Raw genomic sequence first — 113,062 nt, forward strand, 5'->3', positions numbered from 1 at the left:
CGGTCAGAGCGCCTTGACCAGTTCCGGCACGGCCGTGAACAGATCGGCCTCCAGGCCATAGTCGGCCACGCTGAAGATCGGCGCTTCCGGGTCCTTGTTGATCGCAACGATCACCTTGGAGTCCTTCATGCCCGCCAGATGCTGGATCGCGCCCGAGATGCCCGCCGCGATGTACAGCTGCGGCGCCACGATCTTGCCCGTCTGCCCCACCTGCAGGTCGTTGGGCGCGTAGCCCGCATCCACCGCCGCGCGGCTGGCGCCGATGGCAGCTCCCAGCTTGTCGGCCAGCGGGGTCATCACTTCGGTGAACTTTTCGTTGCTGCCCAGCGCCCGGCCACCGGAGACGATGATCTTGGCGGCGGTGAGCTCGGGGCGGTCGCTCTTGGTGACTTCGCGGCCCACGAAGCTGCTCTTGCCGGTGTCGGCGGCGGCATCGGCCTTCTCGACAGCGGCAGAGCCTCCGGTGGCAGCGGCGGCGTCAAAGCCCGTGGTGCGCACGGTGATGACCTTGGTCGCATCGCTGCTTTGCACGGTGGCGATGGCGTTGCCGGCGTAGATGGGGCGCTCGAAGGTGTCGGGGCTGTCCACCTTGGTGATGTCGCTGATCTGCGCGACATCGAGCTTGGCGGCCACGCGGGGCGCGACGTTCTTGCCGTTGGCGGTGGCCGGGAACAGGATGTGGCTGTAGTTGGCGGCAATGGCCAGGACCTGGGCGGCAACGTTCTCGGCCAGGCCGTCCTTCAGGCTGGCGCCGTCGGCGTGGATGACCTTGGCGACGCCGGCGATCTGCGCGGCGGCCTGGGCGGCGGCTTCGGCGCCGTTGCCGGCCACCAGGATGTGCACGTCGCCACCGCAGGCCACTGCGGCCGTGACGGTGTTCAGGGTGGAGGGCTTGATGCTGGCGTTGTCGTGTTCGGCAATTACGAGGGCTGTCATGTTCAGATCACCTTTGCTTCGTTCTTGAGCTTGTCCACCAGGGCGGCGACGTCGGGCACCTTGATGCCGGCACCGCGTTTGGGGGGCTCGGAGACCTTGAGGGTTTTAAGGCGCGGCTTGACATCGACCCCGAGGTCTTCGGGCTTGATGGTGTCCAACTGCTTTTTCTTGGCCTTCATGATGTTGGGCAAGGTGACGTAGCGCGGCTCGTTCAGGCGCAGGTCGGTCGTGATGACGGCCGGCAGCGTGAGGGAGATGGTCTCCAGCCCGCCATCGACTTCGCGCGTGACGTTGACCTTGTCGCCGCTCACCTCGACCTTGGAGGCGAAGGTGGCCTGGGGCAGGTCGGCCAGGGCCGCGAGCATCTGGCCGGTCTGGTTGGCGTCGTCGTCGATCGCCTGCTTGCCCAGGATGATGAGCTGGGGCTGCTCCTTGTCCACCAGCGCTTTCAGGATCTTGGCCACGGCCAGGGGCTGCAGCTCTTCGGCGGTTTCCACCAGGATGGCGCGGTCGGCGCCGATGGCCATGGCGGTGCGCAGCGTTTCCTGGCACTGGGCCACGCCGCAGGAGACGGCGATGACTTCGGTCACCACGCCCTTTTCTTTCAGGCGGACCGCCTCTTCGACGGCGATCTCGTCAAAGGGGTTCATGCTCATCTTCACGTTCGCGATGTCCACACCCGTGTTGTCCGACTTCACCCGGACCTTCACGTTGTAGTCCACCACGCGCTTGACGGGTACGAGAATTTTCATGAGAGCGTTCTTTCCTCTGTGCGATAGATAGGTTGACGGAGCCCTCGGCGGTCACTCCGAGGCGATGCCCTTGTCGCGGATCAGCTGGCCCCACTTGGCGTAGTCCTGCTGCACCCGCTTGGCCATCTGTGCGGGGTCTTCGTATCGCGCGATGGCACCGGCATGCAGCAGCTTCTCCTGCGTTTCCTTTTCGGCCAGGATCTGTTTGACCTCGTTCGCCACGCGGTCCACGACTGCCTTGGGCGTACCGGGCGGCGCGAGCAGGCCACCCCAGGACACGGCGTCGTACCCCTTGAAGCCTTGTTCTGCGATGGTCGGCACATCGGGCAGCATGCTCACGCGCTGTGGCGAGCCCACGGCAATGGCGCGGAGCTTGCCCGCCTGGATGTGAGGCAGCGCGGCGACCAGATCGGCATACATGATGGGCACCTGGCCGCCGAGGGTGTCGGTGATGGCCGGAACGCCGCCCTTGTAGGGCACGTGCTGCATGTCGAAATGGCCCATCTGCTTGAGCAGTTCCATGCTGAGGTGCCCGAAGCTGCCCGTCCCGGAACTGGTGTAGTTGAGCGGCGTCTTCTGCGCCTTGGCATGGTCGATGAGCTTGCGCAGATCGGTCACGTCCGGCATCTGCGCCGGGTTGACGACCACCACGATGGGCAGGTCGTACACGGTGGCGACGGGGGTGAAATCCTTGACCGTGTCATAGCTCAGCTTCTTGTACAGGTGCGGGGCCAGCAGGGTCGGAGTGGCCAGCATCATGAAGGTGTAGCCATCAGGGTCGGCTTTTGCCACTTGCGATGCGGCGATGGAGCCCGATGCGCCGGGGCGGTTGTCCACCACCACGGGTTGCTTCAGGCGATCCGCCAGCTTCTGCCCGACGATGCGCGATGCCGTGTCCGTAGGCCCGCCCGCCGGAAAGGGCACCACCAGCTTGATCATCTTGGCGGGCCAGGCCGGCGCCGCCTGCTGTGCGCTGGCGGTGCCGATCCACCAGGGGGCGGCGGCCAGAACCGCGAGAGCGCACCGGCGGGTGCGGGCCAAAGGGGCAGTACCGGGCAAAGTCATGGGTTTTCCAGTCAATCCAACAGTCAAATCAGTCAATGCATGGCGCTGCCACAGCCTCCGCGCTGAGCGCAGAGGCTGGGCCGCCAAAAGGTTCAGTCCAGCTTGGCGCCGGCTTCTTCGACCAGCGCCTTCCACACGGGCATATCGCGCTGGTAGTTCTCGCGAAAGGCTTCGGGGCTGTTCATCAGCGGCAGGAAGCCGGCGCCCACGGTGCGTTCCAGCACCTTCGGGTCCTTGGCGATCTCGCGCAGATGGGCGTAGAGCTGGTCCACGATGTCCTTGGGCAACCCACCCGGCGCTCCCATGGCCACCCAGCCATAGATTGCATAGGCATCGTCCTTCACGCCCTGCTCATCGATGGAGGGCAGCGTGGGCAAGATGTCCATGCGCTGCCGGCCCGTCACGCCGATGGCCTTAAGACGGCCAGCGTCGATGAAGGGCTTGGTGTTCAGTGCACTCGAAAAGCACATCTGCAGCTGGCCACCGATCAGCTCCTGAATCATGGGAGCCTCGCCTTTGTAGGCGACATGTGTCATGTCCGCGTCCATGGTCTTGCTCATGTAGGCACCCGCCAGATGGGCATAGGAGCCCACGCCCCAGGACCCGTACGAGAGCTTGCCTTTGTTGGCCTTCACATAGGCCAGCAGTTCCTTCATGTTGCTGGCAGGCACGGACGGATGCACCACGAGCGTGACCGGCGCCGCCGCGATCTGCGTGATGGGCGTGATGTCCTTTTGCGGGTCGTACGGCAGCTTGGTGTACAGAAACTGGTTGATCAGCATCGACGTGCTGAGCGACACCAGCAGGGTGTGGCCATCGGGCGCCGCCTTGGCTACGGCGTCGGTGCCCAGGATGCCCGCGGCACCTGCCCGGTTGTCGACCACCACGGGCTGGCCCACGCGCTTGGACAGGGCTTCGCCCACCGTGCGGGCGATGATGTCCGTCGCGCCCCCCGCGTTGAACGGCACGATCAGCCGGATCGGCTTGGTCGGCCAGGCGGCTTTGGCGGGCTGCGCTGCGGCATGGCCGAGCACGCTGGCGCTCCCCAGGGCAGCTAAGCCCTGCAGCAAATGGCGGCGGTTGAATTCGTTTCCCATAGCGTTGTCTCCTGTGATCTTTGCGATCGTCGTCGTCAAGGGATGTCAGCGGCCCCGTTGCACCGTCTGGTGCGGTTTGTGCGCAAGGGGCCGGGCGGAAAAACCGGGGTCAGGCCATCAGGCCGCGGGCGTGTCCCCCGGAAGCGTCAGCACGCCGCGTTGCTGCAGCTGCTGAAGATCGTCGTCGCTCATCGACAGCAGGCGGTGCAGCACCTCGCGCGTACCCTCGCCCAGCGTGGGCGGGGCGTTGCGGATGGGCAGGCGCTGGCCATCCATGCGATAGGGCGGCGCAAAGACCGGGGTGGTGCCGACCACGGGGTGCGGCATGTCGCGCAGCAGGCCGCTGCGGCGCGTGCGCTCGCTGGTCAGCGCTTCGTGCAGGCCAGCCACGCGGCCACAGGGAATGCCGGCGGCGGTGAGGCGCTCGAGCAGCAAGTCGCGCGGGAAGGCTCGAATCAGCTCCTTGAGCAACGGTCCCAGTTCCAGCCGGTTCTTCGCGCGGTTCACGTTGGTGGAAAAGCGTGGGTCCTCCACGATGTCCGGCCGCTCGATGACCTGGCGGCAGAACTTGTCGAACTGAGCGTTGTTGCCCACGGCGATGATCAGCGGGCCGTCTGCGGCGTCATACATGCCGTACGGCACGATGGACGGGTGGGCATTGCCATAGCGCTCAGGGTCGTGGCCCAGCTGCATGGCATCAAGCCCGTAGTAGCCCGTGACCATGATGCCGCAGTCATACAGCGCCATCTCGATGAGCCGCCCTTTGCCGGTGCGCTCGCGGCGGAACAGCGCCGCCAGCACGGCCTGCGCGGCATACATGCCGGTCATCAAGTCCACCACGGCCACGCCGAATTTCAGCGGCGGCTGCGTGGCCTCGCCGTTCAGAGCCATCAGCCCGGATTCGCCCTGGATGACCAAGTCGTAGCCCGGGCGCTTGGCCTCCGGGCCGCTGCTGTCATAGCCGGCCACGGCGCAATAGATCAGGTCGGGCCGGATCGCCTTGAGCTGCTCGTACCCCAGGCCCAGCTTCTCGGCGCCGCCGGTCTTGAAGTTGTGGATGACCACGTCGAACTGCGGCAGAAGGTCGTGGACGATCTGCAGGCCCTCGGGGCTTTGCAGATCCAGCGTGATGGACCGCTTGTTGCGGTTCATGCTGTTGTAGTAAGTGGTCTCGGTCTTGCCGATGCGCATGCCCCAGTCGCGCGTATCGTCGCCACGGCCCGGGTGCTCGACCTTGATCACCTCGGCACCGAAGTCGGCCAGCACCTGGCCGCACAGCGGCCCGGCAAAAACGCGCGAAAGATCGAGCACACGCACCCCTTCCAGCGGAAAGTCGATGTCCTGTGACGGGTCTGCGGTGGTCATGGGTGGGTCTCCTGAGGAATGTTCTGGGGTGCTGTGCAAGCGGCCGGCCATCAATCCAGGCCGCGCAGGGGAGTGAAGTCCGGCGTGCGTTTCTCCAGGAATGCGCCGATGCCTTCGCGCGACTCCTGCGTGGCTTGCGAGATCACCATGAAGCGGGCTTCGCTTTCCAATTGCTCTTCCAACGACGCCTGTGGCGCCGAACGGCACAGGCGCTTGATGCGTGCCATGGCCCGTTGCGGCCCATTCGCCACGCTGCCTGCCAGCGCCAGAGCGCCCGCCAGGGCCTCGCCCGGCTCGGTCAGGCGGTTGACGGCGCCCAACGCATGCAGGCGCTCGCCCGAAATGCGCTCACCCGTCAGGCAAAGCTCGGTCAGCACCTGGCGAGAGACGAACTCCGCCAGGAAAGCGGTGGCGCCGCCGTCCGGCGTGAGGCCCACCTTCACGTACGCCACGGAGAACACGGCATTTCGGGCAGCCACCAGCATGTCGCACGCCAGTGCCAGCGACAGCCCCGCACCGGCGGCAGCGCCCTCCACGGCAGCGATCACGGGCTTTTCGCAGTCGCGCACCGTACGGATCAGGTCGTGCAATCCATCGAGCTTGGCGCGGCGCTCCTCAATGCTCAGTTCGCGCCGCTTGGCGAGTTGGCGCAAATCGCCGCCTGCGCAGAAATGGCCACCCTCGCCCGTCAGCACGATGGCGCCGACAGCCGGATCGGCCTGCGCGTCAGCCAAAGCCTGCGTCAGCGCGACATAGAACGCAGGCGACAGCGCATTGCGCGCGGCCGTGTTGTTGTTGCTCAGCACCAGCACGGCACCTTCGCGCCGCTCCATCAAGGGCTGGGTCGTCTCCATCATGGCAAACCTTTCAACGCTTCAGCGTGGATGGGCCAGGGCCATGAACCGGCCCAGGTGGTGGTCTTCATCGCCGAACTGGTGGTCGATCAGCACCAGGCGTTTGGCATAGTGCGAAAGGGGCAGTTCCCAGGTCATGCCGATACCGCCGTGCAGCTGAATGCTTTCTTCGGCAACCAGCGTGCCCACATAGCCTGCGGTGTACTTGGCGGCGGACAAGGCCCGCTTCCGAGGCGCACCGTCGGCGTTGTCGATGGCATCGGCGGCATTGATGACGGCAGAGCGCATCTGCTCCACCTCCAGCAGCAGATCCGCCATGCGGTGCTGCAGCGCCTGGAAGGTGCCGATCACCACGCCGAACTGCTTGCGCGTCTGCAGGTATTCGAGCGTGCTCTCCTTGGCCACCTCCATGGCGCCCAAAGCCTCGGACGCCAGCGCCAGCAGCGCATAGCCCTGCACATGCTCCAGCACCGCATGGCCCTCGCCTTCGGTGCCCAGCAGGGAATCGCTGCCCAACTGCACATCGGTGAACGTCAACTCGGCCGCACGGCCGCCTTCGATGCGGTTGTAGCCGCGCTTGGCGATGCCGGGCGCGCTGCCGTCCACCAGGAACAGGCTGATGCCGGCCGCATCGAACGGATTGCCCGCCGTGCGGGCGGAAACCAGCAGCAGATCGGCCTTCTCGCCGAAAGCCACCACGGCCTTCGCGCCGTTCAGCGCCCAGCCGTGGGCGGTCTTGGTGGCCGTGGTGGACACGTTGGAAAGCTCGTAGTGGCTGCCGGGCTCATCGTGCGCCAGGGCGGCAATCACACCGCCGCTCACGATGTCCTCAAGCCTGGCCTTTTGCGCCTCGGTGCCCGCTGCGATCAGTGCCTGGCCCACGACCAGGGCGCCCAGCAGGGGCTCGGCCACCAGGCCGCGGCCCAGGGCCTCGAACACGACGCTGATGTCGAAGCCCGCACCGCCAAAGCCGCCTGCGGCCTCGGGGAACAGGGCGCCAATGGCGCCCAGCTCGGCAAACTGGGCGTACAGCGCGGGGCTGTGGCCCTCATCGCCGTAGGCGAGCTGGTTGCGGTGTTCGATGCCATATTGCTCGGCGATGAAACGGTTCAGGCTGTCCGCCAGCATGCGGCGGTCTTCGGTGTGCACGAAGTTCATAGAAAACTCTTTTCCCAATCCACTACAGGCCAAGGATCATCTTGGAGATGATGTTCTTCTGGATCTCGTTGGAGCCGCCGAAGATCGACAGCTTGCGGTAGTTGAAATAGTTGGCGGCCGCCGTCGCGGCTTCTTCAGGGCTGACCGGCGCATCGGCAAAGCCCTCGTACTGGGCTTCTTCGATGAAAGGCGCGGCGTATACGCCCATGGCACGCCGGATCAGCGAAAGAATCTCCTGCCGGATCTCGGTACCGCGGATCTTGAGCATGGAGCTTTCCGCACCCGGCACCCCGCCGCCGGCCACTGCGGCGATCACGCGCAGGTTGGTGGTCTTCATGTTCTCCAGATCGATCTCGACGCGCGCTATTCGCGCTGCAAACAGGGGGTCCTGATCGATCGGCTTGCCGTTCTTGTGCACCGTGGCGGCGATGACCTTGAGTTTCGCCAGGGCGGAGATGCAAAAACCCACGCCAGTGATGCCGGTGCGCTCATAGGTCAGCAGGTACTTGGCGTAGGTCCAGCCCTTGTTTTCTTCGCCCACCAGGTTTTCCACGGGCACCTTCACATCGGTGAAGAAGACTTCATTCACCTCATGGTCACCGTCCAGCGTGCGAATCGGGCGCAGTTCCACGCCGGGGCTGTTCATGTCCACCAGCAAGAAGCTGATGCCCGCCTGGGCCTTGGCTTCGCGGTTGGTGCGCACCAGGCAGAAGATCATGTTGGCATGCTGACCCTGGGTGGTCCAGGTCTTCTGCCCGTTGACGACGTAGTGGTCGCCCTGCAGGACCGCCGTGGTCTTCACCGAAGCCAGGTCCGAACCCGCACCAGGCTCGGAATAACCCTGGCACCACCAATCGGCACCGCTCAGGATGCGCGGCAACCAGTGGCGCTTCTGCGCTTCGTTGCCGTACTTGATCAACACCGGCCCGAGCATGCTCACGCCGAAAGGCACGATGCGCGGGCCGCCGGCCAAGGCGCATTCGGTATCGAAGATGAACTTCTCGACCGCGCCCCAGCCCGGCCCGCCGTGCTCCTGGGGCCAGTGGTTGGCGAGCCAGCCGCGCGCGTTGAGGATGGCATGCCACTCCTCCTGGTCGGCCTTGCTCAGGCGTTGGCCGGCCTTGACCTTAGCGGCGATGCGCGCGGGCAGCTGGTCCTTGAGGAAGGCCTGGACTTCGGCGCGAAAGGCTTCTTCTTGGGAGGTGAACTGCAGATCCATGGGGTGTTTCCGAACGGTCTCAATAGATTTCAAACAGGCCGGCAGCGCCCATGCCACCGGCGATGCACATGGTGACTACGCCGTACTTGGCTTTGCGGCGCCGGCCTTCGAGCAGGATGTGGCCAGCCAGGCGCGCGCCGGTCATGCCGAAAGGGTGGCCGATGGAGATCGCGCCACCGTTGACGTTCAAGCGCTCCAGCGGAATGCCCAGTTGCCGCTGGCAATACAGCGCTTGCGAGGCGAACGCCTCGTTCAGTTCCCACAGGCCGATGTCGTCCACCGTGAGGCCATGGCGCTTCAACAGCTTGGGAACCGCGAACACCGGGCCGATGCCCATTTCGTCGGGCTCGCAGCCAGCCACCGCCATGCCGCGGAAAGCCCCCAGCGGCTGCAGGCCCAGTCGTTCGGCCTGCCGGGCGTCCATGAGCACGCACGCGCTGGACCCGTCGGAGAGTTGCGAGGCGTTGCCGGCCGTCACGAAATGGCCTTCGCCCTTCACAGGCTCCAGCTTGGCAAGGCCTTCCAGGGTCGTGCCAGGGCGATTGCAGTTGTCGCGGGTGGCGATCACGTCGCGGTAGGTGACTTCGCCCGTGTCCTTGTTCTTTTCCATCATGCGTGCGGCGCAGGCAATGATTTCGTCGGCGAACAGGCCGTTGTCCTGCGCGGCAGCCGTGCGCTGCTGGCTCAAAAGCGAAAACGCGTCCTGGTCTTCGCGGCTGATCCGGTAACGCTGGGCCACCACGTCGGCCGTGTCGATCATGGCCATGAACAGCTCGGGCTTGCGCTCGACCAGCCAGGGGTCGAGATCGGCGGGCGTGCCCAGGGCGCGGGCGCCCGAAATGCTCTCCACCCCGCCGGCGATCATCGCGTCCACGCCTTCGGCCACGATGCGGCCGGCCGCGATGGCGATGGCCTGCAGGCCCGAGGCGCAGAAACGCGTGACCGTGGTGCCGGCAATGGACAGCGGCAGTTCGGCCCGCAGAACGGTCTGGCGACCCAGGTTCTTGCCCTGCATGCCCTCGGGGTTGCCGCAGCCCAGGATCAGATCTTCGATCAGCCCCGGGTCGATGCCCGCGCGTTCCACGGCGGCCTTGACCGAATACGCCGCCAATTGCGGCGCGGGCGTGACATTGAATTCACCGCGGTGGGATTTGGCCTGCGGAGTGCGGGCAGTGGAAACGATGACGGCTTCGCGCATTAATGTGTCCCGGTCGGTTTCTAGTATCTTTTTGATAGCTGCCAGCGCATTCATTGCAAGGGTTTCGATGCCATTTCCCATTGAACCCTTGATAAACATGCGCTGGCGGCTCTTATTTTTGAAGCACTTGCCAGCTGTTCACCCGAATCGAGGGAAAGCCGGCCGCGGCTCAGGCGGCTTTGTTCAGGCTGTCGAAGTTCTTGCCTTCGGCCACCAGCTTTTCCAGCAGCGGGGCTGGCTGCCAGAACAGAGGGTCTTCCTTGGCGAACTCGCGGATGTCGGCCAGGATCGTGGCCAGCCCCACCATATCGGCGTACTTCATGGGCCCGCCCCGAAAGCGCGGGAAACCATACCCAGACAGAAAGGTCACGTCCACATCCAGCGGACGCAGGGCGATGCCCTCGTCCACCACCTTGGCGCCTTCGTTGACCATCGCCGCCAGGTAGCGACGCATGATCTCTTCGGGCGTGAAGCTGCGCGGGGTGATGCCCTTCTTGGCGCGCTCGGCATCGACGATGGCCAGCACTTCCGGGTCGGGCTGGCCTGCGCGGGAGCCTTCGGGATACCGGTAAAAGCCGCGCCCCGTCTTCTGGCCGAACCAGCCGCGCTCGCAGATGCGGTCGGCAATCTCGACATAGCGAGCCTTCGGATCGCGCGTTGCGGCGCGGCGCTTGCGTGTGGCCCAGCCGATGTCGCCGCCCGCCAGGTCGGTCACCTGGAACGGTCCCATGGGGTAGCCGAAGCCGCGCACGGCCGCGTCGATCTCGTAGGGGCTGGCGCCGTCTTCCATGAGGTAGTCCGCAGCCTGCTTGTACACGGCCAGGATGCGGTTGCCGATGAAGCCGTCGCACACGCCTGCGCGCACCGGAATTTTCTTCATGCGCTTGGCCAGTTCGAAGGCCGTCGTCACCACGTCGGGCGCCACCTTGGCGGGCACCACGATCTCCAGCAGCTTCATGATGTTGGCCGGGCTGAAGAAGTGCAGGCCGATCACATCCTGAGGGCGCGCAGTGGCGGCAGCGATCGCATCGATGTCGAGGTAAGAGGTGTTGGTCGCCAGCACGGCGCCAGGCTTGCAGACGCGGTCCAGTTCCCGGAACACGGCTTTCTTGACGTCGAGGTCTTCGAACACCGCCTCGATCACCAGGTCCACGTCCTTGACCGCGTCGTAGGACGTGCTGGCGGTGTAGCGGTCCATGGTGGCCGCCTTGGCCGGCTCGGTCATGCGCCCCTTGGCGATGAGGCCGTCATAGACCTTTTCCACGTTGGCCCGGCCGCGCGCGATCGATTCAGGATCCCGCTCCACCATCACCACCGAAAGGCCCGCGTCCAGCGCCGACACGGTAATGCCCGCGCCCATGGTGCCGCCGCCGATGACGGCGATCCGGGCGACGGGGCGCGGCGCAGCGGCCCGGGCCTCGGGAATTTTGGAGGTTTCGTGCTCGGCAAAGAAAGCGTGGATGAGGCCAGCGCGCTGCGGGCTGTCCAGGCATTCCATGAACAGCGCGCGCTCCTTGGCCATGCCTTCATCGAACGGCAATTCGACGGCGGCGCGCACGCATTCGATGATCTTCATGGGCGAGAACAAACCTCGGCTTTTGCGTGCCGTGTCGGCCGCCAGCGCGTCCAGGTCGGCCAGTGCGGCCAGTGCGGCCGCCGGCTCTGCAATGGCAAGGTCGCGCGTGCGGCGCACCGGGGCGTTCTGTGCCAGCAAGGCATTGGCATAGGCCAGGCCGGCCGCTGTGGGATCCGTACCTTCCACGCATTGGTCCACCAGACCCGCGGCCAGCGCCGCCTTGGCTGACAACGGCTTGCCGCCGAGCATCAATTCGGCGGCGGCCTTCACGCCCATCAGACGCGGAGCACGCTGCGTGCCGCCGGCGCCCGGCAGCAGGCCCAGGTTCACCTCGGGCAAGCCCAGTTGAGCGCCTGCGGAAGCGCTCTGCAGCGCGAGGCGATAGTGCGCCGACAGAGCCACTTCCAGTCCACCGCCCAGCGCGGCGCCATGAATCGCAGCGATGACCGGCTTGGTGCATGCCTCGATGCGCGCGCAGACGTCGGGCAACGACGGCGGCACCGCAGGTTGTCCGAACTCGCGAATGTCGGCGCCGGCGATGAAAGCCTTGCCCTCGCCTACGATCAACACGGCCTTGGCCTGGGTGCTGGCCTCGGCCTTCTCCATGGCAGCCAGCAGGCCCTGACGCACTGCCGCGCCCAAGGCGTTGACCGGCGGGTTGTGGATGCTGACCACCAGCACGTCGCCCTGCTGGCGTGTCTGAACGACCGAAGCCGCTGCCTCACGAGTCATGCGCATGTCTCCTTTTATGGGTACGGAAAGTCCAGGGACCATTCTTACGGCGACAATGGTTTCTAACAATCCCATGAATCATTGACAGACTGTCAAATGATTTAAACCAATATCTCGCTGAGACATGGATTCCCAATCGCTGACCCTGCTGGTCGAAATCATCGACAGCGGCAACCTGAGCCAGGCTGCGCGCAAGCTCAAGATGACGCGCGCCAACGTGAGCTACCACCTCGCCAAGCTGGAAAAGGACGTGGGCGTGCAACTGGTGCAGCGCACCACCCGGCGCGTGGAGCCGACGGAAATCGGCCTGCGCCTGTACCAGCACGGGCGCACCATTCACAACGAAATGCTTGCGGCCCGAGAAGCCGTCACCACCTTGGGCCAGGGCCTGCAAGGCCGCGTGGGCATCAGCGTGCCCAGCGGCTACGGGCAGATCGTGGTGAGCGATTGGCTCATCGAATTCAAGCGCACCTATCCGGGCATCGTGCTGGACGTCCTGTTCGAGAACCGCGCCGACAACCTGCGCGACGACGTCGATATCGCCATCCGCGTGGTGCAGGAGCCGCCGCTGTCGCTGGTGGCCCGCAGCCTGGGTACCGTGCGATATCTGGCCTGCGCCTCTCTCGAATATGCGCACCGCCACGGGCTGCCGCGCACGCTGCATGCCCTGCGCACCAGCCCCGTGATCACCGCCGGCGTGACCGGGCGCCAACTGCGACTGGCGGCCTATCAAGGCAGCGAACGGCATGAGGTGATGCTGGAGCCGACCATGATTTCCGAGCACTTCCCGTTCCTTCGCCAGGGCATCCTCGCCGGCCTGGGCGTGGGGCTGGTGCCGGATTACGTGGTGCAGGACAAGCTGGAAAGCGGCGAGGTGCTGACCACCCTCGATGAATACCGCCTGAGCATCTTCGGCACCCACATGTACCTGCTGTACCTGCCCAACCGCCACCAGACACGGGCCGTGCGAACCTGCATCGACTTCCTGCTGGCGAAAGCCACTCCCTCAACCGCGGCGCCTTGAGCGGGTAAGGCGGGCAGCAACTTCCGCCCCTACTGCGCCTGCGCGTCAAAGTAGGCGGCCCACGATTCAGGCCAGGCGTCGAGGCCTTGCGCTCGCTTGAAGTTCGCCATGGCCTCTTTGCGGGCACCGAGAGCGACCAGGGCAACACCCAGGTTGAAATAGGTATTGCGGTCGCTGGAGCCCAGTTTCACGGCCTTTTCAAGCACCCGGATGGCCTTTCGATGATTCGCTTGGTCGCACAGCACGGCACCGAGACAGGTGAGCGTCGCAACGCAGTCGGGATGCTCCTTCAACCGAGCAGCCAGCAAGCCCTGCGCTGCAGCCAAATGGACTTCCGACTGGTCTGCATCGGCAAAGGCTTCGTCGACCAGCCTCCGGCTTTCCTCGATGCAATTCATGGGCTGATGGACCTTGTGATGGTCAAGGAGGTTGCTGTCATGCCAGCGATGCACCAAAGCTGCGACCGCCAAAGCTGCGCCGGTATTCGCTGGGACTCACGCCCACCTGCCGAACGAACTGCGCCCGGAAATTGGCGCTCGACCCCAGCCCCACTTTCGACACGATCTGCTCGATGCTCAGCGATGTGCTTTCCAGCAGTTCCTGCCCCCGCCGCACGCGGGCGCGCACCAGCCACTGGGCAGGAGACATGCCAAGCTGCTCCTGAAAGCGGCGGTTGAGGGTGCGCTGGCTGCTGCGGGCCTGGCGGAGCCAGCATGTCGAGCGAGAGCTGCCATGGAGCTTTATCCAGGGCCAGGCCAGCACGGGCTGAAGCCCTTGATCGACTGTGTGTCCTGTCGCTGGATGAACTGGGCCTGGTCATGGTGTGGGCACTGGGGCTGGGCCTGGCGGTCTGGGGCGGCTGGCTCGGCACGGGGTGGCTCAATGCCAAGCTCGCTATCGTCTTGGTGCTGTCGGGCTTGCACGGTGTGTTGTCGGGCAGGCTCCGCCAGCGCATGCGCCACGGCGCCGGCAAGCAATCCGGTTGGGAGCGGCACAGCGCCGCCATGGCGGTCATCGGCGTCGGGGCAATCGTTTTACTGGTTGTGCTCAAACCTTAGCAGGCGGGCCCGCTGCCGTCCTCCAGCGCGTTCTTGAAACAGGCTCAGTGCTCAGTCACGGTAGTCCGCTGCACATTGACATACGACATGTATGCAAATTAACATGCGTGACGTATGTCAATTTGGAGTCTGCCGTGCAGCAGCGTCGAACCCGGGCCGAAATGATCGAAGAAACACGTGCCAAGCTGCTTGCGGCTGCACGGCAGGCTTTTGCCACCCATGGCTACGCCCACACATCCATGGACGACTTTACGGGTGAAGCCGGCTTGACGCGGGGCGCGCTCTACCACCACTTCGGCAGCAAGCAGGGCCTGTTGATTGGGGTGATTGAACAGATCGAAGCCGAGGTCACCGAACGCCTGGATGCCGTATCCCAAGCCGCGCCCACGCTGTGGGAAGGCTTTCGCCAGCGCTGCCGCACCTACCTGCAACTGGCGCTGGAACCTGAGATCCGGCGAATCATTCTCCAAGACGCCCGCGCAGTCCTGGGCGACGTGCCCCAGACCGCCCAGTCCATCGGAATCGCGGCACTGGAAAACGCGCTGCAACGGCTGATCGACGAAGGCACGGTGACTCCGTCGCTGCATGTCGGAGCCATGGCGCGCATGCTTTACGGCGTGGTGACCGAGGCCTCCTTCTGGATCGCAGAACCCGACGGAGACCCATCCGAGCGGCTGACTCAGGCACTGGAAGGGCTGGACCGACTGCTCGGCGGCCTTCTCACCCGTCCCGACACCGCTATCGCTATCGCTTCCGCTTCCGCTTCGATGATGGACGGCACCCCATGAGATGGCACAACACCTCGCAAAGCTTCGGGAGCCTCGCGAAATTCTTCCACTGGACGAGCGCCGGTGCGTTCATCGGGGCTTACCTGGTCGTTTACTACGTCATTTGGTTCATGGATGACATGGCGCCTGAAGCCCTGCCCGTGCTGAACATCCACTGGGTGCTCGGGCTCATCGTAGGGTTCCTCGTCATACCCCGGCTCTTATGGCGCGGGTGGGACGCGCAGCCGGCGCAACCGCCCGGCTCGCGGTGGGAACACGCGTTAGCCCATGCCGCGCACTGGGGGCTTTACGGATTGCTGATCGCAATGCCGTTGACGGGTTACCTTGGGACAGGCGCACCAACCAATTTCGGGCTCTTCACGCTCGCAGGGTTCAACGAGACCGCCTTGTTTCACTGGATCAGCCACACGTTCGCGTTGGGCTGGGACGCGTTCGAAGCGCCAATCGATGCCGTTCACCATTTCATCGGCAAGTACATCGCTTGGCTGGTGGTGCTTGTGCACGTGGTGGCAGCGCTGTTCCACCATGGGGTGCGCCGTGACAACGTGCTGAAGCGAATGCTGCCTGGTGGTTAAACGACGAGTACCAAGCCCATGCTCTATTGAGACTCCAGCGTAGTCACCGCGCAGCGATAGAACATTCACCCCCCGCCAGGGCCGTTGGCTCAAGCAAAGAGATTGCGCTCCGCCTGGATGGCAACTACCAAACGGTCGAGTTCGGACGTGGAGTTGAAAAGTGCAGGCGTGACGCTCATCACCGGCTCGGAGGCCAGGCCCGACTTGGCTACTACGAGAATCCGATGCCGAGCCAAAAAGTGCGCCTGCGCTTCACGCGCCTGCTCCATCGTGCGCAGGTCACGCAGGCGGAATGCGCTGATGGCGCTGTAGTTTCCAGCTTCCGTCGGCAGCATGAGTTCGACACCCGAAACGTCGGCAGCGGTGCACTTTCGCACCTTGCCGATTTTTCGGCCTGATCTATCCAAATCACGCATCGTGCGGACCGGGTGCCCTCAGACCAGCAAGCCTCACTCCACCGTGACGCTCTTCGCCAGGTTCCGCGGTTTGTCCACGTCCGTCCCTCTGGCACACGCCGTGTGGTACGCCAGCAATTGCAGCGGCACCACGTGCAGCAGCGGCGAAAGCGGTCCGTAGTGCTCGGGCATGCGGATCACGTGCAGGCCTTCGCCGCTTTCGATGCGCGTGTCGCCGTCCGCCAGCACATACAGCACGCCGCCTCGGGCGCGCACTTCCTGCATGTTGCTCTTGAGCTTTTCCAGCAGCGTGTCGTTCGGTGCGACAGTCACGATGGGCATGGCGCTGGTGACCAGGGCCAGGGGGCCGTGCTTGAGTTCACCCGCCGGGTACGCCTCGGCGTGGATGTAGCTGATTTCCTTGAGTTTCAAGGCGCCTTCGAGCGCGATGGGGTAGTGCAAGCCGCGGCCCAGAAACAGCGCGTTTTCCATGCGGGCGAAGTCTTCGGCCCAGCTGATGATCTGGGGCTCGAGCGCCAGCACGGCCTGCAGCGCGACGGGCAGGTGGCGCATGGCTTTGAGGTGCTCGGCTTCCTGCTCTTCACTCAGGCGGCCGCGCGACTGCGCAATCGCGAGCGTGAGCAGAAACAACCCGGCCAGCTGGGTGGTGAAGGCCTTGGTCGAGGCCACGCCGATTTCGACGCCGGCCCGCGTGATGTAGGCCAGCTTGCATTCGCGCACCATGGCGCTGGTGGAGACGTTGCAGATCGTCAGCGTGTGCAGCATGCCCAGGCTTTGGGCATGGCGCAGCGCGGCCAGCGTGTCAGCCGTTTCGCCGGACTGGCTGATGGTGACGACGAGCGCGCGCGGGTTCGGCACGCTGGTGCGGTAGCGGTACTCGCTGGCCACTTCCACCTGGGTGGGAATGCCGGCGATGGATTCCAGCCAGTACTTGGCCGCGCACCCGCTGTAGTAGCTGGTGCCACAGGCCAGGATGAGCACGGAGTCGATGTCCTTGAACACGCGCCAGGCCGCGGCGCCAGGCTCGCCGTCCGCACCAGGCGCACCGTCGAACAACTCGGGCACGATGCCGCGCACGCCTTCCAGCGTGTCGGCGATGGCGCGGGGCTGCTCGAAGATTTCCTTTTGCATGTAGTGGCGGTACGGGCCCAGCTCGGCCGCGCCGCTGTGCGCCTGCACCGTGCGCACGGGGCGCCGGTTGGTGTCCAGCGGTTGCCCGCCCTTGCCCACGATCCAGTAGCGGCCCAGTTGCAGGTCCACCAGGTCGCCTTCTTCCAGATAGACGATCTGGTCGGTCACGCCGGCCAAGGCCATGGCGTCGCTGGCCAGGAAATGCTCGCCCTCCCCCACGCCCAGGATGAGCGGTGACCCGGCCCGCGCGCCCACCACGCGATGGGGCTCGTCCTTGTGGATGACGGCGATGGCATACGCGCCATGCAACTGGGTGACGGCAGCCTGCACGGCCTGGAAGAGGTCGCCGCTGTAGTGGCTGTCCACCAGATGGGCGATGACTTCGGTGTCCGTCTGGCTGGTGAATGCATAGCCGCGCGCCTGCAAGGCAGCGCGCAGTTCTTCATGGTTTTCGATGATGCCGTTGTGCACCAGTGCCACGCGGCCCAACCGCAGGGGCTCGTCCGCCGCAGGCTCAGCGCCCGTGCCATGGCTGAAGTGGGGATGTGCGTTGTGCACTGCCGGCGCACCATGCGTGGCCCAGCGGGTGTGGGCGATGCCGGTGGCGCCTTCGACCTGTTCCGTGCTCACCTGCTCCAGCAGCTCGGCCACGCGGGCCGTGCTGCGGGCGCGGCGCAGGCCGCCGGTGCGCGATGCCCCCAGGCTGGCATCGTGGATGGCCACGCCGCAGGAGTCGTAGCCGCGGTACTCGAGCCGCTGCAGGCCCTGCACGAGGATGGGAACGATATTGCGCGTGGAAACCGCGCCGACGATGCCGCACATGGTCATCTCCTGAGGAATTTGGATGAGCGATGGTAGGCAGAGCTTCAAGAAATATCTCTATATTTTTAAAACAATATAAGAAATTAAATTTCACCAAATGATGGTAGAGAAATTAAATTCCATAAAATACATTCCTATGGATTCATTATTTCTCGACGATATCGACCTGCAGTTGCTGGATGCGCTGCAAAACGACGCCACGCTCAGCAATCAGGCGCTGGCCGCACAAGTGCGGGTGTCCCCTCCGACGTGCCTGCGGCGAATCAAACGCCTGCGGGAATCCGGAGTGATCGAGCGGGAGGTGGCCCTGCTGCAGCCCGACGCACTGGCGCGGCACCTGGGCCATGGCATCACAGCGATCGTCGAAGTCACGCTGGACCGGCAGGACACCGACCGGCTGGCAGCGTTCGAACAACGCATGCAGCCTGAAGACGCCGTGCAGCAGTGTTACCGCGTCTCGCCGGGGCCGGATTTCATCCTGGTGGTGTATGCGCAGGACATTCCCGACTATCTGGCGCTGGCCCAGCGGCTTTTCTCCAGCGACGGCAACGTGCGCAACGTGAAGGCATTCTTCAGCCTGCAGCGCAGCAAGTTCTCACCGAAGGTGCCATGCGTTCGTCCCGACGCGGTGGATCGCACGGGCTGACGCTGGCACGCCTGAGATGCAGCTGAGAAGCGGCTGAGAAGCGGCTGAGAAGCGGCTGAAGCCGTCAGTCACACACCGCCGGCAACACCACGCGCACCGTGCAGCCTTGCTGCGGCACCGCGCTGATGTCGATGGTGCCGCCCATGCGCGTGACCAGCCGCCGGCAACGCGCCAGCCCGAGCCCCAGGCCGTCGAACTGGCTGACCGGATGCAGCCGCTGAAACACCTGGAACAGCTGGCCCGCCTGCGCAGCGGCAAAGCCCGCGCCGTTGTCCTGCACAGTGATAGCGATGTGCTGCTCACCCTGTTTTTGAGCCTGCACAACGATGCGTGGCGGCTGCGCGCCGCGTGAAAACTTGAGGGCGTTGTCCAGAAGCGCCAGCAGCACGTCGTGCAGCCAGCCGGCATCGGCCCACACCATCGGACAGGCATCGGCCGACGGCAAATCCCACTGCACGGAGCCGGGCCAGTCAGCGGTCGCAGCTGCGGTTTTTTGCGGTGCCGCCGCAGCGGCAGCCAGGGCGGCGGCCATTGCCTTGTGCAAGGCTGGCCCGAGGTCCAACGGGCCTGGTAAGACTGGCGCGGAGCCGATGCGCCCCAGCTGGATCAGGCCGTCGATCATGCTGCCCAACTGCTGGCCGGCCTGCGCGATGGTGTCCAGGAACTGCAGCGCTTCGGGATCGGCATTGCTCTCCGCCACGGTTTCGCGCGCCAGCCGGCCATAGGCCAGGATGTGGCGCACCGGCGCGCGCAGGTCGTGCGACACGGCGCGCAGAAAGGTTTCCTGCTCCTGCCGCGCGGCTTCCAGTTCGGCCTTCAGGCGCGCCACCTCGTCGGTCGGCAAAGCGCCCAGGCCGCTCTGTGGATCGCTGTGCGGGCCGTCCATGGCTCAGGCCTTGGGCGCCTTGGCGGGGCGCTTCCAGTTCTCGATGATCACCTGCCGGCCGCGCGCCACGCTCAAGGCCCCGGGCGGCGCATCCTTGGTGATGGTGGAGCCACCGCCCACCGTGCCGCCGGCGCCGATGGTCACCGGCGCCACCAGCACGCTGTTGCTGCCGATGTGCACATCGGCTTCGATGACGGTGCGGAACTTGCTGGCGCCGTCGTAGTTGGCGGTGATGCTGCCGGCGCCGTAGTTCACCCGCTCGCCCACCGTGGCATCGCCCAGGTAGGCCAGATGGTTGGCCTTGGCACCGTCGGCCAGCGTGGAATTTTTGACCTCGACGAAATTGCCGATGTGCACCTCTCGGCCTAACTGGGCGCCGGGGCGCAGGCGGGCGAATGGGCCGACCAGCGCGCCCGGACCCACCTCGACCCCCGCTTTTTCGCCATCGATGTGCGTATAGGGGTGGATCACCGCGCCCGCCGCGATGGTGGCGTTGGCGATGCAGCAGTGCGCGCCGATCTGCACGCCCTCGCCCAGTTCCACATGGCCGGTGAAGATGCAGTTCACGTCGATTTCCACATCCTGCGCACAGACCAGGCGGCCTGGCACGCCGGTGCGCACATCGTCGCGCAGGTCGAAGCGCGCGGGGTCGGCCAGGCGCACGCCCTGCTCCATCAGCGCCGCGGCCTGGCGGGCCTGGTGCGCACGCTCCAGTTCGGCCAGTTGCAGGGGGCTGTTCACGCCGGCCACCTGCAGCGCATCGGTGATGCGGTGCGCCGCCACGGGCACGCCGTCGGCAACGGCCATGGCGACGATGTCGGTCAGGTAGTACTCGCCCTGCGCGTTGTCGTTGCGCAGCCGGGCCAGCCAGCCGGCCAGCCGCCGCGCCGGCACGGCCATGATGCCGCTGTACACCTCGGTGATGGCGCGCTGGGCCTCGGTGGCGTCCTTGTGCTCGACGATGCCCTGCACGGCGCCAGCGGCATCGCGCACGATGCGGCCGTAGCCCGTCGGGTCCGGCAGCGCCACGGTCAGCAGCGCCAGGCGCTCGTGCGCCGAAGCCTCCACCAGGGCCCGCAAGGTGGCGGCCTGCGTCAGGGGCACGTCGCCCGACAGCACGACCACCGTGCCGTCGCCAGTCAGCGCCGGCATGGCCTGCTGCACGGCGTGGCCGGTGCCGAGCTGCGGCTCCTGCCGCGCGAACTTCAGGTCGAACCCGGCGCCAGCGCTCGGCACTCCTGCGACGGCCGCTTCCACTTCCATCGCCCCATGCCCGGTGATCACGACCACGCGGCGCGCCTGCAGGCTCGCGGCCTGGTCCAGCACATGGCGCAGCAGCGGCCGTCCGGCCAGGCGCTGAAGGACTTTGGGGGTGCGGCTTTTCATGCGCGTGCCCTTGCCCGCCGCCATGATGATGATGTCCAGTGCTGTCATGTAGGGTCCGTTCGGTTGCGGCCGCGCGGCACGGCGACCGGCGGCCCTGGAAGAATCCGCCGATTATCGGCGCCAGGCCTGCTGCAGCCTGATTTTTAGGTTGCTATTGAATTAATAGCACTGCTCCCTAGTGCTTATTGCGCTGGAGGCCGATTCGGCTAAAACATCAAAGCAGAGGCACAGGCCGCGGAATGGCGTCGTAGTACTCGGCGATGCGGGCCAGCGCCCGCGGATTGATGATGCGCAGCCGCCCGGCCGAAATCTCGTGCAGGCCCAGTTGCGACAGCCGCCGCAGCGTCTTGTTGGTGTGCACCAGCGACAGCCCGAGCGAGTCGGCGATGTGCTGCTGCGTGATGGGAAATTCGACCGTGCCGTCTTCGGACAGGCCCAGGCGGTCGAGCCGGCGATACAGGTGCATGAGCAGCATGGCCACGCGCTCGGTGGCATTGCGCCGGCCGGTGGTGAGCAGGTTGTCGTCCACCATGCCCTCGCCCCGCGCCGCCAGCCAGGTCACGTCGTAGCCCAGGCGCCCGTGGTCACGGAACAGCGACCACAGCCCCTCGGCCGGAAACACGCAGAACGCGCAGGCGGTGACGGCCTCCACGCCGTGCATGGCGGTTTCGCCGAACTCCTGCTGCAGACCGAGCAGGTCGCCGGGCAGCAGAAAGCCAAGGATCTGGCGGCGCCCGTCGGAGAGCGTCTTGTACCGAAACGCCCAGCCGGTGTAGAGCGTGTAGAGCTTGCCGTTGGGCTGGTGCTCCCGGATCAGCGTGCCGCCGGCTGCAACGGTGGCCGTGCCGCACCGGAAATCGTCGATGAACCGCAACTCCTGCGGCGACACGGCGGTGAAAGCGGAAGTGTTATTGCGCAACCGGCACGCATCGCAGTGGCGCGGAATCGTGTGCGCCAGAGATTCAGAAGCAAAGTCCACGCTCATAAAGGCGAATCGGTAAGAACTGGTGGGCGGCGATTCTAGGCAAACCAGGGCATTTCGCCCTATGTCTTTTGACATTGTGCGCGGCGCGCCACAGGCCTAGATTCAGTGCACCAATGCCCATTGACTTTCCGCCCTATGAAGTTCTGTACGTGAGCAACTTCGCCCCCGGCCAGCCCCTGAGTTCGATTGCCGCCATCGCAGCCCGATCGCGCACCACCAACGCATCGCGCGGCATCACGGGCCTGCTGGTGTTCGACGGCCTGCGGTTCTGCCAGCAGCTCGAAGGCCGGCAGGAAAACGTGCTGCCGCTGGTGGAGCGCATCCGCCAGGACCCGCGCCACACCGATGTCGCGGTGCTGCACCATGGACCGCTGGCAAAGCGGCGATTTCGCAACTTCAGCCTGGCGTTCAGCACGCTGGAAGAAGCGGACGCCCTGGAGCGCCTTCGGGAGTTGAAAGGCACCGCCGCCGTGGCGGCCTTCAAGGCCCTGCCGATCGAACTGGAAATGTGAAGAAGCGAGAGGAAGCGAGAAGTGGACGGCGGCCTTGAAAGCCGCTGTCCGCGTGCCGAAGGGGTGTGCCGGCGTTGCGTGGAAAAATGCCATGACTCTTTCCACAGACCCATTCAAAAGGCCTTCAGCACCCTGACGCTTCCTGTAAGAAGGAAGAGAGGGTTGCCGCTCCCGCTGGCGGGGAGCGGCGCGCCAGCCTCAGGCGCAGCAGGCGTCGCCTTGCGTGGCCGGCGCCTGCACCGAGCTTTGCGCAGAGCGAACAGCGCTGGACGCGCTGAAGCGGTACTGCACGCCGTCGCGCCCGAGCGGTTCGATCACGGCATGCTGTCCAGCCGCGACCCACAAGGTCTGGCCAGCGTTGAGGAACACGTCCCCAGCCGCCATGTCGCGCTCGCCGTTGGGGCCGTCGTCCAGCGTGACCCAGGCATGGCCCGACATGATGCGCAGCGCCATCGGTGCGCGGGGGCGCAGGCTGTGCGCACGGCCATTGGCCAGCGTGCAAATGTCTTTCGCCTCACCGCGAGGCAAGACAGCGGATTGTTGAAATTTCAGAACATTTGAAGCGGTCATTTCTTTCTCCTGGAAAACCCTAGCGATGTGCCTATGATGCTTCTGGGCCCAACGCACCGTCCAATGAAAACGCCTTTGTCGATTCATGCCGCGTTCACATCAATGCGGAACGGTGGCCTGATCTATTCGCATTGCGCATCAATGCAAGCGCGAGGCGCTGGCGGAACAGCCTTCCAGCGGCGCCCTGCAGCTCACAGCACCAGCCCTTGCACCAAGCGGCCTGCGGCGCCGGCCGCACCACGCAGCGCCTCTAAAAGGTCGGCCCAAGGCGCCGCCACGCCGCCAGCCCATGCCTCGGCGTGGATTCGTACTCGGGCCGGCAACGGGTCCCACCGAAAGCGAACTCCAGCCCCGTCCTTCAAAGAAGAACACGTCCCTGCCCGGCTGCGATGCCAGGGTTCGAGCACGACATGGGAGCCTGCTTCGACAACATATGCATCCCCTTCTGAAAGGAATACGTCCTGTGCGATCGCACCTGCCTTTGCAGCGACCGTGACCCACACGCCGCCATGCTCGATGCGCAACCGTGCCCGCTGGATGGGGCGCAGGCCCAGGGCGCGGTGCGGCGGCAACGTCCAGCACCCGGCAAGCTCTCGAGCAGCCTTTGCATCCAACTCGGATTGTTGCGATTCCAGAACGGGATGGTTTCTCATGGCGGGCTCCTCGAACGGCCTACAGGGTTGACTGGCCTGGATATTCAAGCCTTCACCCCTTCCCGGTCCAATGAAAACCCGGTGATAATTTAATTCCACCAGCACATCAATGCATGCCATGAATCTGCCTGCACCCATCACCCATCTGCGCACGCGGCCCGTGGCGGTCGGCCACTGGCGCGCCTTTCTGGCGGTGGCCCGCCACCTGAACTTCCGGGCGGCGGCGGAAGAGCTTTCGCTCACCCAGTCCGCGGTGAGCCGCCAGATCCAGTCGCTCGAAGAAGAAGTGGGCGTGCCGCTGTTTTTGCGCCACACCCGCGCGGTGGAACTGACCAGCGCCGGAGCACAGCTGCAGCGCGCGGTGGCGCCTGCGCTGGAACGCATGGACGCCTGCGTGCGCCTGGTGCGCCAGACGGCCGGCCGCAAAAGCGTGGCCATCACGACCTGGGCGAGCTTCGCTTCGATGTGGCTCATTCCGCGCATGGAGGAGTTCCAGCGCGACAACCCCGACATCGACATCCGCATCGACGCGAGCGATGTGGCCGTGGACCTGGAAACCGCCGACGTGGACCTGGCCCTGCGCTACAGCCTGCCCAGCGCCAGCACGCAGGGCTCGCAGCGTTTGTTCGGCGAACAACTGGCCGTGGTGGCAAGCCCCTGGCTCATCAAGAGCAACCCGCCCATCCGGGGACCCGAGGACGTGACCCGCTACACGCTCATCGAAGCCGGCGATGCGCACCGCACCATGCACCTCGAATGGCTGACCTGGCGGCGCTGGTTCGAACTGAACGGCAAGAAGACCCTGCAGCCCAAGCGCTGGCTGTATTTCAACTACGCGCACCAGATCGTGCAGGCCACACTGGCCGGCCAGGGGCTGGCCCTGGCGCGCATGCCGCTCATCGCCGATGCCCTGGCGTCGGGCGACCTGGTGGAGGTTCTGCCCGGCTACCGGCTCGACTCTCCGCTGGCGTACTGGCTGCTGGTGGGGCCACGCAGCGGGCAGCGGCCGGAAATCCGGGCTTTCTGCGCCTGGCTCACCTTGCAGGCCCAGGCCACGCGCGAGGCCATCGGCGACGTGCCCGATCCGGACCTGAGCGACAACCTCGATTGAGACGGCGGACCTCAAGCGCCCGTCCCGCCAAAACTGAGGCCGCCATCGGGCGAGCCTCAGTGGGTGAAATGGAAAAACTTAAGGGTCAAGCGCTGAGCGTCACGCGGGCGAACTTGCGCTTGCCCACTTGCAGCACGTAAGTGCCCGCTTCCAGTTTGAGCCCCTTGTCGCCGACGACGCTCCCATCCACCCGCACGCCACCGCCTTCGATCAGGCGGCTGGCCTCGCTGCCGGAAGGCGCCAGGTTGGCCTGCCGCAGCAGCGCGCCGATGCCCAGCGGAGCGCCTGCCAGCGCCACCTCGGGAATTTCATCGGGCACGCCGCCCTTGCTGCGGTTGATGAAATCCGCTTCGGCCGCATCGGCCGCCGCCGCGCTGTGAAAGCGGGCGGTGATCTCCTTGGCCAGCATGACCTTGGCATCCTTGGGATTGCGGCCACCCTCCACTTCGGCCTTCAGCGCGGCGATCTCGGCCAGCGTCTTGAACGACAGCAGGGTGTACCAGTCCCACATCAGCGTGTCGGAGATGGACAGCACCTTGGCGAACATGGTGTTGGCATCTTCGGCAATGCCGATGTAGTTATTCTTGGATTTCGACATCTTGTCGACGCCGTCCAACCCCACCAGCAGGGGCATGGTGAGCACGCACTGCGGCTCCTGGCCGTATTCCTGCTGGAGGTGGCGCCCCATGAGCAGGTTGAACTTCTGGTCGGTGCCGCCCAGTTCCAGGTCGCTTTTCAAGGCCACCGAGTCGTAGCCCTGCATGAGCGGGTAGAGGAATTCATGCACGCTGATCGACTGGCCGGTGGTGAAGCGCTTGTGGAAATCGTCGCGCTCCATCATGCGGGCCACCGTGTACTTGGCCGCCAGCTGGATCATGCCCGTGGCGCCCAGCGGCTCGCTCCATTCGCTGTTGTAGCGAATCTCGGTCTTGGCCGGGTCCAGCACCATGCTGGCCTGCTTGTAATAGGTTTCCGCGTTCACCCGGATCTGCTCGGGGGTCAGCGGCGGGCGGGTGCTGTTGCGGCCGGAAGGATCGCCGATCAGGCTGGTGAAATCGCCGATCAGGAAGATCACCTGATGGCCCAGATCCTGTAACTGCCGCATCTTGTTGAGCACCACCGTGTGGCCGATGTGGATGTCCGGCGCCGTGGGGTCCAGGCCCAGCTTGATGCGCAACGGCACGCCCGTCGCCTCGGAGCGCGCCAGCTTCTTCACCCACTCATCGCGGGGCAGCAATTCTTCGACGCCCCGCAGAGACACCTCAAGCGCCCGTCCTACACCATCGGACATTGGGAATGTTGTAACAGCAGATTGATTCATAAGGGTTTTTTTGGGGGTTTCCGGGGCGCTCGTCGTTATACTCCGGCCCACATTTGCAGTGGCGGATTCTAGTGGTCCTGCCGCTTCGGCCTCTTGCACCGAATGGCTGCAACCTGACTGACAAGCTCGTGCGTTCCGCCCCGCCGGCCCGAACGCACCTCACCCTGGGGTAAGACACTTGAACAATGGCTTGAAATCCGCCAGCCTCGCACTGCTGGACCGGCTATCGCGCATCGCCCAGAACCATCCCAAACGCATCACTGCCGCCATCGCAACCCTGTTGCTGACGGGCGGCGGCGGCGCTTTCGCCGTGGCATCCTTCGCTCCGGACCCGGCCGACCTGCCCCGCAGCGTCGTCGAATACCCGGTGGATTCGCTGGCCAGCGACCAGTCGCTGGCAGCGCTGGTGGACATTCCCAACTATTCCCTCTACCGCTCGGACCAGACCCGCAGCAGCGATACGGCCGAAGCCATCCTGCAGCGCCTGGGCGTGGCGGACCCTGCCGCAGCCGCCTTCCTGCGCAGTGACGGCCAGGTGCGCCAGACCCTGCTGGGCCGCGCTGGCCGCTCGGTGTCTGCAGAGACGACGGACGACCACCGCCTCATCAGCCTCACCGCACGCTGGGTGCAGGACGACAGCGGCAACTTCCGCCGCCTGGTGGTGCAGCGCAAAGGCAACGATTTCACCTCGCGCGTCGAAACGGCGCCGCTGACCGTCGGCACCCGGCTGGCCGGCGGCATCATCCGCAGCTCGCTTTTCGCCGCCACCGATGCGGCCAACATTCCCGACGCTGTCGCCACTCAGATCGCTGAAGTGTTTGCCAGCAACATCGACTTTCACCGGGCCTTGCGCAAGGACGACCGGTTCTCGGTCGTCTACGAAACGCTGGAAGCCGATGGCGAGCCACTGCGCAGCGGCCGGGTGCTGAGCACCGAGTTCCACAACAACGGCAAGACGCACGATGCCGTCTGGTTCCAGGAAACCCCTAGCTCCAAGGGCGCCTACTACACACTGGACGGCGAAAGCATGCGCCGCGCCTACCTCACCTCGCCGGTGGAGTTCTCGCGCATTTCGAGCGGTTTCAAGATGCGCTTTCACCCCATCCTGCAAAAGTGGCGCGCTCACCTGGGCACTGACTTCGCAGCACCGACCGGCACGGCCGTGCGCACCGTGGGCGACGGCACCGTCGATTTCGCGGGCGTGCAGAACGGCTATGGCAACGTCATTTACGTGAAGCACCGCAACCAGCACGTCACCGTGTATGCCCACCTGAGCCGCATCGACGTGCGCAAGGGCCAGAGCGTGGAGCAAGGCCAGACCATCGGCGCCGTCGGCGCCACCGGTTGGGCGACCGGCCCGCACTTGCACTTTGAATTCCGCGTGGACGGCCAGCACCAGGATCCGATGGTGATCGCTCAGCAAAGCGAAGCCGCCATGCCCGTGTCTACCGCCTCCCGTGCCGCGTTCAACCGCCTGGCATCGAACATGCGCATTCAGCTGTCGGCAGCCGCTCAGGTGCAGCAAGCCAGCGCCCAGTGATCGCACAGCGCGCTCCCGGCGAGGCCAGCGCGCTGTACATCGGCCTCATGTCGGGCACTTCGCTCGACGGGGTCGATGGCGTGCTGGCAGAGTTCTCTGAACAAAAATGCACGGTAGCGCAGTATTCATGCGCACCTTTTGCTCCTGAATTAAGAGCGGAGCTGTTGGCACTCAATACCGCAGGCGACAACGAGCTGCACCGTGCCGCCCTGGCGGGCAACGCCCTCGCGCGGGCCTACGCCGCAGTAGTGCAAAACCTGCTGGCCCAAGCGGGCCTGCCGGCGTCCGCCATCCGTGCCATTGGCGCCCATGGGCAGACCGTGCGGCACCGGCCGCAGGCCTTCGATGGCACCGGCTACACGCTCCAGTTGGGCAACCCCGCCCTGTTGGCCGAGCTTTCCGGCATCGACGTCATCGCCGACTTTCGCAGCCGTGACGTGGCGGCGGGCGGCCAGGGCGCGCCGCTGGTGCCGGCGTTCCACCAAGGGGTGTTCGGCGAGCCCGGACGCACGGTCTGTGTGTTGAACATCGGCGGCATCTCCAATCTCAGTGTGCTGGGCCCGCAAGGTTCGGTGGCCGGCTTCGACTGCGGTCCCGGAAATGCGTTGATGGACCACTGGTGCCAACTGCACACGGGCCAGCCGTTCGACCGGGACGGTGCCTGGGCCTCTAGCGGCCAGGTGATTCCCACATTGCTCGATGCCCTGTCCACCGAGCCTTACCTGGCGCAACACCCTCCGAAAAGCACGGGGCGGGATCTGTTCAATCCGGAATGGCTGGAAAGGCATTTGCCTGCGTTCGCTTCGGCGGCTGCTGCCGATGTGCAGGCCACGTTGACCGAGTTCACCGCCAGCGTCTGCGCCGATGCCATGCGCCGCTTCGGCAGCGGCGGTCATGCCTTGATCGTGTGCGGTGGCGGGGCTCTCAACAGCCACCTCATGCGGCGTCTGCAGGCTTTGCTGCCTGGCGTGGCGGTGGCGCCGTCCGACGCACATGGCATGCCGGCACTGCAGGTCGAGGCGGCAGCATTCGCCTGGCTGGCCCACCGCATGGTGGAGCGCCGCAGTGGCAATCTGCCCGCCGTCACCGGCGCTGCCGGGCCGCGCGTTCTGGGCACGCTCTACCCGGCTTGAAGGCGGCTCAGACGTGCTCGGGCACGTCAGGCACATCGTCTGCCGCGGCGCCGCTTTCGGAATCGCGCGAAGACAATTGCCAAAAGATGCCGGCCGAGGCGATGGTTATCAGCCCCATGCAGGCGAAAGTGCCCTGGAAGGCGGGCAGCATCTGCTGAGCGCCCCCGCTCCCGAAATGGTTCGTGAACGCAGCCAGCACGCCGCCAGCCGCCGCCACACCCATGCCCATGGCCACCATCTGCACCATCGAAAGCAGGCTGTTGCCGCTGCTGGCCATGCCCTGGTTCAGGTCCTTGAGGGTGACCGTGTTCATGGCCGTGAACTGGAGCGAATTCACTGCCCCGAACAGGGCCAGTTGCACGATGCGCCACCACAGCGGCTGGGACGGCGAAGAAAAGGCAAAGCTCGCCATGGCCAGCCCCACCAGCAGCGTATTGGCCACGAGCACGCGACGGTACCCGAACCGGGTGATCAACGGGGTCGTGAACCGCTTCATGGACATGCCGGCCAACGCCACGGGCAGCATCATCAGCCCGGCATGCAATGGCGTGTAGCCCATCGTGACCTGCAGCATCAGTGGAATCAGGAACGGCATGCACGAGCTGCCCAGGCGGGAGAACAGATTGCCCAGCAGCCCGATGCGCAACGTGGCCACCGAAAACAGCCGCGGCGAGAACAGCGGGTTGGGCCGCCGGGCCGCATGGAGCCAGTACGCCACCAGGCTGGCCAGTCCGAAGATCAGCAGCACCAGCACGCTCGCCTGCCGCAGGCCCAGGCTCGACAGGCCATCCAGCGCCAAGGACAGCGCCGCCATTCCAAAGGCGAGCATGAGGTAGCCCGCCAGATCGAAGCGGGCCACTGGAGCGCCCGGCACGGCCGGCATGTACCGCAGAGTGGCCAGGCAGCCGATCAAGCCCACCGGCACGTTGATCAAAAAGATCCAGTGCCACGAGGCCACCTGCACCAGCCAGCCCCCCAGCGTCGGTCCGATCAGCGGACCGATCAGGCCCGGGATCGCCACGAAGCTCATGGCCTGCAGGAATTTCTCACGCGGGAAGGTACGCAACACCACCAACCGCCCCACCGGCAACAGCAAGGCACCACCCAGGCCCTGCACCACCCGGGCCGCTACCAGTTGGTCCAGCCGGCTCGACAGTGCGCAAAGCACCGAGCCCAGCACGAACAACACGATGGCGCACAAATACACCCGCCTGGCACCGAAGCGGTCCGCCACCCAGCCCGAAGCCGGAATCAACAGCGCCATGGCCAACGAGTACGACACCACCACCGATTGCATGCGCAGCGGGCTTTCCCCCAGGCTGCGCGCCATGGTGGGAAGCGCGGTGTTGACGATGGTGGCATCCAGCGTCTGCATGAAAAACCCGACCGCCACCAGCCACAGCAAGATTTGAAGGGAGCGCTCTTGTTGCATGGAGTCCCGATCAAGCACAAAAAGGGAGCGGCGCTGGCTCTGCCGTGAGCGGCCCAGCAAAAAGCCGCCCGAAGGCGGCTTGTTGGATCAGCCGAAGTGGAAAGGCATCAGGCCGAGAAGCTCGATCCACAGCCACAGGTCGTGGTGGCATTCGGGTTCTTGATGACGAACTGGGCGCCTTGCAAGTCTTCCTTGTAGTCGATCTCGGCACCGACCAGGTACTGGTAGCTCATGGCATCGATGAGCAACGACACGCCGTTCTTGGTCATCGTGGTGTCGTCTTCGTTCGTGATTTCATCGAACGTGAAGCCGTACTGGAAGCCGGAGCAGCCGCCACCTTGGACGAACACACGCAATTTCAGGTCAGGATTGCCTTCCTCGGCAATCAGGTCGGCCACTTTGGCTGCCGCGCTGTCCGTGAACAGGATCGGGGCGGGCATTTCAGTCTGGATATTTTCAGCTACGGCGCTCATGGGAGTGCTCCTTCGAGAGGGTTTGCGGTCGATGGTACTGCAATGCCCTCGGAATGTGGGTCAGCTGGCGTTTGACGCCAACTTCAGTGTGGGTTTTTCCTCGACAAGGACGGTCGAAGGGCTCATCTGTCCAGAGATCGTGGCACCCTGGTGCATTTCAAGCGATTTGTAGTGCACGTTGCCTGTGATGCGGGCCTTCGGCTGCAGTTCCAGCAGCTCCGCAGCATGCACCGGGCCGATCACGGTTCCGTTGACGATCACATGGGCCGCGTGGACGGCACCTTCGACCCGGGCGGATTCCGACACCACCAGGATGCTGGGTTGCTCGTCATCATTGGCCCGCACATCCCCCGCCACCTCGCCGTCGATCCGCAGCCCTTCGGAAAATCGCACTTCGCCGTTGATGCGCGTGCCATGGGCGATCAGGCTCTTGATCGGGGGTTGCTTCTTGCGAGAGAACATGGGAACACTCCTGTCGATTGGCACGGAAGGAAAAGGCCCGTTGCCCGCGCTGCCGCCGTCGCTATTCTTCGATGCTCAGGGTCTGGGTGGCACGCACCGCGCTGCCCTCCAAGACCCGCGCGGTCACGGTTTTTACCACGGCATTGCCCGGCAATCCCCACAATCCCTCCACACGCCGGTACTGCTGGAACTGCAGGGGCTGCCCTTCCGCTGGCACGGCTTGCGTCCAGGGACGGCCATCGCGGGTGCCCGCCAGCAGCAACTCCAGCCGACCACGGAACTCCGGCGCATTGCGCACCGACTGAATCACCAGAACCTGCCAGCGCAACTGATGGCCGCCCGCCACCTCGGCTTGCAGCCCGCGAATGCTCACGCCTTCGGTCTTGCCGGCGGGAATGAGCTTTTCGAAGAACCCCAGATCGTCCTTCAGGGCCCGGTTGTCCGCCTCCAGCTGGCGCATCTGGGCCATCAAACGGTCCATGGCCGTGCGTTCTGCCGTCAACAACGTACCGGCAGAGCTGGACGTGTCCTTTTGCAGCCGCTGCTCTTCGCGCAGCTGCGCGACCTCTTCGCGCAACCGCACCAACTCGGCGCGGGAACGGGAATCCAGGCCTGCGATGCTCTTGCCGAATTCGAAAGCCCACAGCGCCAGGGCAGCACACAGTCCGAAAAAGATGGCCAGGAGCACCCATCGAAAAGGCCATGGCATCGCGCTGCGGACAGACACCCGTGGTGCACTGATGGTCAACCGGCGGCGTAGCAGCTTGAGTCGCATGTTTCCCTATTCAACACTTCAGGAAGCTGAAATGAAAAAACCGCCAAGCAGGCGGTTTTTTGAGTCCACCAGCGTCCAAGGACACTGGCGGCCGATCGGCATGTATTTCGCAACCTCCGAAAAGGCGCGACATGGACATGACAACCTTCTGCAGTGCCGAAGCTTAACGCTTGGAGAACTGCTTGGCGCGGCGTGCAGAGCGCAGACCGACCTTCTTACGTTCGACTTCACGGGCATCGCGGGTCACGAAGCCGGCTTGGCTCAGTGCGGGCTTCAGCGTTGCGTCATAGTCGATCAGGGCGCGGGTGATGCCGTGGCGGGTGGCACCGGCTTGGCCGGATTCACCGCCGCCGTGCACGTTGACCTGGATGTCGAAGGTTTCGACATGGTTGGTCAGCGCGAGCGGCTGCTTGGCGATCATGATCGAGGTTTCGCGGCCGAAATACTGTTGAATGTCTTTGCCATTCACAGTGATCTTGCCGGAACCCTTCTTGAGAAACACGCGGGCGACGCTGGACTTGCGACGGCCGGTGCCATTGTTCCATTCACCAATCATCTCAAGGCTCCTTAGATTTCCAGCGCCTTGGGCTGCTGGGCGGTGTGGGGATGCTCAGCACCGCCATACACCTTGAGTTTCTTGATCATCGCGTAGCCCAGGGGACCCTTGGGCAGCATGCCTTTGACAGCCTTTTCCAGCGCGCGGCCGGGGTGCTTGGCTTGCATGTCGCGGAAGTTCGTGGCCGTGATACCGCCGGGATAACCCGAGTGACGGTAATACACCTTGTCCAGGGACTTGGTGCCGGTGACCTTGAGCTGAGCGGCGTTGATGATGACGATGAAGTCACCGGTATCGACGTGAGGCGTGTAAATGGCCTTGTGTTTGCCGCGCAAACGGAGAGCAACTTCGCTGGCTACTCGTCCGAGGACCTTGTCGGTCGCGTCAATCACAAACCACTCGTGCACGACCTCAGCGGGCTTTGCGCTGAAAGTGGACATGAGTTTCTCTTTTCAAAGAACGGGGGTTTGTCGGTCCTTTTCCACGGTCGGTGCTTCTCTGAAGGAAGCCTCTTAGGTGGTATGAATTGCTTCGCCGCGGGACCAGAAATCGCTGCGAAGCCCGCCATTATACGAAGCGGCAGAAAAATGCCAAGGCAAGTCCAAAGACAAGGCTATTGCGACAGCATCGTGCGGCGGCGCTCTTCCGCTTCCAGCCTTCGCCGGTTTTCAATACACAGCGGATGGCTGGCGACGGCCGCGTTCTGACATTGCTGGTGAATGCACATGGGGCGAGCGATGAATCCGGCGTTGGCACACGCCTCGTCAGGCCCAGCCACGCGTGCCGCCACAGGCTTAGGGGCCACGGCAGGTGCCGGAGCCTGCTCGGTTGCCGCAGGCGTTTCGGCCGCCACCGCTTGCGTCACTGGTTCGGCGACCTTCCGCGGCACCGGTCGAGGCCGTGGCGCCGATGCAACGACGAATGCAGGGGCAGCAGCCACGGCAGCCGATGCGACGGATGCAGCAGGCTGTGCCAACGGTACGGCTTCGTCCACTACGGCGACAAGTTCAGCAGTGGGCGCGGAGGCCACTGCGGCTGCGGGCTCAGCCAGCTCCGTGATGATCTGATCTTCCGGCGTGTATTTGGCCGGATGGGACGTTTCGCGCGGCATCCCCCACCACAGCCCGGCAGCAATGATGGCCGTAGCCAGCAAGCCCGCTCCCGCCCAGGCCAGCGGCCGGCGCCGCGCCACAACGACAGGACCAGACGGCTCTTCGGCCACCGCGGCTGGGCCACGACGGGTCTTGGCACGGTTCAGCCTCTCCGGATGCTGGGGGCGACGCTCTTCGAACACCGTGTCAGCCGCCACCGTGTCGGCCACGGTCATCACGGAATCCCCGGCCTCTTGCTTGCTGTCCATGAAAACGGTGTCCTGCATGTCGGAGACCACGGTATCGCCCGCTTCCTGCCGATGGATGTGCAACTGAGTGGGTGCTTCCGCGGTCGGCTGCGCCACGGCAGCTGCCAAAGGGGCCGCCAGGGCAGCCCCGACTGCGGGCACCGGCACCGAAGTGATATCGATCATCGGCACGGCCACGCCCGCACCATGCCGGTCCGCAGGCTCCACCCACACATCACCCAGCTCGGCCCGGAAATCGAACTGATCGATACCTTCCGGCGGGGTGACCATCTCCATGGTGCGCAGGAATTCGTCGATGCTTTGCGGGCGCTCGTCGGGCCGCAGGGCCAGCGCCTGAGAAATGGCGGCCACGAAGGAAGGCGAATATTCGACGCCGAACTGGCGCCGAACGGTTTTGGCCACGCGGGAGAAAGGCACCATGCGATCGCGGATCGACCGCAGCGTCGCTGGCAGCGGCGTGTCGTTGCACAGGCTGCCGTGCACCACGGCCCCGAGCGCATAAAGGTCGCTCCACGGGCCTTGCCGCAAATCGCTCTCACTGTCGCTGTATTGCTCGATCGGCGCGTAATTGACCTTCAAAACCGCCGTGTGCTGGTGCCCGTGGTCGCTGATGGCGTGGCGCGCGGCACCCAGGTCCAGCAGGACCGGGGGGCCGCTGTCCTGCAGAAAGATGTTGTCCGGCGAGATGTCGCGATGCAGTGTCTGGCCATCGTGCAGCACGCGCAGCGCACTCAAAACCGACCACAGCAGTTTGCGCAGCCAGGCTTCGGGCGGCGGGGTGCGCATGTGGGCGCGGGCCTGCTTGAACGTCATGCCCGTGTACAGCGGCATGACCATGTAGGCGGTGTGATTGGCTTCCCAGAAGCGAAAAACCTTGACGAGCGAAGGATGGTCGAACTGCGCCAGCAGGCGCGCTTCGCTCACGAAAGAGGCCAACCCCGCCTGGAAAGATTGCTCCTGGGACGAGGAACGGACCCACAGCGATTGCCCTTGCGCCCGCGCGGCCAACGCCGAAGGCATGTATTCCTTGATGGCTACAAAGCGCAGCAGCGAATGGTCGAACGCCTTGTAGACCATGCCGAAACCGCCCACGCCCAGCAGCGAAAGTACCTCGAACTCCCCCAGCCGCGTCCCGGCCGGCAGGGCATCGACGTGGTGAACGTCGGTCGGGGGTTCGGTGCTGGTGATGGCGGACATGGTGACGGCAGGGCTTTCGGGCGGCAATGGTGCACCAGCAAGGGCGCACCCGGCAACGGACAAGTGGGTGGATTGCAACACATTGGCCGAGATCGCATCATGCAGCAACCTCGGTCCCGCGCAGCAACAAAAGCGGATCGCACTGCCCGGAAGTTCACGGCTGCGCGAAAAATCTTCGCCGCCGAAGCGGTCCTCGCGGCTGCCGCCACACGGCGTCAGGGCAGTGCATGGTTACCATTGGCCCATCATGTTCAGTTATCGCCACGCCTTCCATGCGGGCAACCACGCCGATGTGCTCAAGCACACGGTGCTGATTGCCACCTTGCAACACCTGACGCAGAAAGACGCAGCGCTCACCGTGCTGGACACCCACGCCGGCGCGGGCCTCTTCCGTCTGGATGGAGACTACGCCGCGACGAGCGGAGAAGCCGCGGACGGCATCCTCCGCCTGGTGCCGCCCGCCAAACCTGCAGCCGCCCTGGCGCCCGCCCTGCAGGAGTACGTCGACATGGTCGGCGCTTTCAACCAAGGCAACGTGACACGGGTCTACCCCGGCTCACCGTTCATCGCGCAACGGCTGTTGCGTGACCACGACAAGCTGAAGCTCTTCGAACTGCACCCGACCGACCTGCGCGCACTGGCCGGCAACGTGGCCCAGCTGGAGGCCGGCCGCCAGGTGGCGGTGCTGCATGAGGACGGTTTCGAGGGCATCAAGAAATTCCTGCCGCCGCCGGCCCGCCGCGCGCTCGTGCTGTGCGATCCCAGCTATGAAATCAAGACCGACTACGGGCGGGTCCTGGACATGGCGGCGGACTCGCTCAAGCGTTTTGCGACCGGCACGTATGCCGTTTGGTACCCGATCATTCCCCGGCCCGAGGCCCATGACCTGCCGCGGCGCCTCAAGACCCTCGCCACCAAGGCCGGCAAGTCGTGGCTGCATGCCACGCTCACCGTCAAGTCGAGCAAGGTGACCGGCGCTGCCGATGGCCAGGCACGCCGCCCGGGCCTGCCGGCCAGCGGCATGTTCCTGATCAACCCGCCCTTCACGCTGAAGGCCGCCCTGAAACCTGCCCTGCCGCAAATGGTGGAACTGCTGGCACAGGACCACCACGCCTCGCACACGCTCGAATCCGGCGGCTGAGCGACCGGCTGGCTTATTCGCCGTCCGCTGGCGAAGAGGGACGGGATTCGGACAAGCTGGAGGCCGAGGCCTCAGGACAAGGCGCAGCGGCATTGTCCGGCGCCTGCGAAACCACGACGGGCTTCGTGCCGAGCCCCAAAAGGCCCAGAGCGCCGGCAGCAGCGCGACTCACATCGATGATGCGGCCCGGCGAATGCGGCCCGCGGTCGTTGATGCGCACCTGCACGGACCGCCCCGTGACCAGGCTGCGTACGCACACCCGCGTGCCGAAGGGCAAGGTGCGGTGGGCCGCCGTGAATTCGTTCATGTCGAAGCGCTCTCCGCTGGCCGTGCGGCGTCGGTGAAACCGGGCTCCGTACCAGGAAGCCAGTCCTTGCTGAACGAACGCATCGGCAGCGTCGGCTTCGGAAGAGTCGGCTTCGGAAGAGTTTTCGTCGGTTGACGGACCAGAAGAAGCGCTTCCGGGTGGGGCCGGAGAGGCGGCTAGGGGGCCGGGCGCGCGAGACGGCTGCGGAAGCGAAGGCAGCGGCACCTGAGGCTTTGGCGGCAGCGCGCCGATGTCTTCGGCGGGCATGGGTGCCTTGACCGCACAGGCGGCGAGCGCGCACGCCAGCAGCACACCCGCTAGGAGCGCACCGAGCCGCCGATGGCGTGATTCAGCGCTGGCAGCGCGCTTCGTAGGCGTCTTCAAAACGCTTCAGGTCCTTTCTTTCGCCCTCGGTCAGATCCGTACGGGCACGCTTGGCCGTGAGGATGCGGCGCGACTCCATGCATTGCTCGGCACGGCGTGTGGCCTCTGCCTGCGATGCCTGGGCCGCCACGCGCAACTGCTGCTCCTGCTCCTGACGCTGCCTGCGCGCTTCGCCTTGCTCCTTGTAGTAGCGGGACGAAGCGTCGTATTCCTCTTCGCGGCAATCGCGCTGGTACTCACGGCGCATGCCGGCGTACGCATCCGGCTGAATGCCGTAGGAGCCTCCACGCAGCGTGTCGCTCAAGGAGCGGCAGCGGGCACTCATGTAGCGCTGGTACGCCGGCCCCTCGGGTGGCGCGGAGCGCACGGGCGGCTCATAGCGCCATGTCGGAGGCGGCGATACCGGTCCCGTGGCAGCCACCGACGTCGTCGAGCCCGAAGGACAGGGGCGCGACGTCGAGAAGCTGTTGCCCGAAGCATCGCGGCAGACGTACTGCATCTGGGCCCACAGCGGGGACGACGCCATGCAGCACAGTGCGGCGGCCAACAGGGGAGTGAAGGCGGATGTCATGGATGGGCGCGAAAAACGAAGCCGCGATATTACCGGAGTGGCCGCCGGCGCCTAGAGCCCCAGCCGGCGGCAGATCTCGAGCGTGGCAGCGCTCTGGTTCATCGTGTAGAAATGCAGGCCCGGTACGCCGCGATCGCGCAGCTGCTCGCACAGGCCGGTGACCACATCCAGGCCGAACGCCTTGATGCTGGCCGTGTCGTCGCCGAAACCCTGCAGCCGCATGCGGATCCAGCGCGGAATCTCGGCGCCGCAGGCGTCGGAGAACCGCATGAGCTGCGTCGAGCCGAGAATGGGCATGATGCCCGGCACCACCGGCACATCCAGCCCCAGCCGCTGCGTATCGTCCACGAAGCGGAAGTACGCGTCGGCATTGAAGAAATACTGCGTTATCGCCGAATGCGCCCCGGCACGCACCTTGAGCGCGAAGGCCTGCAGATCGGCCTCGGGAGAACGGGCCTGCGGGTGCACTTCGGGGTATGCCGCCACTTCCACATGGAAATCGTCGCCCGTCTCCGTGCGGATGAAGGCCACCAGATCACTGGCGTAATGGAACTCGCCGCCTGCGCCGTAGCCGCTCGGCAGATCACCGCGCAGAGCCACCAGGCGATTGACGCCCATGGCCTTCAGCGTGGCCAGCTGGCTGCGCACGGTGTCGCGCGTGGCGCCGATGCACGAGAAATGCGACGCCGCGCTCACGCCTTCCGCGAGGATTTCACGCACAGTGCCGAAGGTGCCTTCCTGCGTGGAGCCGCCCGCGCCGTAGGTGACGGAGCAGAACTCGGGCCGGCGGGCATACAGGGCCTGTCGCACCGTGCGCAGCTTTTCGGCGCCTTCAGGCGTCTTGGGCGGGAAGAACTCGAAACTGACCGGTAGGGGTTGGGGGGAGGCACTCATGCCGCACTCCTTGCATGGACAAAAAATTCACGATTGCCGTCGCCGCCGTCGATGGCGCTGTCCATCCACGCGGCCACGGTCAGGCCCAGTTCCGCGCAGCAGTCGCGAATGCGCTGCTCGACCACGGTGTAGAGCGCCGCATCGCGCACGATGCCGCCCTTGCCCACCTGGCCGGGTTGCAGTTCGAACTGGGGCTTGACCAGCATGAGCAACTCGCCGCCGGCCTTCAGCAGCGGCACGACCGCCGGCAGGATGAGCGTGAGCGAGATGAACGACACATCGCCGGTCACCAGGTCGAACACCGGGGTGGTGTCCACGTTCTCCAGGCCCGCCCGGCGCCGGCGCACAGTGGGCAATGCGCCTTGCGCACGGGCCTGAGCCTTGGCCGACCGCTCGGCCTTGAAGGCCTCGACGTCGTGTTCCTTGGCATCGCCGCTGTCGTCGTACTCATCGTCGATCAAGCCGCCGTTGCGCATCCAGCTGTAGGGCGCCTCGGGCTGGGTTTCGTTGTCGTCCGGGTCTTGTTCGACCTGTTCGGACAGCGCGTCCTCGCAGGCTTCCCGCAGCGATTCGGCAGTCAGCGAACGGGCGTTGACCCCTTCCACGGCCACCACGCGCGGGTCCTGGCGCAGGCGGTCGTGCAACTGGGCATGGCCCACATCCACGCCGATCACCTGGGCCGCGCCCGCCTGCAGCAGGCAGTCGGTGAAGCCGCCGGTGCTCTGGCCCACATCCAGGCAGCGCCAGCCCGACACGTCCAGCCCGGTCGCCTTCAACGCGCCTTCCAGCTTCAGGCCGCCGCGCGAGAGGTACCGCGCCTCGGATTGGTCGAGCAGTTGCACCTCGGCAATGTCCGGAATCTCGTCGCCGTTCTTGGCCACTTTGTGCCAAGGCAGGCTGGGCGCCAGCCGCCACTGCACACCGGCCGCAATCAGGCGCTGCGCCTGCGAGCGGGTCGCGGCATGGCCCTTGTCCACCAGATATACGTCTGCGCGCATGCGCCCATCCTTCAGAGTCAAAAAGGCCTCCAGCGCATATTCAACATAGTCTGGAAGCTATTATTTTTATAGCAAAAGAGAAGCAGGCCGGCGCCTTGCCGGCCTGGGTTACGCGGCGGTGCCGCGCCCGATCAGTAGCGGTACGTGTCGGGCTTGTAGGGGCCGCTCTTGCTCACGCCGATGTATGCGGCTTGCGACTCGGTCAGCTCGGTCAGCATGGCGCCGACCTTCTTCAGGTGCAGGCGCGCGACCTTTTCGTCCAGAAGCTTGGGCAGCACGTAGACCTTGCCGACCTCGTAGGCGTCGGGCTTGGTGAAGAGCTCGATCTGCGCGATGGTCTGGTTGGCGAACGACGACGACATCACGAAGCTCGGGTGGCCCGTGCCGCAGCCCAGGTTCACCAGGCGGCCCTTGGCCAAGAGGATGATCTTCTTGCCGTCCGGGAAGGTGATGTGGTCCACCTGGGGCTTGATCTCTTCCCACTCGTACTTCTCGATCGACGCGACATCGATCTCGTTATCGAAGTGGCCGATGTTGCAGACGATGGCCTGGTCCTTCATCTTCACCATCGTGTCGTGGGTGATGATGTCCTTGTTTCCCGTGGTGGTCACGAAGATGTCGGCCTTGTCGGCGGCGTAGTCCATCGTCACCACGCGGTAGCCTTCCATGGCGGCCTGCAGCGCGTTGATGGGGTCGATCTCGGTTACCCACACCTGGGCGCTGAGTGCGCGCAGCGCCTGAGCCGAGCCCTTGCCCACGTCGCCGTAGCCGGCCACCACGGCGACCTTGCCCGCGATCATCACGTCGGTGGCGCGCTTGATGCCATCCACCAGCGATTCGCGGCAGCCGTACAGGTTGTCGAACTTGGACTTGGTGACCGAGTCGTTCACGTTGATCGCGCGGAACAGCAGCGTGCCCTTGGCGGACATTTCGTTCAGGCGGTGCACGCCGGTGGTCGTTTCTTCCGTCACGCCGATGATTTCCGCAGACTTGCGGGTGTACCAGGTCGCGTCTTCCGACAGCTTCTTGCGGATGGCGGCGAACAGAATGCGCTCTTCCTCGCTCGCACCGTTGCCGGCGACCAGGGAGACGTCCTTCTCGGCGCGCTGGCCCAGGTGCATCAGCAGCGTGGCATCGCCGCCGTCGTCCAGGATCATGTTGGGGCCTTCGCCTGCGCTGCCCTTGGGTCCGAAGTCGAAGATGCGGTGGGTGTAGTCCCAGTAGTCTTCCAGGGATTCACCCTTGATGGCGAACACCGGCGTTCCCGCGGCGGCAATGGCGGCGGCGGCATGGTCCTGGGTGGAGAAGATGTTGCACGAGGCCCAGCGCACGTCGGCGCCCAGCGCCTGCAGGGTTTCGATCAGCACGGCGGTCTGGATCGTCATGTGCAGCGAACCGGTGATGCGCGCGCCCTTGAGCGGCTGGCCGGCGGCGAACTCTTCGCGGATGGCCATCAGGCCGGGCATTTCGGTTTCGGCGATGCGGATTTCCTTGCGGCCCCAGGCGGCAAGGGACAGGTCGGCAATGGCTTGATCGGCCGGGGTCTTGAGAACTGCGCTCATGGTTTTCTCCAGTGAAGAAGGTAAAAACCACGCATCGGAGGGGAATGGCTCACTCACCGCACAAGAAGCGTGGGCGAGCGTCGTTGCAAAATGATGATCCGAGCCTCGCGTCCCTGCCGCACACCGGTATCGGGGGGAAAGACGCTGCAACGCTCCTCGGAAAGCGGCGATTATAAGGATATCGCGTTGTCACGCATGCCTGCGAGCCCAACCCGTGGCACGCTAGAGATATAGACGGGGTATCCCTCATCACGTACGCGACGCGTCCAAAGTGGCGCCAGAAGAATCGGAGACCATGTCCACTCAGCACCGCAGCACTTTGTTCGATCTGCTGCGCATCGGCGCAGCGATCGCCGTGATTTTCAGCCACCACTTCCATATTACTCATACGGCATCGCCCACCTGGCTGAATTCGAACATGGTAGGCGGCGTGGCCGTGATGAGCTTCTTCACGATCAGCGGCTATCTCGTGACCCTGAGCTGGCGACGCCAGCCCGACGTGGTTGCGTTTCTGATCAAACGATTCCTGAGAATTTGGCCAGGCGTATCGATTGCCGTGTTGACGAATATTTTTCTGTTCGGGATCTTCTTCACTTCGCTGCCGGCCACAGACTTTCTAAGCCATCCAGACACGCTTGCCTACTTTCGCAACTTGCTGCTGATCAAGGACTACCCCTACATGCCGGGGGTTTACGAAAACAACCCGATCAAACATCTGATGAACGGGCCGTTATGGACGATATCCATGGAAGGCCTTTGCTATCTCATTCTGGCAGGTGCAGGGTTGCTGGGCATTTTCAAGTCGCGCTGGCTTGCGTGCTCCGCCGCGCTAGGCTACATGGCATTCTTTCTCACAGCCCGCAATTCGGACCTCGCTGGCGAGATGCAGCACTGGTTCGAGTACCCCGCCTACTTCGTCTATGGAGCCCTCATTGCAGTTTTTCGTGATGAATTTCAGGCGCGGGCAGGCTGGGTGCTGCTCGTGCTGGCGCCGCTTGCGGCCCTTCTGTTCTTCGGCTTGCAACTCGAGCATTCGGCAGGCCTTCTTATCCTGCCACCGCTGCTGATTTTTCTAGGTTCGCTGAATATCCCCCCCCTGGCCTTCTTTCAGCGAGGTGGGGACCCGTCCTATGGCATTTACCTCTACGGCTGTCCGATCCAGCAATCGGTGCAGGCGTTGTGGCCGCATCTGCCGTTCAGCCAGAGCCTGATGTTGTCTTTGGCGCTGGCTATGGTGGCTGGATATGCCTCCTGGCATCTGGTCGAGTCGCCGGCCCTGCGGTTCAAGCGACGATTCCAGCGATTGTCCACAGGCCTCCTGGCTGCCACTTGAGCACCTTGTTCCGCGCCACGGCCGCTGCATGAATGCTTAACGGCTGAGGCTGACGGCAGGGCCGCCATTAGAATACGGCCACTTTTCCGCGGACGCCCTCGGCGGTGGCGCGACAGCGCGCTGGCCAGGCGCTCGTACTTCGGCCCATCTGCCTGCGCCGCGCCTCACCAAAACCACTGTGTCCTACGTCTCCGAAACACGGCGCCGCCGTACCTTTGCCATCATTTCCCACCCTGACGCTGGCAAGACCACGCTGACGGAAAAGCTGCTGCTGTTCTCGGGCGCGATCCAGATCGCCGGCGCGGTGAAAGGGCGCAAGGCCAGCCGCCATGCCACCAGCGACTGGATGGAAATCGAAAAGCAGCGGGGCATCTCGGTGGCCAGCTCGGTCATGCAGATGGCCTATCGCGACCACGTGGTCAACCTGCTGGACACGCCGGGCCACAAGGACTTTTCGGAAGACACGTACCGCGTGCTCACCGCCGTCGATTCGGCCCTGATGGTGATCGATGCGGCCAACGGCGTGGAAGCGCAGACACGCCGCCTGATCGAGGTCTGCCGCCAGCGGGACACGCCCATCATCACCTTCGTGAACAAGATGGACCGCGAAGTGCGCGAGCCGCTGGACATCCTGGACGAAGTCGAGCGCGAACTGGGCATGCCCTGCGTGCCCATGACCTGGCCGGTGGGCCAGGGCAAGAACTTCGGCGGCATCATCAACCTGCGCACGCAGACCATGACGGTGTTCGAGTCGGGCAGCGAACGCCGTCCACAGGATTTCGAGGCCATTCCCCTGTCGGACGCCGACAACCTGCGCGCGCGCTTCGGCAGTGAATTCGACGCCGCGATCGAAAGCATGGAACTGGCCGTGGGCGCTTCGCCCACCTGGGACCACGAAGCCTTTCTCGCCGGCAAGCAAACGCCGGTGTTCTTCGGCTCCGGCGTGAACAATTTCGGGGTCATGGAGGTGCTGGACGCCCTGGTCGATCTGGCGCCGTCGCCGCGTCCCCGGCTGAGCAGCCTGCAGGTGAACAAGCAGCCGGTCGAGAAGACCGTGCAGCCCGAAGACGAGACTTTTGCCGGCGTGGTGTTCAAGGTGCAGGCCAACATGGACGCCAACCACCGCGACCGCATCGCGTTCGTGCGCGTCGCCTCCGGCAAGTACACGCCGGGCATGAAGCTCAAGGTGCAGCGCACCGCCAAGGAGCTGCGCCCCACCAGCGTCGTGACCTTCATGTCGCAGCGCCGCGAAGCGGTGGAAGAGGCCTATGCCGGCGACATCATCGGCTTCACGACCCACGGCGGCGTGCAGCTGGGCGACACCATCACCGACGGTGCCAGCCTGCAGTTCACCGGCCTGCCGTTCTTCGCGCCCGAACTGTTCATGACGGTCATTTTGAAGAACCCGTTGCGTACCAAGCAGCTCCAACAAGGCCTGGCCCAGCTGGGCGAAGAAGGTGCCATCCAGGTCTTCAAGCCCGACGCCGGCGGCGCCATGCTGCTGGGCGCCGTGGGCCAGCTGCAGTTCGAAGTCGTGCAGCACCGCCTCAAGACCGAGTACGACGCCGACGTGCGGCTCGAGGGTTGCCAATACACCGGCGCCCGCTGGATCACCGCCGACAGCCCGACGGACCTGCGCGCGTTCACCGACGCCTACCCGCTGCGCTTGGCGCACGATGCGGCGGACACCCTGGCCTACCTGTGCACCTCGCCCTACGACGTGCGCCTGGCGCAGGAGCGGTTTCCCAAGATCCACTTCCATCCGTTGCGCGAGCACGCCGGCCTGGCGCTGCAAGCCGCAGGTTGAGGGCACGCCCTCCACTGCCCGTGGGAGCGACGCTGCCTTCCTCTTCCGTTCCCCGCGCAGGCGTTGTGCTGCGTGGCGGCTGGGCGGCGGCCACCCCTTTCCTCGTGATCTGGAGCGCCTTGATGGCGCTGTACGGCACATGGTTGATGGCGTTCTGGCCCGGCATCCTGGGCGAAGACTCGGTGTCCATCCTGCTGGAGGTGGAGCGCGGCGGCGACTTCCGGTCGGGCAAGACGGTGTTCTGGTATTACTTCGTTCGCCTGTTCTACGAGGGCACGCGGCGGGTGGAAGTGCCCATGGCGGTCTTGCTGTGCCTGTGCGCTCTGATCTTTGCCCGCATGCTGGCGTGGTACTGGCGCCAGGGCCTGAAGAAGAGCTTCGCGGTCGCGCTCGTGCTGGTGTGCGTGGCACCGCACATGGTCTATTTCATGGGCACGCTTTACCCCGACGGCATCTTTGCCGTGGCAGTGAGCGGACTGCTGTTCGAGCTATGGCTGGCCGCCCGCCAGCGCACCATCGGTGTGGCATCGCTGGCCATGGTGGCGGTGACCCTGCCCTTTGCGGCCTTCGCGCGGCCGAACGGCATCGTCTTTCTGGTGCCGGCCGTGGCTGTGCTGCTGGTGCTGGACCGCCGCACACGCTGGAGGCTCGCCGCCCTGATCGGCACGGTTTGCGTGGCGATGTTCGCAGGCCACCAACTGCACCCCTCCCGGACGCAAGAGGCCGTCTACCCCATGGTCGTCTTCGAGACGGTGAACTTCATGAAGCCCCGGGCCATGAACCAGCTGTGGGACCAGTACCCCCACATGAACGACCCCTGGGTGCTGGCCACGCCCAAGGTCTCTCCGGCCACGACCGAGTTGCTCGGCCGCTACCGCCAGCGATCTCACCTGCTGGCCTACACCGACCCGGCGTACTGGGACATGCTCGTCTTTCACCCCGAAGGCCCGCATGTGGAAGGCTTGCCCCAGGCCGACCAGAAGACGCTGGTGCATGAGTTCTTCCGCTACAACCTCTGGCAGAACCTGCCTGACTTCTTGGGCAGCCGGGTCAATGTCTTCCTGGCGGCAGCGCTCGCACAGGGGGGCTTTCCGGCAGTGACCTATTCCACATACGTGCTGTCACGCACGCAGGCGGAATCGGTCTTTCGACAGTTCGACTTGCGGGGCGTGGAGCGCCGCTTCGTCGCCTTGCAAAAAGCCAGCCATGCCTGGCGATGGCTGCTCTGGACTCCCTGGCTCGGCCTGCTCTTGCTGGCCTGGGCGCTGCGCCGGGGCAGCGCCCGGCGCGAACTGCCGCTGCTGATCGTGGCCCTGCCCATGGCCGTGCAGCTCGCAGCCATCTTTCTGCTTTCCACGGCGGGGGAGTACCGGTACCTGCTGCCGTTCTTCACCCTGCCCCTGGCCTTGCTTCCCGCTTTCGCCCTGCGCCACTCGGCGCCGGCCCGCCCCGTGTCGGCATGACACGCCCTCTGCGCTACCCACCATGTCCCTTTTACTCACGTCCCTGACCCTCCTGTGCGTGTTCGGCATTTCCGTCGGACAGCTGCTGTTCAAGAAAGCCGCCATGATGCTGCCGGCCCAGCCGGCGCTGACCGACTGGATCTTCAACGGCTGGCTCATCGTGGCGCTGGCGCTCTACGGCGTGACCACGCTGCTGTGGATCTGGGTGCTGCGCAGTGCGCCGCTGCACCTGGCGTACCCGTTCATGGGGCTGGCGTTCCTGATCGTGCCGGCGATGGGGTGGTTCTTTCTGAAGGAGCCGCTGCACCTGCAGACCTTCATCGGCGGCGCGCTGATCCTGGCGGGCATCGCCGTGGCCGGGAGGGCTTCCGCATGACGCAGCCACCAATGACCATCGCCGTCGCCATTCCCTGCTACAAGGTCACGCAGCACGTGCTGGAGGTGATCCGCACCATTCCGGCCAGCGTCTCGCGCATCTACGCGGTGGACGATGCCTGCCCCGACGGTAGCGGCGCCTTCATCCAGCAGCACTGCACCGATCCGCGCGTGCAGGTGCTCTTCAACCCGGAAAACCAGGGCGTTGGCGGCGCGGTGGTGACCGCCTACCGGCAGGCGGTGCTTGACGGCATGCACATCGTGGTCAAGATCGACGGCGACGGCCAGATGAACCCCCGCCTGTTGCCGCTGTTCGTTCGCCCCATCCAGGACGGCCGGGCCGACTACACCAAAGGCAACCGCTTCTTTCGGCCCGAATCGGTGCGCGGCATGCCGGCCATGCGCCTGTTCGGCAACGCGGTGCTGTCGTTCATGACCAAGCTCAGCTGCGGCTACTGGCCCATCATGGACCCGACGAACGGCTACACCGCCATCCACACCAGCGTGCTGCGCGAGCTTCCGCTGGACAAGCTGGAGCGCCGCTATTTCTTCGAAACCGACATGCTGTTCCGCCTGAACACGCTGCGGGCGGTGGTGCGCGACGTGCCCATGGACGCCGTGTACGCGGACGAGGAGTCGAACCTCAAGATCGGCAAGGTGCTGCCCGAATTTTTGAAGAAACACGCCTCGCGCCTGGCCCGCCGCTACGTGTACAGCTATTTCGTGCGCGACTTCAACGTCGGCTCGATTTACAGCATCTTCGGCATGCTGCTGCTGCTGGCGGGCGGCCTCTTCGGAGCAATGCACTGGATCAACAGCGCCTACGGCACCCACCCTGCAACCAGCGGCACGGTCATGCTGGCGGCGTTGCCGGTGCTCATCGGCATCCAGTTCCTGGTGGCGTTTCTGCACTACGACGTGGGCAGCGTGCCCACTGAACCCCTGAGCACCTATCTGCGGCCGGACGATCTGGACGGCTTGAAGGATCTGCCTGGAGACTCGACGCCATGAGCGCCCATCCCGCCCACGCGAACGCGCAGTTTCATACCGGCCAAACCTTCTCGCCCGCTGAACGTGCGACCCTGCAATGGATGATTTGGGGCCTGATCGTGCCCCTCATCTTCTATGCCGCGCGCACGGTGGAAGTGCTCACGCGGGTGGAGATTCCATTCGACTCGCTGCACACCTATCTGCCGCTCGCGCGGCAATTGCTGGAAGATGCGGCCGAGCTGTTCGGCGACCCGGCGATGCTCAAGGTGGCCCCTGGCGCGGTCGTCTACATGGCGCTGTCCGGGGCGGACCCGCTCGCCGTCAAGGCGGCGAACCTTGCGATCTCGCTCGTGGCGCTGGTGCTCACGTTCGACGCCGCACGCAAGATCGGGGGCCGCGTCGCCGCCGCCGCTGCGGCATGGCTGTTCGTGCTGCCCCACATGCTGGTGGAAGCCGGCGCCGTGCTCATGGGCGAGGCACCCTTCGTGTTCCTCGTCGCGGTGTGGATCTGGGCCACTGCCTACGCCGCGGACACGGCGCCCGGCAAAAGCGCCGCGCGCTGGCGCATCGCCGCCGTGGTGCTGGGCGGGCTGGCCCTGGGCGCCGCCACCCTCACCCGCGCCACCTACATGTACTGGCTGCCGTTTGCCGTGATAGCTTTCTTCATCGCCTCTCGCAAGCTGCAGGGCGCCCAGCGCGGCGCAGCCGTGCGCATCGCGGCAGTGCACCTGATCGCGCTGGCCTTGGTGGGCGCTTACATGGCGCGGCAAAACGAAGAGTTCGGCCGGCCGATGATCGCTACTGGTACGGGCGCGGCGCTGTACTTCGGTAGCAATCCCGTGCTGTCCGGCTACGAGCCGCCTTATTTTGGGATGGTGCATGACGAGTCAACGGTGACGGATGGCCATGGCCACCTGTCCATCGAGGGCGACCGCCGCCTGATGGCCGTCGCCAAAACCATGCTGCGGGAGACGCCCTTCCCTGTGCTGGCACAGATGTACGTGCAAAAGCTCGGTGCCGTGCTGTTCTTCAGCCGAGCACACCTGGACCGCCATGTCATGAACGACAGGTCCTGGCGCGTAGTGCTGGTGCTCCTCGCCTGCCTGGGCGTATGGGGTGCGCGGCGGCACCTGATGGGGTGGATGCTGGCCGGTGCCGCCGCCTACCAGTGCGCGGTGCACGTGCCGGTGCTCTACAACCCGCGCTACAGCATCAGCGCGCTCGACATTCTGTTCGTGCTGATCGCCGCCCAGGGAGTGGCGCTTTTATGGCGCCAGCCGCGGCGGAACGTGGCTTTGGGCGGTGCCCTCGCCACCATCGTGGCAGGCATCGCGCTCGGCGCGTATCACGCTCGCGTCAGCGCTCCCGTCATGCCCAATCTGAGCCTGGGACACCCCGTGTTACTGCAGACGGCAGAGCCCGATACGGTCCAGACGCACGGGTGGGACGGTGACCCGTTCACAGTCGAGGCGAGCTTGGAGTCAGGGAAAGCCTTGATCGAGTGGCGTGCGAAGGCGTTCAAGATGGATGGCATTTCCATCATTCGATTGCCGCTGCAGCACCTGCAAGGCCAGTGTCAGCGCCTCTGGGTCGGCTATACCCGGCCCGACGGCGCCGCACGGTCCAGCCTGGTGCGCCTGGATGGACTCAAAGCGGGGCAGGACATCACCTGGGGCACGATGCCGCTGCTGATACCCGGGCCGCCCGGCCGATTGACGCTTGAATTCGACTGCAAGCCAGGCACCCGCATGCAATTCGGAGAACTGGCCCTGTACGAAGCGAGCCCTGGACGTTTTTACCGGGAAAAAGCGCTCGCGGCCCCTTAGGGGTTGCGCCCCACCTTTCATGCGGGATCGCCCCGGCTCGACTGAGCAGGGCTTCGCGGTTCTCTTCCAACGGACGCTCAGCCATGCGCTTTTTTCACGCTTGCCGGTTTCTAGTGATGGCTCTGCCGCTGTGGGGAGCCGCCGCACACGCAGATACCGTCCCTGCGTCTTCGCCCGCACCTGCTGTGGAACGTGCCCCGTTCATCGTCGCCCCGACGATCGTTGGAACGATGGTATGCGACGAGGCCGCCAACGACCCAGGAACAAAGACCTACGACGCGGCCATCGAACTGTGCCACGCGCGCAAGCGCACTGGCGCTGCGGCGATCAACCGGCTGCTCGATACGCTGGAACCCGGCGGACCCCGTGGGCAGGTGCAGATTGGCTTCACGGCGACACTGCAATTGCTCGCGCTGTACCGCAAAACTGCCGCAGGCTGGGAAATCGACACCTCCAAGGTTGACGAATTCCTGCAACTAGTGGCCGATGTGAAGCGGCCTGTCGTGCTGTATCTGGCAGGTGACCACTTCGACTCCACCGGCCCACTGACCATCGAGTTGGAAAAAGACCCGCGCAACCTCATGCAGTTGCCAGGGGGCAAGCCGTTGGAACTGGGCTATTTCGGCTATCGCATCACGCCCTATACGCTCGAGACGGACGCCTCCATTCCGGTGAACCGTTATCGATACGAGGCACTTCGCTATGTCGCGCGCCGTATCAAGGCATTGCCTGCTGATCAGCAGCAGCGCATCGTCGCCATCACGCTCGCGGGCGAGCTGCACCACTTGTTTCCTGATTTCGAACACGGCATGGGTGCCTACCAAGACATCCGGACCACTGACTACAGCCCAGCATCGGTGGCCGGCTTTCAGGCCTATCTGGCCAAACAGTACGGCACCATTGCAGCGCTCAATCAACAGGTTGGAACCGCCTATTCAGCATTCGACGCCGTAGCAGCGCCCTCGCACGACGCTAGCCGCGAACCAGCGACTCGCCAGGGAAAGCACTACGACGCCTTTGCCGACGGCACACTCCCCCTCTCGGGTTGGCTTTGGGATCCAGAAAGCCGTTTGACCGGGCTCGACCTGTACCTGGATGCCCGCTATGTCGGGCCGGTCGCACGAAGCCTCAACCGACTGGATGTGTATCGGGCGCTCGACGTGGTCACTACGCCGAATGTCGGCTTTCGCACCGATGTGGATTTCAGCGTCCTGCCCCCGGGCAAGCATCTGGCGCAGATCGTGGCGCGTGTGGGCGGCGCGCGGTTTGAAGTGGCGCAGACCGAGTTCACCGTCATGCCGCGGGACCGTCGCGCCGCACTTCCCAACAAGCGTCCGCCGCAGGTGTTTGGCCTGAAGTCTGTAAGTGCGCTTCCCGGCGTTCGCTCATGGCTCGACCTGCCCAAGCCCCAGCAAGGCGTGCTTTTCAACCCCCTCGCGCGCGACTGGAACCGTTACCGGGAGCAGCAGGTGTCACGTCAATTGGACGAGTTCTACCGCATCGCCCTCGGCGAGGGCCTGCCGGCCGAAAAGCTCTACTCGCACCAGATCGTGCCCAACGTGAATTCGTCGTGGAACCCCCAGCTTTTCGCGGCCGACCAGACCCTGCAAGGCTCCATGCCCTGGAAGCACGGCATCAACCTGTATGGCGGCGCCACTGACAGCGACTGGGTGCGCGGGTTCCTGGCCGAACGCAAGATCGCCGACTACGGCGTGCCCGAATTCAATCCGCAGCAGTGGAAGCGCGACGGCGCCCACCTGGCTGCCATGCAGTCGCACTACACCGGCGGCGCGCGCTTCATCAGCCCGTACTACTTCTCGGTGATTCCGAACCGGTTCAAGGGCAGCGCCGAGAACGGCGTGAATCGCATGGAACTGGGACCGGACAACACCAAGGACGGCTCCGACCGCTTCTACAAGGCGATCATCGAGTTCGCCAAGCGCTGAGCCATCGATCGCGGCAGCCAACGCTGTCGCTCCGGCCTCACGTTGGGCCATCTGACGACCTCACGACCTCCCGCACCTTCGTTTCCCGACATGCCCTTGCCTTCCACCGACCACGAAACACTCCAGCCCCTGGCCGCGTGGCAGCCGCCACCGGCGATTGCCGGGGTGTTCACCGACATCGACGACACGCTCACTACCGAGGGCGCCATCACCGGCGATGCGCTGGCGGCCATCGCGAGCCTGAGGGCGGCGGGCCTGCACGTGATCCCGATCACCGGGCGCCCCGTGGGCTGGAGCAAGCCCTTTGCCGCGGCTTGGCCGGTGGACGCCATCGTGGCGGAAAACGGCGCCGTCGCGCTGGTGGCCGATCATGGTCAAAACACCCTCCAGCGCAATCAGAACGACGGTAGTGCGCTATCAAAACTATATCAACAGGATGCCGAGACCCGGGCACGGAACTACGCCCGCATGCAGGCCGTGCTGGCGCAAATCGAACACGAGGTGCCAGGGGCGCGCCGCGCCACCGACTCGGCCGGGCGAGAGTGCGACATCGCCATCGACCACAGCGAGTTCGTGCACCTGCCGCAGGCCACCATCGACCAGGTGGTGGAGCGCATGCGCGCGGCGGGCATGCATGCCACGGTGAGCAGCATCCACATCAACGGCTGGTTCGGCGACCACAACAAGCTGGAAGGCGCGCGCTGGATCGTGCGCAAGTTGCTGGGGCGCGATCTGGACGCCGAAATGGACCGCTGGGTGTACGTGGGCGACTCCACCAACGACCAGCTGATGTTCGAGCGCTTCGCGCACAGCGTGGGGGTGGCGAACATCGCGCGCTTCGTGCCGCAACTGCGCCATCGGCCCCGCTACGTCACGCCGGGCGAGCGCGGTGCCGGGTTTGCCGAGGTCGCACGGGCGATTTTGAAAGAAATCGGCCCTCTGCCTTAGAGAATATTGCGGTGGCAGCTATGTTTTTAATAGCAAAACGCAGTTTGCCACGGCCTTGCCATCGGTAAGGCACGGCCCCACCGAAGCCGCAGGGCGCAGGCCGGCGCCGTGCCGGCCAACGCACCACCGCACCGCACCCCCACGAACGATTACTGCGGCTTGCCCAGGCCCAGCTTTTCCACCAGGGCCTTCTCGCGCGCGAAGGTGTCCTGGGCGAACTGGCGGTAGCTCGCGCTGTCCATGTAGATCGGCACCATGTCGTAGCGGGCCAGCGCCGTGCGGTAGCTTTCCTGCTCCATGGCCTGCTTGAACGCGTCGTGCAGCCGCTTGACCACATCGGGCGGCGTTCCCTTGGGGGCGCCGATGCCGAAGGGCGAGTTCTGGACCACGTCGATGCCCAGTTCCTTGAGCGTGGGTGCATCGGGGAACTTGGCCAGGCGCTCCGCGCCCCAGGTGTTCAGCACGCGCAGCTTGCCGGCCTCGACCTGCGGCGCGAAACCCGTGGAGTCGGCCGCCGCCATGAGCTGCCCGCCCATGATGGCCTGCATCAGGTCGGCACTGCCCTTGTAGGGCACATGCAGCAATTGGATGCCCAGCTGCTGCGCAGCCAATTCCATGGTCAGGTGCGGGCTGGTGAGCGTGCCGGTGGAGCCGTAGCTGAGCCTGCCGGGGTTGGCCTTGGCATAGGCCACGAAATCCGCCCAGGTCTTGAACGGCGAATCGGCCGGCACCACCACGCCGAAGGCGTAGCCCGTCACGTTCAGCACGTAGGTGATGTCCTTGACCGGGTCCCAGTTGATCTTGGTGGTGTAGGGCAGCCGGAACACGCCCAGCGGAATCTGCGCCACGGTGTAGCCGTCGGGGGCCGAGGACTGCAGCAGCTGCGCGGGCAGCGTACCGCCGGCACCGGGCTTGTTGTCGATGATGACGGGCTGGCCGAGCGCCTTGCCGGCGCTGTCGGCCAGGGCACGCATGGTGATGTCGGTGGGGCCGCCCGCCGGGAAGGCGATCACCAGCTTGATGGGCTTGGCGGGAAAGGATTGGGCACGGGCGGTGAGGGCGGGAGCGGCCAGGGCCGCGGCCCCGAGCTGCATGAGATGACGGCGCTGCATGATCGAACGGTTCTCGCAAACAAATTAGGCAGCCGCCATTGCATCGCAGCTCGCCCTGGCCTTGCAGGCCGTAAACCCTGAGACGCTGTCACCCACGCGTCATGCGCGCCAAGGCGGGGTTGCGGCGCTGGCACCGCCTGGCGCCCAGGCTCCCTCGTCCTACAGGGGCCGACGCGCGGAACCGACACGCCCACAGCAAGCGCCCGCGTACCTTCATCCCGGCGCACGCGATCGGCGTGACGCTCATCCAGCTTCCCAAAACCCGCGCATCCGGCTCGACGGCCGTTGCCGGGAGCAGCCGTTTCAAGAGGAACCGTCATGCCCAACCAACGCCACGCACCCGTCTTCATCGGGCTGCTCCTCGTCGTGATCGGCCTGGCCATCGGGGTCGGCGGGGTCTGGCTGATCGCGCTGGGGGGATCGTGGTACTACCTGCCCGCCGGCCTGGCAACGCTGCTGGCGGGGTGGATGCTGGCCCAGCGCAACCCTGCCGCGCTCTGGGTGTATGCCGCTCTGGTGCTCGTCACCCTCGTATGGTCGCTGTGGGAGGCGGGGCTCGACTGGTGGCCGCTGGCAGCGCGCGGCGACGTGTTCTTCGTGCTGGGGCTGCTGTTGCTCACGCCGGCGGTCTCACGCGGCTTGATGGTGGCGGCATCGCCCCGCGGGCCGCGCCGGGCGCTGGGGGCCTCGCTGGCCGCGTTCTTCGTGGTGGCGGTGGCCTCATGGTTCCACGACGCGCATGACATTCCCGGGGCGTTCGAAGCGCAGGCGGCCACGGCGCCTGCGGCCGCAACTGCCCCTTCCCCGTCCGCGAGTGCCGGCGCGGGCGACGGCGGCATTCCCGCCGGCGAGTGGCACGCCTACGGCCGCACGGGCGCAGGGCAGCGCTACTCTCCGCTCGGCCAGATCACCCCCGACAACGTGCGCGGCCTGGAGGTCGCGTGGCAGTTCCGCACCGGCGACGTGCGCGGAAAGCCCGGCGACCCGCAGGAAACCACGTTCGAGGTCACCCCGCTCAAGATCGGCAACCGGCTGTACCTGTGCACGCCGCACCAGTCGGTGATCGCCCTCGACGCGACCACCGGCGCGCAGGTCTGGCGCTACGACACGCAGATCAAAGGCCAGGGCGAACTGGCGCTGCAGCATCTGACCTGCCGGGGCCTGTCGTACCAGCCACCGGAGCCGGCAGCCGGCGCCGCCCCCGCTGCTATCACTGCCACCGCTACTACCAGTTCGGCAGGCGGCACCAGCACCGACCCCGCAATGGCGGCTGCGCCCATTGGTGACGCTGCATCCACTTCTGCCTCGGCCTCTACCTCTGCGCCTGCATCGACCGCGGTTGCCTCGGCCGCTTCCGCCCCGCAGGCACCTGCAGCGCCCGCCACTCCTGTCCCAGCCGCCGCGAGCCTCAACACCGTGACCTGCGAAGGCCGCCTGTTCATGCCCACGGCGGACGGCCGGCTGCTGGCGCTGGACCCGCGCACCGGCTCGCTGTGCAGCGACTTCGGCAACGGCACCGGGCAGATCGACCTGTGGGCCGGCATGCCCAACAAGCGCCCCGGCGCGTACTACTCCACCTCGCCCGCGGTGGTCACGCGCGATCTCATCATCATCGGCGGCACCGTGCTGGACAACGCGTCCACCAAGGAACAGTCGGGCGTGATCCGGGCCTACAACGTGCGCACCGGCGCGCTGGTGTGGAACTGGGACTCGGCCAAGCCCGAAGCCACCGCGCCCATCGGGCCGGGCGAAACGTACACGGCCAATTCACCCAACAGCTGGTCGATTTCCAGCGTGGACGAAACCCTGGGCCTGGTCTACGTGCCCATGGGCAACCAGCCGCCCGACCAGTGGGGCGGCCGGCGCAGCCCCGAGGTGGAGCGCTATTCGTCCTCCGTCGTGGCGCTGGAGCTGGCCACCGGCCGCGTGCGGTGGCACTTCCAGACCGTGCACCACGACCTGTGGGACTACGACGTGCCTGCCCAGCCCAGCCTGGTGGACCTGACGGTGAAGGGCGAGCGCGTGCCCGCGCTGGTACAGCCCACCAAGCAGGGCGAAGTGTTCGTGCTCGACCGCCGCACCGGCAACCCCATCCTGCCGGTGACCGAAGAGCCCGCACCGCAGGGCGCCGCCGAAGGCGACCGCACCGCGCCCACCCAGCCCAAGTCGGCCCTGTCGTTCGACCCGCCGCCGCTCACCGGCGCGGACATGTGGGGCGTCACCCTGTTCGACCAGCTGATGTGCCGCATCGCGTTCGAAAAGCTCCGCTTCGAAGGCCGGTTCACACCGCCCTCCACGCGCGGCACGCTGGTCTATCCGGGCAACTTCGGGGTGTTCAACTGGGGCGGCGTGGCCGTGGACCCGCAGCGCGAGATGGCGTTCACCACGCCCACGTACCTGGCCTTCACCTCGCAGTTGATCCCGCGCAACGATGAGACGACGCTGCTCGTCCAGCCCGGCGGCGCGCCCCCGCACGGCATGCTGCCCGCGCTGAACGAAAACGTCGGTGCACCGTTCGCCGTGCGGCTCAAGCCCTTCGTCTCGGTGCTGGGCATTCCCTGCCAGGCGCCGCCCTGGGGCTATGTGGCCGGCGCCGACCTGACCACGGGCAAGATCGTGTGGAAGCACAAGAACGGCACCGTGCGCGACCTGGCTCCCGTGCCCGTGCCATTCAAGATGGGCGTGCCCAACCTGGGCGGCCCGGTGACCACGGCCGGCGGGGTGGCGTTCCTCTCGGGCACGCTCGACTACTACGTGCGGGCCTACGACGTCGCCAACGGCAAGGAACTGTGGAAGAGCCGGCTTCCCGCTGGCGGCCAGGCCACGCCGATGACCTACACCGGCGCGGACGGGCGCCAATACATCGTGGTGGCGGCGGGCGGCCATGGCTCCCTGGGCACCCGCACGGGCGACTGGCTGATCGCGTACGCACTGCCCCGCAGCTGAGGGGCTTTGGCTTCAAGCACCAAAAAGGCCTCCAGCGCAATCAATACACCGGTGTACTGCTATTAATTTTATAGTGAACCGGCAGGGCCATTGCCAGCACCTCCGTCCTGAGTCGGCGGCCTCAGCGGCGGCGCATCGCAGCCGATGCCCGCCGCAATCCAGCGCCGGGCCAGCGCGCGCATGAGGCCCACCGCCCAGGCGCTGCGCCACCCGGTGACCTCGCCGGGATCGTCCACCATGCCGCAGACATAGCGGCCGGCCGAGGCTGCAGGGCCCCGTTCAGCGCCCGGGCCGGCCACCGCACCGCCTGACACTGGCACCCGCGTCGGCACGCTGCTGCAGCTCGACCTCGAACCTTCTCCCAACGTCTCCACCCCTTCCAACCCTTCCTCATGCCATCGCAGCGCAGCGCAGGGGCCGGTGCGCCGGCGCGATACCAGCATGCCCAGCGGACAGGGTTCGGCCAGGCAGCACAGGCCGCAGCCGTTGCAAGGCGCGCCTTCGGCCGGCTGCGACGGGGCCGAAGGGTGCACATGCACGACCTGCCACTGCGCGCCGGCAGCCGTGCCCGGACTACCGGCAGCACGGGCGGCCGGGGCATCGTCAGGACGGGAATCGTCGGGCAGGGGCATGGCGGAGGTAAGGAGGAGCGGGGCAGCAGCGCGGGTGGCTCAGGGAATCCGGGGCAGGACTGGTTCACGGCTGCGCCCCATTGTTGCGCCACAGCCTCCCGAACGCCCATGAAAAAAGCGCCCCGAAGGGCGCTTTCTCTCTGGCCTGTCAAAAAGGCCCGACGCAGCGGATCGATCAGTGCTGCAGGATCTTGTTGAGGAAGTCCTTGGTGCGCGGCTGGCGGGCGTCCGGGTTGTTGAAGAAGTCGTCCTTGGAGCAGTCCTCCAGGATCTTGCCGCCCACGTCCATGAAGATCACGCGGTTGCTGACCTTGCGGGCAAAGCCCATTTCGTGGGTCACGCACATCATGGTCATGCCTTCGTTGGCGAGACCCACCATCACGTCCAGCACTTCGCCCACCATTTCGGGGTCGAGCGCCGAAGTCGGCTCGTCGAACAGCATCACGATGGGGTCCATCGACAGAGCGCGTGCAATGGCCACACGCTGCTGCTGGCCGCCCGACAGCTGGCCCGGAAACTTGTCCTTGTGCGCCGACAGGCCCACGCGGTCCAGCATCTTGAGGCCGCGCTTCTTGGCTTCGTCCGCGCCCCGGCCCAGCACCTTGACCTGCGCGATCGTCAGGTTCTCGGTCACCGACAGGTGGGGGAACAGTTCGAAGTGCTGGAACACCATGCCCACGCGGCTGCGCAGCTTGGGCAGGTTGGTCTTCGGGTCGTGCACGGCGATGCCGTCCACGAAGATCTCGCCCTTCTGGAAGGGCTCGAGCGCGTTGATGGTCTTGATCAGCGTGGACTTGCCGGAACCCGAGGGGCCGCACACCACCACGACCTCGCCCTTCTGGATGGAAGTGGAGCAGTCGGTCAGCACCTGGAAGCTGCCGTACCACTTCGAGACGTTCTTCATTTCAATCATTGCTTTTTCCTCACTCTTTCCGCTCAGCGGATGATGGCGATTTTCCGGTGCAGGCGCTTCACGAACCAGGACAGTGCAAAGCACATCACAAAGTACACGACAGCCGCCAGCAGATAGGCCTCGATCGGCCGACCATAGTTCTTGCCCGCCGTCTCGAAGCCCTTGAGCATGTCGTAGGCGCCGATGGCGTAGACCAGCGAAGTGTCCTGGAACAGGATGATGGTCTGCGTGAGCAGCACCGGCAGCATGTTGCGGAACGCCTGCGGCAGGATCACGAGCTTCATGTTCTGGCCGTACGTCATCCCCAGCGCCTGGCCTGCGAACACCTGCCCGCGCGAGATCGACTGGATCCCGGCGCGCATGATTTCGCTGAAGTAAGCGGCTTCGAAGGCGATGAAGGTGATCACCGCCGACAGCTCGGACCGGTAACTCGTTCCGATGCCGCCGGGAAGGGCCGCGTAGAACGAGGCCGGCACCAGCAGGAAGAACCACAGGATCACCATCACCAGCGGAATGCTGCGCATGCCGTTGACGTAGAACGTGGCGGGCGCATCCAGCCACTTCTTGCCCGACAGGCGCATCAGCGCCAGCACGGTGCCCAGCAAGATGCCGCCGATCGTGGCGATCAACGTCAGCATGATGCTGAAGTAAAAGCCCTTGACGACGAACTTGCTGATGATGTCCCAGCTATAGAAGGAAAGGTCGAGATTCATCATGTCAGTGACCTCCTGAGCCACTGGACACGATCAGGCCCGGCACCCGCGTGCGCTTTTCGATGAAGGCCATGATGCGGTTGATGGCGAAGGCCGAGACCACGTACAGGCCGGTCACTGCCAGGTAGATTTCGATGCCCCGCGAGGTCTCTTCCTGCGCCTGCATGGCGAACATCGTCAGTTCGGCCACCGACACGGCGAAGGCCACGGACGAGTTCTTGAAGATGTTCATCGTCTCGCTCGTGAGCGGCGGAATGATGATGCGAAACGCCATCGGCAGCAGCACGTAGCGGTAGTACTGCACGGTCGTGAAGCCCATGGCCATGCCAGCGTAGCGCTGGCCGCGCGGCAGCGCCTGAATGCCCGCCCTCACCTGCTCGGCGATCCGTGCCGACGTGAAGAAGCCCAGCGCCAGCACCACGAGGATGAAGCCCGAGACGCCCTTGAGCACCGGAAAGATCGCGGGCAGCACGTGGTACCACAGAAAAATCTGCACGAGCAGCGGAATGTTCCGGAACAGCTCGACCCACGCGTTGCCGAAGCCGACCAGCACCTTGTTGTCCGGCAGCGTGCGCAGCGTGCCGATGAGCGAGCCCATCACCAGCGCGATCACCAGTGCCAGCAAGGCCACCGACACCGTCCAGCCCCATGCAGAAAGCATCCACTGGAGGTAGGTCGGGTATTCACCTCCCGGGTCCTGCAGGAAGACTTGCCAATCCCAATTTGATCCCATGGGAAATCCTTCTCAAATCTCGTTGTCTTCAAACTTGGCGCCCCATCCCGGGCATCCCTGCCGGGGAAACAAACAAACGCCCACCGGGCGGTGGGCGTTTGATGCAGGCGGGCGCCGTGGCGCTCATTCCTTGGTGGCGTACTCTTCCATGGGCTTGTCGTTGGGGTTCGCCCAAGCGGCCTTGGTCGCTTCGCTCACTGGCAGGCCGATCTTCACGTTGTTCGGTGGCACGGGTTGCATGAACCACTTGTCATACAGCTTGGCCATGTCGCCGGACTTGATCTGCGCCTTGATGCTGTCGTCCACGGCCTTCTTGAAGGCAGCGTCGTCCTTGCGGATCATGATGGCGATGGGTTCCACGCTCAGCACTTCGCCGACGATCTTGAAATCGTTGGGGCTCTTGGACTTGGCGATGTTGGATGCAAGGATCGAGCCGTCCATGATGAACGCGTCGGCGCGGCCGGATTCCAGCAGCAGGAAGCTGTCGGAGTGGTCCTTGCCGAACACTTCCTTGAACGTCAGGCCTTCGGCGCGCTTGTTCTTGCGCAGCGTCTGCACCGAGGTGGTGCCGGTGGTCGTGGCGATGTTCTTGCCGTTCAGGTCCTTGATGCCGGTGATGCCCGAATCGGCCTTGACGGCGATGCGCACTTCTTCGACATAGGTCGTGACCGCGAAGGCGACGTCCTTCTGGCGGGCCGCGTTGTTGGTAGTGGAGCCGCACTCGATGTCCACCGTGCCGTTTTGCACCAGCGGAATGCGGTTTTGCGACGTCACGGGCTGGTACTTGACTTCCAGCTTGGACAGGCCGAGCTGCTTTTGCACGTCGGCGATGACCTTGGCGCAAACATCGTAGTGAAAGCCCGTGTACTTGCCGTCACCCAGGGTGTACGAAAGACCGGAAGATTCGCGCACGCCTTCGGTGATCGTGCCGGAGGCCTTGATCTTGGCCAGTGTGTCGTTGGCTTGCGCGAAAGCGCTGCCTGCGGCCAGGGCGGTGATGGCGACTGCCAGCAAATGTTTCTTCATCAGGATCTCCTAAGAACTTACGGATACGAGGGAAAGAATCATTCTAGATAGTGGCACAGGGCGGAATTCGCCACCATGCCGAATACCCGGAACATCGGGCGAGCGCGGCGACAAACCTTGCTCAAAACGGAACCTGGTCGGTGGGATATCTCCAGAAATCCCTCAACAGATAGCTCACGGGAAGATTGAGCGCGCGGTTGGACGGCGGGATGGGCTGCGCGAACCACTTGTCGTAGATGGGATAGATCTCGCGGCTGGTGATCAGGCGGCGCATTTCGTCGTCCACCAGCTTCTTGAACGCGGGATCGTTCTTGGGCAGCATGATGGCCAGCGGCTCGGTGGTGATGAACTTGCCGACCACCTTGAGCGCGGCAGGATTGGGGCGGTTGGAGGCCAGGCCGTACAGCAGCACATCGTCCATGGCGAAGGCATCGGCCTCGCCCTTTTCCACCATCTCGACGGCCTTGGCGTGGTCCGGCGCTTCGATGACATTGATCTGCAGCAGGCGCTCGCGGTTGATCTGCTGGGCGGCCTTGAGCGGCGTGGTGCCCTTGGTCGAGACGAGCTTCTTGCCGCTCAGGTCTTCGATGCGGTCCACATTGCTCTGGGCTGGCACCAGCAGGCGGGCACCGGTGATGAAATGCGGCACGGTGAACGCCACGGCCTGGCGCCGCTCGGCATTGTTGGTGGTGGAGCCGCACTCCATGTCGGCGCGGCCTTTTTCGATGGTTTCGAGGCGGTTGGCCGATGTGACCGGCACGAAATCGACTTCCATGTCCTTGCGGCCGGTCTTCTTGCGAACGACCTCAGCGATCCGCTGGCACAGGTCCACCGCGTAGCCGATGGGCTTGCCGCCCTCAACATACGAAAACGGCACCGAGGATTCGCGGTAAGCCAGAACCAGCTTGCCGCCCGCCGAGACGCGGTCGAGAACACCCTGGGCAGAAACAGCCATGCCCCACCAGCACAAGGCTGCGGCGACCCCAATGGGCTTCCAGCGGAATGTTTTCATGGCTTGTCTCAAAGTTCGGAAGTTCTAACCTGAGCAAACACTGTGCCAGGCCGGGCCTCTCTGTTGGGCGAAGGCTTTTGCACTTCGCTCCGGACGCCGGGACGGAATGTACGTCCCGACACATAGTCTTTCCAATGCCAATTGCGCTGTGGAATTATGCAATTGACACATAACGTGCCCGCCGCGTCAAAGGGGCTTGTCCGTACTGTGGGCTTGCAGATAAGTCCAGAGCGACTGCACGATGCCTTTGGACGGCTCCTTGCCGGAAGGCTTCTCGCGGTAGGCCCGCACCTCCATGGCCATCTGCAGATCCTCCACGCCAGAGGGCGCAGCGCTCACCAGGCGGCGCGAGCGGAGTTCCTTCTTGACGGCGCTGTGCGGCAGGAAGGCGACCCCGTGGCCCTCCACCGCCATGGCCTTGAGGCCCTCGGCCATGTCGGTCTCGTAGACCCGGTCCAGGTGAATGGCCGTGCCCGATTGTTTGAGGATCAATTCCGTCACGCGGCCCAGATACGCCCCGGGCGCGTACCCCAGATAGGGCAGCGGCTCGCCGGCCCGGCCCGGCAGGCTGAACAGCGGCCGGCCGTCCGCATCGGCGCGCGAATACGGCGACAGGATTTCCTGGCCCAGCGTCACCATTTCATAGCGGTCGGCATCGAGCTGGAACGGCTGCGAGGGATGGTGATAGGCGATCAGCAGATCGCACCCGCCTTCCACCAGGCGCAGCACCGCGTCGTGCACGTTGAGCGCGATCAGGCGGCTCTTGACCGGCCCGAAGCGCTCACGCAGGCTCGAAAGCCATGCGGGAAAGAACGTGAACGCCAGGGTGTGGGGCACCGCGAACTCGATCATGTCCTTGCCCGCGCTGGTGTGGGCCCGCAGCATGGCGCGGGTGTTCTGCATGGCCTGCAGCATCTCCAGCGCCTCCTCGTAGAGGGTCTTGCCCGCGGGGGTGAGGCGGGTCGGGTAGGAGCTGCGGTCCACCAGATCGGTGCCGGCCCAGGCCTCCAGCGCCTGGATGCGGCGCGAAAACGCCGGCTGGGTCACATGGCGCAACTGCGCCGACCGGCTGAAGCTGCGCGTTTCCGCGAGGCTGACGAAATCCTCGAGCCACTTGGTTTCCATGGCGCGCATTATCGGGGCGGGCGCATGTCCCTTGTTCACACCGCCCTGGGGAAACCCTGCACCGGACCCTGCCACGTTTGCTTGCAAAATGGCTTCGGCGTTCCAAGCGCCGCCCCGTCCGGGCCCCTGGCGCACAAGGCTGGTGGGCAGAGTGACCGCATCGCCACGTTGTTCGATCTCACCGACCCTCTGCCTTTCATGTCCCTACCTCCCCCGTCCGGGCCTTCGCCCCATGGCACCGCACCCGCTGCCAAGACCGACGACGATACCCCCCGTTCCCTGCGCATCGAAGACTGGCTCACCGTCATCGTGATGGCGGCCCTGGCCCTCATCACCTTCGCGAACGTGCTGGTGCGCTATTTCACGAATTCCTCGTTCGCCTGGACCGAAGAGATCTCGGTCTTCCTGATGATCGTGCTGGCGCTGGTGGCGGGCTCCGCCGCCGTCGCGCGCGACCAGCACATCCGCATCGAATGGTTCGCCGAAGGCGGCTCGGCCGCGCGCCGGCATGGCCTGGCGCGCTTCGGGGCGCTGATGGTGGCGCTGCTGTTCGGCGTGATCGCCGTGCTGAGCGTGCGCGTGGTGTGGGACGACTACCGCTTCGGCGAGACATCCCCCGGCATCGGCGTGCCGCAGTGGTGGTACTCGGTATGGCTGCCGCTGTTGTCCGCGCTGATCACCTGGCGCGCGGTGGGACTGTTCATCCGCCGGGGCCGCTCGGCGCCGTCGGCGGGCCTGCAGGACACCGCCAAATGATCGCGACCCTGTTGTTCGTGGCGTTCCTCGCCATGATGTTCGTGGGCGTGCCGATCGGCGCGGCCCTGGGCCTGGCGGGCGTAACCGCCATCGCGCTGGCCAATGCCGACAGCCAGTGGTTCGGCCTGCTCGCCGTGCCGCAGAACTTCTACGCCGGCCTGGGCAAATACCCGCTGCTGGCCATTCCGATGTTCGTGCTCGTGGGCTCGATCTTCGACCGCTCCGGCGTGGCGCTGCGGCTCGTGAACTTCGCCGTCGCCATCGTGGGCCGCGGGCCGGGCATGCTGCCGCTGGTCGCCATCGCCGTGGCGATGTTCCTGGGCGGGATTTCGGGTTCGGGCCCGGCCAATGCTGCGGCCGTGGGCGGCGTGATGATCGCGGCCATGTCGCGCGCCGGCTATCCCGGTTCGTTCTCGGCGAGCGTGGTGGGCGCCGCGGCGGCCACCGACATCCTGATTCCGCCGTCGGTCGCGTTCATCATCTATTCGGTGCTGGTGCCGGGCGCCTCGGTGCCCGCACTGTTCGCGGCCGGCATGATTCCCGGCGTGCTCGCGGGCATCGCGCTGATCGTGCCCGCCGTATGGCTATCGCGCCGGCACAAGATGGGTGCGCTCGAATCCTCCATGCCACGCCCGCCGTTCTGGCGCAGCCTGCGCGATGCGTCCTGGGGCCTGGCCGCGCCGGTGCTGATCCTGGGCGGCATGCGGGCGGGCTGGTTCACGCCCACCGAGGCCGCCGTGGTGGCCGTTTTCTATGGCCTGTTCGTGGGTATGTGCATCCACCGGACCATCAAGGTGCGCGACCTGTTCCCCATCCTGCGCGAGGCCGGCGAGCTGTCGGCCGTGATTCTGCTGGTGGTGTCGCTGGCCGGCATCTTCGCGTTCTCTCTGTCCACGCTGGGCGTGATCGACCCGGTGGCCAAGGCCATCGTGAACTCGGGGCTGGGCGAATATGGCGTGATGGCGCTCCTGATCCTGCTGCTCATCACGGTGGGCATGTTCCTGGACGGCATTTCGATCTTCCTCATCTTCGTGCCGCTGCTGCTGCCCATCATGCAGCACTACCAGTGGGACCCGGTGTGGTTCGGCGTCATCCTCACGCTCAAGGTCGCCCTGGGCCAGTTCACGCCGCCGCTGGCCGTGAACCTGATGGTGTCGTGCCGCATCGCCGGCGTGCGCATGGAGTCCACCGTGCGCTGGGTCGGGCCCATGCTGCTGGCGATGTTCGTCGTCATGGTGCTGGTCATCGCCTTCCCGCAATTGGCGCTGTGGCTGCCGGCCCGCCTGGGCTACTGACCGTCCGCCCCACCCTTTTTCACCGAGAACCAGGAGACTGAAAACATGAAACTGCGCACCTTCCTCACCAGCGCCGTCGCGGCGGCTGCCGCAATCGCCTTCGCCGCGCCGGCCGTGGCCCAGACCTACAAGAGCGAATACCGCATGTCGCTGGTGCTGGGCACGGCATTTCCCTGGGGCAAGGGCGGCGAGCTGTGGGCCAACAAGGTCCGCGAGCGCACGCAAGGCCGCATCAACATCAAGCTGTACCCCGGCGTTTCGCTGATCCAGGGCGACCAGACGCGCGAATTCAGCGCGCTGCGCCAGGGCGTGATCGACATGGCCGTGGGCTCCACCATCAACTGGTCGCCCCAGGTCAAGCCGCTCAACCTGTTCTCACTGCCCTTCCTGTTTCCGGACTATGCAGCCGTCGATGCGGTGACGCAGGGCGAGGTGGGCAAGAGCATTTTCCAGACGCTGGACAAAGCCGGCGTCGTGCCGCTGGCCTGGGGCGAGAACGGCTACCGCGAAATCTCCAATTCCAAGAAGGCCATCAAGAGCCCCGAGGACCTGAAGGGCCTCAAGATCCGCGTGGTCGGCTCGCCCCTGTTCCTGGATACCTTCACGGCACTGGGCGCCAATCCCACGCAGATGAGCTGGGCCGACGCCCAGCCTGCCATGGCCAGCAGCGCTGTCGATGGCCAGGAGAACCCGGTGTCCGTCTACATGGCAGCCAAGCTCTACACCGTGGCGCAAAAGCACGTGACCATGTGGGGCTACATGAACGATCCGCTGATCTTCGTGGTCAACAAGGACATCTGGAACAGCTGGACGCCTGCCGACCGCGAGATCGTCAAGCAGGCCGCCATCGACGCCGGCAAGGAAGAGATCGCCATCGCACGCAAAGGCATGGTCGAGGCCGACAAGCCCCTGCTCAAGGAGATCGCCAGCCACGGGGTAACGGTGACCCAGCTCAGCCCGGCAGAGCGGGAATCTTTCGTGAAGGCCACGCGCCCGGTGTTCGACAAATGGAAGGGCCAGATCGGCGCCGACTTGGTGGACCAGGCCGAAAAGGCGATCGCCGCACGCAAGCCCTGAAGCCGGTGTGCGCCTGGCGCGCCTCCTGAAAAGCAGCGCCAGGCCCGGCACGGGTCTTTTTAGCCCGCCTCTCCGCTTTGCTGCAGCGCCCACATACTGGCGTAACGCCCATTGCGCTCCAGCAGGGCTGTATGGGTGCCGCGCTCGATGATGCGGCCGGCCTCCATCACCAGAATCTCGTGCGCATCGACCACCGTGGAGAGGCGGTGCGCGATCACCAGAGCCGTCTTGTTGCGTGCCGCGCTTTTCAGTTCGGCCTGAATGGCGCGTTCGTTGGCTGAGTCGAGCGCGGATGTGGCCTCGTCGAAGATCAGGATGGGCGGGTTCTTCAGCAGCGTGCGCGCAATGGCCACGCGCTGCTTTTCACCACCGGACAGCTTGAGGCCCCGCTCGCCCACCTGCGTGGCGTAACCCAGCGGCGTCGCGGCGATGAAGCCGTGAATGCGCGCGGCCTGGGCCGCTGCCTCCACCGCTTCCTGGCTGGCGCCCGGATGGCCGTAGGCGATGTTGTAGGCGACGGTGTCGTTGAACAGCACCGTGTCCTGCGGAACGATGCCGATGGCCCGGCGCAGGCTGTCCTGCGTCACGCTCTGGATGTCCTGCCCGGCGATGGTGATGCGGCCCGACTGGATGTCGTAGAAACGAAAGAGCAGGCGCGCCAGCGTGGATTTGCCCGAGCCTGAAGGGCCGACCACCGCCACCGTCTTGCCGGCCGGGATCTCGAAGCTGATGCCATGCAGGATGGGCCGCGCGCTGCCGGCACGGCTTTCATAGGCGAAGTGCACGTCTTCGAAGCGCACCGCCGGATGCTCCAGGTGTGCCAGCGGCTGCGCGCCCGGGGCGTCGGCCACCTCGCGGTCTTTGTCCATCAACGTGAACATCTTGTCCAGGTCGGTCAGGCTCTGCTTGATCTCGCGGTAGATCACGCCGAGGAAATTGAGCGGAATGTAGAGCTGGATCATGAAGGCGTTCACCATGACCAGATCGCCCAGCGTCATGCGACCATCGGCCACGCCCTGCGCAGCGCGCCACAGCATGGCCACGAGGCCGGTGGCGATGATGAGCTGCTGCCCGGTGTTCAGCAGCGACAGCGAGGTCTGGCTCTTGAGGCGCGCATGGCGCAGCCGCTGCAGGCTTTCGTCGTAGCGCTGGGCTTCGAACGCCTCGTTGTTGAAGTATTTGACCGTCTCGTAGTTCAGCAGCGAATCCACGGCCTTCGCGTGCGCCGCGGAGTCGAACTCATTGGCTTGCCGGCGGAACTTGGTGCGCCACTCGGTCAGCAGCACCGTGAACGCGATGTATAGCCCCAGGGCGCCCAGCGTGATCCAGGCAAACCATGCATCGAACTTCACCGCCAGCACGCTGAGCACGAGGAACACCTCCACCAGCGTGGCCCCAATGTTGAACAGGGTGAACGAAATCAGTGACTCGATGCCGCGCACGCCGCGTTCGATGTCGCGCGTCATGCCGCCGGTCTGCCGCTCCAGGTGGAAGCGCAGGCTCAACGCATGCAGGTGCTCGAACGTCTGCAGCGCGATGCTGCGGGCCGCGCCCTGCGTCGCCTTGGCGAAAACCAGTTCCCGCAGTTCGGTCAGGACGGAGGTGGACAGCCGCAGCGCGCCATAGGCCAGCAGCAGGGCCATGGGCACGACGACGACGGCCGTGGGGTCGCTGGGCGAGATCGACATGGCATCGATCAACTGCTTCAACAGCAGTGGCACCCCGACGTTGGCCACCTTGGCGCCGATGACGAACACCAGCGCCGCGATCACCCGCCATTTGTACTGCCAGAGATAGGGAACGAGCCGGCCGAGCGTGGCCCAGTCGGTGCGGGAACGGGCGCCGGATTGCGCGCCCAGGGAGGGGGAGGATTCGCCAGTGGGGCGCATGAAGGACAATTCCGGTTGTTGTTTTTACCGAGATTGTGCCCATGACCGCTCTTCCCAGCGCTGCCCTGACCGAGTTGCCCACCGACAAGGAGTTGGTACTCAAGGTGATTCCGATGCCGGCCGACTGCAATGCCAACGGCGACATCTTCGGCGGCTGGGTCATGGCCCAGGTGGATCTGGCGGGATCGGTCCTGCCGGCGCGCTATGTGCAAGGCCGCATGGCGACCGTCGCGGTGAATGAATTCGTGTTCAAGCAGCCCGTGCGCGTGGGCGACATTCTTTCGTTCTTTTCCGCCGTGACCCGTACCGGGCGTACTTCGGTCACCGTCGAGGTCGAGGTGTATGCGGAGCGCTTTTCAGCGCAGGGCCGGTATGTGAAAGTGACGGAAGCGCGGCTGACCTACGTGGCCATCGATGCAGCCGGCAAACCCCGCCCGTTGCCGGTGGCCAAGGCGCCGGACGGCGACACGGCCGCCTGAAGAAAACGCCGGCCCCGCCGCGTGGCCGTACGCGGCGGGGCCGTTGGCAGAGGAATCGCTGCCGACCGATCAGGCGGCCGCGAGTGCGGGCACCTCGTTGCGAGCGTTCAGGCTGTTGGGGTTGCCCGCGTTGTTGGAGCTGGAGCGTGGCGAGGCATTGGACGTGCCGGCGAAGATTTCACCGGCCAGCTGGCCACCCTCTTCGATCACCACCTTGCCGTAGCGGATCTTGCCGGTCACCTTGCCGGTGCTGTAGATGACGAGCTTTTCACGCACGGTCAGGGTCCCGTCGAACTCGCCGTGGATCTCGGCGATGTCGATCTCGGCGGAGCCCCGGAAAGCGCCCTGCTCTGCGATGTGGATCACGCGGGAATCCATGGTGGCTTCGACCGTGCCTTCGACCACGAGCGTGTCGCAATCGGTGATCTCCACCCCTTTGAGCTTGATGTTCGGGCCCACCGTGAGCTTGCTGCCCACGCCATCGGCCGCGGCACTGGTGGGCGCGGTCGAAGAGGAAGCAGGTTTGGTGGCCGTCGAAGGGGTCGTGGCAGCGGTGCTGGTGCCGCCAGGAACCACAGAGGAAGCGCCACCGAGGACGGACGAAGGGCGAGGCTGGAAAGCGTCGGGTTCACGCTTGCCGAAGAAAGGGTTTTGCACGGCCATCAGATCTCCTTGAAAAAAGGCCATGCTAGAAGCAGCGTTCCGCGAAAACTCCCCGCGTTACGCAAGATCGGTAACCAAACCATTCGATCGTTGCATGCACTTGCATGCCTTGCAGCGACATACATCGCCGCGACCTTTCGTAGGAAGGGATTACGACACGATGTAGGCAGCCGCTCCCGCCGACATGAGCGTGCCGTCCGGCCCGAAGAACTCCATTCGCGTGGTCGCCACGCGCGAGCCCAGTCTCAGCACCTCGGCGCGCAAAGTGAAATGGCTTCCGATGCCAGGCCGCAAATAATCGACGCGCAAGTCGATGGTGCCCAGCTTGCCGAAGCGGTGCAGGCGCTGCGCGGGGGCCTCGTCCATGTGGCGCGAGCCGATGGCCGCCATCACCGCCAATCCGCCCATGGCGTCGAGGCCCGCGCTGATGACGCCGCCATGCACCCGGTTGTAGGCGTAATGCCCCACCAGCTCGGGCTTCATGTCGATGCGCGCCTCCACATGCGTGTGCCCCAGGTGCGTGACCTTGAGCCCCAGCAACTGGTTGAAGACGATGCGTTGCTCGAAGATGTCTTTCAGGCCGTCGATGAACTCCGGCTCGAACGGGGGCGGTGAAGCAGTGGAAGGCGGTGGATTCATTGAGTACGGCAGGTGTTCAAGGCTGAAAGCCCGAGTGGCGCACCACGGGCGCCCATTGGGCCTTGTAGGCGGTCAGCATCTTGTTGGTCTGGTCGCGGGTGCTGACGACAGGCACCATGTCGGCAGCCACGAAACGCGCCTGCAGTGCCGGGTCGGCCATGACCTGGGTCACCGCATCGGCGATGCGGCGGGCCTTGGCGGCAGGTAGCCACGCCGGTGCGTAGAGCACGTTCCAGCCGTGGGCGGCCAAGCCAAGCCCCGCTTCCTTGAACGTGGGCACCGTCGGCAGCGTCGGCGCCCGTTGCTCGCCGGACACCGCCAGGATGCGCAGCTTGCCCGCCTTGTGCAGCGGCTCCAGCGCATCGAGCGTATCGACGGCAATCGGCACATGCCCACCCATCAGGTCGTTGAGCAGGGGCGCCGAGCCCCGGTACCCCACCACCGGCAACTGGAGAGCGAGCTTTTCCCCCAGCATGAGCGAAAAGAAATGGGGCAGGCTGCCGGTGGCCGGAACGCCGGCGGCCAGCTTGTCCTGGTTGGCAATCATCCAGGCGTGCAGGTGGGCGAATTCCTTGACCGGCACGCCGGTGGACACGGCCAGGCCGAACGAATAGCTGGTGATCTGCGACAGCGCGACATAGTCCTTGTCGGGGTCGTAGCCGTTGTCCTTGAACACGAGAGGGGCCACCAGCATGGTGGCCGGATTGGCGAGCACGACCTGGTTCTGGCCCGAGCTGTCCCGGTGCAACTGCTGGACGGCCAACCGCCCACCGGCACCGACCCGGTTTTCCACCACCACCGGCACCCCCAACTGGGGGCCGAGCGCATCGGCCAGCAGCCGCGCCGCGCGGTCCGACGCCCCCCCGGCCGCGTAGGGCACCACCACCTTGAGCGGGCCACCCTCCAGCGGCACCGGCGCTGCGGCGCCCTGCGCCAGCGCCGAGGCCCCCAGCGCAGCGCTGGCCAGCGCTGCACCCCACTGCACAAAGGCGCGGCGCGACAGCGCACGCGACACAACAGCTGGCACAGTTGATTTGGGAGGGGTCATGGCAAGCGTCCTGCAGGAAATGGAAGGTGAGCGGTCAATGTACCGCCAGATTCATGCAATGGGCATCTATCCTTATGCCCCGCCAACGCTGCAAAAACCCTAGGTAGTTCTCCCATTTCCACAAAGGCCGCCGAGCATGCAGGCGCCCTGCAGTGCCGGCAGTGCGTCGGCCTCCATCCCCATGAATCGGGCTAAACCGCGCTGAAATCCGGACGGCGCTTTTCGACGAAGGCGCTGAAAGCCTCGCGCGCTGCCGGCTCCTGCAGCATGCGGCCGAAGCTCGCACCTTCTTCCGCCATGCGTTCCAGCACGGCAGCGGTCTGGCCTTTCTTTATCAGGCGCTTGGTTTCGATCAGTGCGGACAACGGCTTGCCAGCCAACTTGCGCGCCTGGGTCTGGGCCACCATGTTGCATTCCGTGGGCGGCACCACGCGGTTGACCAGACCGACTTCCAGCGCCGCTTCGGCCATGAAGGGCTCGCCCAGCAGCAGCGCCTCGGCGGCGCGGTGGTAGCCCATCATTTGAGGAACGAGCAGACTGGAGGCGGCTTCGGGACACAGTCCCAGGTTGACGAAGGGCATCGAAAACGCCGCGTTGTCGCCGGCATAGACCAGGTCGCAATGAAAGAGCATCGTGGTGCCGATGCCCACGGCCGGCCCGCAGACCGCAGCCACCACCGGCTTCGGAAACGTAGCGATGCCGCGCAGAAAGCGGAACACCGGCGAATCCTGCGTCGAGGGCGGCTTGTTCAAGAAGTCGCCGATGTCGTTGCCGGCGCTGAAGATGGCCACGTCGCCCTGCAACACCACGACCCGCACCGCGCCGTCGGCGGAGGCGGCTTCCAGGGCATCCGCCAGCGCGGCGTACATCGCCGTGGTGATGGAGTTCTTCTTTTCCACGCGGTTGAAGGTGATGGTGGTCACACCGGATTCGGTGTGAACGAGGATGTCCTGGTTCGCGGTCGCGGTCGCGGCCGCGATGTGGGTGTCGGTCATGGAAAAACTCCTGCCATGCAAATCAAATTCGGGAAGGGGGCCAAGCAAAGGGGTGCACGGGATGAACCCGGCACCTCATTCCTTGTAATAAACGATCTGGTGGCTGCTGGCCAGCATGGTGCCGGCCTCGTTCCACAGTTGCGCAGTCTGGTCGAAAAAGCCGTTGCGAAACTCCTGGGCGCGCGCCTGGCCCAGCAGGAAGCCCGTGCCCGTGGCTGCCAACTGTGCGCTGCCGGCATGGAAATACACCGTGAGCGACACCGTTCCGGCAGGCACCCGATGGGCACGGCGCAGCCACACCCGCGGAAAAAACACGTCCGCCAGCCCCGCCAGCGCGCAGAAGTCCAGCGGGCGGGCCGGCGCATCGCGCATCCAAAACTGCGTGAGGCTGTTGTCGCCGCCGCCGTCCCAGCGCTGCGGCAGGCCGCCGGCCACCGCGCGCAACTCATACCGGTCGAGCCAGGCGACGCCCAGCCCTTTGGGCACCGGTTCCAGCGTGTCGGGGCCGGGGGCTTGCGGCATGGGCGTATCGGTCGCGCTCCAGGTCTCGCGGCGTGCGGCCGTCACCGCCGTGCCAGTGGTGGTCACAGCCGGCGCACCGTCGGTGCCTGACTGCACGATGGACAGCGTCCAGTGCTGGGTGGACCGGTTGGTGCGCACCGGCGTGGCGTGCACGGTGAAGGCGCCTTCGGCCACGGCACCCGCGTAGTTAACGGTGAGCGACAAGGGCTCGCCCAGGCGGTCGGGGTGCTGCATGACGGCCTGCAGCAGCGTGGCGGCGGTAGCGCCGCCAAAGGGGCCGACCATGTTCCAGTAGGAAGGCGTGGTGCGCCCGGCGAACTGGCCGGGGCCGGCCGGCTGCAGCGCCAGCGCGTCATCCAGGGGGTGGAGTTCGGAGGTCATGGAGTGCGAGTGTGACGCGAAAGGCCCGGCCGCGCGGTCATGCCCGCGACGCCCGGGCACCTAGCGCTCAGACACGTTCGAAGATGCCGGCTGCGCCCTGCCCCATGCCCACGCACATGGTCACCATGCCGTACTTCAGGTTCTTGCGGCGCAGCGCATGCACCACCGTGGCCGCGCGGATGGCGCCCGTGGCGCCCAGCGGATGGCCCAGCGCAATCGCACCGCCCATCGGGTTCACCTTGGACGGGTCCAGCCCCAGTTGGCGCACCACAGCCAGCGACTGCGCAGCGAAGGCTTCGTTCAATTCGAACCAGTCGATGTCTTCGTGCTTCAGGCCCGCGTACCGCAGCGCGGCCGGAATCGCCTCGATGGGGCCGATGCCCATGATGCTGGGCGGCACGCCCTTGCTGGCGAAGCTCACGAAGCGCGCCAGCGGCGTGAGGCCGAAGCGCTTGACGGCCGCTTCGCTGGCCAGGATCAGCGCGCCCGCGCCGTCGCTGGTCTGCGAGCTGTTGCCCGCCGTGACCGAGCCCCGCGCGGCGAACACCGTCTTGAGTTTGGCCAGGCCTTCCAGCGACGTGTCGGGCCGTGCGCCTTCGTCGAGCGTGACGGTGCGCGTCTTGGCGATGCTTTCGCCGGTGTCCAGGTCGGCCGTGCGGTCGGTCACTTCGATGGGCGTGATCTCGTCGGTGAACTCACCGGCCTGCTGCGCCGCCAGCGCCTTCTGGTGCGACTGCAGCGCGAAGGCGTCCTGGTCTTCGCGCGACACCTTCCATTGCTGCGCCACCTTCTCGGCGGTCAGGCCCATGCCGTAGGCGATGCCCACATCGTCATCCTTGGCGAAGATGCTGGGCGACAGCGAGGGCGTGTTGCCCATCATGGGCACCATGCTCATGCTCTCGACCCCGGCGGCGATCATCACGTCGGCCTCGCCCACGCGGATGCGGTCGGCCGCCATCTGCACGGCCGACAGGCCGGAGGCGCAGAAGCGGTTCACGGTGATGCCGCCCACGCTGGTGGGCAGCCCCGCCAGCACGGCGCCGATGCGCGCCACGTTCAAGCCCTGGGCGCCTTCGGGAATGGCGCAGCCGCAGATGATGTCCTCAATGGACGCCGGGTCCAGCCCCGGCACCTGGGCCAATGCGGCCTTCAGCGTGGTGGCCAGCAGGTCATCCGGGCGGGTGTTGCGGAAATAACCGCGGTGCGATTTGCCGATGGGCGTGCGCGTGGCGGCGACGATGTAGGCGTCCTGCATTTGTTGGGCCATGGAGAAAGCTCCTTCGTTCATTCGTTCGGTTGTGCCGTGGGTTCGATCAATGCGTCGTCCGTCGATGCATCGATCGGTCCCACGATCAGTCAGTCATTTGGCGGGGCGGCTGGAGGGAACCCAGGCCCACGTGAATTCGCATTCCACCGGCTCGATGCCGGCCTCGTCCGTCACGGTGACCTGCACCTGCATCTCGCCCTTGTCGGTGTCGCGCAAGGCCTCGCGCTGCGCGTCGGTCAGCACCGCCACGGCACGCATGGCGCCCGTGGCACGTTGACGGAAGACCATCTTCAGGTTCTTCGCCAGCGGCAGGCAGTCGTCGCGCACGTTCAGGCCGATGGCCATGCCCGTGGCCGTTTCGGCCAGCAGGTTCATGGCCGACGCATGGATGCCGCCGATGTGGTTCTGCACGCGGTGCTCGTTGGGCAGGCGCACTTCCACCCGGTTCGGCGACATTTCGATGAACTCCACCCGCGCCGTGCGGGTGAAGGGCACGGCACGGCGCAGCACCAGGTTGCGCACCCAGGGGCGCAGGAACTTCGGCACATCGTCCAGCTGCTCCAGTTGCAACTGCATGCGGTTGGGTGGAAAGGCCGAAGCGGAAGAAGCAGAGGCGGTCATGTCGGTGCTCAAGCCGGCCCCGGTCAGTTGCGCACCGGCTTGCCGGTGGACAGCATGCCCAGGATGCGTTCCTGCGACTTGGGGTGCTGGATGAGCGCGCAGAATGCCTTGCGCTCCAGCGCCATCAGGTATTCCTCGCTCACCAGCGTGCCCGCGTCCACGTCGCCGCCGCACACGATCTCGGCGATCAGCGTGGCGATGTGCTGGTCGTGGTCGCTGATGAAGCCGCCGTCGCGCATGTTCACCAGCGAGCCGCGAATGGTGGCGACACCGCTGCGCCCGGCCACCGGGAACAGCCGCTTGTTCGGCGCGCGCCAGCCGCTGGCGGCCATGGCCTTCGCTTCGTTCAGCGCGACGAACAGCACTTCGTCCTTGTGCGGCACGACGATGTCGCTGTCCAGAAGGTAGCCGAGCTTCTTCGATTCCAGCGCGCTGGTGCCCACCTTGGCCATGGCCGCGGCGGTGAAGCCTTCAGTCAGGAAGGGCAGCAGGTCCTTGCCCGTGGACGCGGCGGCGTTCTCGGCCGCGCGGCGGGCGATGTAGGTCAGTCCGCCGGCGCCGGGCACCAGGCCCACGCCCACTTCCACCAGGCCGATGTAGCTTTCCATGTGCGCGACGCGGCGGGCCGAGTACACGGCCAGCTCGCAACCGCCGCCCAGCGCCATGCCGTGGATGGCCGAGATGACGGGCACCTGGGCGTAGCGCAGGCGCAGCATCAGGTTCTGCAGTTCCTGCTCCACGCTTTCGATGGCCGAGACGCCGGCCACGACGAACGCGGGCATGGTGGCCGCCAGGTCGGCGCCCACGCTGAAGGGGCCATCGCCCGACCAGATCACCAGCGCGTCGTACTCGCGCTCGGCGGTGTCGATGGCCTCCATCAAGCCTTCCATCACATCGGGGCTGATCGCGTGCATCTTGCTCTGGATGCTGGCGATCAGGACCCGGCTGCCGGAGGGGCCTGCACCCTTGTCCAGCGTCCAGGTGCGCAGTGCGTCGGACTCGCTGATGGTCGTGCCGGCCGTGCGCCAGTCGGGCAGATTCTCGCCCAGCAGCTTTTCAGGAAAGTGCTGGCGTTCGTACACCGGCAGATGGCGGCGCGGCACGAAGCGGTTCTGCGAGGCACTCCACGAGCCTTCGGCCGTGTGCACGCCGCCCGCGTCGGCCACCGGGCCCTTGAAGACCCATTCCGGCAGCGGCGCCTTCGACAGCGCCTTGCCCGTGTCGATGTCTTCCTGAATCATCTTCGCCACGTCGAGCCAGCCAGCCTCCTGCCACAGCTCGAACGGGCCCTGCTTCATGCCGAAGCCCCAGCGCATGGCCTGGTCCACGTCGCGCGCGTTGTCGGCAATCGTTGCCAGGTGCACGGCGGCGTAGTGAAAGCTGTTGCGCAGAATGGCCCAGAGGAACTGGCCCTGCGCACCCTCGGCATTGCGCAGCAGCTTCAGACGCTCGGCGGCAGGCCGCTTCAGCATGCGGGCATACACCTCGTCGGCCTTCTGGCCGCCGGGCACGTACTCGCCGCTTTCCAGGTCGAAACGCAGGATGTCGCGGCCCACCTTCTTGTAGAAGCCGGCCTTCGATTTCTGGCCCAGCTGCTTCAGTTCGATCAGCTTGTTCAGCACCTCGGGGGTGCCGAAGCTGCCATAGAACGGATCGGTTTCTTCCGTCAGGTTGTCCTGCAGCGTCTTGATGACGTGGGCCATCGTGTCCAGACCCACCACGTCGGCGGTGCGGAAGGTGCCGCTGGACGCGCGGCCCAGCTTCTTGCCGGTGAGGTCATCGACCACGTCGAAGGTCAGGCCGAAGTTCTCCACCTCTTTCATCGTGGCCAGCATGCCGGCGATGCCGACGCGGTTGGCGATGAAGTTGGGCGTGTCGTGCGCGCGCACCACGCCCTTGCCGAGGCCGCTGGTCACGAAGGCTTCGAGCTGGTCGAGCACTTCCGGCCTGGTGGTGGGCGTGTCGATCAGCTCCACCAGCGCCATGTAGCGCGGCGGATTGAAGAAGTGAATGCCGCAAAAGCGTGGCTTGATGGCATCGGGCAGCGCTTCGGACAGCTTGGTGATCGACAGCCCCGACGTGTTGGACGCCACGATGGCGTGCGGCGCAATGAAGGGCGCGATCTTCTGGTACAGGTCGAGCTTCCAGTCCATGCGCTCGGCAATCGCCTCGATGATGAGGTCGCAGCCGCGCAGTTGCTCCAGATGCTCTTCGTAGTTGGCCTGGCCGATCAGCGCAGCGTCTTCCACCACGCCCAGCGGCGCGGGCTTGAGCTTCTTCAGCCCGTCGATGGCCTTGGTGACGATGCCGTTCTTCGGGCCTTCCTTGGCAGGAAGATCAAAGAGAACGACCGGCACCTTCACGTTGGCGAGGTGGGCGGCGATCTGCGCACCCATCACGCCCGCGCCGAGCACGGCGACTTTCTTCACTTGGAATCGGGACATGTTTGGTTTCTTGTGAATGGTTGTGGGCTGCGCTTACTGCACGCGCTGCCAGACCTGTGTGCGCCAGAAGGGGCCCAAATAGCCGCGCACTTCCATCTTGGCGCCGCCGTCGATGGGCGTGAAGCTGGCGCGGTATTCCTTGCCGTTCTCGGGGTCGAGGATCTTGCCGCCTTCCCACACGTCCTTGCCTTCGGCTTTCTTGCCGCCCCGGATGATCTCCAGCCCGGCGATGGGCTGGCCCTTGCGGTCGTCCGTGCATTCGGTGCAGGTGGCGTCCGGTGCCGTGTCTTTCTTCAGCGACTTCTCGATGCGCCCACTGAGCGCACCGCCCGCTTCGGTGACGCGGATCTCGGCCTTCGCCTCGCCCGTCTTGTCGTCGATGCTGCGCCACCCACCCACGGGCGACATCTGGGCCCATGCGGGGGCGGAAATTGCTACAAATGCTATAGCTGCTAGCGCTTTATTCATAACGGCTCCAGTGCAAAAAGGCTTGAAGTTCGGCAAAGCGGCCCGGCGGTCAGGCCAGCGCGGCGTCGGTGTCCATCAGCGGCTTGGCGCCGGCGCGTGCCGTGCGCATCAGCGTGGCCGTCTCGGGGAACAGCTTGGCGAAGTAGAAACGCGCGGTCTGCAGCTTGCCCACATAGAACGGGTCGTTGTTGCCGGCAGCGATCTCGCGCAGCGCCACCTGGGCCATGCGGGCGAACAGGTAGCCGAACACCAGGTGGCCGGCCACGCGCAGGTAGTCCACCGCAGCGGCGCCCACTTCGTCGGGGTTCTGGAAGCCCTTGAAGCCGATCTCGGTGGTGAACTTGGTCATCTGGTCGCCCAGGTAGGCGATGGGGTTGATGAACTCGGCCATCTTCTCGTTCACGCCCTCTTCCGCCACCAGTTGGCCCACCAGCTTGCCGAATTTTTTGAGCGTGGCGCCGTTGTTGCCCAGCACCTTGCGGCCCAGCAGGTCCAGCGACTGGATGGTGTTGGTGCCTTCGTAGATCATGTTGATGCGGTTGTCCCGCACGAACTGCTCCATGCCCCATTCCTTGATGAAGCCGTGGCCGCCGAAGACCTGCATGCAGTGGTTGGTGGCGATGTGGCCGTTGTCGGTGATGAAAGCCTTCACGATGGGCGTCAGCAGCGCCACCAGTTCGTCCGAATCCTTGCGCACCTTCTCGTCGGGGTGGCTGTGCGCCTTGTCCAGCAGCAGCGTGCAGTAGATCTGCAGCGCGCGGGCGCCTTCGGCATACGCCTTGGCGGTCAGCAGCATCTTGCGCACGTCCGGGTGCACGATGATCGGGTCGGCGTCCTTGTCCTTGGCCTTGGTGCCCGACAGGCTGCGCATCTGCGTGCGGTCCTTGGCATAGGCCAGCGCGTTCTGGTAGGCCACCTCGGTCAGCCCCAGCGACTGGTTGCCCACGCCCAGGCGAGCGGCATTCATCATCACGAACATGGCCTGCAGGCCCTTGTGCGGCTGGCCCACCAGCGTGCCGATGGCACCGTCGATGGCGATCTGCGCGGTGGCGTTGCCGTGGATGCCCATCTTGTGCTCCAGCCCGGCGCAGAAGATCGGGTTGCGCTCGCCCAGCGAGCCGTCGGCATTGACGTGGTACTTGGGCACGATGAACAGGCTGATGCCCTTGCTGCCCTTGGGCGCATCGGGCAGGCGGGCCAGCACCAGGTGGACGATGTTCTCGGTGAAATCGTGCTCGCCAGCGCTGATGAAGATCTTGTTGCCGGTGATCTTGTAGGTGCCTTCGGGGGCGCCAGCCACGGGCTCGGCCTTGGTGCGCAGCAGGCCCAGGTCGGTGCCACAGTGCGGTTCGGTCAGGCACATGGTGCCGGTCCATTCGCCGCTGGTGAGCTTGGGCAGGTACAGGCGCTTTTGCTCTTCGGTGCCGTGCGCGTGCAGGGCTTCGTAGGCGCCGTGCGACAGGCCGGGGTACATCGTCCAGGCCTGATTGGCGCTGTTGAGCATTTCGTACAGGCACTGGTTCAGCACGAACGGCAGGCCCTGGCCACCGTATTCGGTCTCGCAGCTCAGCGCTGCCCAGCCGCCTTCCACGTATTGAGCGTAAGCCTCCTTGAAGCCCTTGGGCGTGGTCACCTCGTGCGTCGTCTTGTCGAGCGTGCAGCCCTCTTCGTCACCCGTGATGTTCAGCGGGAACGCCACGCCGGCGGCAAACTTGCCCGCCTCTTCCAGCACGGCATTGATGGTGTCGGTGTCCACTTCGGCATGCTTGGGCAAGGCCTGGAATTCTTCCGCCACCTTGAACACCTCGTGCAGTACGAATTGCATGTCGCGAAGGGGCGGCGTGTAGGTCGGCATGGGGAGGCTCCTTGGATGGAAAAGATGAATGAAAAAAGAAAGAAGGGACGAAGAATCGGAAAGCAAAAACGCGAAACGGTTCAGTCAGCCACAGGCGCCGGTGCGCCATAGCGGGTGAGAATGCTGTCGAAGCCGGCATTGGCACGGTCGATGGAGCCGGGCGTCTGCAAGAACCGCGCTTCGTAGTGCAGCGCCAGGATGAGGCCATGAATCTCGAACAGCATTTGCTCGGCATTCACGTCGCCACGCAACTCGCCCTGCTCCTTGCACTGGTCGATGGCACGCTTCATGGCGGCCAGCCAGGTCAGCACGGAACTGGCCAGGGCATCGCGCACGGGACCGGTGCGGTCGTCGAACTCGACCGCGCCGCTGATATAGATGCAGCCGGAATCGATTTCGATGGAAGTGCGCTTCATCCAGTTGGCGAACAGCGCCCGCAGCCGCGGCAGGCCACGCGGGGCGGACACGGCGGGGTAGAACACTTCCTGCTCGAAGCGCGCGTGGTATTCGCGGATGACGGAGATCTGCAGTTCCTCGCGCGAACCGAAGTGGGCGAACACGCCGGACTTGCTCATGCCCGTCACGTCCGCCAGCGCACCGATCGACAAGCCTTCCAGCCCGATGTGCGTCGCCAGGCCCAGCGCAGCCTCGACGATCGCGGCCTTGGTCTGCTGGCCTTTTTGCAAGGCGCGGCCTTCGCGGGTGCTGGCGGAGCGAACGGGGCGGGAAGAAAGAGGGGTGACCGGCATGGGGAAAATAAAACGAACGATCGTGCTATTTTGCATGAAAATTCGCCGATTGCCCATTTCCAGGTTCGCGGCGCAGGCTCTCGCGGGTAAACCCCTAATGGGCGGCATTGGGACTCAAAGTCTTCGCCGATGACGAATGGCACCCCTGCCGAGTTTCCTTGCAGGGAAGGATTGCCCGATGAAAGATCGAGCGGCGTGTTGCCGCTCAAGGCCAGCAGTGCGCTACAGCAGCAGCGCGAGCGTCGCTTCGAGTTGTTCGCTCGGCACGCGCCGAAAGCCGGACCGGGCATGCCTCTGCAGCCGCCCACGCACTAGGTCGCACAGCGCCGCAGCCCGCACTTGGGCATCGACCGTAGGGGTTTCGACGCCTGCCGCCTGCGCTGCAGGGCGCAGGCATTGCCGCAGGCTCGATTCGATCTTGTCGAAGAACTGGTTCATGCGCTGCTGCAGGCGCTCGTTCTCCAGAACGAGGGCGTCGCCGACCATCACGCGCACCATGCCCGGGTTGCGTTCGCCGAATTGCAGCACCATGGCCACGATGCGGGCGGCCTGCTGGGTACCGGAGGCATCGCTCTGGGCGCCGCGCTCCATGATCTGGTTCACGAGGGTCAGGACCGATTGCTCGATGAAGTCGATCAATCCCTCAAACATCTGCGCCTTGCTGGCGAAGTGCCGGTACAACGCCGCCTCGCTGACCGACAGGCGGGCCGCCAGTGCGGCCGTGGTGATGCGCTCCGAGCCGGGCTGCTCCAGCATGCCGGCCAACGCCTGGAGGATCTGCACCCGTCGCTCCCCCGGCTTGGGGCGCTTGCGCACTGCGGGGGCGTCGGGGGCCACAGCAGTGGTGGATTCGGTCAGGGGCAGGGTTTCGGACATGGGCAACAGATGTATGCAATTGATTCTCGCACACGGCCTTGGCGCACCGTCGAGCTGCAACTGCGCGCATTGCCGCAGGCCGTGGCGCCCTGCCCACGCCAGGAGATTCACTGTTTAGAGGGCTTTGCGCCCGGGCGCAAAAAGCACGGTGACGACAAGTCCTCGTCCGTCCGGACCGCTCCCCAGGCCCAGCGCCGCGCCATGCACCCGCGCGATTTCATCGGCGATGGCAAGGCCCAGGCCGGTGCCCTCCCCTTCCGCCCCGGGGACGCGGTAAAAGCGCTGCAGCACCCGCGCCTGCTCCGCATCGGGAATGCCGGGCCCGTCGTCCTCGACCTGCAGGAAGGCGCCGCCGTTGGCAGCAGCGCCGCAGCGGATGGTGACCGCGCCGCCGGTGGCCGTGTATTTGATGGCGTTGTCCACCAGATTCGTCAGCAATTCGCGCAGCAGCCAGCCGTGGCCCACGGCGCGGGCTGGCGCGACCTCCAGTCCCAGGTCCAGGCCCTTGGCAGTGGCAGCGTCGAGAAACGCCTCCAGCAGGCTCTCGCACAGGTCCTTCAGATCGACGCTCTGCATGGCCTGCGCGTCCAGGCTGCGGGCGTCGGCACGCGACAGCGCCAGCAGCTGGTGCGCCAGCTTGGACGTGCGGCGCGTGGCCTGCCGGAGCTTCTCGATCTGGTCCGCTCCTAAATATATAGCACCCTGCCTTAGGGGAATATGCGCTGGAGCCTGATTTGATTCAAAGCCTCTTCGATCGCTGCCAGCCTGCGCGGACAGGGCCCAGGCCTCGACCTGCGCCTGCAAGCTGGCCAGGGGCGTGCGCAACTGGTGCGCGGCATCGGCCACAAAGCGGCGCTGGCCCTCGGCCTGCTCGTTCACCAGGGCGAACAGCCGGTTCAGCGAATACACCAGGGGCCGCACCTCGACGGGCGAGGCCGCTTCGTCGATGGGGCTCAGGTCGCGGGGGGAGCGCCGGGCCACCGCTTCCGCCAGGTCCACCAGCGGCTTGAACGCGCGGCGCACGGCCCAGTGGATGGCCAGCGCCGCGGCCGCCACCAGCACCAGGTTGGGCAGCAGCACGCGCAGCAGCATCTGCTTGCCCCACTGCTGGCGCGGGTCGGAGCCGTCCGCCAGTGCCACGACCAACTCGCCCGCCCCGGTGCGGCTGCGCTGGACGGCAACGCGGTAGGTGACGCTGTCGTGCTCCAGGCTGTGGAACTCCGGGTCGTGCGTGGCCGGCACGGCGCTTTGCACCCAGCGTTCGCCCAGCAGCACGCTGCCGGTCAGGTCCTGCACGCTGTAGCCGGAAAAGCCTGCGTTCTGGCGCAGAAACTCCTCCACCGGCGGGGCGAGCAGCAGCAGCGGCGGCCCCCCATCGCTCACGGGCGGAGCCAGCACCGAATCGGCCAGAGCGGGCAGCAGCCGCAACAGACGCTGGTCGTGCCGGCTGGCGGCTTCGTCCGCCGAGCGGTAATCGAGCCACGCGCCCGCGAGCGCCAGCGCGCACAGGGGCACGATCAGCAGCAGCAAAAGCCGCAGGCGCAACGCGGAGGTCATGGCAGCAGCGGGATGAAAAGAGCGCGCCGGCACCTCAGCCGCGCGGGGGCTGTAGTTCCAGCCGGTAGCCGAAGCCGCGGATGGAGCGCAGCGCCACGCCGTTGGGCTCCAGCTTGCTGCGCAGGCGCGAGACGTACACCTCCACCGCATTGGGCGTGATTTCCTTGTCCCAGCCGGTCAGGGCCTGGAGCAGCTTTTCCTTGCTGGCCGGCTTGGGTGCGTGGATCAGCAGGTATTCCAGCACGGTCCATTCGCGCGGGCCCAGTTCGATCGGCTGGCGCACCGTGGGCTCGCCGGGGGTGCGAATGCTCACGGTGCGGCCGGCGGTGTCCAGCTCCAGCGGACCAAAGCTCAGAATGGCCGTGGTCGCCGCTTGCGAGCGCCGCAGCAGGGCGCGCAGGCGGGCCAGCAGTTCGGGCAGCTCATAAGGCTTGACCATGTAGTCGTCGGCCCCGAGGTCCAGGCCCTGGACCCGGTCGTGCAGCGCGTCGCGGGCGGTGAGGATGAGCACCGGCATCGCAGGGTGGGCCATCTCGGGGCGGCGCAGGCAGCGGGTGAGCTCCAGCCCGTCCATGCCCGGCAGGCCGATGTCGATGATCGCGGCATCGAACGATTCGGTGCGCAGCACCTCTTCGGCACGCTCGCCGCTGCCCACCCAATCGACGGCATAGCCTGCGTCGGTCAGCCCCAGCTTGATGCCGCTGGCCAGCATGACGTCGTCTTCGACCAGCAGCAGCCGCATCGCGCCGTCAACCGCTCAGGCAAGGCCTGCGCAACGGAAAGAGGCAAGGCGCCGAGCCACCGCGCTGAACGCGGTGACTTGCACTGCGGGCGAGGTGGAGAAACGCATTTCAGTGGCTGCGGATCATGGTGCCGTAGGCCTGCTCGGTCAGGATTTCCAGCAGCATGGCGTGCGGCACGCGGCCGTCGATGATGTGCACGGCATTCACGCCGGCCTTGGCGGCGTCGAGGGCGCCGGCGATCTTGGGCAGCATGCCGCCGGAGATCGTGCCGTCGGCGAACAGCGTGTCGATTTCGCGCGCGGTGAGGTCGGTGAGCAGTTCGCCCGCCTTGTTCAGCACGCCGGGAATGTTGGTGAGCAGCACCAGTTTTTCAGCCTGCAGCACGGTCGCGAGCTTGCTGGCCACCACGTCGGCGTTGATGTTGTAGCTCTCGTTGTTCTCACCGAAGCCGATGGGGCTGATGACGGGAATGAACGCGTCGTCCTGCAGCGCCTTGACCACGCTCGGATCGATGGAGACGATGTCGCCGACCTGGCCGATGTCGTGCTCGATGCTCGGGTCCTTGTTGTCCACCATCTTGAGTTTCTGCGCCCGGATCATGCCGCCGTCACGCCCGGTCAGGCCCACGGCCTTGCCGCCGGCCTGGTTGATCAGGCCCACGATGTCCTGCTGGACCTCGCCGGCAAGCACCCACTCCACGACTTCCATGGTCTCGGCATCGGTCACCCGCATGCCCTGGATGAACTGCCCCTTCTTGCCCAGGCGGTTGAGCGCGGTCTCGATCTGCGGCCCGCCGCCATGCACCACCACCGGGTTCATGCCCACCAGCTTGAGCAGCACCACGTCTTCGGCGAAGTCGGCTTGCAGTGCCGGATCGGTCATGGCGTTGCCGCCGTATTTGATGACCATGGTCTTGCCATGGAACTTGCGGATGTAGGGCAGCGCCTGGGCCAGGATTTCGGCCTTGTCGCGCGGGGCAATCGAAAGAAGGTCGGTCGTCATGAAAAGCTCGCGGCTGAAGGAGCGGTTAGCGATGGAGATGCGCATTGTGCCTTGCTGCCGCCCCGTGGGCGGCACGAAAGCGGTGCCATGGCAGCGTGCGTCACGCGCCGTGGCAAGGCGGCGCGGCTCAGTGCCGCAGCCAGCTGGGCACCTTGAAGCGGACGATGGCCAGATATGCCGAGACGTACGCGATCATGAAGAGCCCGCAAAAGATCACCAGAACGACCGTGTTGCTCCAGAACAGCACGGCGGGCACCACCGTCAGCAGCGTGAAGCCCCAGAGGTAAGGTGAGGTGCGGTTGTTGCGCATGAGCACCCGCCGCGACTCATCGTCGTGGAACACTCCGCGCACGATGCGCCGGTAGATCAGCTGATGAAAATGCAGCGCATCCGCCACGCCGGGCGACACGCCGCGCACCAGCTTGCGGTAGATGGAAAACACCGTTTCCCACACCGGATAGATCAGCAGCAGCATGGGAAACCAGGGAGAGACGTCATGGTTGCGCTGCACCAGCGAGATGCTGCCCAGCGCAATGACCACGCCCCAGATGTAGGAGCCGCCGTCGCCCGCGAAGATCATGCCGCGCGGGTAGTTCCACACCAGAAACCCCGCGGACGCCGCAGCCGTGCAGACGAACAGCGTGGCCAGGGAACGGTCTCCCACCTGGAGGCTGACGTGTGCAAGCGCCAGGCACACGATGAACGCCACCATGCCCGCCAGGCCGTTGTAGCCATCGATGATGTTGAAGGCGTGCGGCAGGCCGGCCACGGCGAGCACCACGATCACCATGCCCAGCCAGGGCGTCTCGGCCAGAAAGGTATCGAGCCAGGGCAGACCCATGCGCTGCACGTTGAGTTGAAGGACCATCAGCGCCAGCCCGCCGGACAGGGCGGTGAGCAGCAGGCGGTAGCGCACGGTAAGCCGCTGGGTCAGGTCTTCGACGATCCCGCCGATGGCCGAGGGCAGCAGCGCCACGATCCACCAGACCACCCAGCCGCCGAGCCGCAAGGAACCCGGATCGCCCATCAAGGACGACTGCAGCATTCCCAGCAGCCAGCTGCAGGCCATGCCGGCCAGCAACGCAGCGCCGCCCAGCCGGGGCACATCACCCAGATGAAACCGCTGGGGCATGGTCTCGCCATACACCGACGCGTGATCTCGCCCCCAGCGGACGATACCCGCGGCCACCAGCGTAGACACCAAAAAAGCAACCAGAGACAACCAGATCATGGAGCGCCGATGGTACGTGCGCGGCCCGTGTCCACTGGTAACAAAGATCTCGCCTGCCGGTACACCGGCGATTGCCAAAGCCGCCACAGGCTGCGCACGTGCCAGACGAGGTATGCGGCGCGGCGGCGGCTGTCGCGCTGGCCCACGTGGCCCACCTGGACCGCCGCCTTTTGCAGGCTCAGGCCCATCAGCCGCATTCGCAGGCTCATATCCACATCCTCGCAATACATGAAATACCTTTCATCGAATCCGTCCAGCGCTTCCCATACTTCCCGACGCATCACCAGGAAGGCCGCGTTCACCCAGTCCACCCGGCGCTCGCGGCGCCCCAGCACTCGCCGGCGCCAGAGCGCCGCGGGCGAGGGCAACTCGCGCTCGGCATCCTGGACCTGGCCGCGCTCGTCCACCTGTTCGGGGTAGGCGCAACCCACGTCGGCCGGCGAAGCCGCCTCGCACAGGGCTGGAAACGGGTTGGCTCCGCGCAAGGCGACGTCGGGGTTCAGCACGCAGACCATGCGCTCCGAAGCCCCCCGCAGTGCGCGGTTGTGGTTGGCGCCGAAGCCCAAAGGCGCGGCGTTGCGCCGAATCTCCAGCAAGAATGGCCAGCCACCGGCAGGCGCCTGCGGCTCGGCCTCCGGCAGGTTCAGCGTGAGCACCACCCGCGTCACGCTGCCTTGGCAGACATGCGCCAGATCCTGCAGCAAGGACTGCACCAAACGGCCGTGGCCGTGGCTGATCACCGAGGCTACCAAGCCCGGTTCTGCATGGGGATATGACGTCATGAACCGCGTATTGTCGTCTCCTTGGCACAACGGGCCGCCAAGCGAGCCGCTGCCATGCGCCCGTCATAATCTCGGGATGACCCAAACAATCGAGGATTTGCACGTCTATCTGCGCACCATCAAGCAAGACGAGCGCACCTCTCTTTCCGTGCTGGCGAGCCTTGTCCGCGAGGGAACCACGGTGCTCGACCTGGGCTGCGGCAGCGGCGCACTCGGGCAATATCTGGCAGAAACCCGCAGTTGCACCAGTGATGGTGTCACGCTCAGTGAAGCAGAAGCCGAACATGCCCGCCCCCACTATCGCCGCGTCGAAGTGGCCGACCTGGAAGCCTGCGATCTCGTTACCCTTTTTACCGGGCAACGGTATGACTACATCGTGTGCGCCGACGTCCTGGAACACCTACGGCGCCCTGAAGGAATCCTGGCGCAATGCCGCGAATTACTGGCACCCGGCGGCCAACTGCTGATTTCGGTACCCAACGCCGGTTATTGCGGACTCATCGCGGAGTTGCTGCAAGGTGAATTCCGCTATCGCGAAGAAGGCTTGCTGGACCGCACCCACCTTCGCTTCTTTACCCGGCGTTCCCTGGCGCGCTTTCTTGGTGAGCAGCGCTGGGCGGTCGATCAGATCGACACTGTACGGCGCGAGGTGCCGGAGTCCGAATTCAAGGCCGCGTTCGACCTGCTGCCCCCCGCCGTCGCGCGGCACCTTCTGATCGCGCCCGATGCCATGGCCTATCAGTTCATCGCCGCAGCGCAGCCTGCCGCGCAGGCGATCACCACCGATCAGGGTGGTTCGGCAGACGCGGACGAAGCCCACGCCCTGTTCACCGCCCAGCTTTACCTGGGACAGGCCGGCCACTATGCCGAAGACCGCAAGCTGACCTCCACCGGCATCATCGGCCGCGACCGGCAGACGGTGCGTTTCGCCTTGCCGGACACGGAAACGCCCCTGACCAACGTGCGGCTCGACCCCGCCGACCGCCCCGGCTTCATGCACCTGCACGGCATCGCATTGCGCAACGCCGATGGCGAGGCCGTCTGGACGTGGCAGGCGGACAGCGCATCGCGTTCGCTGCTGGCCAAGGCCCCGCACAGCCAGATCGTCTGGGAGCAACCCATGCCTGCCGCCTCCCCGGCCACCCTGCTGCTGTTGACCGGAGACGACCCGTGGATGGAGTTGCCCATTCCGCGCGAGATCCTTACCGCCCATGGCGGCGAGGGTGCCACGCTGGACATCGAACTGGGGTGGCCCATGTCGGCCGACTACCTGGCGTTGTCGAACGCCGTGTTCCCTTTGCAGGATCGCATCTCCACCCTGGAAAAAGACGCCGCCCAGGCACAGCGCGATGCGGAACAGCGGCTGCGCGAAACCCGCGAGGCGCTCGAACGCGAAAAGCAGTCGCTGGGCGATCAGAAAGACGCCCTGGAAGGCGACAAGCGCACGCTGGAGTACCACAACCAGGCTCTTCAGGAGCACAACCAAACCCTCAAGAGCAGCACCGAAACGCTGCTCCGCCAGCGGGCCGACCTGCAATTGGAATCTGCCCAGTTCCAGCGCAACGCCACCCGACTGCAACATGAACTGGGCCGCCTGCAGCACGACTACGGCGCCCTCGCCCACCATTTGAAAACCATCGAAAACTCCACCGTGTTCCGCGCCACCCGCCCCCTGGTGCACACCAAGATGCGCCTGGACCGCCTTTTAGGCCGCGCGCCCAAGCACGCCGCAGCCACGGCCCAGGGGCCCGTGCAGGTCACGCCACCGTCGCATCCCGTGGACGTGATCGTGCCCGTCTACCGCGGCCTGGCCGATACCCAGATGTGCGTCGATTCGGTACTGGCCAGCCCCTGCGCCACGGCGTACCGCCTGATCGTCATCAACGATGCCAGCCCCGAGCCTGAAGTCACCGCCTGGCTGCGCGAGCGGGCCACGCAGGACGACCGCATCGTGCTGCTCGAAAACGAGGAGAACCTCGGCTTCGTCGGCACGGTCAACCGCGGCATGGCGCTGAGCGGCACCAACGACGTGCTGCTGCTCAACAGCGACACGGAAGTCGCCAACGATTGGCTCGACCGCATTCGCCAAGCAGCCTATGGCGATGCCAAGGTGGCCTCGGTCACCCCGTTTTCCAACAACGCCACCATCTGCAGCTACCCGCGCTTTTGCAAGGACAACGACCTGCCCCCTGGCTATGACACGGCACGCCTGGACGCGCTGTGCGCCAAGACCAACGCAGGCGCGGTGGTGGATGTGCCCACGGGTGTCGGATTCTGCATGTACATCCGGCGCGACTGCCTGGTGCAGCTGGGCCTGTTCGATACCGAACACTTCGGCAAAGGCTACGGCGAAGAAAACGACTTCTGCCAGCGCGCGCATGCCGCCGGCTGGCGCAACCTGCATCTGCTGGACACCTTCGTGCTGCACACCGGCGGCGTCAGCTTCGGCGACAGCAAGAGTCCGCGCGAGTTGGCCGCCATGGAAACCCTGCGCCGCCTGCACCCTCGCTACGAACGCGATGTGCATGCCTTCGTACAGGCCGACCCGGCGCAGCCTTACCGCCTGGCGCTCGATGTCGCCCGCATCGCCGAAGCCGGTGTTCCGGCCGTTCTCGCCGTATTGCACGATCGCGCCGGCGGCACCGTCCGGCATGTCCGCGAACTGGCCTCTTACCTGGCGGACCAGGCCACGTTCCTGACCCTCACGCCCGCCCCAGGGCACAGCGTGCGGCTGCGCATGGCGAGCGAGGATGAAGGGTTCGAACTCACCTTCCGCCTGAACGACCAATACGACGATCTGCTCGGCATCCTGAGGCAGCTGGGCGTGCGCCATGTGCACTTCCACCATTTGCTCGGACATGGCCAGGAGGTGCGCAACATTCCGCATCTGCTGGATGTGCCGTATGACTTCACCGCGCACGACTACTACAGCTACTGCACGCACATCTCGATGACCGACGCGACCAATCGGTACGCCGGCGAAATCGGCCCCGGGCAATGCAAGTGCTGCGCTCCCGAGATGCATTCGCCCATGGGCGGCACCGTGGCCGAGTGGCGCGGCGCGAACGCCCGCCTGCTCACCGGCGCCCGCCGCGTGCTGGCGCCCAGCCACGACACGGCGCGGCGCATCGCCGGCTTTGCGCCCGCGGCGCACGTGCATGCGGTGCCGCACACCGATCTGCCGGACAGCGCGTCGCTGCCCGTGCCCGCACCGCGCACGCTCCTGCCCGGCCAGCGGCTCAAGGTGGTCGTGATCGGCGCGCTGAGCGCCATCAAGGGCGCAGACGTGCTGGAAGCCGTTGCCATCGAAGCCGCGCGCCGCAACGCACTGGTAGATTTCCACCTGATCGGCTACGGCTACCGCCACCTGCAGACGCAGCCCCGCGCGCGCCTGACGATCCACGGAGAATACGAAGAGAAGGACCTGCCTGGCCTGCTGCAATGGCTGGAGCCGGACCTGGTCTGGTTCCCCGCGCAATGGCCCGAGACCTACAGCTACACGCTCAGCGCCGCCCTGCTGGCCGGTCTGCCGGTGGTGGTGCCTGACATCGGCGCATTTGGCGAACGCCTGTCGGGACGCCCCTGGAGCTGGGTCCACCCCTGGGATGCCACGCCCGCCCAGTGGCTGGCCTGGTTCACCGATGTCCGCGACCGGCAATTCGCCAAGGGCGAGGCACCGGACTTGGAAGAGTCACAGCCCACCCCCCCGGTGCTGCACGCGTCCACCGCTGCGCCGTTCCGCTACGAATCGGACTACCTGGAGAACATTGCGCTCCCGGCACCGGTGCAACCCATCGCCATGGCCGACTTGCAGCAATACCTGCCGCAAGCCACCCCCACTGCAGCCGCCAAGTCCGGCGTGCTCTCCGCGGTGGTCTACCTGCGTTCTTTGCCGGTGCTGCGCGGCGTTGCCCAGCGCATCCCGTCGCACTGGCAACGGCGGGTCAAGAACTGGCTGCAGGCCTGACCGTACCAGTCGCCGGACCAGCAAAAAGGGCTGCCATTTCTGGCAGCCCTTTTTATTGGCGAGATTGGAGAGATCAGTTGGCGGGCTCTGCGGACCGGCTGACCGGCACACCGCAGCAACTTCACGTGACAGTCACTTGCCCAGCAGCAGAAAGATCTCGTTGTTGAGCAGCAGCTCTTGCGGGTACTTGCCATGCAGAGCCTGTGGCACCTCCATCTGCAAGCTGCGGCGCTCCTGGCGAATGACGTGGAAGCCCGCCTGAGTCATCACGGCGACGAGTTCGTCCGCCGTCAGCCGGTTCAATGTCTTGTATTCGTTGAAGACGAATTTCTTGTAGCCATCGACCCCAAAGTCGTCGAAACCGAAGTCGCGCTCGGCACCGTCGATCGGACCCTCGTGCGCCTGGATGACGGCCCAGAGTTCGTCATCGCTGACGAGCAAGTGGTGCCACGGCACGTCGTCATAGCGCCGCAGGTGCGAACCGAAAGGCGAGAAGTACAGGGGCTCGATCTGCAGGAAGAAAACACCGCCGGGATTCAATGCCGCATACAGATCGCGTGCGATGGGTTCCAGTTGATCCTTGCTCACGTGCTCGAATGTGGACCAGCTGAAAATCCCGTCCACCGGCCGCCGCCCGGCCAGCGGCGTGGCCGGCGCAATGGTTTCGAAGCTCAAGGCCTTGGGAACGCGGCGAAGGCCCAGCTGTTCCTTGGCAATGCGCGGCAGCTTGGAATACTCCTGCCGGATGTCGATGCCGTGGATCGAAGTCGCTCCATGGCGCAGCGCCAGGGCCAAGTCCGTGATGCCATCGCCGCATCCGAAATTGAGCAGTCTCGCGGTTTTCACGTCCAGTGCCGAACCCAGCCAGTGCTGGACGACGTCGGCGGCATAGTGAAAATGCGCCCGGAACCACTCGTCCGAGATGCGTTCGGCATCCCACTGCGGCGCCCCCCAGAATCGTTGCTGGATGCGATCGAACAAAGTGGTCATGGGCAGGCGCCTATCGCAGAGGGAAAAGGAAAAAACAGCACACGGGCACGGGCCCGTCATCAAGCCTCTTCAAGGCTTGGCCAGTACGTAGGCGTCCTGGTGGTTCCAGAAATGCACCGGCACCCGGTGGATGAGCCGGTCCATGCCCACGGTCTCCGCAATGCGCGCCAGGACGAATGCCTCCGACGTGAACGCTGTGCCGTATTCCTGGACGTCGATCGCCTGGGACTCGCTGGAGGGCGCAAAGAAAAAGCCTTCTTCATCCAGCGGGACGCTGTCGTGCGCAGCCGCCTTCAACCCGTGGGTGGAGAACACCAGAACCCCGCCAGGGGCCACGCCCTCGTACAGGCATTGCAGCCAGCGGAACCACGTGCGGCGCGGCAAGTGGCTGAACAGCGACAGCACGAACACCACGTCGTACTTCTGCTCCCACGCCAGATCCTCCGGCACGGTGGAAGAAAGAACACTCTGCACACCGAAGGTGCTGTGCGCGAACTGCATGGCGTCCGGCACCACGTCGGAGACAGTCACGCGTTCGGCGCCCAGCGCTTTCACCAGATGCCGGGTGAATCGGCCATGCCCGCTGGCGAATTCCATGAAGCGCTGGGTCTTCAGCAATGGCCTGTCGACGGCCTCCAGCAGCACCATCAGCTCGGACAGCGTCCGCCAGCCGTCCGCCAGATAGTCACGCAGCGGGTTGGTGCTGGAAGGGTGGCCCTCGAAGAACCGGAAGATGTCGTCCGCACGAGCAATCTCGCAGTTCAACCCCATCATCTGGGAGAACGCGCCTGGCAACGTGTGCCGCTCGATCAACTGGTGCGCCGTCAGGCGCGTTTCGCGATCCTGCAAGGCATGGCGCAGGGCCTCTGCGGCCAGCATCCGCTCATTGCGTTCCAGATGTTGTTGTCCAAGGGCCAGCCATTCGGTGGCCGTTTGAGAAGGGGCGGTCAGATCATTCATGGATAGAAGGCCGAAATGAAGACCGTGCCGAACAGGCACGCAATCTTCAATGGCATAAAAAGGCTCCAGCGCATATTCTACTAGGGCACATAGCTATCAAATGTATAGCATTCAACGGAAATGGACGACGCGCACTTCGGATGCAGAGCGCAGCGGTGTGCAGTACATCGCGCGTCTCATCCCCAGTGGTGCGGCAATTTCACCAGCCCCGGCATGAGCGTCGGCGAGACCCAGTTGAAGTTCAGAAACTGGAACCACTCGTCGTAAACCACCAGGCCGCTTTCATCGAAAAGAAACGCGCTGATGACGTAATCGCCGCTGTGCAGCGGAAGGTTGGGGAACGTGAGCACGGAGCGCCACAGCCCATCGCCCAGCGGTATCGGCGCCGCGCCCTCTTCGTGGGTGGCCAGCGAGGTAATGCCAACCCCCTTGGACTGCTCTATCATGAAACCGACATTGGGCTGTTCGCGTCCCCGGCCGCGCACGACGATGGTCGCGACCAGATCTTTGCCGGACAGCCGGCCATAGCTGCCGTCCTGCGGTTCGCCCAGGTTCCCGATATCGACCGAAAGAATGCGGGCGGAGCCGTCGTCGCGGGCCGGAACATTGCCATTGCGCTGGCGTCGGCCCACGGAGGCAGCATCCGTAGCGTTCGTCGCGGCTGAAGCGCCGTCGCCGTCCAGCGGGGCGCCGTTGTCCGGCGCCGGGGCATCGGTAGCACCACCCTGCCCGCCCGCCGCCTGCGCCGATTCCGCATTGCGTAGCCGGGAGTGCACGTCATAGGCGCCCAGCACCGGCTCTGTCAGCCCGAACTGTTTGACGCGCCCACCGTCGAGCCAGAGCGCCAGATCGCACAGATGGCGGATGTGGTACGGGCTGTGCGAGCAGAACAAAATGGTGCAGCCCGCGTTGCGGAACGCCATGATGCGGTCCACGCATTTTTTCTGGAAGTGCTGATCGCCAACGGCCAGGGCCTCGTCGATGATCAGCACGTCGGGTTGAACGGCCGTCACGAGCGCGAAGGCCAGGCGCACCGACATGCCGGACGAGTAGGTCTTCACCGGCCGATCGAGCGCCTCGCCCAATTCGCAGAACTCGATGATCTCCGGTTCCAGCCGCTGCATCTCTTCGCGCTCGATCCCGATCAGGCTGCCGCCGAAATACAGGTTGTCACGGCCGCTGAAGTCGGGGTGAAAACCCGCGCCCAACTCCAGGATGGCCGTGACACGGCCAACCCGCGCGATGGAGCCGGTCGAAGGCTGGAGCGTACCCGCCAACAGCTTGAGCAGCGAACTCTTGCCAGCACCGTTGTCGCCGATGACACCGATGCACTGGCCACGCTGCAGTTCAAAAGACACATCGCGCAATGCCCAGTGGCTGCGATGGGTGGACCGGCCGGTGATCAATGATTTGAGGCGCTGCCGGGGAGAGGCATAGAGTTTGTACTCCTTGCCCACATTCGTGACCTTGAGCACTGTCTCCTGGGCCATTTCACCCACCGCCTGGCTGCCTTTAGCGCTCTCGCTCATAACCAATCCACCAATTGGTCGCGGCTGCGTTTGACCACGACATTCAGCGCCACCGCAATCACTACCACCCAGGTCAGTGCGACTGCCCAGACGATCGGCGGCGGCAGTACACCTTGTAACAACACTTGCTGGTAACCGATCACCAGAGCGGTCATCGGATTGAGCCAGAGCACCCAGCGCCAGTTCTCAGGAAAGAGGGTCAGGGGAAAAAGAATGGGCGTGAGATAAATACCCACAGACAACAGGAAACCCACCAGCTGCACCGTGTCGCGCAACGCTGCAGCCAGGATAGCCAACAGGTAAGCGATCAAAACGCTCAGAACCAGTTGCAGCGCCATCAGCGGCAGGATCGCTCCAACCGCAGGCCGAAAGCCGTGCAATGGAGCATAGACCAAGGCCACCAGCGCGAGCAGTGGCCCGAAAATCACGCAACTTGCCATCACCGATCGCGTGGTGAACAACACGGGCGGCAGCGGATTTTTTTGAAGCATGCTGCCGGCTTCTATCAGGCTGTTCATTCCCCTTGATACGGCATCGCAAAACGCCATCCATGGAAGTGCGCCCACGATCAAAAATGTGCCCACTGCGTGCGTAGGAGCGCCCTCACCCAGCCGCATGGAAAACACCACGTCGAACACCAGATAGTAAGCAGCCACGGTCAAAAGGGGCTGCAGGTATGGCCAAAGAACCCCCACCGCCGTTCCGGCATGCCGTGCCGCCACTTCGCGACGAGTTAACACCCACACCAACGATCGAGCGCTCCACACGGAGCGCCACTCATTCCATAAAGTTTGCATGCAGGAACAAAGAGATGAACAGGCTCATTTAAAACAGCCTTGAAAAGGTGCAAAGACCAACCGCCTTGATCGAGACAGTTGGCCCTTCATCGCAACCACAAAGTTCAGTTGATCGGTTTCAACTGCGTGGCATGGTCCGCTGCAAACTTGGAAATGGCTGGCGCATCCAACGTCATATCCTGCTGCAACTTTTGAGCCTCTGCCGCCCGCGCTTCCTGGCGAACGTTGTTACGCACTTCGTTCATCAACTCTTCGCGCACTTCGGCAAACGGCTTGGTGGACACCGGCTTGCGGTCTTGCAACTGCAGAATGTGGTAACCGTATTGTGTTTTGACGATCTCGCTCAGATCGCCTGGCTTTTGCAATGAAAAGGCAATCGCTTCAAATTCGGGCAACATGCGTCCGCGCTCAAAAAAGCCCAGGTCGCCACCTTTGGCGCCGCTGCGCTTGTCCGTCGACCGATCTCGCGCCATCTGGGCAAAATCTGCGCCGGCCTTCAACTCTTCCAGCGTTTTTTCCGCTTGAGCGCGTGACTCTGCTTCGGTCCCGCCAATCAAGATGTGGCGGATTTGGACCTGCTCTGCAGTCTTGAAACGCTCGGGTTTGGCTTGGTAAATATTGCGAGCAAGCGGCTCGGCAATGGCATCACTGGGAGTGTGAGCCGCATCAAGCTTGGCAAGCCATGCATCAGAAAGCGCCTTGTCCCGGGCCATGCGAACTGCAGCAGCGACTTCCGGATCTTTGGCCAGCCCTTCAGCTTCTGCCTTATCGGCCATCGCCCGGCGTGCGTACAGGTTGCCGACGATCTGCGTCACCGCGCTGGAGCGGGAAAGCACTTGCGCTCGAGAATCGGGCGGAATTCGCTGCTCGGCGTCCGCTTCGACATCAAGTGTGGTGATCACATTCTTACCGCCTTTGACCAGCGGCAAATCTGCGCCGGCAGCCAATGCGGTGGAGCCAGCGTGCAACGCTACCACGAGAGCCGCGGACCGAAGGAGAAAGGATGGGGCAAAAACACTATGCATGGATGAGCTCATCAGACTATTCGTACAGTTAAAAAAAAAGGCGGGGGAAACCCCCGCCTTTCTTGGATCGCATTGCTGCGATTAAGTGCCGAAACGATTAGTTAACGGTCTGAATGCGCGTGTTACGGTGAGGCCAGGTGATACCGAAGTTACCCGACACGCCGTTGCCCACGTTGGGGTTGGACAGCTTGATGAACGAGGAACCCAGGATTGGCAGACCGTTGCCGCCGTTGGTGGTGTTGATCGCGCCCCAGCCGTTGGTGTAGGTACCAGCGGTGATGGTGGTGCGAGCAACATTGCCGCCGAGCGACGATGCACCTGCGTCAGCGAAAGCCAGCACGCTGGTTTCACCGCAGAAACGCACGACGGAAGGAGCCAGCGGGTTGCCTGGCGAGAACACTGGAGGCGTACCGGCTGCACCAGCGGTCGTTTCTTCACGGTTCCAGAAACGTTGGCTATCAGCAGCAACGCAGATGTTACCGACGGAGTCAACGCTGGTGTTGGTAGGCAGGAACCATTCGCCACCGGCAACCGTGCCACCGTTCAGTTGCGAGAACAGACGGTAGTTAGGAGCGGTGATACCGACCACGTTTTGGTTACCCACGACACCGGTAGCGGCATAGTTGGCGACCACGCTGTAACGGCGGGTAGGCATCGAGAACACCCAGTCCGTCTTAGCGGAGATCGACGTGTCGGTAGCGTACTGGTTCGTCACCGAGGTCACAGCCAGGGCCGTGGTCAACAGGTCAGCTTGTTCCAGCGGTGCAGCCGTTGCCGAAGCAGGCACTGCAGCCGTGTAAGGCGTAGACATGTCAGGCAGGTCGAAGAACGAAGCAGCCAGCGTAGCGGTGCCCAGAGGGGCGCCGTACGTGCCGCCGGTCGTGCCTTGCGTAGCAGGACGCGCATCCGTACGGAACAGTGGGTCAGCCGTGAACGTGTCCACGTTGCCAGCCGAAGCGTTCGTTTGTGGGAAGTGCACGAAATTGCCACGGCCATCGGCGCCGTTCACGGCAACGCGAGCAGCCACGGAGGTAGCAGCGCCGGAGAACGTCGTCGTTTGTGGCAGGTTCAGGATGTACCAGTCACCCATCAGGCCGCTGGAAGGCGTGTTGAAACCAGCGGTAGCAGCTTGTGCTTCCGTGGTGAAGTTCGTCACGGCAACCGTGTTCAGCAGCGTTTGAGCCACGGAACCGTCCACCGAGCAAGGTGCCACGTTGCTGGCGTGCTTGATAGCGCCGTACAGCGTAGGAGCAGCAGCCGTGCCACCGTTGTTTGGAGGAATGTCAGCCATGTTGAAAATTTCAACGTAGCCTTCACGGGTTTGGTTAGCCTTGTCGCCAGCAGCCAAGCTAGGGTTCAGACGGTCCAGAATGAACTTTTGTGGCACGTTAGCGGTCAGCTTAGGCACCGTGCAGGTGTTGTCAGCGGTCACGATTTGTGCAACGCCGTCAGAACCTTGCGTCACAGCAGCGGTCCACACGTCGCCTGGAGACATGAAGACTTGGAAGTCAAGAATGTCGTCAGAGTTCGAAGCGCTACGGAAACGAACCTTCACGGCCTTGCCGTTGGAGGTGTCGGTGTTCACAACGTGGAACACGCTCATGTTGTTGTTTTGAGCGGTGAAATATGGCACCAGCAGGTTGTGACCCACGCCGGCATCCGAGATTTGCAGCACGGTAGCGTTCGTGGTGGTCAGCTGATTCGTTCCATTGAACGTACCCGTGCCAGGCACGACGCCAGCCGATGCAGCACCGGCAAAGCCCAGGCCACCAATCATGGCAGCAATGCTCAGGGCCAGAACATTTTTTCTCATATCAAGAACTCCAGTTGAAAAGTTGGTAAGCGCAACTACCACGATTGATTACGCTGACGGATGGTAGCACAGCACTTTGGAAGGAAGTACAGCGAACATGCCGTGAAAAAAGACGTTGTCGAAAATACGCAACACTGAGATTGCAAGCGTGACAGCACCATGCAGCTTGGCGCTTACCTAAGGTAAGCGCCAACCCACAATGAAACGTCAGCTCTCCTGGAAGTGCCACCATTGGCCGTCTTCAAGAAGCCACACTTCGTTCACGTACATGGGAACGATGGGTAGATTTAACCCTGGAATCCCAGGCTTAACATCCAGCCGCACCTGTGTTTCGCATCGAACAGCATCGCAGGTCACTTTGGTGACCTCAGCGCCCTTGGCAGCAACCGAGGGCCCGAACTGCTTGCTGAACTGCTCCGCGGTGCGTAGTTTACGGTACGCGGGGGTGGACAGCGCATAAGCAGCTTCATATTTACCTTCGAGACGCGCTTTCCAGTACGTCTCGGCACGCTTTTGAACCACCTGTTCGGGCGTTCCACCCATGCTTGCGCAACCGGCCAACGAAACAGCCGTTGCCACAAGCGCTATCGCCTTCAAGGATCGACAGTGAAATTTAGCCATGCCTATACTCCATACAGAAAAATGCCTAAGAAATTACTTACTGGGTAGGTAGCGGCTGCACCGGCGGACGCGGTGAAGGCAACGGGGCAGCACTTCCACGCTCTTGCAATTCGATGGCACGCAATCCCTTGAGTCGATCCCGTAAGTCTTCGCTAACCTCACGAATGTCGACATCGTTCCTGACCACCCGCGGGGTAATGATCACGATGAGTTCCGTTCGATTTCCCGTTGTGGTGTTGGATCGGAACAAATTACCCAATAGCGGCACGTCTTGGAGAAGTGGGACCCCAGAACGGCCAGAGTTTGAGTTGTCCTTGATCAAGCCACCCATCACGATTGACTCACCTGACCGCACGGCAACTTTGCTGCTGATCTGTCGCTGCAAGAAAGATCGTTGGCCGGTAGGCGCATCAACATTGCCAACATCAGTCACTGTTTGGTCCAACTGCATGGAAACGATGTTTCCTGCATTCACAGAAGGCGTCACGGAAAGATTGACCCCTGTGTCCTTGTATTGGATGTTGCTCGTCGTCGCGTTCGGGTTGTCTACAAATGAGGTGGTCGAGGTGCGAACAGGTGTCTGATCCCCCACGCTAATTGCAGCAGTGTGATTATCGAGCACCATGAGTGACGGGCTGGAGATCATCTTGACCAACGATTTCTCAGCCAAAGCCGACAAGGTTGCCTTAATGGTTCCCGCGGGATTGCGCAACGTATAAGAGAAGCCTGGCGTAACATTGGTACCATAAGCCGGCGTGCCAAATATCGATCCTGATCCGCTGTATCCTGCGCGCGCATCGTTGCTAAAGGCCCACTGCAGCCCGTACTGAAGATTGTCATTGAGCGTGACCTCAATAATGCTTGCTTCAATCAGTACCTGCGTTGGGGGTAAGTCAAGGCGCTTAAGGCTCGATTCAATTTTGGTGTATTCAGCTCGAGTGCTCCACACAAGCACTGAATTATTCAGTTCATCCGCCATTACGCGAATCCCCAAATTTCCGCCTAGCGAAGAACCGCCTGCCTGTCCGGAATTCCTGTTTCCTGTGTTGCTGCCGCTGCTATTAAGACCATTAGACGACGAAAAAGAATTGCCGAAGCCATTTCCACCAGCAAAAGAACTTCCAGACGACCTGCCAAGACCACCGCCTCCGTAGCCCCCACCACCGGAAAACGCGTTAGAAGTCGTGCCAAATCCTGTCGAGCCTGATTGGCCGAAGGAGTTTGCAGACGAGCCACTGAGCCCTGGCGCTACGCCGCTATTTGCGACCTGACTAAACCCCGAGCTGCCGCCAAAAATTCCATTCAAGACGCTGGACAGATGGGCCGCATTGCCATTCTGAACCTGATAAATGAACAGTTGCGGTTCATTGCCACCATCGCTGGGCTGGTCCAACTTCTCGATCCACCTCCGCGCTTCTTCTAAATAAGAAGCGCGGGGAGTGACGACCATGATGCTATTGATGCGCTCAATCGGCATGATTCGCAAAGCCCCGAAAAGTGGATTACCTTCGCCCAGCGTGGCTGCACCCGCAGCGCTTTGGGCATTGGCAGTTCCTGCCGCAACGGGAGCGGTCGTGCCTGGCGCATTTCCGCGGCCCGCTGCTGGTGTCGGAACCGCGCCTCCACCGCTGACTAAACGCAGAGCTGTTTCCACCTCGTTGATAGACGCATGTTTCAACGGAAAAACGCCCACTGACATCCCTTTGAGCAAATCGATGTCAAAGGTGTTTACCAAATCGAGCCATCCTTCTGCCTGCGTACGAGTGCCGTTGAGGATCAAAAGGTTGCGCATGTTGTCAACACGCACGATGGCGTCTTGGGGGACCATGGGCCGCAGGATGGAAGCCATTTCAGCGGCCCCGATGTACTGAAGTGGAACGATGATGGCTCCAGATCCAGGGGTTAGTGGCGACGACGTGATCTGCCGCACAGAAACACCAATGGCACGCAAGGCATCCGGTCGCCCGACATGGTAAGTACCTCGAGCATCTCGCACCATTGCCAGCCCATTGGCCTGTAAAGAACTTTCGAGCAGAAACACCGCCTGATCCGGAGCAATTGGCGTACGCGTTGCCAAGGTGACCGTTCCGTTCAATGGAGGATGCAACACATAGTCTGTTTTCAGAATGTCGCCCAAAATGGTGCGCACTACTTCCGATACCGGTGCCTCTTCGAAATTGAAGGACAACGGAGCCCCTTGAATGGAAGCGACCGGTTTGGCCGGGGCGATGACCCGATCATTCCCGATGATGAAACGTGGTTCTGGGGCTGGCGGATTGCCCTGCGCAGAAGACGCATCCGTTTTGCCGGCCTCCGTCGCGGTGGTGGACTCAGTGGCGGCCGCCGGCTTGACTGCGGTCCCAGACTCCGTAACAAGGTTGCTTCCAGCGGTGGTGGTAAGGGGCTGGGGCGCCTGTGCAACGGCTATCTGGGAAGTAGCCAGCGCAATGGCGGTGAGTGCGTGTCGGTAAGGGGTCATGACTACTTGCCTGGAAAACGGGGAAAAACTTAGCGAACTGGCAAGCGTGCTCACTGAGCACGGCCTCCAAATGTCGCGCGAGGAGTTGGGGGGGGGCGCACGGGCGTACCGCCGCTGGGCGGCGTGGCAGGCGCCATGCCGGTGTATGCAGTGACGGCGGCACGGGGAAGCTGCAAGACGCGGGTCTGACCGCTCTTGGTGAAGGTCACATTCCGGCCACTGATGGATTGAAGCGTCCACCCATCGATGTTGTCATTCAGGCGCGCACGACGATGCTTGCCCGCCACTTCGATAATGATCCCGCCGGCGCCATCGCCGGTGAAGACTCCCGACAACCGAGCTGTACTCAGATTGTCCACCTGGACCTCTTCGGTAGGCTTAGGGGGCGGCGGTGGCGGCGGTGGCTTGCGAGTGAAAGAAAACAGAGGGCGATCCAGCATGGCAATGAATTGCGCTGTATCGGCATTGGTCACTCCCGGCAGTGCGGGAAGCATGGCCGCAAAATCTGTTCGGTGAGGCTCCGGGGCTTGCCAGTGAACGTTGCGGATGCTGCCATCCAAGCCGATCCACAGCCATGCCAGAAAAATGAGCAGCCCTGCATTGATCAGCAGCAACAGGTGCAGTGCATAACGCTTCATGTGCGCTCCCGCAGCACACTCAGCCCGAACTGTGCCGACAACCGAGGCGCGGCTTTAGGGTCTGGATTGCCATAGCCTTGAACCTGGATCTCCAGATCGTTGACCAAAATAATGGGCAACTGGCTTGTCAATACGGCCAGAGCGCTTTGAAGGGCCAGCATCTCGCCTTCGGTTCGCACCGTCAACGGAATGCGATCAAAGCCTTTTTCCTCTTTGGACGGAAGCACTTGACTGCTGATGACTTGCAAGCCAGCGGCACTGAAAATATCTCTGATTCGCTGTTGGGCTGCGTTACCTGTCTGGTTAGCATCTTGAGAGGCGGGATAAATGTATTGCCCTCTAGCCCCCCTGGCACGGGAAAGCAGGTCCTCAATGTCGGTTCGCTGCGCCTGCAACCCCATCAGACGGGCATAACGCGGCTCCATCTGAGCCAGCTGTGTCTCTGCATTTTGGTGTTTTTCTGCAATGTACCAACCCAGCATGGCCAACGGAGCAATTGCCAAGGCCACGGTGCAGATCAGGATCATTCCTTCCCGGGATGAAATGCTTTTCATGGCTGTGTGCGATTTACGGGCGAAGAAGAAGAGGCGGAGGCAGCAGGCGCTTTTGCAGCAGGACTGCCTCCAAATGCGGGGGTCCCCCCACCAAAAGCCGGTTTCCCAGAAGCAGGCGCAGGAACAGCAGGTCCCGCAGGAGTGGCGGGAGCAATTCCAGGCGTCGTGTTTGCGACGGGGGGTGTGGCAGCAGCGCTGGCACCTGACGCGACGACGCCAGCCACGGCGCTTGCAGGACCAGCTGGCGCAGTTGGGGAAACTGCTCCACTGGCAGCAGCTGAAGCGGTGGCATTTGGCGCTTTTCCAACCACGCCATAGACATTGGGATCCAGCATGAACTCGATGGAAAACGCCTCTTTCGTGGAATTACCCATCCGTGTCGCAGCAGATGGGGCGCGGACTTCACGAAAGCCAGACTCGTTGCCGAGCACTTGCATCAGGGCCGCAGCATTTCCAGTGAGTCCAACGATCGTTACCTTGGCGCCTTGAAGGCGAAAGCTTTGAATATAGGTATCGTCCGGCAGCAACTGGGTGAGTTTGTCCAGCACCTTCAGAGGCTCAATGCGTGTGCCAAGCACTTCCGACAGCATGCTCAGCTTTTCGGCAGACTGCATCAAAGCATCCCGCTTGGCCACCACAGGGGCCGTTCGCTGGGCAGCGTCCTGGTAGCTTCGCGCCGCCTCGATCGCACGCTCACGCAGTTGAAGAGTAGGTGTCACGGCAATGGCGGCCGCCAGAACAACCATCAGGCCCAGAAGACCATAGCCCGTACGGCGCCACCTCATTGCATGGGCATGGCGCAAGCCTTCGCCATAGCCGCCCACGACGATAGGACGCGTTTGGCTGCTGCGCACCCAAACCTCTGGCGAGGACACGCCGCCCAGCCGAGAGACCTGCGACGCGAGGTATTGCGCGATCTGTTTGCGAGACGCCATGGCCAGTTCGACCCTGGTATTTCCCGCGATAGCTCCAGCGGCACAACACCCCCAAGCCAGATCCGCCTCCGAGAACGGGCTGATGGCGCGAACCTCCAAAGCCGCCGCCTTGAAAACATCTGACTCGGCCATGGGAGGCAATGTCAGCGTCCGGCGCAGCACCAGTTCTTCGGGCAGTTCAACCGCCGTGAAACTTGCTTTGACAGGACCCGCCACCTTGGACTGTCTTTCATCCCCCAGCCAGAAAGACAGGTCCTCTCCCGGATGAAGCAGCACCACCGGCGCCGCTGGCGTCAGCCAGGCAAACATGGGCCACGCATGCATGTCCTGCCACGGGCTTCGGATATCACGCCAGAGCGTGTGCAAATCGACTCCCAGGAAACGGGCATCGGATGAGATGGAAGGCATGGTGGCTCAGGAGTTTTTTTGAATCACAGGCTCAACGCTGGAACTGGTGCGGAAGGTATGCCATGGCACACCCCCTTTTGCACGAGCGTTGAAGTCGATGCTGCGCGACACACGCAACCAAACACCATCCGGCATGGGAACCCGGGCCTGCACCCGCAACCGCCGAACCGTCGAGCTATCTAGAAATGCGGCATCCAAGGCCGTGGTATCGACGCCTTCAGCGCCAGAGTCACGATCAGCAACTATGCGCATGGCGACTGCAGCATTGCCCCCAGCAAGGACGGTCAACACTTCCACCGGCGCAGCCATTGGGTTGACCATGCCACGTCCTCGGATGTCTGCAGTGATGAGCGTTGAAAGTCTAGCATAGAGGTTGTAATCGACTCCTGGCACCTTGAGAAGGTCTTCCTCCGACTCGAAGCGCTGCGGCGCTCCTTGCGGATTGCGCCGTTCCCGCGTTTCCACGGTGGCCTGCGCCAACCCTTGTGCAGCGTCTGGGGAAAGCCCTCCTGCGACAGCATAGAGTTTTGCCAACAACGCGACCGGGGCGCCGTTGATGTCGATCAATCCATTCAAGGGCATGGCCTGCACCTGCATTGCCACGCCGCGGTATGCAATGTGCGCCTGCCTTGTTCGGTTGATCGGAGCATTGCCGGCCACAATGGCTTGCAATGCCAGCTGGATCGCTGCGTCTCCCAGCGCCTGCGCTTGGACGTTTTGGCGCGACAAGCTCATCATGCGGGCCTCTTCCCGAATGGACTTCGTCAAGCCTGAAACAATGATGGTCAAGGCAGCGACCATCCAAAGCACGGCCAATAGGGCCATGCCGGACTGGTCCTTGACAGGCTTTCGCCGCCGGGACTGATGCATCAGCCGCTGCCTCCGAAAGTGGCGCCACTGCTGGAAGGGTCGCTGGAAGGCAAGACGCGAAGTGGAATGACGATCTCTGGCCACGCAGAAGAAGCGGTCGAGATGGAAATGGAAACCCGCTGCGGCGGGCGATCCACCAAGGTCCAGGGAGCACCCCAGACAGGAGGCTCCTCATTGGGATCCTCGTAACGAATGGAGAAGCGAACCACATCGTCCACCAGCACATAACTGGCTGCCTGATTCCAGTCTGGCGGCACGCCCCCTTCGATCCATGGCAAATATCGCAACACCAAAGCCCGCCCAGACGGTTGGTCCAGCACGCCCAGCCGAAAATGGTACCGCCCTCCCGCGCCATAGCGGGCTGGCATGATGCCCACCCAAGCCATCTCCTCAGGGAGACCGACAAAGAAGAAAGGGCTCTCGTCGACAGACAAAACAGCCGCTCGCTTTTGCAGGGATATCCGCCCAAGGACGGAGCGCAAAAAACCATTGGCGACCCTGAGTTCGTCCGTGCGCAGCATTCGGATGTCCACCCGCTCTTCCGTCTGCGCTGTGGTGCGCAATGCGGAACCCAGCGCGAGCATCACCAAAGACAACAGGGTGATAACCACCAGCAACTCCACCAGCGTAAAGCCGCGTTGACGAAGCCCCTCCATGGGCTGAATCCTGATCGTCATCGCCCACGCCCCGGTTCAAGCGGCTTGCGTTGCGGTCGCAAGGTGCTCAGTTCGAAATTGCGCAGTCGCACGCCATCCGACCAGGAGATGACGATGTTCACTTCATGCAAAGGGGGGATGGCCGGGCCGTTGAATTCCGTGGCATAGGGCGCTGTGGTCAGACGCCATTGGTAGCCAGCAGACTCCCCGGACTGGTTCAGCCCTTGTTCCGGAATCGCGTCGCGCAGGGAAAGCAACGATTCGGCCAAGACAACCGCGCGCTGGTAGCGATCGACATCCCCGACACTGCGGGCACTGCTTCCCATGGCGCGATAGAGCATGCCCAGCGACAGCGCCATGATGGCGAAAGCCACCAAAAGCTCCAGCAAGGTCAGCCCCCGCTGGTGACGGTGCCTGCGCTGCATCATTGGGTGAGGGCCTCTTGGGTCACACGCCCGGACAGCCAATCCACTCGCAGGCGAGTCCCCACCCCGGGTGCCCGCAGAATCTCGATGCTGCCCCCCGTCGCGCCTCCTCCGGGAAGAAAACGGATGGCTGCCTGGCTTTGCCCACTCAACTCGGTACCCGCAACGATGGCGCGCAACTGCAGCGGCTCAGGCAGTGGCTTCAACGCCGAGTCGTTGCCGTACATGCGGTTTTTCAGATCCACGGAAAAGCGGACCTCGCGCCCCTCCGCCATGGCGGTGAACCGGGCTGCGCGCATCTGGCTCAACATCGTGCGGACCGTGTCGCGGTACTGCGCAGAGTCGCGCAGCCGCTCGAAAGCCAGCGGCGCCAAGCCGATCACGAGCGCCAGGATGGCGAACACGACCAGCAATTCGACCAGCGTAAAGCCGCGCTCGCGCCGCATGGCAGAACGGCAGGGGATGAAGTCGGTCAGGGCGTGTTGCGGATGTCGGCCGCTTCGCCTTCGCCGCCGGGCGCGCCGTCGGAGCCGAGCGACAGGATCTCGATGCCGCCGTTCGGACCGGGATTCGCATAGCGGTAAGGATGGCCCCATGGGTCGGAAGGCACGCCGCCCTTGAGGTAGGGACCCGTCCAGCCATTCACCGAGCCGGGGCGCTTGACCAGGGCTTCAAGGCCTTCTTCGGTCGATGGATAGCGGCCCACATCGAGCTTGAACAATTCGAGCGACTTGTCCAGATCGGCGATCTGCACGCCCGCCGTTTTGGCTTTGGCGCCGCCCAGTTGGTTCAGCACACGGGGGCCGACGAGGCCAGCGAGCAGCGTCAGGATGGCCAGGACGACCAGCAGTTCGATCAGCGTGAAACCGCGGGCGGATTTGCGTTGCATAGGGGTGCCACAGGAGCGGCCAGCACGGGAATGCGCCATGGAAAGAGACTCCTTGGACAAACAAAAATTATACGGCGAGGTCATTGATGGACAGGATCCCGAGAAGGATGGAAACAATGATGGCGGCGATCAAGATACCCAGCACCAGAATGAGCACAGGCTCCACCAGAGTGAGAAGGCGTTTGATACCGGTTTCGACTTCGCGGTTCAATATATTGGAGAGCTCGATCATCATCTGGCCGATGCGGCCGGTTTCCTCACCCACGCGGATCAGGTTGATCGCCAGCGGTTCGAAGATGCCCGTCGCAGACACGGCTTGAACGACCTTGCCCCCCTCTTTCACGATAGGAGCGACACGGGAGAGGGCCTGCTGCAACACGGTGTTGCTCACGGTTTCAGTTGCGATGTGCAAGGCCGTCAGCATGGGAACCCCATTGCCGAGCAGAGTGCCCAGGGACCGGGAGAACAGCGTCAGTTGATATTTCAGGGCCAGGCGCCCCATGAGCGGCAGCTTCAGCAATCGCGCCTGCCACCATTGCCGCCCCGCCGGAGACGCCACCCACCGGCGCACCATCAGGCCGAGCCCCAGCGCCACGATGCCGATGAACAGCCCGTAGCGCGTGAAGGCATGGCCCAGCGCCATGACGATCTGGGTGGGCATCGGCAACGCGTCGCCCATGTCGGTGAACAGTTTCTCGAACTGCGGCACCACGAAGCCCAGCATGGCAATGAGCGACAGCACGGCCACACCCAACAGAATCGCCGGATAGATGGTGGCGGAGATGACGCTGTCGCGCAGTGCGCGCTGGCGCTCCATGTGCTCCACGAGCCGCTCCAGAACCGACGACATCTGCCCGCTGGCCTCGCCCGAGCGGATCATGTTGATGTAGAAATCGCCGAACAGATCGCGATGCTGCGCCAGCGCACGGCTGAGCGGCGTGCCGCCCTTGACCGCATCCAGGATGCCTTGCAGCAGCGAGGCCATGCTGGGCTTGTAGCTCATGTCGATCAGCACGCGCAGCGCATTGTCCAGGGCCAGGCCGGCGCGAAGCATGATGGACAACTCCGACGTGAGCGCCAGCACATCCGCGGCCTTTACCGGCCCCTTGCCGGCGCGCCCTTTGGGCACGGCGGCGGCACCGATCGCTTCGTTGGCCGAGGCAGCGCCCATGGCGCTGCCCGAACTGGCTCCAGCCGAAGTGGCCGAGTCACCGATGCTCAGAGGAGTGAGCCCCTGCGCACGCAATTGCTTGAGGGCCTGGGCTTCGGTGACGGCGCTGAGCCGGCCCTCGACCACTTTGCCGGAGGCGGCAGCGGCGCGCCAGACGTAATCAGGCATCGGCTTGGTCCTGGGTCACGCGGGCGAGTTCGTCGATGGTCGTCACGCCGGCGGCCACCTTGCGCAGTCCGTCTTCATAAAGATTGAGCATGCCGCCTTCCGCCGCCAGGGCATTGAGCGCGTTGGCGTCTCGGCCCTCGATGATGGCGCGGCGCATCGGCTCGTCCAGCACGAAGAGTTCATGGATGCCGGTCCGGCCCCGGTAGCCGGAACCACGGCATTGATCGCATCCCACCGCCCGGTAGATCGCCTGCCCCACGCCGCTGAAACGCGACAGCCCGGTGCTCTGGCGCAACTCTTCGCCGGGATCGTAGGGCTCTTTGCAGTGGCTGCACAGCGTCCGCACCAGCCGCTGCGCCAGCACGCCGTTGACGGCAGAAGTGATCAGGTAGCCTTCGACGCCCATGTCCTTCATCCGGATCACAGCGCCTGCGGCGGTGTTCGTGTGCAGCGTGGAGAGCACCAAGTGGCCCGTGAGCGCGGACTGCACCGCGATCTGCGCCGTCTCTCCGTCGCGCATTTCGCCGATCATGATGATGTCGGGGTCCTGCCGCAGGATGGAGCGCAACGCATTGGCGAAGGTCAGGTTGATCTGGGGATGCACCTGGATCTGGTTGATGCCTTCCAACTGGTATTCGACCGGGTCCTCCACGGTGATGATCTTGTTGGAATCTGCATCGATCTTCGACAGGGCCGCATACAGCGTGGTGGTCTTGCCCGAGCCCGTCGGGCCGGTGACCAGCAAGATTCCGTGCGGGCGCGCGAGCAGGCCGTTGAACCGCTCCAGCGTGTCCTTTTCGAAACCCATGGTTTCCAGCTGCAGCCGCACGCTGGCCCGGTCCAGCACCCGCATCACGACGCTTTCGCCGTGCACGGTGGGCACGGTGGACACCCGCAGATCGAGCTCACGGCCCTTCACGCGCGTCTTGATCCGTCCGTCCTGCGGCAAGCGGCGCTCGGCGATATCTAAGTGGGCCAGCAGCTTGACGCGCGAATTCACGGCAGCGCTCAGGCGCGGGGGTACCAGTTCGCCGGCGTGGATCACACCGTCCACCCGGTAGCGCACGTGCAGGCCGTCATCGAACGGCTCAAGGTGAATGTCCGAAGCACGCAGATCGATCACGCGGCCGATGATGACGTTCACCAGGCGGATGACCGGCGCCTCGCTGGCCAGGTCTTTCAGATGCTCGACGAAATCGCCGCCATCGGAACCATCGCCGAAACCGTCGTCCGACTCGTCACCTTCTTCGCCCTGCTCCACCACCGGCTGGGACAAGGCCTTTTCGATGTCGCTGTCCAGGGCCAGGTGCGGAACGACCACGTGCCCGGTCGCCAGATGCAGCGCCTTGACGACGAAAGGGTCCTGGGGAACGGCCATGGCCACGTGCAGCCGGCCTTCGCTGACTTGCAGCGGGTACACGCTGTTGGCGTGCAGAAATTCAGGCAGCAGCCCTTCCACCTCGGGCATCAACTCTGGAAACTCGGCCGCCGGCACGATGGGAATGCCCAGCTGGTGCGACAGCGACTGGATCACGTCCAGCTCTGACACCAGCCCCAGACGCACCAGCACACGGCCCAGCAGGCCGCCCATCTCTTGCTGGGCGGAAAGCGCGCGGTCCAGATCGCGGGCGCTCAACTTGCCCGACTGAACGAGCAGCTCTCCCAGCGGAGGGCGAGGCGCTGGCGGCGTGTCTGCCAGAGGTTCGATGCGGTCGGGAAGGGTGTTCGTCGTCATGGAGGTGTAGAAAGCTCGCGGGGAGCGGCGCTGCGTTGCGATGCGGGCCTGGCCGTGCGCGCGGTGGTCTCCAAGTGTAGCCGCGGCGGCCTTCCCACGGGCTCGCTGAAGGGCATGCCTTTGTATGAGATCCCAGCCGTTCCAAGGGCAACGCAGTGCATTCGCTTACAGTCGGGCCGACTTTTGATTTTCCAGCGATTGCTGCTTGCCGCCCATGCAAAGACCTCCTCGCCGCACCTTCCTGCACGCCTCCATGGCCCTGGCGGCCATCGGCCTGTTCCTGGCCGGTGCGGGCGGCGTGGCGCTCTTGAAGCAACAAGCGCCTGCGCCCTCTCCGCAGCCGGGCAGCACCAAATTGCTCCTGGCGCCGATGGTCAGCGTCATCGAGCCGTGCGTGCTCGCACCCGAAGCATTGCCGGCCGGGCTGCAGGACCTCGCCGAGCGCTGCCAGGGCCCGCAAGGGTCCGCAGCGGCGTTGGTCGAATTCACGCTGAAGACCCTGCAGCCCAGCGCGCAGCCTTCATCGAGGGAAGTCCTCGGCTACACCCTGCCGGTGCCGCTGCTTCGCCTGTTCAAGCAGGACGCGGACGGCGCCTGGCGCATCGACGATGAAAAGGTGGGGCGCCTGGTGCGCACGATGCGGGACACGCCCCGGCCCGTGATCCTCTACCTGTTCTCCACCCATTTTTCGGCGCAGGCACCGATCGAAGCCGCTCTGGCCGCGGACCCGGCCAACATGGGCCAAACGCGCGATGGCCCGCTGGGCACCGACGATTACTACGACTCCAAGGTCTTCAACTGGACCTTCGCCACCACGCGCAACACTCTGACCGAGCGGCGCGCCCAGGCGATGCAGGCCGTGCTGGACGCCACCTGCCAGCTCCCGGCGCAAGACCGCGCGAAGATCCGGGGCGTCACGCTGCTGGGGGAACTGCACCACCTGTTCCCCAACTTCCAGGCGGGCATGGGGTTCGACGGGCCCTATCGCGTGACCGACTACAGCGCAGTCTCGGTGGAGGGTTTCCGCCGCTATGTGCAAGGCCGGTTCGGCAGCATCGAAGCGTTCAACCGGGCGGTCGGTGGCGACTACGCCACGTTTGCCGAGGTCGAACCACCCTCCCGCGACATCCGGACCGAGCCCCTGCGCCGGTACACCGAGCACATCGACGCGTTCGCACAAGGCAGCCTCCCGATCTCGGGCTGGGCCCATGTGGAAGGCGCCGACCCGCAGCAGCCTGCGTGGATTCACCTCTACCGCAACGGCCAATTCGCCGGCAAGACACCGGTGCGCCTGAGCCGGCAGGATGTGCTGGCGGCCAAGCCGGAGTTCGGGGACGCCAACACCGGCTGGCGATGGGACCTGGACTTCCGGCAGCTACCGGCCGGGCTGCACCAGTTGGACATCTTCCTGGAAACCCGGCCTGGCGCCCTCGCCAACCTGGGCCGCCGCGACGTGGCCATCATGGACCGGCAGCAGAGCACGCCGCAGCGGCTGCCGCAGGCGGCCCTGCCTTCCAGCACGCCCGCAGGCCCCGCCGTGCAGGCCCACATCGACACACCCCGGGATGTGTCTTCGTATTACTACAACCCGCTGGTGCCCCTGTGGCACGCGTTCCGCGCGCAGCAGGTGGTGGACTATCTCCGGTATTTCGACGCGCAAGTGGCCCGCTCGTGCCTGGCCGACATGCCGCGCTACACGCACCAGATCGTGCCGTTCACGAACCCGGGGTGGGATGAAAACAAGTTTGCGATCCAGGCCTCGCTGCAGCCGCTGGGCGACATGCGCCTGGGCGTGAGCCTCTATGGCGAGCCGACCTACGGGCATTCGTACTTCGACTGGCTGGGCCAGAGCGGCCACCGCCGCTACGGCATCACCGAATTCCACCCCTTGAAGGCCATGGATGGCCCATCGCTGCGGCGCGTCTTCGATGCGCATGCCAAGCATGGCGCCGACTTCCTGTCGTTCTTCGCCGAGCCGCGCTGGAACGGCGCCCTGGTGCCGCGGGGACACAACATGTTCTCGTTCGACCCGGACAACGCCAAGTTCGGCTCCGACCGCCTCTACCGCGCGGTGCAGCAGGCGCTGGAGCCGGCCAAGCCTTAATACCGCTGCAAGGCCGGCCGGGCGCCCTCAGGCGAAGACGTCGGCCTGCGCCAGCGGCAGGCCTTTCATGTCCTTGGCGGACAGGCTGGGTTCGCCTTCGAAGCGCCAGTCGATCGCCAGGGCGGGGTCGTTCCAGGCGATGCAGCGCTCATGTTCGGGCGCGTAGTAATCGGTGGTCTTGTAGAGAAAGTCCGCGCTTTCGCTGAGCACCACGAAACCGTGGCCGAAGCCGGGGGGCACCCACATCTGGCGCTGGTTGTCTTCACTCAGCTCTTCGCCGACCCACTGGCCGAACGTGGGCGAGCTTTTGCGCAAGTCCACCGCCACATCGAACACGGCGCCACGCACCACGCGCACGAGCTTGCCCTGGGGCTGCCGGAGCTGGTAGTGCAGGCCGCGCAGCACGCCGCGGGCACTGCGGCTGTGGTTGTCCTGAACGAACGCATGCTGCGTTCCGGTGGCTTCATTGAACGCGCGCTGGTTGAAACTTTCGAAGAAGAAGCCGCGCGCATCGCCGAACACCTTGGGTTCGATGACGACGACGTCGGGGATGCGGGTGGGAATGACGTTCATGGATGGACCAACAGCGAAAGAAGGGGAAACAGATCGGAAAAAAACCGCACAGCTCGGCGCCAGGACAGCGCAGCGCCCGCCGGTGCCGCTAGTCGCGGGGCTCCTTGAGCAACCGCTGCAGGTACTGGCCGTAGCCGTTCTTGCTCAGCGGCTGCGCCAGCCGCGCCAGTTGCGCATCGTCGATGAAACCGTTGCGCCACGCGATTTCTTCGGGGCAGGCGATCTTCAACCCCTGCCGGTGCTCCAGCGTGGCGATGAACTGCCCGGCTTCCAGCAGGCTTTCATGCGTGCCGGTATCGAGCCAGGCATAGCCCCGCCCCATGATCTCGACATGCAGCCCGTCCTGCTCCAGGTACAGGCGGTTCAGATCGGTAATTTCGAGTTCGCCACGTGCGGACGGCTTCAGGCGCTTGGCGAGTTCCACCACCTGCGCGTCGTAGAAATACAGCCCCGTGACCGCGTAGCTGGACTTCGGGGCCTTGGGCTTTTCTTCGATGGAGAGCACCTTGCCCTGGGCATCAAACTCGGCCACGCCGTAGCGTTCGGGGTCCTGCACGTGGTAGGCGAACACGCTGGCGCCCTCCTCGCGCCGCAGGGCGCTGCGCAGCAGGTCCTCGAAATCGTGGCCATGGAAGATGTTGTCGCCCAGCACCAGCGCGCTGGGGCTGCCCGCCAGGAATTCCTCACCGATCAGAAAAGCCTGGGCCAGCCCGTCGGGACTGGGCTGCACTGCATAGCTCAGCTGGATGCCCCACTGGCTGCCATCGCCCAGCAGCTGCTCGAAGCGCGGCGTGTCCTGGGGCGTGCTGATGACGAGGATCTCGCGGATGCCCGCCAGCATCAACGTGCTGAGCGGGTAATAGATCATGGGTTTGTCGTACACCGGCAGCAACTGCTTGCTGATGGCGAGCGTGGCCGGGTGCAGGCGGGTGCCCGAACCTCCGGCGAGGATGATGCCCTTGCGTGCGGTCATGGGTGCTTTCTCTCTGGCCTGGGGCTAAAGGATTTCGGCAAGCATGCGCGACACGCCCGTCTGCCAGTGCGGCAGCACCAGCCCGAAGGTGGACTGCAACCGGCGGGTGTCGAGCCGCGAATTGTGCGGGCGCACGGCCGGCGTGGGAAAGGAACTCGTCGGCACAGCCACGACTTCGTTTGCTATTATTTTTATAGCACCACTCCCTAGTGCCGCTTGCGCCAGCACGTATTTTGCATACGCATGCCAATTGGTCTCGCCACTGGCCACCAGGTGGTACAGGCCCGCATCTTCGGGGCGTTGCTGCAGGTGGCGGATGGCGTGCGCCGTGACGTCGGCGATCAGATCGGCGCCGGTCGGGGCGCCCCACTGGTCGTCGATGACGGTCAGCCGCTCGCGCTCCTGGGCCAGGCGCAGCATCGTCTTGGCGAAGTTGCCGCCGCGTGCCGCGTAGACCCAGCTGGTGCGCAGGATGAGGTGGCGGGCGCCGCTTTCCCGGATGAGCGTTTCGCCCTCCAGCTTGGTGCTGCCGTACACGGACAGCGGCGCGGGCATGTCGCCCTCCACCCAGGGGCGGCTGCCGCTGCCGTCGAACACGTAGTCGGTGCTGTAGTGCACCAGCCAGGCGCCGATGCGCGCGGCCTCCTGGGCCAGCACGCCCGGCGTGGTGGCGTTGAGCGTGCGGGCCAATTCGGGCTCGCTCTCGGCCTTGTCCACGGCGGTGTGCGCGGCGGCGTTCACGATGACGTCGGGGCGCAGCGCCCGCACGGTCTCCACGATGCCCGCCGGATCGGCGAAGTTGCCGCAGTGTTCGGTGCTGTCGTGGTCCAGCGCGGTCACGGTGCCGAGCACCGACAGGCTGCGCTGCAGCTCCCAGCCGACCTGGCCGCCCTTGCCGAAAAGAAGAATGTTCATGCGCTGGCTGCCAAGGTGTCGGGGGCGGCCTGGTACTGCGTGCGCACCCAGTCGCGGTAGGCGCCGCTCGTCACCGCGGCGACCCATTCGGGGTTTTCGAGATACCACAGCACCGTTTTGCGGATGCCGGTCTCGAAGGTCTCGGCAGGCTTCCAGCCCAGTTCGCGCTCGATCTTGCGGGCGTCGATGGCGTAGCGCCGGTCATGGCCGGGGCGGTCCTGCACGTAGTGGATTTGCGTTGCGTAGCTCTGCCCGTCGGCGCGTGGGCGAAGCTCGTCGAGCAGCGCGCAGACGGTGCGCACGATCTCGATGTTGGGCTTTTCGTTCCAGCCGCCCACGTTGTAGGTTTCGCCCAGAGCGCCCCCCTGCAGCACGCACCGGATGGCGCTGCAGTGGTCCTTCACGTACAGCCAGTCGCGGATCTGCATGCCGTCGCCATACACGGGCAGCGGCTTGCCCGCGAGGGCGTTCACGATCATCAAAGGAATGAGCTTTTCCGGGAAGTGATAGGGCCCGTAGTTGTTGCTGCAATTGGTGGTGAGCACCGGCAGGCCGTAGGTGTGGTGCCAGGCGCGCACCAGGTGGTCGCTGGCCGCCTTGCTGGCCGAATAGGGGCTGTTGGGCTCGTAGGCGTGCGTTTCGGCGAAGGCCGGGTCGCCGGCCGACAGCGTGCCGTACACCTCGTCGGTGGACACGTGCAGGAAGCGGAACGCGGCCTTTTCGCCCTCCGGCAGCGCCTGCCAGTACTGGCGCGTGGCCTCCAGCAGGCGGAAGGTGCCGACCACGTTGGTCTGAATGAAATCTTCCGGCCCATGGATGGACCGGTCCACATGCGACTCGGCGGCGAAGTTCACGACGGCCCGGGGGCGGTGCTCGGCGAAGATCTTTTGCAGCAGCGCCGCGTCGCCGATGTCGCCCTGCACGAAGACATGGCGGCTGTCGCCCTGCGCGCTCGCCAGGTTTTGCAGATTGCCTGCATACGTGAGCTTGTCCAGATTGACCACGGG

Annotated in this window: 105 protein-coding genes and 1 riboswitch (1 of these 106 cut by a window edge); of the genes, 25 read left to right on the forward strand and 80 right to left on the reverse strand. The window is 64.7% G+C overall.

What is annotated here, in order from left to right; translation table 11 throughout:
* Positions 1–3 precede the first annotated feature (3 nt).
* The 10 genes from BLT03_RS18540 to BLT03_RS18585 all read right to left on the reverse strand — a co-directional run bounded on the left by BLT03_RS18540 (position 4) and on the right by BLT03_RS18585 (position 11,952).
* Positions 4–936 carry an electron transfer flavoprotein subunit alpha/FixB family protein gene (locus BLT03_RS18540; protein WP_092743548.1) on the reverse strand — a complete coding sequence of 311 codons (933 nt, stop codon included), beginning with the start codon at positions 934–936 and terminating at the stop codon, positions 4–6.
* 2 nt (positions 937–938) lie between these two features.
* Positions 939–1,688: an electron transfer flavoprotein subunit beta/FixA family protein gene (locus BLT03_RS18545; RefSeq protein ID WP_092745254.1), complete on the reverse strand. Its 750-nt coding sequence runs from the start codon at positions 1,686–1,688 to the stop codon at positions 939–941.
* A gap of 51 nt (positions 1,689–1,739) precedes the next feature.
* Positions 1,740–2,753, reverse strand: a complete 1,014-nt coding sequence (locus BLT03_RS18550; RefSeq protein WP_092745255.1) for a Bug family tripartite tricarboxylate transporter substrate binding protein — start codon at positions 2,751–2,753, stop codon at positions 1,740–1,742.
* A gap of 92 nt (positions 2,754–2,845) precedes the next feature.
* A complete protein-coding gene (locus BLT03_RS18555) occupies positions 2,846–3,850 on the reverse strand; it encodes a Bug family tripartite tricarboxylate transporter substrate binding protein (RefSeq protein ID WP_092745256.1) in 1,005 nt (334 codons plus the stop codon).
* Positions 3,851–3,967: 117 nt separating this feature from the next.
* A complete protein-coding gene (locus BLT03_RS18560; protein ID WP_092745257.1) occupies positions 3,968–5,215 on the reverse strand; it encodes a CaiB/BaiF CoA transferase family protein in 1,248 nt (415 codons plus the stop codon).
* Positions 5,216–5,265: 50 nt separating this feature from the next.
* Entirely contained in the window at positions 5,266–6,072 is an 807-nt protein-coding gene (locus tag BLT03_RS18565) for an oxepin-CoA hydrolase, alternative type (RefSeq protein ID WP_092745258.1), read from the reverse strand.
* 18 nt (positions 6,073–6,090) lie between these two features.
* A complete protein-coding gene (locus tag BLT03_RS18570) occupies positions 6,091–7,227 on the reverse strand; it encodes an acyl-CoA dehydrogenase family protein (protein WP_092745259.1) in 1,137 nt (378 codons plus the stop codon).
* 22 nt (positions 7,228–7,249) lie between these two features.
* On the reverse strand, positions 7,250–8,446 hold the full coding sequence (locus tag BLT03_RS18575; protein WP_092745260.1) for an acyl-CoA dehydrogenase family protein: 1,197 nt from the start codon (positions 8,444–8,446) through the stop codon (positions 7,250–7,252).
* Between the two features lie 19 nt (positions 8,447–8,465).
* A complete protein-coding gene (locus tag BLT03_RS18580) occupies positions 8,466–9,644 on the reverse strand; it encodes an acetyl-CoA C-acyltransferase (protein ID WP_092745261.1) in 1,179 nt (392 codons plus the stop codon).
* Between the two features lie 169 nt (positions 9,645–9,813).
* Positions 9,814–11,952, reverse strand: a complete 2,139-nt coding sequence (locus BLT03_RS18585; protein WP_092745366.1) for a 3-hydroxyacyl-CoA dehydrogenase NAD-binding domain-containing protein — start codon at positions 11,950–11,952, stop codon at positions 9,814–9,816.
* 124 nt (positions 11,953–12,076) lie between these two features.
* On the opposite strand from BLT03_RS18585, the gene BLT03_RS18590 reads away from it, so the two are divergent.
* Positions 12,077–12,976, forward strand: coding sequence for a LysR family transcriptional regulator (locus BLT03_RS18590; RefSeq protein ID WP_092745262.1), 900 nt, complete (start codon positions 12,077–12,079; stop codon positions 12,974–12,976).
* Positions 12,977–13,005: 29 nt separating this feature from the next.
* Here the strand turns inward: BLT03_RS18590 and BLT03_RS18595 are convergent, their stop codons facing one another.
* Positions 13,006–13,374, reverse strand: a complete 369-nt coding sequence (locus tag BLT03_RS18595) for a hypothetical protein (RefSeq protein ID WP_217640180.1) — start codon at positions 13,372–13,374, stop codon at positions 13,006–13,008.
* Between the two features lie 37 nt (positions 13,375–13,411).
* Positions 13,412–13,738 (reverse strand): helix-turn-helix domain-containing protein, encoded by a 327-nt coding sequence (locus BLT03_RS18600; protein ID WP_092745263.1) that lies wholly within the window; start codon positions 13,736–13,738, stop codon positions 13,412–13,414.
* Here BLT03_RS18600 and BLT03_RS18605 point away from each other — a divergent pair.
* The 3 genes from BLT03_RS18605 (at position 13,690) to BLT03_RS18615 (ending at position 15,397) form a co-directional block, all read left to right on the forward strand.
* Positions 13,690–14,034, forward strand: coding sequence for a CopD family protein (locus tag BLT03_RS18605; protein ID WP_092745368.1), 345 nt, complete (start codon positions 13,690–13,692; stop codon positions 14,032–14,034). The genes BLT03_RS18600 and BLT03_RS18605 overlap by 49 nt on opposite strands.
* Before the next feature lie 161 nt (positions 14,035–14,195).
* Entirely contained in the window at positions 14,196–14,822 is a 627-nt protein-coding gene (locus tag BLT03_RS18610) for a TetR/AcrR family transcriptional regulator (protein ID WP_175537803.1), read from the forward strand.
* A complete protein-coding gene (locus BLT03_RS18615; protein ID WP_092745264.1) occupies positions 14,819–15,397 on the forward strand; it encodes a cytochrome b in 579 nt (192 codons plus the stop codon). The genes BLT03_RS18610 and BLT03_RS18615 overlap by 4 nt, the downstream gene beginning before the upstream one ends.
* Before the next feature lie 89 nt (positions 15,398–15,486).
* Here the strand turns inward: BLT03_RS18615 and BLT03_RS18620 are convergent, their stop codons facing one another.
* Entirely contained in the window at positions 15,487–15,813 is a 327-nt protein-coding gene (locus tag BLT03_RS18620) for a hypothetical protein (protein WP_139160447.1), read from the reverse strand.
* 33 nt (positions 15,814–15,846) lie between these two features.
* On the reverse strand, positions 15,847–17,766 hold the full coding sequence (glmS, locus tag BLT03_RS18625) for a glutamine--fructose-6-phosphate transaminase (isomerizing) (RefSeq protein WP_092745370.1): 1,920 nt from the start codon (positions 17,764–17,766) through the stop codon (positions 15,847–15,849).
* A gap of 136 nt (positions 17,767–17,902) precedes the next feature.
* Between glmS and BLT03_RS18630 the strand changes: the two genes are divergently transcribed.
* Complete coding sequence (locus tag BLT03_RS18630; protein ID WP_092745266.1) at positions 17,903–18,412, forward strand: Lrp/AsnC family transcriptional regulator; 510 nt, start codon at positions 17,903–17,905, stop codon at positions 18,410–18,412.
* A gap of 64 nt (positions 18,413–18,476) precedes the next feature.
* On the opposite strand, the gene BLT03_RS18635 is transcribed toward BLT03_RS18630, so the two are convergent.
* The 3 genes from BLT03_RS18635 to BLT03_RS18645 form a co-directional block, all read right to left on the reverse strand.
* Complete coding sequence (locus tag BLT03_RS18635; protein ID WP_092745267.1) at positions 18,477–19,298, reverse strand: sensor histidine kinase; 822 nt, start codon at positions 19,296–19,298, stop codon at positions 18,477–18,479.
* 3 nt (positions 19,299–19,301) lie between these two features.
* Complete coding sequence (gene glmU / locus BLT03_RS18640) at positions 19,302–20,732, reverse strand: bifunctional UDP-N-acetylglucosamine diphosphorylase/glucosamine-1-phosphate N-acetyltransferase GlmU (protein WP_092745268.1); 1,431 nt, start codon at positions 20,730–20,732, stop codon at positions 19,302–19,304.
* A 166-nt stretch (positions 20,733–20,898) separates the two neighbouring features.
* Positions 20,899–21,669, reverse strand: a complete 771-nt coding sequence (locus tag BLT03_RS18645; RefSeq protein WP_092745269.1) for a Crp/Fnr family transcriptional regulator — start codon at positions 21,667–21,669, stop codon at positions 20,899–20,901.
* A gap of 113 nt (positions 21,670–21,782) precedes the next feature.
* Here BLT03_RS18645 and BLT03_RS18650 point away from each other — a divergent pair, with 113 nt between their 5' ends.
* Positions 21,783–22,181: a BLUF domain-containing protein gene (locus BLT03_RS18650; RefSeq protein ID WP_092745270.1), complete on the forward strand. Its 399-nt coding sequence runs from the start codon at positions 21,783–21,785 to the stop codon at positions 22,179–22,181.
* A 198-nt stretch (positions 22,182–22,379) separates the two neighbouring features.
* Here the strand turns inward: BLT03_RS18650 and BLT03_RS18655 are convergent, their stop codons facing one another.
* Positions 22,380–22,751, reverse strand: a complete 372-nt coding sequence (locus BLT03_RS18655) for a DUF2917 domain-containing protein (protein WP_092745271.1) — start codon at positions 22,749–22,751, stop codon at positions 22,380–22,382.
* A 191-nt stretch (positions 22,752–22,942) separates the two neighbouring features.
* Positions 22,943–23,524, reverse strand: a complete 582-nt coding sequence (locus tag BLT03_RS18660) for a DUF2917 domain-containing protein (protein WP_175537804.1) — start codon at positions 23,522–23,524, stop codon at positions 22,943–22,945.
* Between BLT03_RS18660 and BLT03_RS18665 the strand changes: the two genes are divergently transcribed.
* Entirely contained in the window at positions 23,523–24,515 is a 993-nt protein-coding gene (locus BLT03_RS18665) for a LysR substrate-binding domain-containing protein (RefSeq protein WP_175537805.1), read from the forward strand. The genes BLT03_RS18660 and BLT03_RS18665 overlap by 2 nt on opposite strands.
* 85 nt (positions 24,516–24,600) lie before the next feature.
* Here BLT03_RS18665 and tyrS read toward each other — a convergent pair whose 3' ends face one another.
* Entirely contained in the window at positions 24,601–25,836 is a 1,236-nt protein-coding gene (tyrS, locus tag BLT03_RS18670; RefSeq protein WP_092745274.1) for a tyrosine--tRNA ligase, read from the reverse strand.
* 178 nt (positions 25,837–26,014) lie between these two features.
* Between tyrS and BLT03_RS18675 the strand changes: the two genes are divergently transcribed.
* A complete protein-coding gene (locus tag BLT03_RS18675; RefSeq protein WP_092745275.1) occupies positions 26,015–27,376 on the forward strand; it encodes a M23 family metallopeptidase in 1,362 nt (453 codons plus the stop codon).
* Positions 27,376–28,509: an anhydro-N-acetylmuramic acid kinase gene (locus tag BLT03_RS18680; RefSeq protein WP_271466256.1), complete on the forward strand. Its 1,134-nt coding sequence runs from the start codon at positions 27,376–27,378 to the stop codon at positions 28,507–28,509. Before BLT03_RS18675 ends, BLT03_RS18680 begins: the two co-directional genes overlap by 1 nt.
* A 7-nt stretch (positions 28,510–28,516) precedes the next feature.
* Here BLT03_RS18680 and mdtD read toward each other — a convergent pair whose 3' ends face one another.
* The 7 genes from mdtD to BLT03_RS18715 form a co-directional block, all read right to left on the reverse strand.
* Complete coding sequence (gene mdtD / locus BLT03_RS18685) at positions 28,517–29,941, reverse strand: multidrug transporter subunit MdtD (protein ID WP_092745276.1); 1,425 nt, start codon at positions 29,939–29,941, stop codon at positions 28,517–28,519.
* A 107-nt stretch (positions 29,942–30,048) separates the two neighbouring features.
* A complete protein-coding gene (gene erpA, locus BLT03_RS18690) occupies positions 30,049–30,414 on the reverse strand; it encodes an iron-sulfur cluster insertion protein ErpA (protein ID WP_008907234.1) in 366 nt (121 codons plus the stop codon).
* A 60-nt stretch (positions 30,415–30,474) separates the two neighbouring features.
* Positions 30,475–30,876: a bactofilin family protein gene (locus BLT03_RS18695; protein WP_092745277.1), complete on the reverse strand. Its 402-nt coding sequence runs from the start codon at positions 30,874–30,876 to the stop codon at positions 30,475–30,477.
* A 61-nt stretch (positions 30,877–30,937) separates the two neighbouring features.
* A complete protein-coding gene (locus BLT03_RS18700) occupies positions 30,938–31,651 on the reverse strand; it encodes a DUF6776 family protein (protein WP_092745278.1) in 714 nt (237 codons plus the stop codon).
* Between the two features lie 163 nt (positions 31,652–31,814).
* Positions 31,815–32,207, reverse strand: coding sequence for a 30S ribosomal protein S9 (rpsI, locus tag BLT03_RS18705; RefSeq protein ID WP_092745279.1), 393 nt, complete (start codon positions 32,205–32,207; stop codon positions 31,815–31,817).
* 11 nt (positions 32,208–32,218) lie between these two features.
* Positions 32,219–32,647: a 50S ribosomal protein L13 gene (gene rplM / locus BLT03_RS18710; protein ID WP_092745280.1), complete on the reverse strand. Its 429-nt coding sequence runs from the start codon at positions 32,645–32,647 to the stop codon at positions 32,219–32,221.
* Between the two features lie 173 nt (positions 32,648–32,820).
* Positions 32,821–34,764, reverse strand: a complete 1,944-nt coding sequence (locus BLT03_RS18715; RefSeq protein ID WP_092745372.1) for a serine/threonine protein kinase — start codon at positions 34,762–34,764, stop codon at positions 32,821–32,823.
* A gap of 247 nt (positions 34,765–35,011) precedes the next feature.
* Here BLT03_RS18715 and BLT03_RS18720 point away from each other — a divergent pair, with 247 nt between their 5' ends.
* A complete protein-coding gene (locus tag BLT03_RS18720) occupies positions 35,012–35,905 on the forward strand; it encodes a 23S rRNA (adenine(2030)-N(6))-methyltransferase RlmJ (RefSeq protein WP_092745281.1) in 894 nt (297 codons plus the stop codon).
* A gap of 13 nt (positions 35,906–35,918) precedes the next feature.
* On the opposite strand, the gene BLT03_RS24915 is transcribed toward BLT03_RS18720, so the two are convergent.
* The 5 genes from BLT03_RS24915 to ahcY all read right to left on the reverse strand — a co-directional run bounded on the left by BLT03_RS24915 (position 35,919) and on the right by ahcY (position 40,621).
* Entirely contained in the window at positions 35,919–36,479 is a 561-nt protein-coding gene (locus tag BLT03_RS24915) for a septal ring lytic transglycosylase RlpA family protein (RefSeq protein WP_245711456.1), read from the reverse strand.
* A gap of 82 nt (positions 36,480–36,561) precedes the next feature.
* Entirely contained in the window at positions 36,562–37,167 is a 606-nt protein-coding gene (locus BLT03_RS18730; RefSeq protein WP_092745282.1) for a hypothetical protein, read from the reverse strand.
* A 51-nt stretch (positions 37,168–37,218) separates the two neighbouring features.
* Positions 37,219–38,061 carry a methylenetetrahydrofolate reductase [NAD(P)H] gene (gene metF / locus BLT03_RS18735; protein WP_092745283.1) on the reverse strand — a complete coding sequence of 281 codons (843 nt, stop codon included), beginning with the start codon at positions 38,059–38,061 and terminating at the stop codon, positions 37,219–37,221.
* A complete protein-coding gene (locus tag BLT03_RS18740) occupies positions 38,058–39,059 on the reverse strand; it encodes a TlyA family RNA methyltransferase (RefSeq protein WP_092745284.1) in 1,002 nt (333 codons plus the stop codon). Before BLT03_RS18740 ends, metF begins: the two co-directional genes overlap by 4 nt.
* A 131-nt stretch (positions 39,060–39,190) precedes the next feature.
* On the reverse strand, positions 39,191–40,621 hold the full coding sequence (gene ahcY, locus BLT03_RS18745; protein ID WP_092745285.1) for an adenosylhomocysteinase: 1,431 nt from the start codon (positions 40,619–40,621) through the stop codon (positions 39,191–39,193).
* 68 nt (positions 40,622–40,689) lie between these two features.
* Positions 40,690–40,785, reverse strand: a riboswitch (S-adenosyl-L-homocysteine riboswitch).
* A gap of 131 nt (positions 40,786–40,916) precedes the next feature.
* Between ahcY and BLT03_RS18750 the strand changes: the two genes are divergently transcribed.
* The 8 genes from BLT03_RS18750 (at position 40,917) to BLT03_RS18785 (ending at position 51,309) form a co-directional block, all read left to right on the forward strand.
* Entirely contained in the window at positions 40,917–41,954 is a 1,038-nt protein-coding gene (locus tag BLT03_RS18750; RefSeq protein WP_092745286.1) for an acyltransferase family protein, read from the forward strand.
* A gap of 178 nt (positions 41,955–42,132) precedes the next feature.
* Positions 42,133–43,761 carry a peptide chain release factor 3 gene (locus BLT03_RS18755; RefSeq protein WP_092745287.1) on the forward strand — a complete coding sequence of 543 codons (1,629 nt, stop codon included), beginning with the start codon at positions 42,133–42,135 and terminating at the stop codon, positions 43,759–43,761.
* Positions 43,762–43,781: 20 nt separating this feature from the next.
* Positions 43,782–45,224, forward strand: a complete 1,443-nt coding sequence (locus tag BLT03_RS18760) for a hypothetical protein (protein ID WP_245711457.1) — start codon at positions 43,782–43,784, stop codon at positions 45,222–45,224.
* Positions 45,225–45,246: 22 nt separating this feature from the next.
* Positions 45,247–45,600, forward strand: a complete 354-nt coding sequence (locus BLT03_RS18765; protein WP_092745289.1) for a DMT family transporter — start codon at positions 45,247–45,249, stop codon at positions 45,598–45,600.
* Complete coding sequence (locus tag BLT03_RS18770) at positions 45,597–46,610, forward strand: glycosyltransferase family 2 protein (RefSeq protein ID WP_434802414.1); 1,014 nt, start codon at positions 45,597–45,599, stop codon at positions 46,608–46,610. The genes BLT03_RS18765 and BLT03_RS18770 overlap by 4 nt, the downstream gene beginning before the upstream one ends.
* Positions 46,607–48,415 (forward strand): glycosyltransferase family protein, encoded by a 1,809-nt coding sequence (locus BLT03_RS18775; RefSeq protein WP_092745291.1) that lies wholly within the window; start codon positions 46,607–46,609, stop codon positions 48,413–48,415. The genes BLT03_RS18770 and BLT03_RS18775 overlap by 4 nt, the downstream gene beginning before the upstream one ends.
* 83 nt (positions 48,416–48,498) lie before the next feature.
* Positions 48,499–50,361, forward strand: a complete 1,863-nt coding sequence (locus BLT03_RS18780; protein ID WP_245711458.1) for a hypothetical protein — start codon at positions 48,499–48,501, stop codon at positions 50,359–50,361.
* Positions 50,362–50,451: 90 nt separating this feature from the next.
* Entirely contained in the window at positions 50,452–51,309 is an 858-nt protein-coding gene (locus tag BLT03_RS18785; RefSeq protein ID WP_092745293.1) for an HAD-IIB family hydrolase, read from the forward strand.
* A 149-nt stretch (positions 51,310–51,458) separates the two neighbouring features.
* Here the strand turns inward: BLT03_RS18785 and BLT03_RS18790 are convergent, their stop codons facing one another.
* Positions 51,459–52,421 (reverse strand): tripartite tricarboxylate transporter substrate binding protein, encoded by a 963-nt coding sequence (locus tag BLT03_RS18790; protein WP_092745294.1) that lies wholly within the window; start codon positions 52,419–52,421, stop codon positions 51,459–51,461.
* 318 nt (positions 52,422–52,739) lie between these two features.
* Here BLT03_RS18790 and BLT03_RS18795 point away from each other — a divergent pair, with 318 nt between their 5' ends.
* Positions 52,740–55,367 carry a glucose/quinate/shikimate family membrane-bound PQQ-dependent dehydrogenase gene (locus tag BLT03_RS18795; RefSeq protein WP_092745295.1) on the forward strand — a complete coding sequence of 876 codons (2,628 nt, stop codon included), beginning with the start codon at positions 52,740–52,742 and terminating at the stop codon, positions 55,365–55,367.
* Between the two features lie 68 nt (positions 55,368–55,435).
* Here BLT03_RS18795 and BLT03_RS18800 read toward each other — a convergent pair whose 3' ends face one another.
* From BLT03_RS18800 to BLT03_RS18830, 7 genes are all read right to left on the reverse strand, one after another.
* Complete coding sequence (locus BLT03_RS18800) at positions 55,436–55,999, reverse strand: hypothetical protein (RefSeq protein WP_092745296.1); 564 nt, start codon at positions 55,997–55,999, stop codon at positions 55,436–55,438.
* A gap of 175 nt (positions 56,000–56,174) precedes the next feature.
* A complete protein-coding gene (locus tag BLT03_RS18805; protein WP_092745297.1) occupies positions 56,175–56,912 on the reverse strand; it encodes an amino acid ABC transporter ATP-binding protein in 738 nt (245 codons plus the stop codon).
* A gap of 23 nt (positions 56,913–56,935) precedes the next feature.
* Complete coding sequence (locus tag BLT03_RS18810) at positions 56,936–57,628, reverse strand: amino acid ABC transporter permease (RefSeq protein ID WP_092745298.1); 693 nt, start codon at positions 57,626–57,628, stop codon at positions 56,936–56,938.
* Between the two features lies 1 nt (position 57,629).
* The gene (locus BLT03_RS18815) at positions 57,630–58,358 is read right to left on the reverse strand and encodes an amino acid ABC transporter permease (protein ID WP_092745299.1); all 729 of its coding nucleotides are present in this window, start codon (positions 58,356–58,358) and stop codon (positions 57,630–57,632) included.
* A gap of 123 nt (positions 58,359–58,481) precedes the next feature.
* On the reverse strand, positions 58,482–59,384 hold the full coding sequence (locus BLT03_RS18820) for an amino acid ABC transporter substrate-binding protein (RefSeq protein ID WP_092745300.1): 903 nt from the start codon (positions 59,382–59,384) through the stop codon (positions 58,482–58,484).
* 121 nt (positions 59,385–59,505) lie between these two features.
* Positions 59,506–60,396, reverse strand: coding sequence for an amino acid ABC transporter substrate-binding protein (locus tag BLT03_RS18825; RefSeq protein WP_092745301.1), 891 nt, complete (start codon positions 60,394–60,396; stop codon positions 59,506–59,508).
* A 186-nt stretch (positions 60,397–60,582) separates the two neighbouring features.
* Positions 60,583–61,521: a LysR substrate-binding domain-containing protein gene (locus BLT03_RS18830; RefSeq protein ID WP_092745374.1), complete on the reverse strand. Its 939-nt coding sequence runs from the start codon at positions 61,519–61,521 to the stop codon at positions 60,583–60,585.
* A gap of 198 nt (positions 61,522–61,719) precedes the next feature.
* On the opposite strand from BLT03_RS18830, the gene BLT03_RS18835 reads away from it, so the two are divergent.
* Genes BLT03_RS18835 through BLT03_RS18845 form a run of 3 tightly spaced genes read left to right on the forward strand, consistent with a single transcriptional unit; the run spans position 61,720 to position 64,649 of the window.
* Positions 61,720–62,277 (forward strand): TRAP transporter small permease, encoded by a 558-nt coding sequence (locus BLT03_RS18835; protein ID WP_092745375.1) that lies wholly within the window; start codon positions 61,720–61,722, stop codon positions 62,275–62,277.
* Entirely contained in the window at positions 62,274–63,572 is a 1,299-nt protein-coding gene (locus BLT03_RS18840) for a TRAP transporter large permease (protein ID WP_092745302.1), read from the forward strand. The genes BLT03_RS18835 and BLT03_RS18840 overlap by 4 nt, the downstream gene beginning before the upstream one ends.
* Before the next feature lie 45 nt (positions 63,573–63,617).
* On the forward strand, positions 63,618–64,649 hold the full coding sequence (locus tag BLT03_RS18845) for a DctP family TRAP transporter solute-binding subunit (RefSeq protein WP_092745303.1): 1,032 nt from the start codon (positions 63,618–63,620) through the stop codon (positions 64,647–64,649).
* 59 nt (positions 64,650–64,708) lie between these two features.
* On the opposite strand, the gene BLT03_RS18850 is transcribed toward BLT03_RS18845, so the two are convergent.
* The gene (locus tag BLT03_RS18850) at positions 64,709–66,538 is read right to left on the reverse strand and encodes an ABCB family ABC transporter ATP-binding protein/permease (RefSeq protein WP_092745304.1); all 1,830 of its coding nucleotides are present in this window, start codon (positions 66,536–66,538) and stop codon (positions 64,709–64,711) included.
* Between the two features lie 41 nt (positions 66,539–66,579).
* Here BLT03_RS18850 and BLT03_RS18855 point away from each other — a divergent pair, with 41 nt between their 5' ends.
* Entirely contained in the window at positions 66,580–67,017 is a 438-nt protein-coding gene (locus BLT03_RS18855; protein WP_092745305.1) for an acyl-CoA thioesterase, read from the forward strand.
* Between the two features lie 69 nt (positions 67,018–67,086).
* Here BLT03_RS18855 and BLT03_RS18860 read toward each other — a convergent pair whose 3' ends face one another.
* The 17 genes from BLT03_RS18860 to BLT03_RS18940 form a co-directional block, all read right to left on the reverse strand.
* A complete protein-coding gene (locus BLT03_RS18860) occupies positions 67,087–67,680 on the reverse strand; it encodes a bactofilin family protein (RefSeq protein WP_092745376.1) in 594 nt (197 codons plus the stop codon).
* A 150-nt stretch (positions 67,681–67,830) separates the two neighbouring features.
* The gene (locus BLT03_RS18865) at positions 67,831–68,319 is read right to left on the reverse strand and encodes a thioesterase family protein (RefSeq protein WP_092745306.1); all 489 of its coding nucleotides are present in this window, start codon (positions 68,317–68,319) and stop codon (positions 67,831–67,833) included.
* A 16-nt stretch (positions 68,320–68,335) separates the two neighbouring features.
* The gene (locus BLT03_RS18870) at positions 68,336–69,367 is read right to left on the reverse strand and encodes a tripartite tricarboxylate transporter substrate-binding protein (protein WP_092745307.1); all 1,032 of its coding nucleotides are present in this window, start codon (positions 69,365–69,367) and stop codon (positions 68,336–68,338) included.
* 191 nt (positions 69,368–69,558) lie between these two features.
* Entirely contained in the window at positions 69,559–70,362 is an 804-nt protein-coding gene (locus BLT03_RS18875; protein WP_092745308.1) for an enoyl-CoA hydratase, read from the reverse strand.
* 75 nt (positions 70,363–70,437) lie between these two features.
* Positions 70,438–71,265, reverse strand: a complete 828-nt coding sequence (locus BLT03_RS18880) for an acyl-CoA thioesterase (RefSeq protein WP_092745309.1) — start codon at positions 71,263–71,265, stop codon at positions 70,438–70,440.
* 67 nt (positions 71,266–71,332) lie between these two features.
* Positions 71,333–72,532, reverse strand: a complete 1,200-nt coding sequence (locus tag BLT03_RS18885) for an acetyl-CoA C-acyltransferase (protein WP_092745377.1) — start codon at positions 72,530–72,532, stop codon at positions 71,333–71,335.
* A 93-nt stretch (positions 72,533–72,625) separates the two neighbouring features.
* Entirely contained in the window at positions 72,626–73,153 is a 528-nt protein-coding gene (locus tag BLT03_RS18890; protein ID WP_092745310.1) for a DUF4442 domain-containing protein, read from the reverse strand.
* A 23-nt stretch (positions 73,154–73,176) separates the two neighbouring features.
* Positions 73,177–75,597 (reverse strand): 3-hydroxyacyl-CoA dehydrogenase/enoyl-CoA hydratase family protein, encoded by a 2,421-nt coding sequence (locus tag BLT03_RS18895; RefSeq protein ID WP_092745311.1) that lies wholly within the window; start codon positions 75,595–75,597, stop codon positions 73,177–73,179.
* 33 nt (positions 75,598–75,630) lie between these two features.
* The gene (locus BLT03_RS18900; protein WP_092745312.1) at positions 75,631–76,065 is read right to left on the reverse strand and encodes a DUF2147 domain-containing protein; all 435 of its coding nucleotides are present in this window, start codon (positions 76,063–76,065) and stop codon (positions 75,631–75,633) included.
* A 49-nt stretch (positions 76,066–76,114) separates the two neighbouring features.
* Complete coding sequence (locus BLT03_RS18905; protein ID WP_092745313.1) at positions 76,115–77,920, reverse strand: acyl-CoA dehydrogenase C-terminal domain-containing protein; 1,806 nt, start codon at positions 77,918–77,920, stop codon at positions 76,115–76,117.
* An 80-nt stretch (positions 77,921–78,000) separates the two neighbouring features.
* Positions 78,001–78,669 (reverse strand): TetR/AcrR family transcriptional regulator, encoded by a 669-nt coding sequence (locus tag BLT03_RS18910; RefSeq protein ID WP_092745314.1) that lies wholly within the window; start codon positions 78,667–78,669, stop codon positions 78,001–78,003.
* Between the two features lie 222 nt (positions 78,670–78,891).
* On the reverse strand, positions 78,892–79,545 hold the full coding sequence (gene slmA, locus BLT03_RS18915) for a nucleoid occlusion factor SlmA (protein ID WP_092745315.1): 654 nt from the start codon (positions 79,543–79,545) through the stop codon (positions 78,892–78,894).
* Between the two features lie 114 nt (positions 79,546–79,659).
* On the reverse strand, positions 79,660–81,102 hold the full coding sequence (locus tag BLT03_RS18920; RefSeq protein WP_092745316.1) for an ATP-binding protein: 1,443 nt from the start codon (positions 81,100–81,102) through the stop codon (positions 79,660–79,662).
* A 34-nt stretch (positions 81,103–81,136) separates the two neighbouring features.
* Positions 81,137–81,844, reverse strand: coding sequence for a response regulator transcription factor (locus tag BLT03_RS18925; RefSeq protein WP_092745317.1), 708 nt, complete (start codon positions 81,842–81,844; stop codon positions 81,137–81,139).
* Positions 81,845–81,953: 109 nt separating this feature from the next.
* A complete protein-coding gene (gene argB / locus BLT03_RS18930) occupies positions 81,954–82,847 on the reverse strand; it encodes an acetylglutamate kinase (protein WP_092745378.1) in 894 nt (297 codons plus the stop codon).
* 127 nt (positions 82,848–82,974) lie between these two features.
* The gene (locus BLT03_RS18935) at positions 82,975–84,078 is read right to left on the reverse strand and encodes a glycosyltransferase family 4 protein (protein ID WP_092745318.1); all 1,104 of its coding nucleotides are present in this window, start codon (positions 84,076–84,078) and stop codon (positions 82,975–82,977) included.
* Positions 84,075–84,860: a glycosyltransferase family 2 protein gene (locus tag BLT03_RS18940; protein ID WP_175537806.1), complete on the reverse strand. Its 786-nt coding sequence runs from the start codon at positions 84,858–84,860 to the stop codon at positions 84,075–84,077. Before BLT03_RS18940 ends, BLT03_RS18935 begins: the two co-directional genes overlap by 4 nt.
* A 76-nt stretch (positions 84,861–84,936) precedes the next feature.
* Here BLT03_RS18940 and BLT03_RS18945 point away from each other — a divergent pair, with 76 nt between their 5' ends.
* Entirely contained in the window at positions 84,937–88,827 is a 3,891-nt protein-coding gene (locus BLT03_RS18945; protein WP_092745319.1) for a methyltransferase domain-containing protein, read from the forward strand.
* 132 nt (positions 88,828–88,959) lie between these two features.
* Here the strand turns inward: BLT03_RS18945 and BLT03_RS18950 are convergent, their stop codons facing one another.
* From BLT03_RS18950 to gspE, 18 genes are all read right to left on the reverse strand, one after another.
* Entirely contained in the window at positions 88,960–89,817 is an 858-nt protein-coding gene (locus tag BLT03_RS18950; protein ID WP_092745320.1) for a methyltransferase domain-containing protein, read from the reverse strand.
* A gap of 69 nt (positions 89,818–89,886) precedes the next feature.
* Entirely contained in the window at positions 89,887–90,777 is an 891-nt protein-coding gene (locus BLT03_RS18955; RefSeq protein WP_092745321.1) for a class I SAM-dependent methyltransferase, read from the reverse strand.
* A 176-nt stretch (positions 90,778–90,953) separates the two neighbouring features.
* A complete protein-coding gene (locus tag BLT03_RS18960) occupies positions 90,954–92,267 on the reverse strand; it encodes an ABC transporter ATP-binding protein (protein WP_245711465.1) in 1,314 nt (437 codons plus the stop codon).
* Positions 92,268–92,302: 35 nt separating this feature from the next.
* Positions 92,303–93,103: an ABC transporter permease gene (locus BLT03_RS18965; RefSeq protein WP_092745323.1), complete on the reverse strand. Its 801-nt coding sequence runs from the start codon at positions 93,101–93,103 to the stop codon at positions 92,303–92,305.
* A 104-nt stretch (positions 93,104–93,207) separates the two neighbouring features.
* Positions 93,208–94,140: a peptidylprolyl isomerase gene (locus tag BLT03_RS18970; protein ID WP_245711459.1), complete on the reverse strand. Its 933-nt coding sequence runs from the start codon at positions 94,138–94,140 to the stop codon at positions 93,208–93,210.
* A gap of 85 nt (positions 94,141–94,225) precedes the next feature.
* Entirely contained in the window at positions 94,226–95,941 is a 1,716-nt protein-coding gene (locus tag BLT03_RS18975) for a cell surface protein (protein WP_092745325.1), read from the reverse strand.
* Positions 95,942–96,148: 207 nt separating this feature from the next.
* Positions 96,149–96,562 carry a hypothetical protein gene (locus BLT03_RS18980; protein WP_092745326.1) on the reverse strand — a complete coding sequence of 138 codons (414 nt, stop codon included), beginning with the start codon at positions 96,560–96,562 and terminating at the stop codon, positions 96,149–96,151.
* Between the two features lie 37 nt (positions 96,563–96,599).
* Positions 96,600–99,041, reverse strand: coding sequence for a type II secretion system secretin GspD (gene gspD / locus BLT03_RS18985; RefSeq protein ID WP_092745327.1), 2,442 nt, complete (start codon positions 99,039–99,041; stop codon positions 96,600–96,602).
* 50 nt (positions 99,042–99,091) lie between these two features.
* Positions 99,092–99,679, reverse strand: a complete 588-nt coding sequence (locus BLT03_RS18990) for a hypothetical protein (RefSeq protein WP_092745328.1) — start codon at positions 99,677–99,679, stop codon at positions 99,092–99,094.
* Positions 99,676–100,233 carry a type II secretion system protein GspM gene (gene gspM, locus BLT03_RS18995; protein WP_092745329.1) on the reverse strand — a complete coding sequence of 186 codons (558 nt, stop codon included), beginning with the start codon at positions 100,231–100,233 and terminating at the stop codon, positions 99,676–99,678. Before gspM ends, BLT03_RS18990 begins: the two co-directional genes overlap by 4 nt.
* Complete coding sequence (locus tag BLT03_RS19000) at positions 100,230–101,576, reverse strand: PilN domain-containing protein (protein ID WP_092745330.1); 1,347 nt, start codon at positions 101,574–101,576, stop codon at positions 100,230–100,232. Before BLT03_RS19000 ends, gspM begins: the two co-directional genes overlap by 4 nt.
* Positions 101,577–101,582: 6 nt before the next feature.
* Entirely contained in the window at positions 101,583–102,401 is an 819-nt protein-coding gene (locus BLT03_RS19005) for a type II secretion system protein GspK (protein WP_092745380.1), read from the reverse strand.
* Positions 102,402–102,445: 44 nt separating this feature from the next.
* Entirely contained in the window at positions 102,446–103,102 is a 657-nt protein-coding gene (locus tag BLT03_RS19010; RefSeq protein ID WP_092745381.1) for a prepilin-type N-terminal cleavage/methylation domain-containing protein, read from the reverse strand.
* A gap of 17 nt (positions 103,103–103,119) precedes the next feature.
* Positions 103,120–103,530, reverse strand: coding sequence for a PulJ/GspJ family protein (locus BLT03_RS19015; RefSeq protein ID WP_092745331.1), 411 nt, complete (start codon positions 103,528–103,530; stop codon positions 103,120–103,122).
* Positions 103,527–103,973 carry a GspH/FimT family pseudopilin gene (locus BLT03_RS19020; RefSeq protein WP_092745332.1) on the reverse strand — a complete coding sequence of 149 codons (447 nt, stop codon included), beginning with the start codon at positions 103,971–103,973 and terminating at the stop codon, positions 103,527–103,529. Before BLT03_RS19020 ends, BLT03_RS19015 begins: the two co-directional genes overlap by 4 nt.
* Before the next feature lie 26 nt (positions 103,974–103,999).
* Positions 104,000–104,455: a type II secretion system major pseudopilin GspG gene (gene gspG / locus BLT03_RS19025; protein ID WP_092745333.1), complete on the reverse strand. Its 456-nt coding sequence runs from the start codon at positions 104,453–104,455 to the stop codon at positions 104,000–104,002.
* A gap of 28 nt (positions 104,456–104,483) precedes the next feature.
* Positions 104,484–105,755, reverse strand: a complete 1,272-nt coding sequence (locus BLT03_RS19030) for a type II secretion system F family protein (protein WP_092745334.1) — start codon at positions 105,753–105,755, stop codon at positions 104,484–104,486.
* Positions 105,748–107,490, reverse strand: coding sequence for a type II secretion system ATPase GspE (gene gspE, locus BLT03_RS19035; RefSeq protein WP_092745335.1), 1,743 nt, complete (start codon positions 107,488–107,490; stop codon positions 105,748–105,750). Before gspE ends, BLT03_RS19030 begins: the two co-directional genes overlap by 8 nt.
* A gap of 214 nt (positions 107,491–107,704) precedes the next feature.
* On the opposite strand from gspE, the gene BLT03_RS19040 reads away from it, so the two are divergent.
* Positions 107,705–109,594, forward strand: a complete 1,890-nt coding sequence (locus tag BLT03_RS19040; RefSeq protein WP_245711460.1) for a hypothetical protein — start codon at positions 107,705–107,707, stop codon at positions 109,592–109,594.
* Between the two features lie 27 nt (positions 109,595–109,621).
* On the opposite strand, the gene rfbC is transcribed toward BLT03_RS19040, so the two are convergent.
* The 4 genes from rfbC to rfbB form a co-directional block, all read right to left on the reverse strand.
* On the reverse strand, positions 109,622–110,167 hold the full coding sequence (gene rfbC, locus BLT03_RS19045; protein ID WP_092745337.1) for a dTDP-4-dehydrorhamnose 3,5-epimerase: 546 nt from the start codon (positions 110,165–110,167) through the stop codon (positions 109,622–109,624).
* 88 nt (positions 110,168–110,255) lie between these two features.
* The gene (gene rfbA, locus BLT03_RS19050; RefSeq protein ID WP_092745338.1) at positions 110,256–111,140 is read right to left on the reverse strand and encodes a glucose-1-phosphate thymidylyltransferase RfbA; all 885 of its coding nucleotides are present in this window, start codon (positions 111,138–111,140) and stop codon (positions 110,256–110,258) included.
* Positions 111,141–111,164: 24 nt separating this feature from the next.
* Positions 111,165–112,055 (reverse strand): dTDP-4-dehydrorhamnose reductase, encoded by an 891-nt coding sequence (rfbD, locus tag BLT03_RS19055; RefSeq protein WP_092745339.1) that lies wholly within the window; start codon positions 112,053–112,055, stop codon positions 111,165–111,167.
* Positions 112,052–113,062: the 3' portion of a dTDP-glucose 4,6-dehydratase gene (gene rfbB, locus BLT03_RS19060; protein ID WP_092745340.1), read on the reverse strand. It continues 75 nt past the right edge of the window; 1,011 of the gene's 1,086 nt are visible here — the last part of the coding sequence; the start codon falls outside the window, past its right edge; its stop codon occupies positions 112,052–112,054. Before rfbB ends, rfbD begins: the two co-directional genes overlap by 4 nt.

Origin of the sequence: Paracidovorax valerianellae (genome assembly GCF_900102625.1) — a bacterium.
GTDB classification, from domain to species: Bacteria; Pseudomonadota; Gammaproteobacteria; order Burkholderiales; family Burkholderiaceae_C; genus Paracidovorax; species Paracidovorax valerianellae.

Bases quoted from the DNA above. Each gene is read 5' to 3' on its own strand.
- BLT03_RS18825 (WP_092745301.1), bottom strand. From the start codon at position 60,396: ATGAAAACATTCCGCTGGAAGCCCATTGGGGTCGCCGCAGCCTTGTGC.
- BLT03_RS18815 (WP_092745299.1), bottom strand. From the start codon at position 58,358: ATGGGATCAAATTGGGATTGGCAAGTCTTCCTGCAGGACCCGGGAGGT.
- BLT03_RS18740 (WP_092745284.1), bottom strand. From the start codon at position 39,059: ATGCGCGCAGACGTATATCTGGTGGACAAGGGCCATGCCGCGACCCGC.
- BLT03_RS18820 (WP_092745300.1), bottom strand. From the start codon at position 59,384: ATGAAGAAACATTTGCTGGCAGTCGCCATCACCGCCCTGGCCGCAGGC.
- BLT03_RS18975 (WP_092745325.1), bottom strand. From the start codon at position 95,941: ATGAGAAAAAATGTTCTGGCCCTGAGCATTGCTGCCATGATTGGTGGC.
- BLT03_RS18580 (WP_092745261.1), bottom strand. From the start codon at position 9,644: ATGCGCGAAGCCGTCATCGTTTCCACTGCCCGCACTCCGCAGGCCAAA.
- mdtD (WP_092745276.1), bottom strand. From the start codon at position 29,941: ATGCAACAAGAGCGCTCCCTTCAAATCTTGCTGTGGCTGGTGGCGGTC.
- BLT03_RS18935 (WP_092745318.1), bottom strand. From the start codon at position 84,078: ATGATCTGGTTGTCTCTGGTTGCTTTTTTGGTGTCTACGCTGGTGGCC.
- BLT03_RS18865 (WP_092745306.1), bottom strand. From the start codon at position 68,319: ATGAATCCACCGCCTTCCACTGCTTCACCGCCCCCGTTCGAGCCGGAG.
- rpsI (WP_092745279.1), bottom strand. From the start codon at position 32,207: ATGATTGGTGAATGGAACAATGGCACCGGCCGTCGCAAGTCCAGCGTC.
- BLT03_RS18545 (WP_092745254.1), bottom strand. From the start codon at position 1,688: ATGAAAATTCTCGTACCCGTCAAGCGCGTGGTGGACTACAACGTGAAG.
- BLT03_RS19005 (WP_092745380.1), bottom strand. From the start codon at position 102,401: ATGGCCCTATTGGCCGTGCTTTGGATGGTCGCTGCCTTGACCATCATT.
- glmU (WP_092745268.1), bottom strand. From the start codon at position 20,732: ATGACAGCACTGGACATCATCATCATGGCGGCGGGCAAGGGCACGCGC.
- BLT03_RS18955 (WP_092745321.1), bottom strand. From the start codon at position 90,777: ATGAATGATCTGACCGCCCCTTCTCAAACGGCCACCGAATGGCTGGCC.
- BLT03_RS18925 (WP_092745317.1), bottom strand. From the start codon at position 81,844: ATGCGGCTGCTGCTGGTCGAAGACGACGTCATGCTGGCCAGCGGCATC.
- BLT03_RS19015 (WP_092745331.1), bottom strand. From the start codon at position 103,530: ATGATGCAGCGCAGGCACCGTCACCAGCGGGGGCTGACCTTGCTGGAG.
- gspG (WP_092745333.1), bottom strand. From the start codon at position 104,455: ATGGCGCATTCCCGTGCTGGCCGCTCCTGTGGCACCCCTATGCAACGC.
- glmS (WP_092745370.1), bottom strand. From the start codon at position 17,766: ATGTGCGGCATCGTCGGCGCGGTTTCCACGCGCAATATCGTTCCCATC.
- BLT03_RS18835 (WP_092745375.1), top strand. From the start codon at position 61,720: ATGTCCCTACCTCCCCCGTCCGGGCCTTCGCCCCATGGCACCGCACCC.
- erpA (WP_008907234.1), bottom strand. From the start codon at position 30,414: ATGAGCGCCGTAGCTGAAAATATCCAGACTGAAATGCCCGCCCCGATC.
- BLT03_RS18895 (WP_092745311.1), bottom strand. From the start codon at position 75,597: ATGTCCCGATTCCAAGTGAAGAAAGTCGCCGTGCTCGGCGCGGGCGTG.
- tyrS (WP_092745274.1), bottom strand. From the start codon at position 25,836: ATGAATCAATCTGCTGTTACAACATTCCCAATGTCCGATGGTGTAGGA.
- BLT03_RS18620 (WP_139160447.1), bottom strand. From the start codon at position 15,813: ATGCGTGATTTGGATAGATCAGGCCGAAAAATCGGCAAGGTGCGAAAG.
- BLT03_RS18945 (WP_092745319.1), top strand. From the start codon at position 84,937: ATGACCCAAACAATCGAGGATTTGCACGTCTATCTGCGCACCATCAAG.
- BLT03_RS18805 (WP_092745297.1), bottom strand. From the start codon at position 56,912: ATGATTGAAATGAAGAACGTCTCGAAGTGGTACGGCAGCTTCCAGGTG.
- BLT03_RS18570 (WP_092745259.1), bottom strand. From the start codon at position 7,227: ATGAACTTCGTGCACACCGAAGACCGCCGCATGCTGGCGGACAGCCTG.
- BLT03_RS18970 (WP_245711459.1), bottom strand. From the start codon at position 94,140: ATGAGCTCATCCATGCATAGTGTTTTTGCCCCATCCTTTCTCCTTCGG.
- BLT03_RS19040 (WP_245711460.1), top strand. From the start codon at position 107,705: ATGCAAAGACCTCCTCGCCGCACCTTCCTGCACGCCTCCATGGCCCTG.
- BLT03_RS18700 (WP_092745278.1), bottom strand. From the start codon at position 31,651: ATGCGACTCAAGCTGCTACGCCGCCGGTTGACCATCAGTGCACCACGG.
- BLT03_RS18810 (WP_092745298.1), bottom strand. From the start codon at position 57,628: ATGATGAATCTCGACCTTTCCTTCTATAGCTGGGACATCATCAGCAAG.
- BLT03_RS18900 (WP_092745312.1), bottom strand. From the start codon at position 76,065: ATGAATAAAGCGCTAGCAGCTATAGCATTTGTAGCAATTTCCGCCCCC.
- rplM (WP_092745280.1), bottom strand. From the start codon at position 32,647: ATGTCCACTTTCAGCGCAAAGCCCGCTGAGGTCGTGCACGAGTGGTTT.
- BLT03_RS19020 (WP_092745332.1), bottom strand. From the start codon at position 103,973: ATGCGGCGCGAGCGCGGCTTTACGCTGGTCGAATTGCTGGTCGTGTTC.
- BLT03_RS18630 (WP_092745266.1), top strand. From the start codon at position 17,903: ATGGATTCATTATTTCTCGACGATATCGACCTGCAGTTGCTGGATGCG.
- rfbC (WP_092745337.1), bottom strand. From the start codon at position 110,167: ATGAACGTCATTCCCACCCGCATCCCCGACGTCGTCGTCATCGAACCC.
- BLT03_RS18980 (WP_092745326.1), bottom strand. From the start codon at position 96,562: ATGGCTAAATTTCACTGTCGATCCTTGAAGGCGATAGCGCTTGTGGCA.
- BLT03_RS18870 (WP_092745307.1), bottom strand. From the start codon at position 69,367: ATGACCCCTCCCAAATCAACTGTGCCAGCTGTTGTGTCGCGTGCGCTG.
- BLT03_RS18665 (WP_175537805.1), top strand. From the start codon at position 23,523: ATGAATCTGCCTGCACCCATCACCCATCTGCGCACGCGGCCCGTGGCG.
- BLT03_RS18800 (WP_092745296.1), bottom strand. From the start codon at position 55,999: ATGCCCCTGCCCGACGATTCCCGTCCTGACGATGCCCCGGCCGCCCGT.
- BLT03_RS18795 (WP_092745295.1), top strand. From the start codon at position 52,740: ATGCCCAACCAACGCCACGCACCCGTCTTCATCGGGCTGCTCCTCGTC.
- BLT03_RS18910 (WP_092745314.1), bottom strand. From the start codon at position 78,669: ATGCCGGTCACCCCTCTTTCTTCCCGCCCCGTTCGCTCCGCCAGCACC.
- BLT03_RS18850 (WP_092745304.1), bottom strand. From the start codon at position 66,538: ATGCGCCCCACTGGCGAATCCTCCCCCTCCCTGGGCGCGCAATCCGGC.
- BLT03_RS18720 (WP_092745281.1), top strand. From the start codon at position 35,012: ATGTTCAGTTATCGCCACGCCTTCCATGCGGGCAACCACGCCGATGTG.
- slmA (WP_092745315.1), bottom strand. From the start codon at position 79,545: ATGTCCGAAACCCTGCCCCTGACCGAATCCACCACTGCTGTGGCCCCC.
- BLT03_RS24915 (WP_245711456.1), bottom strand. From the start codon at position 36,479: ATGCCCGCCGAAGACATCGGCGCGCTGCCGCCAAAGCCTCAGGTGCCG.
- BLT03_RS18845 (WP_092745303.1), top strand. From the start codon at position 63,618: ATGAAACTGCGCACCTTCCTCACCAGCGCCGTCGCGGCGGCTGCCGCA.
- ahcY (WP_092745285.1), bottom strand. From the start codon at position 40,621: ATGAGCGCAGTTCTCAAGACCCCGGCCGATCAAGCCATTGCCGACCTG.
- BLT03_RS18730 (WP_092745282.1), bottom strand. From the start codon at position 37,167: ATGACATCCGCCTTCACTCCCCTGTTGGCCGCCGCACTGTGCTGCATG.
- BLT03_RS18655 (WP_092745271.1), bottom strand. From the start codon at position 22,751: ATGACCGCTTCAAATGTTCTGAAATTTCAACAATCCGCTGTCTTGCCT.
- BLT03_RS18610 (WP_175537803.1), top strand. From the start codon at position 14,196: ATGATCGAAGAAACACGTGCCAAGCTGCTTGCGGCTGCACGGCAGGCT.
- BLT03_RS18635 (WP_092745267.1), bottom strand. From the start codon at position 19,298: ATGGACGGCCCGCACAGCGATCCACAGAGCGGCCTGGGCGCTTTGCCG.
- BLT03_RS19000 (WP_092745330.1), bottom strand. From the start codon at position 101,576: ATGCCTTCCATCTCATCCGATGCCCGTTTCCTGGGAGTCGATTTGCAC.
- BLT03_RS18555 (WP_092745256.1), bottom strand. From the start codon at position 3,850: ATGGGAAACGAATTCAACCGCCGCCATTTGCTGCAGGGCTTAGCTGCC.
- BLT03_RS18990 (WP_092745328.1), bottom strand. From the start codon at position 99,679: ATGAAGCGTTATGCACTGCACCTGTTGCTGCTGATCAATGCAGGGCTG.
- BLT03_RS18785 (WP_092745293.1), top strand. From the start codon at position 50,452: ATGCCCTTGCCTTCCACCGACCACGAAACACTCCAGCCCCTGGCCGCG.
- BLT03_RS18550 (WP_092745255.1), bottom strand. From the start codon at position 2,753: ATGACTTTGCCCGGTACTGCCCCTTTGGCCCGCACCCGCCGGTGCGCT.
- BLT03_RS18885 (WP_092745377.1), bottom strand. From the start codon at position 72,532: ATGGCCCAACAAATGCAGGACGCCTACATCGTCGCCGCCACGCGCACG.
- BLT03_RS18790 (WP_092745294.1), bottom strand. From the start codon at position 52,421: ATGCAGCGCCGTCATCTCATGCAGCTCGGGGCCGCGGCCCTGGCCGCT.
- rfbD (WP_092745339.1), bottom strand. From the start codon at position 112,055: ATGAACATTCTTCTTTTCGGCAAGGGCGGCCAGGTCGGCTGGGAGCTG.
- BLT03_RS18940 (WP_175537806.1), bottom strand. From the start codon at position 84,860: ATGACGTCATATCCCCATGCAGAACCGGGCTTGGTAGCCTCGGTGATC.
- BLT03_RS18695 (WP_092745277.1), bottom strand. From the start codon at position 30,876: ATGTTCTCTCGCAAGAAGCAACCCCCGATCAAGAGCCTGATCGCCCAT.
- BLT03_RS18615 (WP_092745264.1), top strand. From the start codon at position 14,819: ATGAGATGGCACAACACCTCGCAAAGCTTCGGGAGCCTCGCGAAATTC.
- BLT03_RS19030 (WP_092745334.1), bottom strand. From the start codon at position 105,755: ATGCCTGATTACGTCTGGCGCGCCGCTGCCGCCTCCGGCAAAGTGGTC.
- BLT03_RS18715 (WP_092745372.1), bottom strand. From the start codon at position 34,764: ATGTCCGCCATCACCAGCACCGAACCCCCGACCGACGTTCACCACGTC.
- BLT03_RS18890 (WP_092745310.1), bottom strand. From the start codon at position 73,153: ATGACCGCCTCTGCTTCTTCCGCTTCGGCCTTTCCACCCAACCGCATG.
- gspE (WP_092745335.1), bottom strand. From the start codon at position 107,490: ATGACGACGAACACCCTTCCCGACCGCATCGAACCTCTGGCAGACACG.
- BLT03_RS18590 (WP_092745262.1), top strand. From the start codon at position 12,077: ATGGATTCCCAATCGCTGACCCTGCTGGTCGAAATCATCGACAGCGGC.
- BLT03_RS18595 (WP_217640180.1), bottom strand. From the start codon at position 13,374: ATGAATTGCATCGAGGAAAGCCGGAGGCTGGTCGACGAAGCCTTTGCC.
- BLT03_RS18880 (WP_092745309.1), bottom strand. From the start codon at position 71,265: ATGACCTCCGAACTCCACCCCCTGGATGACGCGCTGGCGCTGCAGCCG.
- BLT03_RS18565 (WP_092745258.1), bottom strand. From the start codon at position 6,072: ATGATGGAGACGACCCAGCCCTTGATGGAGCGGCGCGAAGGTGCCGTG.
- gspD (WP_092745327.1), bottom strand. From the start codon at position 99,041: ATGACCCCTTACCGACACGCACTCACCGCCATTGCGCTGGCTACTTCC.
- BLT03_RS18860 (WP_092745376.1), bottom strand. From the start codon at position 67,680: ATGGCCGTGCAAAACCCTTTCTTCGGCAAGCGTGAACCCGACGCTTTC.
- argB (WP_092745378.1), bottom strand. From the start codon at position 82,847: ATGACGACCGACCTTCTTTCGATTGCCCCGCGCGACAAGGCCGAAATC.
- BLT03_RS18965 (WP_092745323.1), bottom strand. From the start codon at position 93,103: ATGCAAACTTTATGGAATGAGTGGCGCTCCGTGTGGAGCGCTCGATCG.
- BLT03_RS18840 (WP_092745302.1), top strand. From the start codon at position 62,274: ATGATCGCGACCCTGTTGTTCGTGGCGTTCCTCGCCATGATGTTCGTG.
- BLT03_RS18780 (WP_245711458.1), top strand. From the start codon at position 48,499: ATGCGCTTTTTTCACGCTTGCCGGTTTCTAGTGATGGCTCTGCCGCTG.
- BLT03_RS18585 (WP_092745366.1), bottom strand. From the start codon at position 11,952: ATGACTCGTGAGGCAGCGGCTTCGGTCGTTCAGACACGCCAGCAGGGC.
- BLT03_RS18950 (WP_092745320.1), bottom strand. From the start codon at position 89,817: ATGACCACTTTGTTCGATCGCATCCAGCAACGATTCTGGGGGGCGCCG.
- BLT03_RS18560 (WP_092745257.1), bottom strand. From the start codon at position 5,215: ATGACCACCGCAGACCCGTCACAGGACATCGACTTTCCGCTGGAAGGG.
- BLT03_RS18575 (WP_092745260.1), bottom strand. From the start codon at position 8,446: ATGGATCTGCAGTTCACCTCCCAAGAAGAAGCCTTTCGCGCCGAAGTC.
- BLT03_RS18875 (WP_092745308.1), bottom strand. From the start codon at position 70,362: ATGACCGACACCCACATCGCGGCCGCGACCGCGACCGCGAACCAGGAC.
- BLT03_RS18660 (WP_175537804.1), bottom strand. From the start codon at position 23,524: ATGGCATGCATTGATGTGCTGGTGGAATTAAATTATCACCGGGTTTTC.
- BLT03_RS18920 (WP_092745316.1), bottom strand. From the start codon at position 81,102: ATGACCTCCGCGTTGCGCCTGCGGCTTTTGCTGCTGCTGATCGTGCCC.
- BLT03_RS18775 (WP_092745291.1), top strand. From the start codon at position 46,607: ATGAGCGCCCATCCCGCCCACGCGAACGCGCAGTTTCATACCGGCCAA.
- BLT03_RS18765 (WP_092745289.1), top strand. From the start codon at position 45,247: ATGTCCCTTTTACTCACGTCCCTGACCCTCCTGTGCGTGTTCGGCATT.
- metF (WP_092745283.1), bottom strand. From the start codon at position 38,061: ATGAGTGCCTCCCCCCAACCCCTACCGGTCAGTTTCGAGTTCTTCCCG.
- BLT03_RS18905 (WP_092745313.1), bottom strand. From the start codon at position 77,920: ATGCCGACCTACACGCCGCCCCTTCGCGACATGCAATTCGTACTGCAC.
- BLT03_RS18830 (WP_092745374.1), bottom strand. From the start codon at position 61,521: ATGGAAACCAAGTGGCTCGAGGATTTCGTCAGCCTCGCGGAAACGCGC.
- BLT03_RS18855 (WP_092745305.1), top strand. From the start codon at position 66,580: ATGACCGCTCTTCCCAGCGCTGCCCTGACCGAGTTGCCCACCGACAAG.
- BLT03_RS18650 (WP_092745270.1), top strand. From the start codon at position 21,783: ATGCCCATTGACTTTCCGCCCTATGAAGTTCTGTACGTGAGCAACTTC.
- rfbA (WP_092745338.1), bottom strand. From the start codon at position 111,140: ATGACCGCACGCAAGGGCATCATCCTCGCCGGAGGTTCGGGCACCCGC.
- BLT03_RS19010 (WP_092745381.1), bottom strand. From the start codon at position 103,102: ATGGAGGGGCTTCGTCAACGCGGCTTTACGCTGGTGGAGTTGCTGGTG.
- BLT03_RS18645 (WP_092745269.1), bottom strand. From the start codon at position 21,669: ATGAGCGTGGACTTTGCTTCTGAATCTCTGGCGCACACGATTCCGCGC.
- BLT03_RS18960 (WP_245711465.1), bottom strand. From the start codon at position 92,267: ATGGCCCAGGAGACAGTGCTCAAGGTCACGAATGTGGGCAAGGAGTAC.
- BLT03_RS18605 (WP_092745368.1), top strand. From the start codon at position 13,690: ATGTCGAGCGAGAGCTGCCATGGAGCTTTATCCAGGGCCAGGCCAGCA.
- BLT03_RS18540 (WP_092743548.1), bottom strand. From the start codon at position 936: ATGACAGCCCTCGTAATTGCCGAACACGACAACGCCAGCATCAAGCCC.
- gspM (WP_092745329.1), bottom strand. From the start codon at position 100,233: ATGAAAAGCATTTCATCCCGGGAAGGAATGATCCTGATCTGCACCGTG.
- BLT03_RS18750 (WP_092745286.1), top strand. From the start codon at position 40,917: ATGTCCACTCAGCACCGCAGCACTTTGTTCGATCTGCTGCGCATCGGC.
- BLT03_RS18770 (WP_434802414.1), top strand. From the start codon at position 45,597: ATGACGCAGCCACCAATGACCATCGCCGTCGCCATTCCCTGCTACAAG.